Annotated in this window: 120 protein-coding genes, 4 tRNA genes and 2 pseudogenes (1 of these 126 running past the window's edge); 56 read left to right on the top strand and 70 right to left on the bottom strand. The window is 40.1% G+C overall.

What is annotated here, in order from left to right; translation table 11 throughout:
* The 23 genes from PSE72_RS03550 to PSE72_RS03440 form a co-directional block, all read right to left on the bottom strand.
* Nucleotides 1–286: the 5' portion of a phage tail protein gene (locus tag PSE72_RS03550; protein WP_102140782.1), read on the bottom strand. 161 nt of this gene lie to the left of the window's left edge; the window shows 286 of its 447 coding nt (coding positions 1–286); its start codon is at nucleotides 284–286; the stop codon falls past the left edge of the window.
* A 2-nt stretch (nucleotides 287–288) separates the two neighbouring features.
* A complete protein-coding gene (locus tag PSE72_RS03545; RefSeq protein ID WP_272690903.1) occupies nucleotides 289–2988 on the bottom strand; it encodes a phage tail tape measure protein in 2700 nt (899 codons plus the stop codon).
* Nucleotides 2981–3100: a GpE family phage tail protein gene (locus PSE72_RS03540; RefSeq protein ID WP_036962273.1), complete on the bottom strand. Its 120-nt coding sequence runs from the start codon at nucleotides 3098–3100 to the stop codon at nucleotides 2981–2983. The genes PSE72_RS03545 and PSE72_RS03540 overlap by 8 nt, the downstream gene beginning before the upstream one ends.
* 14 nt (nucleotides 3101–3114) lie before the next feature.
* Complete coding sequence (locus tag PSE72_RS03535) at nucleotides 3115–3423, bottom strand: phage tail assembly protein (protein WP_036962040.1); 309 nt, start codon at nucleotides 3421–3423, stop codon at nucleotides 3115–3117.
* Nucleotides 3424–3432: 9 nt separating this feature from the next.
* Nucleotides 3433–3948, bottom strand: coding sequence for a phage major tail tube protein (locus PSE72_RS03530; RefSeq protein ID WP_036962042.1), 516 nt, complete (start codon nucleotides 3946–3948; stop codon nucleotides 3433–3435).
* 2 nt (nucleotides 3949–3950) lie between these two features.
* Entirely contained in the window at nucleotides 3951–5123 is a 1173-nt protein-coding gene (locus PSE72_RS03525) for a phage tail sheath protein (RefSeq protein ID WP_272690902.1), read from the bottom strand.
* 123 nt (nucleotides 5124–5246) lie between these two features.
* Complete coding sequence (locus tag PSE72_RS03520) at nucleotides 5247–5936, bottom strand: tail fiber assembly protein (RefSeq protein WP_272690901.1); 690 nt, start codon at nucleotides 5934–5936, stop codon at nucleotides 5247–5249.
* Entirely contained in the window at nucleotides 5918–7612 is a 1695-nt protein-coding gene (locus tag PSE72_RS03515) for a phage tail protein (protein ID WP_272690900.1), read from the bottom strand. Before PSE72_RS03515 ends, PSE72_RS03520 begins: the two co-directional genes overlap by 19 nt.
* Nucleotides 7609–8220 carry a phage tail protein I gene (locus PSE72_RS03510; RefSeq protein ID WP_272690899.1) on the bottom strand — a complete coding sequence of 204 codons (612 nt, stop codon included), beginning with the start codon at nucleotides 8218–8220 and terminating at the stop codon, nucleotides 7609–7611. Before PSE72_RS03510 ends, PSE72_RS03515 begins: the two co-directional genes overlap by 4 nt.
* Entirely contained in the window at nucleotides 8213–9124 is a 912-nt protein-coding gene (locus tag PSE72_RS03505) for a baseplate assembly protein (protein WP_272690898.1), read from the bottom strand. The genes PSE72_RS03510 and PSE72_RS03505 overlap by 8 nt, the downstream gene beginning before the upstream one ends.
* A 2-nt stretch (nucleotides 9125–9126) precedes the next feature.
* Nucleotides 9127–9468 (bottom strand): GPW/gp25 family protein, encoded by a 342-nt coding sequence (locus tag PSE72_RS03500; RefSeq protein WP_036962053.1) that lies wholly within the window; start codon nucleotides 9466–9468, stop codon nucleotides 9127–9129.
* Complete coding sequence (locus PSE72_RS03495; protein WP_272690897.1) at nucleotides 9465–10088, bottom strand: phage baseplate assembly protein V; 624 nt, start codon at nucleotides 10086–10088, stop codon at nucleotides 9465–9467. Before PSE72_RS03495 ends, PSE72_RS03500 begins: the two co-directional genes overlap by 4 nt.
* 3 nt (nucleotides 10089–10091) lie before the next feature.
* Complete coding sequence (locus PSE72_RS03490; protein ID WP_210782818.1) at nucleotides 10092–10475, bottom strand: hypothetical protein; 384 nt, start codon at nucleotides 10473–10475, stop codon at nucleotides 10092–10094.
* 88 nt (nucleotides 10476–10563) lie between these two features.
* On the bottom strand, nucleotides 10564–11181 hold the full coding sequence (locus tag PSE72_RS03485; protein WP_272690896.1) for a phage virion morphogenesis protein: 618 nt from the start codon (nucleotides 11179–11181) through the stop codon (nucleotides 10564–10566).
* Nucleotides 11178–11606 (bottom strand): phage tail protein, encoded by a 429-nt coding sequence (locus PSE72_RS03480; RefSeq protein WP_272690895.1) that lies wholly within the window; start codon nucleotides 11604–11606, stop codon nucleotides 11178–11180. Before PSE72_RS03480 ends, PSE72_RS03485 begins: the two co-directional genes overlap by 4 nt.
* Nucleotides 11590–12150: a DUF2570 domain-containing protein gene (locus tag PSE72_RS03475; protein ID WP_272690894.1), complete on the bottom strand. Its 561-nt coding sequence runs from the start codon at nucleotides 12148–12150 to the stop codon at nucleotides 11590–11592. The genes PSE72_RS03480 and PSE72_RS03475 overlap by 17 nt, the downstream gene beginning before the upstream one ends.
* A gap of 33 nt (nucleotides 12151–12183) precedes the next feature.
* Nucleotides 12184–12627, bottom strand: coding sequence for a structural protein (locus PSE72_RS03470; RefSeq protein WP_264403059.1), 444 nt, complete (start codon nucleotides 12625–12627; stop codon nucleotides 12184–12186).
* On the bottom strand, nucleotides 12620–12925 hold the full coding sequence (locus PSE72_RS03465) for a phage holin family protein (RefSeq protein ID WP_036962068.1): 306 nt from the start codon (nucleotides 12923–12925) through the stop codon (nucleotides 12620–12622). Before PSE72_RS03465 ends, PSE72_RS03470 begins: the two co-directional genes overlap by 8 nt.
* Nucleotides 12926–12928: 3 nt before the next feature.
* Nucleotides 12929–13132, bottom strand: a complete 204-nt coding sequence (locus PSE72_RS03460) for a tail protein X (RefSeq protein ID WP_272690893.1) — start codon at nucleotides 13130–13132, stop codon at nucleotides 12929–12931.
* Nucleotides 13129–13605 carry a head completion/stabilization protein gene (locus PSE72_RS03455; RefSeq protein WP_264403062.1) on the bottom strand — a complete coding sequence of 159 codons (477 nt, stop codon included), beginning with the start codon at nucleotides 13603–13605 and terminating at the stop codon, nucleotides 13129–13131. The genes PSE72_RS03460 and PSE72_RS03455 overlap by 4 nt, the downstream gene beginning before the upstream one ends.
* Before the next feature lie 88 nt (nucleotides 13606–13693).
* Nucleotides 13694–14350: a phage terminase small subunit gene (gene gpM, locus PSE72_RS03450; protein WP_238706824.1), complete on the bottom strand. Its 657-nt coding sequence runs from the start codon at nucleotides 14348–14350 to the stop codon at nucleotides 13694–13696.
* A gap of 3 nt (nucleotides 14351–14353) precedes the next feature.
* A complete protein-coding gene (locus PSE72_RS03445) occupies nucleotides 14354–15448 on the bottom strand; it encodes a phage major capsid protein, P2 family (protein ID WP_272690892.1) in 1095 nt (364 codons plus the stop codon).
* A 12-nt stretch (nucleotides 15449–15460) separates the two neighbouring features.
* Nucleotides 15461–16288, bottom strand: coding sequence for a GPO family capsid scaffolding protein (locus tag PSE72_RS03440; protein WP_115168174.1), 828 nt, complete (start codon nucleotides 16286–16288; stop codon nucleotides 15461–15463).
* 158 nt (nucleotides 16289–16446) lie between these two features.
* Between PSE72_RS03440 and PSE72_RS03435 the strand changes: the two genes are divergently transcribed.
* Both PSE72_RS03435 and PSE72_RS03430 read left to right on the top strand, forming a co-directional pair.
* On the top strand, nucleotides 16447–18204 hold the full coding sequence (locus PSE72_RS03435; RefSeq protein WP_217007837.1) for a terminase ATPase subunit family protein: 1758 nt from the start codon (nucleotides 16447–16449) through the stop codon (nucleotides 18202–18204).
* Nucleotides 18204–19241 carry a phage portal protein gene (locus PSE72_RS03430; RefSeq protein ID WP_112308399.1) on the top strand — a complete coding sequence of 346 codons (1038 nt, stop codon included), beginning with the start codon at nucleotides 18204–18206 and terminating at the stop codon, nucleotides 19239–19241. The genes PSE72_RS03435 and PSE72_RS03430 overlap by 1 nt, the downstream gene beginning before the upstream one ends.
* A 778-nt stretch (nucleotides 19242–20019) precedes the next feature.
* Here the strand turns inward: PSE72_RS03430 and PSE72_RS03425 are convergent.
* The 10 genes from PSE72_RS03425 to PSE72_RS03380 all read right to left on the bottom strand — a co-directional run bounded on the left by PSE72_RS03425 (nucleotide 20020) and on the right by PSE72_RS03380 (nucleotide 27697).
* Nucleotides 20020–20637 carry an HNH endonuclease gene (locus PSE72_RS03425; RefSeq protein WP_272690891.1) on the bottom strand — a complete coding sequence of 206 codons (618 nt, stop codon included), beginning with the start codon at nucleotides 20635–20637 and terminating at the stop codon, nucleotides 20020–20022.
* Nucleotides 20634–22295: an AAA family ATPase gene (locus tag PSE72_RS03420; RefSeq protein ID WP_272690890.1), complete on the bottom strand. Its 1662-nt coding sequence runs from the start codon at nucleotides 22293–22295 to the stop codon at nucleotides 20634–20636. The genes PSE72_RS03425 and PSE72_RS03420 overlap by 4 nt, the downstream gene beginning before the upstream one ends.
* Before the next feature lie 152 nt (nucleotides 22296–22447).
* Nucleotides 22448–24871 (bottom strand): replication endonuclease, encoded by a 2424-nt coding sequence (locus tag PSE72_RS03415; RefSeq protein ID WP_272690889.1) that lies wholly within the window; start codon nucleotides 24869–24871, stop codon nucleotides 22448–22450.
* A complete protein-coding gene (locus PSE72_RS03410; RefSeq protein ID WP_165879688.1) occupies nucleotides 24864–25187 on the bottom strand; it encodes a DUF5405 family protein in 324 nt (107 codons plus the stop codon). The genes PSE72_RS03415 and PSE72_RS03410 overlap by 8 nt, the downstream gene beginning before the upstream one ends.
* Nucleotides 25187–26005: a DNA adenine methylase gene (locus PSE72_RS03405; protein ID WP_272690888.1), complete on the bottom strand. Its 819-nt coding sequence runs from the start codon at nucleotides 26003–26005 to the stop codon at nucleotides 25187–25189. The genes PSE72_RS03410 and PSE72_RS03405 overlap by 1 nt, the downstream gene beginning before the upstream one ends.
* Before the next feature lies 1 nt (nucleotide 26006).
* Nucleotides 26007–26228 carry a TraR/DksA family transcriptional regulator gene (locus PSE72_RS03400; RefSeq protein WP_129467185.1) on the bottom strand — a complete coding sequence of 74 codons (222 nt, stop codon included), beginning with the start codon at nucleotides 26226–26228 and terminating at the stop codon, nucleotides 26007–26009.
* Complete coding sequence (locus tag PSE72_RS03395) at nucleotides 26221–26481, bottom strand: DUF2732 family protein (RefSeq protein WP_272690887.1); 261 nt, start codon at nucleotides 26479–26481, stop codon at nucleotides 26221–26223. The genes PSE72_RS03400 and PSE72_RS03395 overlap by 8 nt, the downstream gene beginning before the upstream one ends.
* Before the next feature lie 68 nt (nucleotides 26482–26549).
* Nucleotides 26550–26981, bottom strand: coding sequence for a DUF5347 family protein (locus PSE72_RS03390; RefSeq protein ID WP_117161983.1), 432 nt, complete (start codon nucleotides 26979–26981; stop codon nucleotides 26550–26552).
* Nucleotides 26982–27119: 138 nt separating this feature from the next.
* Complete coding sequence (locus tag PSE72_RS19865) at nucleotides 27120–27257, bottom strand: hypothetical protein (protein WP_324255897.1); 138 nt, start codon at nucleotides 27255–27257, stop codon at nucleotides 27120–27122.
* 89 nt (nucleotides 27258–27346) lie between these two features.
* Nucleotides 27347–27697: a hypothetical protein gene (locus PSE72_RS03380; protein ID WP_036962129.1), complete on the bottom strand. Its 351-nt coding sequence runs from the start codon at nucleotides 27695–27697 to the stop codon at nucleotides 27347–27349.
* Between the two features lie 127 nt (nucleotides 27698–27824).
* On the opposite strand from PSE72_RS03380, the gene PSE72_RS03375 reads away from it, so the two are divergent.
* From PSE72_RS03375 to PSE72_RS03355, 5 genes are all read left to right on the top strand, one after another.
* A complete protein-coding gene (locus tag PSE72_RS03375; RefSeq protein WP_272517349.1) occupies nucleotides 27825–28088 on the top strand; it encodes a helix-turn-helix domain-containing protein in 264 nt (87 codons plus the stop codon).
* 28 nt (nucleotides 28089–28116) lie between these two features.
* Entirely contained in the window at nucleotides 28117–28422 is a 306-nt protein-coding gene (locus PSE72_RS03370) for a helix-turn-helix domain-containing protein (protein WP_272517350.1), read from the top strand.
* On the top strand, nucleotides 28406–28693 hold the full coding sequence (locus PSE72_RS03365) for a helix-turn-helix domain-containing protein (RefSeq protein ID WP_272517351.1): 288 nt from the start codon (nucleotides 28406–28408) through the stop codon (nucleotides 28691–28693). Before PSE72_RS03370 ends, PSE72_RS03365 begins: the two co-directional genes overlap by 17 nt.
* Nucleotides 28690–28902 (top strand): hypothetical protein, encoded by a 213-nt coding sequence (locus PSE72_RS03360; RefSeq protein ID WP_187710828.1) that lies wholly within the window; start codon nucleotides 28690–28692, stop codon nucleotides 28900–28902. The genes PSE72_RS03365 and PSE72_RS03360 overlap by 4 nt, the downstream gene beginning before the upstream one ends.
* 93 nt (nucleotides 28903–28995) lie before the next feature.
* On the top strand, nucleotides 28996–30009 hold the full coding sequence (locus PSE72_RS03355) for a phage integrase (protein WP_102139207.1): 1014 nt from the start codon (nucleotides 28996–28998) through the stop codon (nucleotides 30007–30009).
* A gap of 103 nt (nucleotides 30010–30112) precedes the next feature.
* Here PSE72_RS03355 and PSE72_RS03350 read toward each other — a convergent pair whose 3' ends face one another.
* Nucleotides 30113–31078: a hypothetical protein gene (locus tag PSE72_RS03350; protein WP_115167382.1), complete on the bottom strand. Its 966-nt coding sequence runs from the start codon at nucleotides 31076–31078 to the stop codon at nucleotides 30113–30115.
* A 122-nt stretch (nucleotides 31079–31200) separates the two neighbouring features.
* On the opposite strand from PSE72_RS03350, the gene btuC reads away from it, so the two are divergent.
* The 11 genes from btuC (at nucleotide 31201) to PSE72_RS03295 (ending at nucleotide 42181) form a co-directional block, all read left to right on the top strand.
* Complete coding sequence (btuC, locus tag PSE72_RS03345; RefSeq protein ID WP_217007737.1) at nucleotides 31201–32202, top strand: vitamin B12 ABC transporter permease BtuC; 1002 nt, start codon at nucleotides 31201–31203, stop codon at nucleotides 32200–32202.
* A gap of 5 nt (nucleotides 32203–32207) precedes the next feature.
* Nucleotides 32208–32981: a vitamin B12 ABC transporter ATP-binding protein BtuD gene (locus tag PSE72_RS03340; RefSeq protein ID WP_115168290.1), complete on the top strand. Its 774-nt coding sequence runs from the start codon at nucleotides 32208–32210 to the stop codon at nucleotides 32979–32981.
* A 119-nt stretch (nucleotides 32982–33100) separates the two neighbouring features.
* Complete coding sequence (gene arnB / locus PSE72_RS03335; protein WP_217007736.1) at nucleotides 33101–34246, top strand: UDP-4-amino-4-deoxy-L-arabinose aminotransferase; 1146 nt, start codon at nucleotides 33101–33103, stop codon at nucleotides 34244–34246.
* Nucleotides 34246–35238 (top strand): undecaprenyl-phosphate 4-deoxy-4-formamido-L-arabinose transferase, encoded by a 993-nt coding sequence (gene arnC / locus PSE72_RS03330; protein WP_004910377.1) that lies wholly within the window; start codon nucleotides 34246–34248, stop codon nucleotides 35236–35238. The genes arnB and arnC overlap by 1 nt, the downstream gene beginning before the upstream one ends.
* A complete protein-coding gene (gene arnA / locus PSE72_RS03325; RefSeq protein WP_115167381.1) occupies nucleotides 35238–37223 on the top strand; it encodes a bifunctional UDP-4-amino-4-deoxy-L-arabinose formyltransferase/UDP-glucuronic acid oxidase ArnA in 1986 nt (661 codons plus the stop codon). The genes arnC and arnA overlap by 1 nt, the downstream gene beginning before the upstream one ends.
* On the top strand, nucleotides 37223–38116 hold the full coding sequence (gene arnD, locus PSE72_RS03320) for a 4-deoxy-4-formamido-L-arabinose-phosphoundecaprenol deformylase (protein ID WP_115167380.1): 894 nt from the start codon (nucleotides 37223–37225) through the stop codon (nucleotides 38114–38116). Before arnA ends, arnD begins: the two co-directional genes overlap by 1 nt.
* Before the next feature lie 7 nt (nucleotides 38117–38123).
* Nucleotides 38124–39782 carry a lipid IV(A) 4-amino-4-deoxy-L-arabinosyltransferase gene (gene arnT, locus PSE72_RS03315; RefSeq protein ID WP_115167379.1) on the top strand — a complete coding sequence of 553 codons (1659 nt, stop codon included), beginning with the start codon at nucleotides 38124–38126 and terminating at the stop codon, nucleotides 39780–39782.
* On the top strand, nucleotides 39779–40126 hold the full coding sequence (gene arnE, locus PSE72_RS03310; RefSeq protein ID WP_004910381.1) for a 4-amino-4-deoxy-L-arabinose-phosphoundecaprenol flippase subunit ArnE: 348 nt from the start codon (nucleotides 39779–39781) through the stop codon (nucleotides 40124–40126). The genes arnT and arnE overlap by 4 nt, the downstream gene beginning before the upstream one ends.
* Nucleotides 40123–40530, top strand: coding sequence for a 4-amino-4-deoxy-L-arabinose-phosphoundecaprenol flippase subunit ArnF (gene arnF, locus PSE72_RS03305; protein WP_115167378.1), 408 nt, complete (start codon nucleotides 40123–40125; stop codon nucleotides 40528–40530). Before arnE ends, arnF begins: the two co-directional genes overlap by 4 nt.
* An 82-nt stretch (nucleotides 40531–40612) precedes the next feature.
* Nucleotides 40613–41101: a C40 family peptidase gene (locus tag PSE72_RS03300; protein WP_004910384.1), complete on the top strand. Its 489-nt coding sequence runs from the start codon at nucleotides 40613–40615 to the stop codon at nucleotides 41099–41101.
* 63 nt (nucleotides 41102–41164) lie between these two features.
* Nucleotides 41165–42181, top strand: a complete 1017-nt coding sequence (locus PSE72_RS03295; RefSeq protein ID WP_198641221.1) for a lipoate--protein ligase A — start codon at nucleotides 41165–41167, stop codon at nucleotides 42179–42181.
* 78 nt (nucleotides 42182–42259) lie between these two features.
* Here PSE72_RS03295 and PSE72_RS03290 read toward each other — a convergent pair whose 3' ends face one another.
* The 5 genes from PSE72_RS03290 to ppsR all read right to left on the bottom strand — a co-directional run bounded on the left by PSE72_RS03290 (nucleotide 42260) and on the right by ppsR (nucleotide 48972).
* On the bottom strand, nucleotides 42260–42631 hold the full coding sequence (locus PSE72_RS03290) for a helix-turn-helix domain-containing protein (protein WP_004910390.1): 372 nt from the start codon (nucleotides 42629–42631) through the stop codon (nucleotides 42260–42262).
* A gap of 627 nt (nucleotides 42632–43258) precedes the next feature.
* Nucleotides 43259–44287, bottom strand: a complete 1029-nt coding sequence (locus tag PSE72_RS03285) for a hemin-degrading factor (protein WP_115167377.1) — start codon at nucleotides 44285–44287, stop codon at nucleotides 43259–43261.
* Between the two features lie 105 nt (nucleotides 44288–44392).
* Nucleotides 44393–46567: a TonB-dependent receptor domain-containing protein gene (locus tag PSE72_RS03280; RefSeq protein ID WP_109911257.1), complete on the bottom strand. Its 2175-nt coding sequence runs from the start codon at nucleotides 46565–46567 to the stop codon at nucleotides 44393–44395.
* Nucleotides 46568–46935: 368 nt separating this feature from the next.
* Nucleotides 46936–47985: a 3-deoxy-7-phosphoheptulonate synthase gene (locus PSE72_RS03275; protein ID WP_115167376.1), complete on the bottom strand. Its 1050-nt coding sequence runs from the start codon at nucleotides 47983–47985 to the stop codon at nucleotides 46936–46938.
* 123 nt (nucleotides 47986–48108) lie between these two features.
* A complete protein-coding gene (ppsR, locus tag PSE72_RS03270) occupies nucleotides 48109–48972 on the bottom strand; it encodes a posphoenolpyruvate synthetase regulatory kinase/phosphorylase PpsR (RefSeq protein WP_110731880.1) in 864 nt (287 codons plus the stop codon).
* A 262-nt stretch (nucleotides 48973–49234) separates the two neighbouring features.
* Between ppsR and ppsA the strand changes: the two genes are divergently transcribed.
* Nucleotides 49235–51613 (top strand): phosphoenolpyruvate synthase, encoded by a 2379-nt coding sequence (gene ppsA, locus PSE72_RS03265; protein ID WP_115167375.1) that lies wholly within the window; start codon nucleotides 49235–49237, stop codon nucleotides 51611–51613.
* A gap of 711 nt (nucleotides 51614–52324) precedes the next feature.
* Here the strand turns inward: ppsA and ydiK are convergent.
* Complete coding sequence (ydiK, locus tag PSE72_RS03260) at nucleotides 52325–53440, bottom strand: AI-2E family transporter YdiK (RefSeq protein ID WP_109911261.1); 1116 nt, start codon at nucleotides 53438–53440, stop codon at nucleotides 52325–52327.
* 256 nt (nucleotides 53441–53696) lie between these two features.
* Here ydiK and ydiJ point away from each other — a divergent pair, with 256 nt between their 5' ends.
* The 9 genes from ydiJ to PSE72_RS03215 all read left to right on the top strand — a co-directional run bounded on the left by ydiJ (nucleotide 53697) and on the right by PSE72_RS03215 (nucleotide 64520).
* Nucleotides 53697–56750, top strand: coding sequence for a D-2-hydroxyglutarate dehydrogenase YdiJ (ydiJ, locus tag PSE72_RS03255; protein WP_115167374.1), 3054 nt, complete (start codon nucleotides 53697–53699; stop codon nucleotides 56748–56750).
* The gene (locus PSE72_RS03250) at nucleotides 56750–57166 is read left to right on the top strand and encodes a hotdog fold thioesterase (protein WP_272690886.1); all 417 of its coding nucleotides are present in this window, start codon (nucleotides 56750–56752) and stop codon (nucleotides 57164–57166) included. The genes ydiJ and PSE72_RS03250 overlap by 1 nt, the downstream gene beginning before the upstream one ends.
* 409 nt (nucleotides 57167–57575) lie before the next feature.
* On the top strand, nucleotides 57576–57944 hold the full coding sequence (gene sufA / locus PSE72_RS03245) for a Fe-S cluster assembly scaffold SufA (RefSeq protein WP_004910405.1): 369 nt from the start codon (nucleotides 57576–57578) through the stop codon (nucleotides 57942–57944).
* Between the two features lie 16 nt (nucleotides 57945–57960).
* Nucleotides 57961–59460: a Fe-S cluster assembly protein SufB gene (sufB, locus tag PSE72_RS03240; RefSeq protein WP_004910407.1), complete on the top strand. Its 1500-nt coding sequence runs from the start codon at nucleotides 57961–57963 to the stop codon at nucleotides 59458–59460.
* Between the two features lie 45 nt (nucleotides 59461–59505).
* On the top strand, nucleotides 59506–60252 hold the full coding sequence (gene sufC, locus PSE72_RS03235; RefSeq protein WP_004263776.1) for a Fe-S cluster assembly ATPase SufC: 747 nt from the start codon (nucleotides 59506–59508) through the stop codon (nucleotides 60250–60252).
* Complete coding sequence (sufD, locus tag PSE72_RS03230) at nucleotides 60227–61534, top strand: Fe-S cluster assembly protein SufD (protein ID WP_115167372.1); 1308 nt, start codon at nucleotides 60227–60229, stop codon at nucleotides 61532–61534. The genes sufC and sufD overlap by 26 nt, the downstream gene beginning before the upstream one ends.
* Before the next feature lie 5 nt (nucleotides 61535–61539).
* Entirely contained in the window at nucleotides 61540–62778 is a 1239-nt protein-coding gene (gene sufS / locus PSE72_RS03225; RefSeq protein ID WP_115167371.1) for a cysteine desulfurase SufS, read from the top strand.
* A 33-nt stretch (nucleotides 62779–62811) separates the two neighbouring features.
* Complete coding sequence (sufE, locus tag PSE72_RS03220) at nucleotides 62812–63228, top strand: cysteine desulfuration protein SufE (protein ID WP_004910417.1); 417 nt, start codon at nucleotides 62812–62814, stop codon at nucleotides 63226–63228.
* A gap of 227 nt (nucleotides 63229–63455) precedes the next feature.
* The gene (locus tag PSE72_RS03215; protein WP_004910418.1) at nucleotides 63456–64520 is read left to right on the top strand and encodes a L,D-transpeptidase family protein; all 1065 of its coding nucleotides are present in this window, start codon (nucleotides 63456–63458) and stop codon (nucleotides 64518–64520) included.
* 97 nt (nucleotides 64521–64617) lie between these two features.
* On the opposite strand, the gene PSE72_RS03210 is transcribed toward PSE72_RS03215, so the two are convergent.
* From PSE72_RS03210 to PSE72_RS03185, 6 genes are all read right to left on the bottom strand, one after another.
* Nucleotides 64618–64854, bottom strand: a complete 237-nt coding sequence (locus PSE72_RS03210; RefSeq protein ID WP_004263789.1) for a major outer membrane lipoprotein — start codon at nucleotides 64852–64854, stop codon at nucleotides 64618–64620.
* A 416-nt stretch (nucleotides 64855–65270) separates the two neighbouring features.
* Nucleotides 65271–66683: a pyruvate kinase PykF gene (pykF, locus tag PSE72_RS03205; protein WP_004910422.1), complete on the bottom strand. Its 1413-nt coding sequence runs from the start codon at nucleotides 66681–66683 to the stop codon at nucleotides 65271–65273.
* A gap of 418 nt (nucleotides 66684–67101) precedes the next feature.
* Nucleotides 67102–67178 (bottom strand) — tRNA-Val (locus tag PSE72_RS03200).
* 31 nt (nucleotides 67179–67209) lie between these two features.
* Nucleotides 67210–67286 (bottom strand) — tRNA-Val (locus tag PSE72_RS03195).
* Between the two features lie 30 nt (nucleotides 67287–67316).
* Nucleotides 67317–67393: transfer RNA gene (locus tag PSE72_RS03190), tRNA-Val, on the bottom strand.
* Nucleotides 67394–67551: 158 nt separating this feature from the next.
* Entirely contained in the window at nucleotides 67552–68925 is a 1374-nt protein-coding gene (locus PSE72_RS03185; RefSeq protein WP_004910423.1) for an MATE family efflux transporter, read from the bottom strand.
* 276 nt (nucleotides 68926–69201) lie between these two features.
* Here PSE72_RS03185 and PSE72_RS03180 point away from each other — a divergent pair, with 276 nt between their 5' ends.
* The gene (locus tag PSE72_RS03180; protein WP_004910425.1) at nucleotides 69202–69867 is read left to right on the top strand and encodes a riboflavin synthase; all 666 of its coding nucleotides are present in this window, start codon (nucleotides 69202–69204) and stop codon (nucleotides 69865–69867) included.
* A 213-nt stretch (nucleotides 69868–70080) separates the two neighbouring features.
* Here the strand turns inward: PSE72_RS03180 and PSE72_RS03175 are convergent, their stop codons facing one another.
* The 3 genes from PSE72_RS03175 to punC all read right to left on the bottom strand — a co-directional run bounded on the left by PSE72_RS03175 (nucleotide 70081) and on the right by punC (nucleotide 72673).
* Nucleotides 70081–70353 carry a putative quinol monooxygenase gene (locus PSE72_RS03175; protein WP_004910428.1) on the bottom strand — a complete coding sequence of 91 codons (273 nt, stop codon included), beginning with the start codon at nucleotides 70351–70353 and terminating at the stop codon, nucleotides 70081–70083.
* Between the two features lie 24 nt (nucleotides 70354–70377).
* A complete protein-coding gene (locus PSE72_RS03170) occupies nucleotides 70378–71136 on the bottom strand; it encodes a helix-turn-helix transcriptional regulator (protein WP_226537834.1) in 759 nt (252 codons plus the stop codon).
* 310 nt (nucleotides 71137–71446) lie between these two features.
* Entirely contained in the window at nucleotides 71447–72673 is a 1227-nt protein-coding gene (gene punC / locus PSE72_RS03165; RefSeq protein WP_198641216.1) for a purine nucleoside transporter PunC, read from the bottom strand.
* Between the two features lie 122 nt (nucleotides 72674–72795).
* Here punC and punR point away from each other — a divergent pair, with 122 nt between their 5' ends.
* Entirely contained in the window at nucleotides 72796–73701 is a 906-nt protein-coding gene (gene punR, locus PSE72_RS03160; protein ID WP_115167370.1) for a DNA-binding transcriptional activator PunR, read from the top strand.
* Between the two features lie 9 nt (nucleotides 73702–73710).
* On the opposite strand, the gene purR is transcribed toward punR, so the two are convergent.
* Together purR and sodB are read right to left on the bottom strand one after the other, a co-directional pair.
* Nucleotides 73711–74736, bottom strand: coding sequence for an HTH-type transcriptional repressor PurR (purR, locus tag PSE72_RS03155; RefSeq protein ID WP_004910435.1), 1026 nt, complete (start codon nucleotides 74734–74736; stop codon nucleotides 73711–73713).
* A gap of 440 nt (nucleotides 74737–75176) precedes the next feature.
* The gene (gene sodB, locus PSE72_RS03150; protein WP_115167369.1) at nucleotides 75177–75755 is read right to left on the bottom strand and encodes a superoxide dismutase [Fe]; all 579 of its coding nucleotides are present in this window, start codon (nucleotides 75753–75755) and stop codon (nucleotides 75177–75179) included.
* Nucleotides 75756–76234: 479 nt separating this feature from the next.
* On the opposite strand from sodB, the gene PSE72_RS03145 reads away from it, so the two are divergent.
* On the top strand, nucleotides 76235–76582 hold the full coding sequence (locus PSE72_RS03145) for a Grx4 family monothiol glutaredoxin (RefSeq protein WP_004910439.1): 348 nt from the start codon (nucleotides 76235–76237) through the stop codon (nucleotides 76580–76582).
* A 97-nt stretch (nucleotides 76583–76679) separates the two neighbouring features.
* Here the strand turns inward: PSE72_RS03145 and rnt are convergent, their stop codons facing one another.
* A complete protein-coding gene (gene rnt / locus PSE72_RS03140; protein WP_004910441.1) occupies nucleotides 76680–77324 on the bottom strand; it encodes a ribonuclease T in 645 nt (214 codons plus the stop codon).
* A 127-nt stretch (nucleotides 77325–77451) separates the two neighbouring features.
* A complete protein-coding gene (gene gloA, locus PSE72_RS03135) occupies nucleotides 77452–77859 on the bottom strand; it encodes a lactoylglutathione lyase (RefSeq protein WP_004910442.1) in 408 nt (135 codons plus the stop codon).
* A 166-nt stretch (nucleotides 77860–78025) separates the two neighbouring features.
* Between gloA and PSE72_RS03130 the strand changes: the two genes are divergently transcribed.
* Together PSE72_RS03130 and slyA are read left to right on the top strand one after the other, a co-directional pair.
* The gene (locus tag PSE72_RS03130; protein ID WP_115167368.1) at nucleotides 78026–78265 is read left to right on the top strand and encodes a DUF1289 domain-containing protein; all 240 of its coding nucleotides are present in this window, start codon (nucleotides 78026–78028) and stop codon (nucleotides 78263–78265) included.
* A 535-nt stretch (nucleotides 78266–78800) separates the two neighbouring features.
* The gene (gene slyA / locus PSE72_RS03125; protein ID WP_109911336.1) at nucleotides 78801–79235 is read left to right on the top strand and encodes a transcriptional regulator SlyA; all 435 of its coding nucleotides are present in this window, start codon (nucleotides 78801–78803) and stop codon (nucleotides 79233–79235) included.
* A 447-nt stretch (nucleotides 79236–79682) separates the two neighbouring features.
* Here the strand turns inward: slyA and PSE72_RS03120 are convergent, their stop codons facing one another.
* Complete coding sequence (locus PSE72_RS03120) at nucleotides 79683–80150, bottom strand: glycine zipper 2TM domain-containing protein (protein ID WP_004910448.1); 468 nt, start codon at nucleotides 80148–80150, stop codon at nucleotides 79683–79685.
* 537 nt (nucleotides 80151–80687) lie between these two features.
* Here PSE72_RS03120 and anmK point away from each other — a divergent pair.
* From anmK to pdxY, 4 genes are all read left to right on the top strand, one after another.
* Complete coding sequence (anmK, locus tag PSE72_RS03115; RefSeq protein ID WP_198641331.1) at nucleotides 80688–81806, top strand: anhydro-N-acetylmuramic acid kinase; 1119 nt, start codon at nucleotides 80688–80690, stop codon at nucleotides 81804–81806.
* A gap of 20 nt (nucleotides 81807–81826) precedes the next feature.
* Nucleotides 81827–82480 carry a pyridoxamine 5'-phosphate oxidase gene (gene pdxH, locus PSE72_RS03110; RefSeq protein ID WP_272690885.1) on the top strand — a complete coding sequence of 218 codons (654 nt, stop codon included), beginning with the start codon at nucleotides 81827–81829 and terminating at the stop codon, nucleotides 82478–82480.
* A 161-nt stretch (nucleotides 82481–82641) separates the two neighbouring features.
* Nucleotides 82642–83916 carry a tyrosine--tRNA ligase gene (gene tyrS / locus PSE72_RS03105; protein WP_109911271.1) on the top strand — a complete coding sequence of 425 codons (1275 nt, stop codon included), beginning with the start codon at nucleotides 82642–82644 and terminating at the stop codon, nucleotides 83914–83916.
* A 233-nt stretch (nucleotides 83917–84149) separates the two neighbouring features.
* Entirely contained in the window at nucleotides 84150–85013 is an 864-nt protein-coding gene (gene pdxY / locus PSE72_RS03100; RefSeq protein ID WP_272690884.1) for a pyridoxal kinase PdxY, read from the top strand.
* Nucleotides 85014–85067: 54 nt separating this feature from the next.
* On the opposite strand, the gene gstA is transcribed toward pdxY, so the two are convergent.
* Complete coding sequence (gstA, locus tag PSE72_RS03095) at nucleotides 85068–85673, bottom strand: glutathione transferase GstA (RefSeq protein WP_198641330.1); 606 nt, start codon at nucleotides 85671–85673, stop codon at nucleotides 85068–85070.
* A 306-nt stretch (nucleotides 85674–85979) separates the two neighbouring features.
* Here gstA and PSE72_RS03090 point away from each other — a divergent pair, with 306 nt between their 5' ends.
* Nucleotides 85980–86846, top strand: a complete 867-nt coding sequence (locus PSE72_RS03090; RefSeq protein WP_042851575.1) for a DUF817 domain-containing protein — start codon at nucleotides 85980–85982, stop codon at nucleotides 86844–86846.
* 58 nt (nucleotides 86847–86904) lie between these two features.
* Here the strand turns inward: PSE72_RS03090 and sapF are convergent, their stop codons facing one another.
* From sapF to pspF, 8 genes are all read right to left on the bottom strand, one after another.
* Complete coding sequence (sapF, locus tag PSE72_RS03085; protein ID WP_004910462.1) at nucleotides 86905–87708, bottom strand: putrescine export ABC transporter ATP-binding protein SapF; 804 nt, start codon at nucleotides 87706–87708, stop codon at nucleotides 86905–86907.
* Entirely contained in the window at nucleotides 87709–88704 is a 996-nt protein-coding gene (sapD, locus tag PSE72_RS03080) for a putrescine export ABC transporter ATP-binding protein SapD (protein ID WP_004910464.1), read from the bottom strand.
* Nucleotides 88704–89594 (bottom strand): putrescine export ABC transporter permease SapC, encoded by an 891-nt coding sequence (sapC, locus tag PSE72_RS03075; RefSeq protein WP_115167366.1) that lies wholly within the window; start codon nucleotides 89592–89594, stop codon nucleotides 88704–88706. The genes sapD and sapC overlap by 1 nt, the downstream gene beginning before the upstream one ends.
* Nucleotides 89581–90546: a putrescine export ABC transporter permease SapB gene (sapB, locus tag PSE72_RS03070; RefSeq protein ID WP_115167365.1), complete on the bottom strand. Its 966-nt coding sequence runs from the start codon at nucleotides 90544–90546 to the stop codon at nucleotides 89581–89583. Before sapB ends, sapC begins: the two co-directional genes overlap by 14 nt.
* Nucleotides 90543–92228: an ABC transporter substrate-binding protein SapA gene (sapA, locus tag PSE72_RS03065; RefSeq protein ID WP_217007735.1), complete on the bottom strand. Its 1686-nt coding sequence runs from the start codon at nucleotides 92226–92228 to the stop codon at nucleotides 90543–90545. The genes sapB and sapA overlap by 4 nt, the downstream gene beginning before the upstream one ends.
* Nucleotides 92229–92588: 360 nt before the next feature.
* The gene (locus PSE72_RS03060) at nucleotides 92589–92969 is read right to left on the bottom strand and encodes a hypothetical protein (RefSeq protein WP_115167364.1); all 381 of its coding nucleotides are present in this window, start codon (nucleotides 92967–92969) and stop codon (nucleotides 92589–92591) included.
* The gene (locus PSE72_RS03055; RefSeq protein WP_115167363.1) at nucleotides 92966–93193 is read right to left on the bottom strand and encodes a hypothetical protein; all 228 of its coding nucleotides are present in this window, start codon (nucleotides 93191–93193) and stop codon (nucleotides 92966–92968) included. Before PSE72_RS03055 ends, PSE72_RS03060 begins: the two co-directional genes overlap by 4 nt.
* Nucleotides 93194–93687: 494 nt before the next feature.
* Nucleotides 93688–94704 (bottom strand): phage shock protein operon transcriptional activator, encoded by a 1017-nt coding sequence (gene pspF, locus PSE72_RS03050; protein ID WP_115167362.1) that lies wholly within the window; start codon nucleotides 94702–94704, stop codon nucleotides 93688–93690.
* Nucleotides 94705–94974: 270 nt separating this feature from the next.
* On the opposite strand from pspF, the gene pspA reads away from it, so the two are divergent.
* The 8 genes from pspA (at nucleotide 94975) to PSE72_RS03010 (ending at nucleotide 101596) form a co-directional block, all read left to right on the top strand.
* Nucleotides 94975–95640, top strand: a complete 666-nt coding sequence (gene pspA, locus PSE72_RS03045) for a phage shock protein PspA (RefSeq protein ID WP_004263893.1) — start codon at nucleotides 94975–94977, stop codon at nucleotides 95638–95640.
* 80 nt (nucleotides 95641–95720) lie between these two features.
* Nucleotides 95721–95951, top strand: a complete 231-nt coding sequence (pspB, locus tag PSE72_RS03040; protein ID WP_004910474.1) for an envelope stress response membrane protein PspB — start codon at nucleotides 95721–95723, stop codon at nucleotides 95949–95951.
* Entirely contained in the window at nucleotides 95951–96307 is a 357-nt protein-coding gene (gene pspC / locus PSE72_RS03035; RefSeq protein ID WP_115167361.1) for an envelope stress response membrane protein PspC, read from the top strand. The genes pspB and pspC overlap by 1 nt, the downstream gene beginning before the upstream one ends.
* 82 nt (nucleotides 96308–96389) lie before the next feature.
* Nucleotides 96390–96569: a hypothetical protein gene (locus tag PSE72_RS03030; RefSeq protein WP_115167360.1), complete on the top strand. Its 180-nt coding sequence runs from the start codon at nucleotides 96390–96392 to the stop codon at nucleotides 96567–96569.
* Between the two features lie 82 nt (nucleotides 96570–96651).
* Nucleotides 96652–98049 carry a YcjX family protein gene (locus PSE72_RS03025; RefSeq protein WP_115167359.1) on the top strand — a complete coding sequence of 466 codons (1398 nt, stop codon included), beginning with the start codon at nucleotides 96652–96654 and terminating at the stop codon, nucleotides 98047–98049.
* Nucleotides 98046–99101, top strand: coding sequence for a YcjF family protein (locus PSE72_RS03020; RefSeq protein WP_198641211.1), 1056 nt, complete (start codon nucleotides 98046–98048; stop codon nucleotides 99099–99101). Before PSE72_RS03025 ends, PSE72_RS03020 begins: the two co-directional genes overlap by 4 nt.
* Before the next feature lie 238 nt (nucleotides 99102–99339).
* Nucleotides 99340–100899 carry a transcriptional regulator TyrR gene (tyrR, locus tag PSE72_RS03015; RefSeq protein WP_198641210.1) on the top strand — a complete coding sequence of 520 codons (1560 nt, stop codon included), beginning with the start codon at nucleotides 99340–99342 and terminating at the stop codon, nucleotides 100897–100899.
* Between the two features lie 322 nt (nucleotides 100900–101221).
* The gene (locus tag PSE72_RS03010; protein ID WP_042851578.1) at nucleotides 101222–101596 is read left to right on the top strand and encodes a hypothetical protein; all 375 of its coding nucleotides are present in this window, start codon (nucleotides 101222–101224) and stop codon (nucleotides 101594–101596) included.
* 78 nt (nucleotides 101597–101674) lie between these two features.
* On the opposite strand, the gene tpx is transcribed toward PSE72_RS03010, so the two are convergent.
* Nucleotides 101675–102178, bottom strand: a complete 504-nt coding sequence (tpx, locus tag PSE72_RS03005) for a thiol peroxidase (protein ID WP_115167358.1) — start codon at nucleotides 102176–102178, stop codon at nucleotides 101675–101677.
* 703 nt (nucleotides 102179–102881) lie between these two features.
* On the opposite strand from tpx, the gene PSE72_RS03000 reads away from it, so the two are divergent.
* Together PSE72_RS03000 and zntB are read left to right on the top strand one after the other, a co-directional pair.
* Complete coding sequence (locus PSE72_RS03000) at nucleotides 102882–104504, top strand: peptide ABC transporter substrate-binding protein (RefSeq protein ID WP_115167357.1); 1623 nt, start codon at nucleotides 102882–102884, stop codon at nucleotides 104502–104504.
* 351 nt (nucleotides 104505–104855) lie between these two features.
* Nucleotides 104856–105839: a zinc transporter ZntB gene (zntB, locus tag PSE72_RS02995; RefSeq protein WP_004910490.1), complete on the top strand. Its 984-nt coding sequence runs from the start codon at nucleotides 104856–104858 to the stop codon at nucleotides 105837–105839.
* A gap of 261 nt (nucleotides 105840–106100) precedes the next feature.
* On the opposite strand, the gene ttcA is transcribed toward zntB, so the two are convergent.
* On the bottom strand, nucleotides 106101–107042 hold the full coding sequence (ttcA, locus tag PSE72_RS02990; RefSeq protein ID WP_267689768.1) for a tRNA 2-thiocytidine(32) synthetase TtcA: 942 nt from the start codon (nucleotides 107040–107042) through the stop codon (nucleotides 106101–106103).
* Nucleotides 107043–107174: 132 nt separating this feature from the next.
* Between ttcA and PSE72_RS02985 the strand changes: the two genes are divergently transcribed.
* The 3 genes from PSE72_RS02985 (at nucleotide 107175) to PSE72_RS19925 (ending at nucleotide 108362) form a co-directional block, all read left to right on the top strand.
* On the top strand, nucleotides 107175–107357 hold the full coding sequence (locus tag PSE72_RS02985; RefSeq protein ID WP_272690883.1) for an Arm DNA-binding domain-containing protein: 183 nt from the start codon (nucleotides 107175–107177) through the stop codon (nucleotides 107355–107357).
* A gap of 57 nt (nucleotides 107358–107414) precedes the next feature.
* Nucleotides 107415–107861 (top strand): hypothetical protein, encoded by a 447-nt coding sequence (locus tag PSE72_RS02980; protein ID WP_115167355.1) that lies wholly within the window; start codon nucleotides 107415–107417, stop codon nucleotides 107859–107861.
* Nucleotides 107862–108098: 237 nt separating this feature from the next.
* Nucleotides 108099–108362, top strand: coding sequence for a tyrosine-type recombinase/integrase (locus PSE72_RS19925; RefSeq protein WP_115167354.1), 264 nt, complete (start codon nucleotides 108099–108101; stop codon nucleotides 108360–108362).
* Nucleotides 108363–108463: 101 nt separating this feature from the next.
* Here PSE72_RS19925 and PSE72_RS02975 read toward each other — a convergent pair whose 3' ends face one another.
* The 5 genes from PSE72_RS02975 to PSE72_RS02955 form a co-directional block, all read right to left on the bottom strand.
* Complete coding sequence (locus PSE72_RS02975; RefSeq protein ID WP_115167353.1) at nucleotides 108464–109114, bottom strand: DUF421 domain-containing protein; 651 nt, start codon at nucleotides 109112–109114, stop codon at nucleotides 108464–108466.
* A 1-nt stretch (nucleotide 109115) separates the two neighbouring features.
* A complete protein-coding gene (locus PSE72_RS02970) occupies nucleotides 109116–109568 on the bottom strand; it encodes a DUF3290 domain-containing protein (RefSeq protein ID WP_115167352.1) in 453 nt (150 codons plus the stop codon).
* Nucleotides 109569–109999: 431 nt separating this feature from the next.
* Entirely contained in the window at nucleotides 110000–111637 is a 1638-nt protein-coding gene (locus tag PSE72_RS02965) for a class I SAM-dependent methyltransferase (protein ID WP_115167351.1), read from the bottom strand.
* Nucleotides 111638–111647: 10 nt separating this feature from the next.
* The gene (locus tag PSE72_RS02960; protein ID WP_115167350.1) at nucleotides 111648–111905 is read right to left on the bottom strand and encodes a YjhX family toxin; all 258 of its coding nucleotides are present in this window, start codon (nucleotides 111903–111905) and stop codon (nucleotides 111648–111650) included.
* Nucleotides 111906–112198: 293 nt separating this feature from the next.
* A complete protein-coding gene (locus PSE72_RS02955) occupies nucleotides 112199–112333 on the bottom strand; it encodes a helix-turn-helix transcriptional regulator (RefSeq protein WP_272673799.1) in 135 nt (44 codons plus the stop codon).
* Between the two features lie 254 nt (nucleotides 112334–112587).
* Between PSE72_RS02955 and PSE72_RS02950 the strand changes: the two are divergent.
* The 5 genes and pseudogenes from PSE72_RS02950 (at nucleotide 112588) to PSE72_RS02930 (ending at nucleotide 114620) form a co-directional block, all read left to right on the top strand.
* Nucleotides 112588–112967 (top strand): annotated as a pseudogene (locus tag PSE72_RS02950) (antiterminator Q family protein).
* A 117-nt stretch (nucleotides 112968–113084) separates the two neighbouring features.
* Nucleotides 113085–113480 carry a subtilase family AB5 toxin binding subunit gene (locus tag PSE72_RS02945; RefSeq protein ID WP_115167349.1) on the top strand — a complete coding sequence of 132 codons (396 nt, stop codon included), beginning with the start codon at nucleotides 113085–113087 and terminating at the stop codon, nucleotides 113478–113480.
* Nucleotides 113481–113886: 406 nt separating this feature from the next.
* Complete coding sequence (gene cspE, locus PSE72_RS02940; protein ID WP_006661258.1) at nucleotides 113887–114099, top strand: transcription antiterminator/RNA stability regulator CspE; 213 nt, start codon at nucleotides 113887–113889, stop codon at nucleotides 114097–114099.
* Nucleotides 114056–114217 (top strand): annotated as a pseudogene (gene ymcF, locus PSE72_RS19920) (cold shock small protein YmcF); the annotation flags it as partial. The gene cspE and the pseudogene ymcF, both read left to right, overlap by 44 nt.
* Before the next feature lie 325 nt (nucleotides 114218–114542).
* Nucleotides 114543–114620, top strand: a tRNA-OTHER gene (locus tag PSE72_RS02930).
* The last annotated feature ends 723 nt before the right edge of the window (nucleotides 114621–115343 follow it).

The raw sequence follows: 115343 nt of genomic DNA, 5'->3' as shown, positions 1-115343 counted from the left end.
TCACAAACATACCGTAAATGGTGCCTGAGCCATCAATCAGCGACCATGCTTTCCCCGTTTCTGCCATTTGCTCCAATACCAGCAATGACAGTCTGCCGCCAGTCAGTGACGGAAATAATGAGCCACTTAATGTGATATCGTCATTATCAAGGCCGATAAATTGAACTGCGGGACGTTTGCCGACACGATTATTCACGCCATAACGGTATTTTTGGTTAATTTGCATCATCTGGTAAGGCGTTGTATTTAATTGAAAGACAAACAAGCCTAGTGCTGCCATTGCCATAATTAATCGTCCTCGCTGTCTTGATACCGACTCAGTCGTCTTGCCTGTTCACGCCGTTGGTTTTGCTCTAATTGTCTGGCGACTTCTCTTGCAATATCGTTTGCTGACTGGTTCGGTAATGGATAAACATTGATAGTGACCGGCGCAGTATTTGCCGCATGATTGCTTTGGTTTATGTTTGTTGGTGCGGATTGATAGCTATTTGCGGGTAAAGCATACGGATGGATGGGTTTTGCTGTCGCGGTCATAGAGCCCATGGTTAATGCCGCCGCAGCCAGCGCAGCGGTTTTTCTCCGGCTGGTTATATGAGCAGGGCCAGTTACTATTTCAGGGGCTTTTTCGCCGACAATGCCAAATTGTCCACGAGGGATAAATCCGCCATTGTCGAACATGCCCGCACTTTTCATACCGGCTTGAATAACGGTCACTTGTGACATGGCGCGGACAGTTTTGGTTTCATCTGAAAGCATCCAATCGGGTAATATGTTTGTGGCCATTTGCTTGAGTTCGGCAAATTGAGCTTTCAGTGCCTCCCATTTTTCCAGAATGCCGTTTTTCAGGCTATCAATGATCTCACCGCCAATTTGTTTAAAACGTTCCGGTAAACCTTTAACATCCGCGACAATCTGATCCCACTTATCAGAAATGGTTTTCTTAACTAATGCCCACATGCGAGAAGTGATAGCGACAATCTCATCCCAGTGTTGATAGACTAGCCCGACAAGCCCCCAATTCAGCACATAGGATTTAACCCCCTCCCAAAACTGGGAAAATATCTCTGTCACTCTGTTCCATAATTTTTTTGCGTACGGAACGATATCATCCCAATATTTATAAATCAGGTAAGCCGCGCCAGCGATAGCCGTAATAATTAAGATAATCGGGTTAGCTAATAGCGCACGGCCTAGCATCATAAATGCCGTTCCAATTAACTTAATAGGCTTAATCAGTAATGATAGAAAACCACTGCCTTTGATGCCTAATACGGACAGACTTAATTTCGCCATGGCGAGTGGTCCAATTAATGCCGCAATCATCAATGTGATACCGCCACCAACGGCCAGCACCGCACCTAACCCCAATGTGATCATGGTGATTTGTTTGACCAGTTCAGGGTTTTTCTTTGCCCATTGGCCAAACTTCGAAATGAGATTAGTGACTCGTTTAGTGATATCCCGCAAAGGGCTATCCGCACCGCCAAAAATTTGTATCCCTACATCTTCATAAGCCGAGGTTAAGTTTTTCAAGTCGCCATCAAGGTTATCTGTCATGGTTTTGGCAACTTTTTCCGCTTCCCCTTTAGCGGCTTTGATTTCAGCAATCATGGCTTGCAACTGACCGGAGCCAGCTTGGTCAACCAATACTGAGAGGGCAGAAAATGCCTCTTCACCGGCAATATGTTTAAACAGTCCAGCACGCTCTGCCGTACCCATTTTTTTAGTTTTTTTGTCTAGTTCGGAGAGTATGTCGGTAAATTGGCGCAAATTACCTTTGGCATCACGGGTTTTAATTTTCAATTTATCAAGGGCTTCGCCGGCCATTTTCGGCGGCTCTGCCAAACGCCCTAAAATAGAGCGTAAGCCTGTACCGGCCATACTGCCTTGAATACCCGCATCACCGAGTTTACCGGCGGCAACGGCGGCGGTTTCTAAATCGACACCGAGCCCCGAAGCAACCGGTGCAACATATTTCATTGTGTCGCCAAGCATAGTGAGGTTGGTATTAGACCGCGTAAACGTGGCGACAAGGGCATCACTGACACGGTTCATTTCATTAGAATTCAGCTTAAAGCCGGTCAAGATGTTGGAACCAATATCAGCCGTGGTGGCCAAGTCGATATCACCGGCCAATGACATGGATAAAGTACCGGACATGGCATTTTTAATTTGCTCTGGCTTAAAACCAGCCATGGCATAGAACGCTTGGCCTTGTGCAACTTCATTAGCGGTAAATGCGGTTGTTGCCCCAAGGTCTCGCGCTTGCTCCCTTAACATCTTGTAGTCGTCGGAATTTTTATCAAGGCGGGTTAAGGCTTGCACTTTCGACATGCCGATTTCAAAATCATAGCCTGGTACTAAGACTTTTTTAGCCGCATAACCTAACCCCACACCGGATGCAAGCATACCCGCGCCGCTACCGGCCATTTTATTACGTACCCCCATGGCATTTTGATAGCTATTTTTTGCCGCAGACATTCGCTTTTCTTGGTTGGCCACCCGTTTTAGTTGCTGCTCTTGTTGCTGTAATCGCCGGCTTGTGCTGGCAATGTCGCTATTTAATTTGATTTGGGCTTGGCTTAGCTGGCGTGTTGAAATGCCACTGCTTCTTAGGGCTTCCCGTTGGCGCAGCAGTGAGGCACTCAGTGTGCTGGTTTCAGCTTTGAGTTTTGCGGCCGCCGCTTTTGCGCGGTCAAGCTCCCGTGATTGTGTCCTCGTGGGATTTTGAACGGTGGATAATTCACGTGCGAGTCGGCTAACTTTAGCTGTGGCTTGTTGGTAGGCGTTATTCGCTGCATCAAGGGATTGCTTGGTTTTCTTAAACCCGTCAATTTGCTTGGCTTGGTTGTTAAGCTCTTTGAGTTGTTGTTTAGATTGACGGAGGGTTTCCGCCAATTTTTTATTCGACGCTTGAGCGCTCTTAAACGGTTTCGTAAATTTATCGACGGCGCTTAAAATCACCTGTAAACGTAAATCTTTACTCATCTTCTACACCGCTACGTTTAAGGGCGTGATAACGCCATTCTAATAATTCGGTTAGGGAAAATTCATCAGTGACAGCCGGTGACCAGTGAAAAATAGTGGCAATATCTGCCACTAAATCATTCACGGTTAATCGTTCTGGAAATCCATAGTCACCGACTTCGGCAACAAAAAAAGCACAAGCTCTTTGGTTAAATTCAGCATATCCGCAGGGTTCATCATGATTAATTCGGGTTTCGTTAATGCCGGCGCGGTGACTCGGGGTAATACCAACATCGCCGAATCCACATCCATTTCCATCAGTGCGGCTAAGCGAACACCACGCAATGCGCCAGAATTGGGTTTACGTACCACAATCTCTGTTACAGTGGTTGTTCCGCGTGTGATGGGTTCATCTAGCGTCACGGTGATTTGATTTTTTTCTACTGGTTCAGTCATTTACTTTTCCTATAAACCTAATGCGGCGCGTTGTTCTTCTAAGCGGTCAACACCATCAACTTTTTCAATCATATTGAGTAAATCAATCTCAATGAGTGTTTCACCATCCCAAATGAGTTTGTAATACGTGGCATTAAAAGGCGCTTTGACTTGGGTGTTTTCACCGGCCTTGCCATTACCAGAGTCAATTTCACTGAATCGACCACGTAGCACGACCTCAACGGCGGTGTATTCTTTGGTATCTTGGCGTTGATAGGCACAATTGAGGCGCAACATCACGCCATCAATTTGAGTGATCCCCCATTGCTTATAAAGCTGGGCTTCTAAGCCTCCAAATGTTAATTCTGCAGAGAGTGCATCATCTTCTAACCCCATATCAATTTTGACGCCGCCATTCATGCCGCCGCCGCGATAGGTTTCAAATTTACGGGTGATTTTCGGTAGCGTGATTTCTTCAATACGCCCCATATAGCTTTCACCCTCATTGAACAAGTTTAAATCTTTAAGTTTGCGTGGTAAGGCCATGATTACCCCTTAATTTTTGAGCCAAAATCCAATAAATAGCGGTCAGTGATGCGCTGACGTAACAGTAAGTTTTCCAATGGGGGTACGGCTGTATAGTCATAATCAATGTATAACTTGCCGCTTTTCAGCTCTTCTTTGGTGTTAACGTCTGGATCGAACCAACATTCACCGCCTAACAAATAGCCTTGCGTTGTCATGCTGCGCAGTTTTGCATTGATGCTTTCGATAATATCGCGAGCCAGTGAGGGATTGAGCGTGCCGTCAATGGACCAGTCTAGCCCCTCGGCGATGGTGTCTGATAATACCTGCGCGGTGCGGGTGTAGGATTCAAAGGCAAACAACGGATCATCTGAGCAAGTACGGGAGCCCCAAAACTTGAAGCCGTTATTGCGAATGAGCGTGGTGATATCGTTTTCGTTGAGTAAGCCGGCATCGGTGGCAGGGTCTTGTAAATCCCATGACACATCGGCAGAAATGCCCGTGACACCATTAACACCCACATTAGACAAGGTTTTATGCCAGCCAATTTCATTATCAATTTTGGCACGTAAGCCCAAGGCACACGCGGTGGCGTAGATATTACTTTCTGCGTTCGCGACAGTGTCCCAACTTTGGAATTCAGGCCAAATTAACATTAATTCACGTTGATTAAAGTTCTTGCGGTAATCAATGGCATCCGAAATGGTTTTACTGCCATAGGCGCTAATGTAAGCCATAGCTCGCATTTTTTGCGCGATGCCCGCAAGCGTTGATGAAACCACCTGTGTATCGTGAGCCGGTACGGCTAGAATGCGGGGCTTAACACCTAAACGGCCTTGCGCCACGGTTAATGCTTGTAAGCCAGTTTTGCGTCCATCGGGCGTGGTACCACCAATAATATTGGAGGTGGTTTCTGCTTCGCTTTCGCCTTGTTCAACACGTACAACCACGGTAACCGGTTTTGATTGGTTACCGATGGCATCCAGTGAGCGAGCAAGCGTGCCAGTTTCGCCCGCTTTACCTGCCGCGTTTTTCACATCTGTAATTAAAACAGGGGTATTGAGTGGAAAGGCTTTTGCATCTGCATCATCAGCAGTACACACCATTCCCACGATTGCGGTGTTGATGGTGCGAATAGGTCGCGTGCCTTCGTTGAGTTCAATCACTCGCACGCCGTGGTGATAATCTTGAGCCATTACTAGCGTCCTCTATTTTGCAATAGCTCAATTTTGGGTTGGGGTTAACGTAAATGCACGGAATGGCAATTGTGTGGAGGATGAAACAAAGCCCCATTGGTTGGGGCTAAGAATAGATTAATGTTATTTGGGTTTCTCAGGCCAATCAATATCAGGGGCTAATGAAGTATCGATTCGATTGAGATAAACGCTGTATTTTTGCCAATCAACTAATGATGCGGATTCTTCATCCGTTGCAATACCTAAATTTTCTGCATATTGGAGCGGTGCAATTGCATTATTGGCCTCTGCTAAAAGTGATTGCTTTTGCTGTTCCGCTTCTGCGATTAATTGCTCTTTTGATATCGGAGGGTTTAAATGAGCGTCCACTTCTTTTGGTGTCATTTTCTTCATGACTTTTAAGCTTTCACGAATATCAAAAAAGACAGGCAAGATTTCGTCATATTCATCTTTAAGCGGTTGGTAAACCGCTTTTTCATTATTAAATGAATTAAGTGCCTCTTCATGCTCATTTTCTTTTTGTGCAACAAGAGATACGAGTTTTTCGATTTCTTTACTATGTTGCTCACTATGACTTTCGCCATTTTCTTCTAAATCTACTTTTGTCATTGCGTCATTAAATGATGCCTGTGCCTGTTCAAGCGCTGTAACCGCTTGGGTTAGATTATTGCTGGCAGCAATATAAGAAGGTTCTTTATCACTTAATAAGTGCTCTAAATCTGTGATGCGTCCTACTTGCGCTAAATCACTCTTTAGATAAGCATAAACATCATTGTTGTTATTTTTGTAATAAATCATTTTAATTCTCTCCATTCAGAAATCCTCACATCCCCAGCCATCGAAACTGAGTAAGTGCTACCAGATGGAACGATGAAAGAAACAGATGCGAAAGTATTCTGCCCATAACACGATTGACGGGTAATCAGCATCCCATCAACCGTGCCGTGAATGACACCTTGTTGACCAATGCTACTTTGATTAATATTGACACAAACATAAATTGCAGAGCTTGACGTGTTCGTATACGTTGTTCCCGCGGATTTTGTATCCGAATAATACTTCTGGCCTTTACCTAACGTGATGCTGTCAACATAGTTCTTTGTTGCAAACTCAATCCATCCCCCTACGTTGTTACTTTGTATTACTCTAAAACCAATGCGCTCATTTCCCACTGACGGAATAACCGCTAATTGAGCACCATAAGTTGAATCTGTATAACCAAATAAATTTAAGAACAAATTATTAGCACCGAGAAATAAGTCACTCGATACGGTATTCCATGCATAGCCAATTGAGTTTAAACGGTAATCTGCTAGTTTACTGCTGGAGGTTAAAGCTACTCCACGGTTAGCCATCCAACCACCTGCACCAGTATTCATTTTATTATTGAGCAATGAATCTATTTGAGCTTTTGTATATCTATCACTCATCCAAATAGTTACTGCATTTTGGCTAGGAACTTTCGTTGTTGATGTTCCTGATGTTTGTGTGATATCACTTATGTTGAACTTTTTATTAAGTTCCGCTTTAAACGTTATTTCTGAAATAAGCCCGCTAACGGCATTATCAACGTAGCTTTTTTTGGCCAGTTCCATCCACTCACCAACAACGTCATTGGAGATAACACGAAACCCGATATCCCCCGAAGTGTTGGGGATAACAGCTATCTGAGCACCGTATTTATTATTTAAATACCCAAATAAATTAAAAATAAGATTATTCGTGCCTTTGAATGTGTCAGTTGAAATTGATGCGTAAGCATAGCCTATTGAGTTAATTCGATAATTTGATAATTTAGCCGTGTTATTTAAACTAACCCCAATATCTTTCATCCAGCCACCGTCACCGACTTTTAAATAATTGCCGGAGGGTTGTAATTTACCAACTTCGGTGGTGAAGAGACCCAGGCTAGGCACTTTGTCGTTATCGTTGCCTTTCTGTCCTGAAATGTTCGCCTTATCTAATTTTTTATTTAAATCCAGTTTGGTTTGTGCTGATAGTGCATCAATTTTTTTATCAATAACGGTAATTTCAGTATTCACATACTCACGAGTTGCGAGTACCACCGACGGATCAATTTTTAATGTGACGGATTCAGTGTGGCTGACAATCAATACCATTCGAATAGATTGCGTACGTCCTGAGCCCTCCGCTAATTGTGGCTTGTACGTTTCGGGGCAATTCGCTACTGCAATTAAATTACCGGCTTTATCAAATAAGCCAATCTCACGTATCCACCAACCGCCATCCTGTTCAGGAATAATTTGTTCAGCAATGATTTGATTTTTATTTTTATCATCAATAAACAATGTGTTAATGGCGGCTCTGCGTTTTTCAGCAATTAATTTAGTTTGATTGGTATCTGGTGTTGGCAAACTCCCGCCACCATCGCCCACCGCCATATGTGTTAATTCAAGTTTTGTCCCTAGCGCTGTCGCTTGGGCTAATAAGTTCTCACCTAATTTTGTGAGTAAGGCAAAGTATTTCATTGTGGATTAATCCTCATTTCATCAATTAAGTGAATAGCCGCGCCTTGAACATCAAGGCCAGAAACAGAAATTAAAGGCGGTGTATACGCGTAAACAGTCAATGAGTCACCGGTGTAACTGGATGCCGCACAATAAAATTCACCGCGGGTTTCTAGTTGAATAGTGAGCCCGACAAGGTGACGGCTTGCCGGCTTGGCATCAAAAATTAACGCTTCTAACTCTTGATACATTTCCTCGGTGATACCCGTTTCAAGAACCCCGATATCAAGGCGAAACGTGCCGGCGGTTTCGTTGGTTTTCCACCACTCAATCACACGGATTAAATAACCCAACGGTTCAACCACACGGCGCAATGCACCAATCGTGCCTTTGTGCTGATGAATAAACATGGCGGCCTTGATAGCGTTTCGTTTAGCGCTTTCCGCCCAGTCTTTATCCCATCGGTCAACACTGAACGCCCACGCCAAATACGGCAGCAAATACACAGGGCATAAATCAGGGTTCCATAGAATGCGAATAGGAATAGGGACACGTTCAATCTGTGCCAGTGATTCAGCTGCGGCGAGCTCTAACGGGGATGAACCCACGGGCAATAAACGATTATTCATCTGAGCCCCCTAATGCCACGTGAGTTTGTGTGCAGAAGCTCGCTTGTGTCTTATCCAACTTAATATCTGCTGTGGGCTTTTTCAGTTCGACACGTTGAACGCCTTGAACGTGCAATGCGGCATATATCGCACTGAGCACAATGTCACGGCCTAAGCGGTGTTGCTGTGTCGCATAGCGTTTAATTTGCTCCTCAGCCGCTGCCATAATCGGTTCGTATTCAGGTGAGGGATAACAGTAAATCACCGCGTCAATTTCATAGTTAACGATGGTTGCCGATTGCACTGTCACACGATCAGCAACCGGCCTAACGTCCTCATCGTTTAACGCAATATCGACTTTCTCAATTAAATCAGCCGGTGCGCTGCCGTTCCCCTCGCGGGATAAAACAGTAACCGTGACGTGAGCCGGTAATGGGCTAATCACAGAAGCGTCAGAAACCCGACCATCAGCGCTGCGAGCGTGATATTCATAACTGCCAATCGGGCCAGCTACGCTTAACGCTTCGAAAGCGGCCGGTATACGCATGCGTAAATTAGAATCTGACTCATACACCGGTGCAATCGGTGGGATAGCGTTTTCATCACCGGCTGATAACATCAGGCGTTTCACGTTGTTATTGGCCGCGAGTTGGTCAAGGTCGGCACCGGTGGCAAAGGCCACCATACTTGCGCGAGCCGCTTCATTAACGCGCTGACGTAAAATCAATTCACGGTAGCAGCTCTCTTGCAATAATTTGGTTAACGGCTCAGATTCCAATTCTAAGGTGCGGGTGATGGCTTCCCGTTGTTCTGCTGGCATCGCACCAATTAGTGCGGCTTTGCGTTCGGCAAAGAGCACCTCATAATCTAACGTTTCGACCACATCCGGTGCCGGTAATAAACTTAAATCAATACTGGCTGCCATCGTTACCTCACATTGACCGAAAAATTAAGTGACTGATTGGTGTCTTGGTTTGTGGCTTCAATATCCACAATCATCTGCGCAGCCTCGGTGCTATTTAGGCTAATGCGAGTTAATAAAATGCGTGGCTCCCATTTCAACAATGCGGTGTAGCACGCTGACATTAACTGCAATTTCAGCGCGGGATTTTGTGGCTGGTCGATAAGTTCTGATAATAGCGAACCATAATTTCGCCGTGCGATGCGTGAGCCAATAGGCGTGATCAAGATATCGCGCACGGATTGGCGTATATGCTCAATATCGGAAAGGCACTTTCCATTTTCTCGACTCATACCGCAATATCTCATTGGGGTTTTCCTGTGGATTCTCCGCCGCTACGTACACCGCCATGAGTATGATCATGCAACGTAATACCATTGGATTTAATCGCGCCGCCGGTGTGTGTAAAATTACCCGTCATTTCACCGCCCTCGGTGACATTGAGCGTGGCACAGGTGAGGTTTTGTGAGCAAATCACCGTTGGAGTGGTAAGGTTAATTTGTTTACTTGCATTGACGATAACTACATTTGTTGTGGCATTAATTTGTTCGCTAGCGTCAATCGTGGCCGTTTTAATCCCTGTTGCGATTAATGCACCAGTGGCGGGTTCATATTCAATGATTGCCCCGTCTGAATAAGTGCGGTGGTCTGCTGTGAGTGAACTGGTCGGCTCGGCATGTTCATTGGAAAAGATACCGGTTAGCACAAATGCCGTGGTAAGTTCGCCGCCTAACGCAAGGATAAGAACTTGCTCACCCACGCTAGGTGCATTCATGGTGCGAGTACTACCAGCACGTAAGGTGATCCAATTTAGCCAGTCGGTTTCTAGGTTTCCAATTTGTACGCGACAGCCTTTTTGGGCATCAACGGCAATCACAACACCCACGCGGATAAGATTATTGATAAGGCGGCGAATTTCGGCAGACATGGTTTATTGACTCGCTGCCTTGACTGCTGACAAAATCACACCGCGAGCCAACCCCTGCCAAAAACACCAAAATACAAAGAACGGGACGATAACCCATTGGCTTGTTATGTATAGGATAATCACACCGATCACTGTCAATAACATCGCCATTCGATAAACCCATTCATCAAGCGGAATGAGGAGTTTTTCATTACCTTCAAAGGTGTATTCATAATCTTTATTAGATAAAAAAGGTACGAGAGTGAAAAATAATTTAAAGCCGTGAAGTGAAATGCAGGTGTTAATGATCACCACAGAAATATAGTTACCTACACCCATATCAAAAAAAACAACCAATGAGTAAATAATGATAAAGAGAGCAGGAATTAGCGGAATGTATTTGCGCATGGCAACCTCAAAAAAATAATTTTCTTAAGCGTGCCATTAATGACGGGGGGATTGCAGCTACCGCCTTTTGTGCAGTCTGTGATACAAATTATCGTGAGAGAAAATCAATAATTTGGCTTTCAATATGCCTGATTTCTTGCGGAGTGATCCCTAACAACTGGCGTGAGGGATATGTAATTTTTGTATTTCGAATACGCTCTGTTAAACCGAACTGATGCACACCGGCGATGTTTGCGGCTGAAGGTAAAAAATAAATAGCGGCTTCTTTGTCGCTATTATAGGCGCGTAAAAAACGGGCGGTGGCCAGTTTTTTAAACATGCGGGTTTGCTTGGTTTTGCGCTCTGTACTGATTTTATCTTTTTTGATACTGATATAGCGCTGAATATCTGATTTACGAAATGAGCGCTGCGCTTTTTTATTCGCATCTTGGCCTGTGATTGTTTTGCTATTACCGCGCCAGTTCCGTAAGGTACGTTTTTGGCCATGCCACATAAATTGGATTTCACGTTGTACCGTGATGAAATTCGCTTTGCGTTTGGTGTATGGGCTGCCATCCGGATTTTTTTGTTGTGAAATGCGCTTAATTTGAGAACGGCGTAAATCGCGAGTGATTTCTTTGGCGAGCTGCCGGCGCTGGCCTTGCGACATGCGATTTAATAAATGCGTTAATTCACTGTCAAGTTGACGCAAAGTATCATCATTCATCGTGTCGTTGGCCATTCATTAAACGGGTTATCCGGCTCAGGGGTAGCCTCAATCACATATTTACCGTCTTTATCAATCGCTAATACACGCTCGGTGAGATTTAAATCAATACTGATGTGGGCGGTTTGGTTATCTAAAATCACCGCCTCAAATCTAAAATCTTGTTGCCGCTTTGCGGGGTTCGTTGAAATATCGGATTGATTTTTTCTTAGCCAATCATTGACTACCGCAATTAAGACATTTTGGTCACCACTATAGCGCTCAATAATAATATTAGCGGTGTATTCATATTCAAAACTGGGCGTTTCTTCTAACGTAGAAATAATCCGCCCGTTTTCAACAAACAAGTATAAATTTTCAGGATTATCTTTGAGAAATGGAATTTTGCGGTCTAAATATTCCCGTAAGTTAATGAGTTTTTTCACGGTTCCGTTCCTCATCAAATTGCTCAATTGCACCTAGCTGAATATTGACCGTTTCTAAGGCTGCAAGTAAAGGGTCAACCATCAAAGCCAAATCGCAATAAGTTAGAACCCGTCCGGTAGAGGTGGTGGTACTTGCTGTGTTAGTGTTTTCGGAATGGGAACGCATTGCGTTTGCACGGATACGGTAGGCGTTGTCGAGCACCCGATCAGCAAGATACTTAGGCACAGGTAAATCACACGTTGGCTCGTTTTTAAGAATGGTTTTATATTCAATTTTTCTTTCCTCGGCGGCGGCGCGTTGAATAATACCGCGACGATAGGCATCACCCGCGATTTGATTTGCACGGTGAAAACTTAATGATTGCTCAGAGATCAGCGCGGATTTTTTATCAACGTCTAACGAAAGTTGTTGGTTTTCTGCCGTGAGTATGCCGACTCGTTCATTAAGCCGATCTATTTTTTTGAGACCTTGCCAGCCGGCGAATATGACACCGGCAACAAGGAATAATGCGAAAGCGATTACCCACTTTTTCATATTAAACATAAGCTTTTCGTCTCGCATTATTGGGTTTAAACATCACAACATCGCCCACGCTTTTTCAAACTGCTCATCACTGTATGGCTGCTGACCGTTTTCAACATGAACTATCGCTTTAGCGATTTTGAATGCCGTTTCTTTGTCATAAACATCAAGGCAATCATGACGACCAAAGCCCGTTTCTTTACAGACACGATTAATATAACCCTCTGTATTATTACGGTCTTTTGCCGGCGCCCAACGTTCAATAATTTCTTCCACCGTATCAATTTTGCCGCAACCAACCCCTTGTTTTCCTGCATAGGTTGAATAGGTTCGCAAAAGCTTGAATAATGCGCGAATACCGTATTCAGGTTTCTCAAAGCGGCTATGACGGGGCTCAATGCTAGGGTCAAAGGCCAGCTCCCCTCGCCATGGGTTTCTCGGGTTATAATCAATATTGCCCGGATTATTGTTGCGTATGCCGCGTGGTACGTTAGACATGTTTTCCTCCAGTAAAGCGTGACCATAAATAGGAAAGTCCGATACTTCCCATCGCACCAAATACACCGGTGGTGAATAGGGTGATGTAAATACTTTGATTGCCCTCAATACAAAGCAATCCGCCTAACAACCCGACAAAGCCGGAAACGACCATTTGCATAAAAGCCGCAAACCAGCTCCACGGGGCATTATTCGTTTTAACGTCAATGATGTATCTCACAACACCTCCCCACATTGAAATGAAGAGCATTAATAACCACTGTGCAATACCGAAACTGTTCGGATCTTTATCAAACATGTATCAATCCCATAGCTGTATAAGTGGCTGTACCGGCTCTTCGGTAATTTCAGGTAACTCAATCAATAGCCCCGTAGGTAGCACCGCGCCTTGTTCGGCAAGATTGGGATTCGCTAACAAAACAGCCTCGGTCATGCCTGTCGTTCTGCCGTAAAATCGCCAACATATCCCGTCTACGGTGTCACCTTTTATCGTTCTGGTTTTCATATCAATTCAACAATATTGTGTGTCGTACCCTTGATGCGCTGAATTGCCCAGATAGCATCACGCTGTAAATCATCAATATTCGTCTCTAAGGCATCGGCTTTTTTGCTGCCGTTTGGGGTTGTATCAATATCGCGGTAACGTTCGATTAAGTTTGCTTTTGCCGCGCTGAATACGGCACGGCGATAAAGGATCACTAATTCCGATACGTCAATTTCCCCATGCGTAATTTTGCTGGCCGGAACCGCGCCTAATGTTGTATAGCCCAAGTGGATTTCTTGCTGTTGAAAGCGGGATAATTCACGGTTGGTTTCGATGATGGCGTTTTTTAAGGCTTCAATTAATCGACTTTGGGTGACCGTACCGTCAACTCGCATTGATTCCCGAAATGCGCGGGTATTAATCGCAGGCCAAAAATCACCACTGGTGATCGTTTCGTCTTTTTCGTTAGCGGGTTCGGGTGAAACAAAATCCATAAGGTCACCTTAAAAATAGGTAGGCGGTGGGCGAGAGTCCGAAAAATAAATTTCTTATCTCGCGCCGCCTTGCGCGTTGGCACGTTCTTTATTCATCAGCTCTGTTTTTTGCTGACAAAAACTTTTCAATATTCTTAATATCCTGCTTAACCCCACTGCGCTCATTGAGCTCAAGGGCACGCATTAATTCACATAAAGCCGGTTGCGGAAAATCATTATCGCGCAAGCTGTAACCGAGCCATTTATGTAGCTCGGCGCGGACTTTGTCGGGCATATCTTCATGCTCAATTAATGTCATGGTGCGCTGCAAGATATCCAATGGAATGGGATTTTTTGCGGTATAGGCTTCTTTGGCTCTATCTCCCATTTCTTCGGCAATAGCACAACCGGTTGTGCGGGATTGGCCTGACGGCATGGCGAGCTTGTGTTTTAATGCATACTCCGCAATATCTAGCCCTTGCGCGTACAAACCCGCGTCAAAACTCCACAACATGAGGTACATCAAAACATCATCTTGAACGCCTGAATTGCCTTTTAATGTTTCCGTGATCCACGTTTCGTATAGCGGTAAGGCTTTACGTTTGTACGCGGCTTTGCGTTCAAATGATTGGGTTTTACCTAAATCACGCATGTGTTGGCGCAACATCAATTTGACTTGTGTTGCTGCCGAGGGGTCAGCAAGAACGCCGTAGGCGCTGACGTTCTTGGCTTCAACCTGCATGCGTTTTCGTTCCCACGGATTCACAGCTTATTCTCCGGTTGGCGCGTCTTTTACTTCGTCCGGCTCAGTAGGCTCCGCCGGTTTTCCAGACGTTAGCTCAATGTTTTCAATCAACGCCACACAGTCGTAATCTTCAACAATGTAATCTTCATTCACTGATTCGTAGTTTTCGATACGGTCACGTTTGGCATTGTCCACCACTTGACGGCGGCGTGATTCGATTTGCCAGTAGATAGATAAATTATCTAAACGTGTGATAAGCATTCCATTTTTCGGGAAATAAGGAACACGTACCGCCGGCAATCCACCGAGGCGTTTTTGGCTGATAATCACATCCGCAGCTAACGCCTCGGTATTGGCTTGATCACGATTGACGATTGGGAAATATTTATCGGCTAAAAGTGAGCGGCCACAGATAACGACTAAATCGGTATCGTCGGCGTACACTTCTGAAATCGCGTGGTCAACGGCTTGCATAACCAGTGCATCAAGGTTTTCATACTCTTCACCTTTACCCACTTTGATTGGCTCAGGTGTGATTTTGTTGGTGTCTTTATCCGTTGAAGAACCTAAAACATGTTCAGGGGCTTCAAGGCGAATTTTATGTAACCAACCGATATTCACGTCTTGCAGGAGTTTATTGACTTCGCGGTTTGAGGTTGCAGCACGATGTGTCCCGTTAAAGCCAATCATGATACGGTCAAGGGCTTGACGCTGAATAATGGCATCGCGGATACGGCGCTGAAAATCTTCAAACATCGCCCACATGTCCAGTTTTTCATAACGAATAGCGGTATCGAAATTCGTTTGACGGCAGTGATAGCCTTGTTTGGCTAATTGAGTCGGGTCAGTGGGTTCACGGTCTTGTTTGGTGGTGTCCGTCGTGCCGGCAACCGTTGAACCAATGCCGAGGCCGATTTTTTCGCCCACTTGGTCTTTGACAGGCACAATATTAATTTTGGTCAGAAAGACGGCGCTTAACTGAATTTTGCTTTCCAGTTTTTGGGCTGCCGAAGGCTCAATTTCCACTTTTGAATCTGTGAATTCGTGTGGCTGAACACCGTAAATCTCACCTAGACGGGTCATGTAACCGTTAAATTTAACTTTTGTTTCTTTTCTCATTGTTTTTCCCGTTTAGCAATCAGTCAGGTTTTCAGTGTTGGTTGTATTGCCACCAAAAGACGTGGGGCGGTGTTGCTGATTATCTTGCTGGCTCAAATCTTTTTTGAGTTGGTCCAGCTCACTGCGCAGGGTTTCATTTTCTTTCTTGATCCCCGATAACGCTTTAACTTGTGTTTCAAGCTGAGTCAGTTTTTGTGCAGTTTCGGTTTGCTCTTCCGCGCAAAGCTCTACCGCTTGGTGAATGTCATTGAGTTCAACATCATTGCGCTGACGTTCGCGACTGAATTTCGCCATGATGCGATCTTTCAAGCTGGGTTTTTCTGGTTTGTTTTCTTCTTCGGTAAATTCAATTACCGTTTCTTCCGCCGCCGTAAAGACGTTATCTTTATCTTGCTTGCGTTCTGAGAAAGTGGCGGTTTTATCTGCACCCGCGCTAAATTCCAACATGCTCGTGCCAAGGCTGGCAGGGTTATCCGTGACGGCTAAGCCCACCAAATAAGCACCGTTCATATCAGAGAAATTTGGATTGATTTCAACAGACGTATAAACTTTCTGGCGTTTTTTATTCATTTCGACCAACTCAGGTGTTGGTGTTAACACGCCATATAGTGCTAGCTTTCCTGCTAATGCTCCCTCGCTGATTTCCTCGGTATAGACCGACTCAACATCACCGAAGCGCGGCATAAAAGAATAATTCCAATGCTCCATATTGATGCGGGCACCATAAACATTTTTATCGTAATTTTTGGCGATTTCCGTCAACCATTGGCGCTGCACTTTACGCCCATCGGTTGTGGCTCCCTCAACACAAAGGCGCACCGGTTTAGATTTTTTTGTCATTGCTCAGGCTCCGGCAATTAAATTTAATGCGTAGATAAAAAATTGATGAGCCTATGTTTTCAGGGATGGGGGCTAAGAAACAATGCTTTGCCATTGTGTGGGAAATGGCACAACGGCAGCTCGGGGCGATTGGTCGTCTGAGCCAGTAATCTGGCGACATGAAAACATTACACGATTTTGACCCAAGAAAACGCGCCATGCACATGTACTTTAGTGGGTATCGCATTGCGCGTATTGCCGAGGCTCTCAAGGAAAAGGCCGCGACAATTCACAGTTGGAAACGCCGCGATAAGTGGGATGAAATCACCCCCATTGATCGCGTGGAAATGACGCTGGAGATGCGACTTTGTACGCTATTGAGTAAAGAAAATAAAGAGGGTAAAGATTTTAAAGAAATTGACTTGCTTTACCGGCAGGTCGAACGACACGCCAAAATTCACAAGTATCAAAATGGTGGCAATGAGGTTGATTTGAACCCGAAACTGGCCAATCGCAATAAAGGTGAACGCCGCGCCCCTGAGAAGAATTTATTTAGCGAAGAGCAGATTGAAAAGCTGGAAGAAATCTTTCGTGAAAATATGTTTGAGTACCAGAAAGCATGGTACGGCGCCGGCCATAAGCACCGAATTCGCAACATCTTAAAATCACGCCAAATCGGGGCAACTTACTTTTTCGCTCGTGAAGCCTTTATGGATGCACTCATTACCGGTCGAAACCAAATATTTTTATCGGCGAGTAAAGCCCAAGCGCACGTATTCAAAGGCTACATTATTGATATGGCGCGAGAGGTTGATGTTGACTTAAAAGGTGATCCGATAGTTTTGCCTAATGGCGCAACACTGTATTTTCTGGGCACCAATGCCCGTACCGCGCAGAGTTACCACGGTAATTTGTATCTTGATGAGTATTTCTGGATACCCAAATTCCAAGAATTACGCAAAGTCGCCTCCGGTATGGCCATGCACAAAAAATGGCGTCAAACCTACTTTTCGACCCCATCCGCATTAACACACAGCGCGTATCCGTTCTGGTCTGGAAAGCTCTTTAATCGTGGTCGTCGTAAGGCCGATCACGTTGAGGTCGATATCAGCCATCAAGCGTTAGTGAATGGCATGATGTGTGGGGATGGTCAGTGGCGGCAAATTGTCACGATTGAAGATGCCATGCGGGGCGGGTGTAATTTATTCGATATTGATCAACTCTATTTAGAATATAGCCCTGATGAATTCGAAAACTTGCTGATGTGTGAGTTTGTCGATGATATTGCATCCATCTTTAATTTGCAGTTAATGCAAAAATGCATGGTGGACAGTTGGGAAATATGGGACGACGTTCAGCCGTTAATGATACGCCCCTATGCTTATCACCCTGTTTGGATTGGTTATGACCCCGCGAAAGGTACTCAAAACGGAGATAGTGCGGGTTGTGTGATTATTGCGCCACCGCTACACAAAGGCGGTAAGTTTCGCATACTTGAGCATCATCAATGGCGTGGCATGGATTTTCGCGCGCAATCGGACGCGATAAAAGAACTCACCGAGCGTTACAACGTGCAATATATCGGGATTGATTCCACAGGTATTGGCCATGGTGTCCTGCAAAATGTGCGGGAATTTTTCCCTGCTGCAAAAGAATTTGTCTATAACCCTGCCTTAAAAAATGCATTGGTGCTTAAAGCTTATGACGTGATTAGCCATGACCGGTTGGAATATGACGCGGGTAGTAATGATATCACGCAATCTTTTATGGCCATTCGCCGTGCCACTACCGCCAGTGGTAACCGCCCAACTTATGAAGCTGACCGCAGCGAAGAAGCCAGCCACGCAGATTTAGCATGGGCAACCATGCACGCCCTTTATAACGAACCGATCACCGGTGAAAATCACAATCAACATAATATCGTCGAGGTCTTTTAATGAGCCGTAAAAATAAAAAACGCCAATCACAAACACTGGCGCAAAAAACCGACAGCGCATCAATGGAAGCATTCACTTTCGGTGATCCAATCCCCGTACTTGATAAGCGTGAAATTTTTGATTATTTGGAATGTGTGCAAATTGATAATTACTATGAGCCGCCAATTAGTTTTAATGGCCTTGCGCGCACGTTCCGCGCAGCCCCACACCATAGCAGCGCAATTTATGTAAAACGTAATATTCTCACCAGTACCTTTATTCCTAATAAATATTTAAGTCGTCAGACGTTTGATAGTTGGGCATTAGATTTTTTACTGTTTGGTAATGGGTATCTTGAAGAACGAAATAACCGTCTGGGGCAGTCGCTGAATTTTAAACATTCGCCGGCTAAGTTTACCCGCCGCGGTGTTGACTTAGAAACTTACTGGTTTGTGCAATATGGCTACGATATTAAACCGTATGAATTTCAAACGGGTAAAGTGTTTCACTTGATTGAGCCGGATATTAACCAAGAGTTATACGGCTTGCCGGAATATCTTGCGGCGATCCCCTCCGTACTGCTCAATGAATCGGCAACACTATTTCGCCGTAAATATTATCTCAATGGCTCGCATGCCGGTTATATCTTGTATATCAGTGATGCAGCACAAAAAACCGATGATGTTGATAAAATTCGTGAAGCACTCAAAAGCAGTAAAGGACCAGGGAATTTTCGCAATTTATTTTTGTACGCACCAGGGGGAAAGAAAGACGGCATCCAAACTATTCCGCTTTCCGAAGCTGCCGCAAAAGATGAATTCCTTAATATTAAAAATGTAAGTCGTGACGATATGTTAGCGGCACACCGCGTGCCACCACAAATCATGGGGATCATTCCTGAAAATGTGGGCGGCTTTGGTGATGTTGAGAAAGCGGCAAAAGTATTTGTGCGCAATGAGTTGATGCCGTTACAAAGTAAGATGATGCAATTGAATGATTGGTTTGGTGGGGAGATTATAAAGTTTGATAAGTACTCGCTGGACTTAGACGACGAATAATATTACTAGTTAATTCAATGATACCGCCCACTGAGGCGGTATTTTTCTGCCTGCAAGTAGGTGATCTCGACGCCCTAAATAATAATAAGACCCCACTGTATTATACCAAACCTAGCTCACCAAGACGAATGCGCAATAAATTGCCTCCATCAAATAGCGATTTAAACGCACCACACGCCACCACAAAGCGTGCAAAAATAATTGCTATCTAGTTATATAAATTTGATTTTAACGCTGTGACGGCTCGGAGATTTTGCGGACGGATATTTAACAATAAACACCTCGCCGCGCAATCGTAGCCCCGCCACGCCTGCCCACTAAATAGGTCGGTTTTCATGCACCTGCATGAGATCGTCAGAACCGCGCCAGTGGTGGTACTTCGCGTGGGTAACGATCTTTTTTGTTCATGCGGATTTGGGCGAGGAATTGCGAATTTGACACAAATATAATTTGAAATTATACGAGTAAATTAAAAATCTATTATAAAAATAGGAGGGGCAAGAGGGAATGACAGCAGTAATTAGAAATTTTAATATTTGAGTATTCATTTAAAAAATGAAAAATATAGAAATGAAATAGTGAAAGTTAGGCTTAAGCCACTATATTGAGGCTTAAGCTATATTAGTTCGTCAGTTTTTCCAGACAGAATATTGTATAATCTGACAGTTGGTTTTGAACGTGAAGCCGAAATTGCTCACATCGCGCTATGTTAACCAATTAGAAGTGTGTCATAACTTATTGATAAAGAAATTTCTATCAAATTTACTCAACAAAACGACTATTCTCCTTGAACACTCTTCAAAAGAAAGTTAAGAGCATTTTGCAGTGCTTCTGGTGTTTGTATGTTAGCAGCATAAGATAGTACGGCCTGTAATGTTGGGTCTATATCCTTCCTATCGCCTATTTTATGGTACCTAAGAAGGCCACAAATCTCTATCGTACGCTTCCCTTTTTCTGTTTTATATCGATAAGTTACACCTGGAACAGCAGCCTCAATATGATCCACGTAATTATCAAAATGAGCATGAACTATATAATAATTAGCATCTTTACTAGGGAATTTTTTATAATTATTTGATTTAATTACGTTTTTATTCCATTTGGCCTGATTGCAATCCTTACATGAAACACATAAGTTTAGAGACTCGAATGTCCATTGAGGGAAAGAATCTTTATCAATAATATGTTCAGTATCCCACACCATTCCATGGGTAGTGTGAAGTTCCACTTTACAGTATGCACACTTCTGTTTTTGCTCCATGATATAGTGTTTTTTTAGGCGTGATTTTATATCACTTACACTATTATCTTCCCACATGTCTTTCGAAGATAGGTTTTTGCTTTGCAATGCAGTTATAATTTTCAATTCTTCTGCATTAAATAAATATGGATTCATTTTATTTTTAATGCCTCCATTGTCTTTTTTAAAATATTTAACAGTGTTTTTACCTTATCATCATCCTCTAATTTATTTTCAAAAGTCAAAAGCCACTTTGCCGTAGTTAACGACTCATCATCAAATTCTTTCGATTTACATAGATTATCTAATACCTCAATAACTTGACTAAGCAGATATTCATTGTTGTTACCGGGAGAGTTAAATACCTTCGCAAGTTGAAAGTCCGCTGACCTATTGTGGTACAATTTTGAAGGCATTAAATCTGTTTCATCTGTTTCAATATTGACAATATATGCATCATTTTCTGGGAGAGACGAAATTATATTTGGAGAGTGTGTGGCTATTATAAAATGACAGGCTTTGTAATTAGAAAAAACATCTGTGAGTAAAGATAAAAACTCCAATTGCCATTTGGGATGCAAGCTTATTTCTGGTTCATCAATTAAAATAAGTGAGCCATCTTGTATTTCACCAGCAATGGAGGACATGGTAAATAGCAGGCTAAGTTCTCCAGAACTTGCTTGCGAAAGTAAAAATTCTTGCTTTGATTCTGATTTAGAGAAAATGACATCATCAAGCTCAACTATCCCATACTCAGATAAAAGCTCTAATGCATTTAAACGTAACCTATCATGCCCTCCTTTAGTCAAGTCAATTTCACATAAAACCTCAAGCGGATCAAAGTAATGTTCATCTTTACCCAATTCCTCACCACCTATATATTTTATTGCTTCTAGGAGGTGTTTCGATAATTTAATCTCATCAATTTCATTATTTGTTATTTCATGACCCTTACCTTTAAAGAAATTAATACTACGAACGGACTCAAGAATATTTTCTTGGGTCAAATTTCTTCCCCTGATTCTCTCACTCAACAATAATTTTAATGTAAAAGAACTAGATATATCTAAAAAATCAAGCATTTTTGAAAAATCGAAATATTCTTGTTTGGGTTTTAAAAGCAACTTAATAAAAGATGCACCTAATTGGTCAAATTTATAACTAAGATAACCATAATTGCGTCTGTATCCTGGTCGTTGCTTTTCTCTCGCCCCTAAATAAACATATGGAGATAAAGTGTATGGTTCTAAATGTGAGCCCGGAAATGGGAACTTATCATATGGACTGCTTGTAACTGCTAAAATTTTGTTAGGAATATTAAGCGTGTCACATACTTCTCTATTTTTTTTAAATTGAATTATTTTGTTAAAACGTTTAGCATCATTAAGAAAATAATAGCCCCATGTTTCAATAAGATCTTCTTTAAGATTTTCTTCTATGTTATGTGCGTTATATCTAAAAATCTGTTGGTATGGATATACAGACATGAAAGTTATGGATGCATTATCATCAAAATAATAGGTTTGAGAAATCGGTTCTCTAAAGAGACTGATAGAATGAAGGTCACCATCTTTCTTATAAGATAAACTATCAAACTCATCAAGATCTGAATGATTAATTATATCTTTCAAGTTATACCTAATCATGTCATTGTGGAGGACATGTATAAATGCTGAGCATATTGTCTGGAAGATCCTGCTTTTTCCAGAACCATTATTTCCCATTAGTATAGTTATAACATTCGAGTTTTCATGGGATTGGCCATCGGCAAGATTAATAGATTTCCCTAAAAAAGTAATATTTCTCAACAACATTGTACTTTCCTAATTTGTCATGATATTTATAGCATAAAGCTTTTTTTACTTAGTTGCTATTGTGATTCAATATGACTTGCTTCCTACTAATTAATGAAAAGTTGACTTAGCAACAATCCACCAAACGATCAAAGAAATAATCACTCCATCACTCATTTACTTTCCTGCCGTAACTTATTAATTCGCCCCAACACATCCGCACACCGTTGCCTATGCTTCTCACTAATTGCCTTTCTCTGCGACTCCAACTCTCTCCTTTGAAGCTCTTTCCCGTCCTCGTTTAAACTCAATCTCAACCTATCCCCATCAACTTTTATAAAATGCAGTCCATCACTCACGCCTAAACCGTTAATGAACATGGTTTCTATTTGTGGCATATCGAATTTAATGCCGACTTCGTTGGCAAAATTGATAATTTCCGACTGAATTTCCTTATCGACCTCACTTACTTCAATGCTTGAAATCTGTCTTTGTTGATTTTTCTGTGATATTTCGCTCTCTGCCGCGTTCTGCGCATCTGTTTCTATAAACGCGAAACCGTATTCCTTAATGTTGCATACTTCACCTGAGCCATGCTCAGGCTCGTAAAATTGCACATCTGATAGATTGGATGTGATCCGCGATCTACAGTTATTGACAGGACTCCGAGTCGCTCCGCTGTCGCTCTTTAAAAGATTAAAATCAACGTCAACGGCACTTTTCTTGACGATTTGGTACTTTCTTTCACGGGTTTTAAGTACTGGTGCATCGGCTTTGAGTTGATGATAAATACCAACAACTTTTTGAACCTCTTCGCCGTAAACATTCACGTCACTAACTTCTCGGGCAACTCGTATTGTTTCTTCTTTTCGGCGAATACATGGACCACCTTGTGACATGATGTATTCATCAAATTTGCCTTGGTCGGCAGCAGCTCTAACACGTTCGGCAACATCCCCAAGTTTGTCAGCAATGGAAATACCACGAGGTAAGCGGCGGCATTCACGGTATGCGCCTTTAGATGGGAGCTTATAAAATTGAAATTGCGGAATACGCCATGTTGACGCCCACGCGGTAACCGCTGCCGCCATGCTTTTTAGGTCTTTGCCGGTTTCATGGTCTATCTCACCATCAAGGGCATACCCATCGATATTTTTAGCAATATATTTAGCGATGTAACCCACGGCACCGCCGCGGTTCATGTGCTTATACTCAAACCGGTATTTTTGTGCGCCAGCTTCGTTACCGTCCTCTTTCAGGGCACGTTTACGCATAATATCAATAGCTTTTGCTCGGCTGGCCTTATCAACAAAAAGCAGCATATGCCAGTGTGGGGTGCCGTCATGATGCGGCTCGACAACACGAACACCATAAATATTGATATTGTTATCATTGAAAGCGGAACGAATACGCGACCACACTTTGACTAAATAACGCTGTCCGTCTTTTGGTGTGTAGGCTTCATCTTTCCATTTATGGTTTAGTACGGCGTAATAATCATCTTTTCCGGTTTCTTTATTTTTCTCTTTACGTTGCTTCGTCGGGTGGTACTTTGACGGGCACGTCAAAGTGATAAACATCCCGATATCACCGCGTTCTTTTGCCACGCGCTCAATCCCTGCCATTTGCGCCATTAATTCCATGCGGCGAATTTCAGGGTTTGACACACTGGCCATCACTTTATCGAACAGATCAAAACGCTCACCGGTTTCAACATCTTGAATATCCATACCTTGTAAATATTGCATGTTGGATAAACGCTGTGCTTGAACCGCGCGGATAGCTTGTTTGCTGGCGTATGGGTGGCGATTAATGCACACGTCCATATTGGCAATCATGATTGCCTCAATCCATTGTGTTCTATGGGCTTTTAGCTTTCGGTGCCAGTAATCTGCATTTACAAGGCGAGAAATAGCTGCGATCACTTGGTGCGTGGTTAGGTTTTGCTTCCCTTTGCGGCGCTTTCGATTTTTTAAAACTTTGAGATAACTTTGATGATAAAGCGGCGTGACATGTAAATTTAGAGATAATTCAGCCAATGCCCCGTAAATTTGAGTTTGTGCTGAATCTTCATAGATAATTTCACGATCACCGCCGTTTTGCTCGGTTAGCTGGTCGCAATAGGCTTCATATAGAGTGAAAAAACCATTAGAAATGTGCTCTGCCAGTTTTTTGATTGGTTTGTCATAAAGGTCAAACAACCGGTTAAATTGACTGATTTCAGGTGTAAAGCGAGTTGAAAGTGTCAATAGTGCTTTCGTTTTTAATTCATATCGTGAATTAACCGCGGTGATACGAGGAAATATCCGCTTATAAAAATCAGAGCGTAAAAATTCATAAGCTTTATAGTGGCCTGACTCTTTAATGATGTATTCATAATGCTTTTGAATACGATAACGTAAAATACGCGGTAAAGTTTCAATTTCATCTAAAATCGCTTGCGCATGAATTTGTTGTTCATGGGTAAGGGATTTCTCAAGTGCGTCAATATCAGCTTTGTAGTAATTATTTTTTTCTGGCTTATTCCACGGATACGGAAAAGTCATATCCGCGGTATAAGTTAACGGTTGCTGCGTAAAATCTAATACCTTAGACATTTAGCGCACCACCCAAGGTTTCAGGTCGTAATGCGTTGATGGCCGTTTCACAACGGCGTGAAATGATATCAACTGTTTGGCGGTAAACATCTAATGATTTGATGCCTTTACCTTTAACGCGGCCAACATGATAAGAAGTTAATTCAATCGCCAGCATCCACGGATCAGAATGGCAACAAACCAACTCATAGCAACGAGCCATTTTATTGATTTGCAATAGTCGCCATTGAACCGCATTTGAATCTTCATCAACATGGCGCTGAATAGCAAAGGCTGTCCCGCTGATGTATACGCCGTCTTTAGGATCGAGAATCATTAATTAACCCCCGCTAAAACAGCAATAATTTCTTTAGCCGGCGTTCGCTTTCCATTACTAGCAATGGTGCGCGGTGCTTCTATTTCGTGAATAGTAAAACCGAGGTCAGCGTAAAGCGCCTTTGCTTCTGGCGAATTAGAAACGGTGATTGGATTACCTTGGATATCATTAATATCTTTTAGAGTAATTGCTAATGCTTCGTGGTCTGCATCAGTAAAGCCGGCGGTATGATATTGCGTGAAGCTATCACGCCCGCCCATATAGGGTGGATCACAATAAACACCATCACTGAAATCAACTAATGAAAGGGTATCTTGCCATTCAAGATTTAAAATTTGAGTTTTAGTGAGGTAAGCCTTATCACAAAAACTATCAATTTCATTTTTAGGAAAGTACGGTGCTTTGTATTGTCCAAAGGGGACGTTGAACTTGCCTTGTTGGTTATAACGGCACAACCCGTTGAAGCAATGCCTGTTTAAGTATAGAAATAAACTTGCTTGTCTTAGCCGTGATAATGCTTGTTTACTATCATTAAACTCTGATCTAGCAAGATAATAATCAGCGCTATTATTCCTTCTAAAAAGTGGTAAAGCCTCTATTAACATACTCTCAGGTAAGATAGTAAGAGTTTCATATAAGTTAATTAAATCAGGGTTAGCATCAGCAATTAAATACTGCTCATAGTCTGTATTCATCATCACAGCACATGAACCAGCAAACGGCTCAATTAACCGTTTTGCTTTAGGTAAATGAGGGCGTAATTGGTCCATAATTCGAACTTTAGAACCGGCCCATTTAAGTATGGTTTTATTCGCCACTTCACACGCTCCGATAATGTTTACTTTTAAGCTCAAAAATCGTTTGGCAGTCAATACAACGAATACAGCCCTGTGATGCGATGCGGCGTTCTTCTGGAATCGGTTTGCCACAATCTTCACATTCGAAAGCGGAAACACTGACTAGGCGATTAGTAATGGTTTTGATTTGTTGCTCACGTATGAGCATTTCGTGCTCGCTAGCGCGGTCAATTTCTTTAGACATGATCTAACTCCGCAGCCAGATTTGAGTAATGCTCAGACTCACCAACTAATAACTGGTGAATTTGTTCATCGCTTAATTTTTCGTTAATTAACTTGCACGCGATAGCATCAAGACGAGGTGAAAATTTGTCATACATGGTTTTGCGTTCATCTTCGCGAATTGCTGTAATACTGATAGCGACAGCGGAGTAATCGCGCTTACCGGTTGCAGTATCAACACCTATCAAAATTGGCTTTATCTCTTTATTTTTCATTATCCAACCCTCAGATTTAGAATGTAGGAATCCCTGACGCGCTAACGTCATTAATTTGTTTATTTACCTTAAATAGGCATGGCGATATGTTTAGGTAATAGCGCCGCGAGTGCTTTAATTTGATTTATTGCTGAAATAATGGATTGTTGTTCCTCTTTATTAAATTCATCGAAACCTAAATGATGTTGATTGTTTTTTATTTCTGCTAAATAAAAAATCATATTTAGCATCCGTACATCACTTAACCTCAAATACTCAATAAATCCGGCTAGCTCTCTATTATCTGGATTTTCCTTATCAGAATGGAATACTGATGTTCTTAACTTTGCGGCTTGATTTAGTCCATTGACTCGGCTTTCAAAGGTTACCCCTTGGTTCTGATAAAGCTTGATATTTGCTTGGTGCGCGATGATATCGGCCGGCCTTGCATCTTGCTTTACGTTACCTAGTAACTGGATTAACTGTTTAGTTTTCACTAATACAGCCGCTGAATTACTCATTGTTTTTATCTAATAGCAACTGAGAACAAGTACAAGAAAAATAAAATACCACCGACTAATAATATTTTGTCCATCAAAGATAATTGACGTTTTTTATTGCTTTTAAATTTATTAACGGATGAACCGGTTAATTTATGTTTATGCTGTTGCAAATGTAATTGGGTCATTTTTTTCACCATATAAACGATCAATATATTTAGTCGCTTGAGCCATGGAATCAAATAACCCGTAAGAATCATCATTTCGTTGGACATGATAGCGGGTTACGGGATTCATCGTTTTAGCCGGTAGCTTAACTATTAGAAAGTTACGATATTTAAAGCTATGGGTTGATATTTGCTCTATGCAGGCTCTCATGTTTTCACCTAGCCCTTTAAAGCGTTCTCTACAGATTTTAAATTGTCTGGAACGACATCTAAATCTTCCATAAGCTTTTTAGCTCGCTTAAACCAGCTATCTTTCCAGCCCATTCGCTCTGCTGCAGGAAGCTTACGAGCGACTTCCCAACACATTTCTAAATACTCGTTATACATAATCATTAAACGCATATCACTGAAACCCTCTCCGTGAATTTGGCGCTCTGTACGGATAGGTAAACGACGGCGATCCATTAACTTTCTAACACTGCTTTCTGACTTGCCAGTTCGGCGACAAAATTCATCAGCGGTGATCGGGTCTGGGATTTTGAACAACAGTTCTAACAATTTCTCGTTCATGTGATAATCTCTCCTATTGGGGTATTTCTGCACCGAATTACCCCTTGATTGGTCATTTGAACTTAAATTACATCATTTGTTTGGAGAAAGCAACATGTGTTTGACAATAGGTGAGAAGCTAGTTCTCATGCGAGAAAGTGAAATGATTGGTAGTCGTGCTAAGGCTGCTGAATTACTTGATATACCAAGGAATGCTTTATGGCGTTATGAATCAGATGAAGCGATCCCTAAAGGCGATGTGATTATGAAAATTCTATCGCATCCCATTTATGAGAAATATGCTTTGTGGTTTACCACAGGGAAAACAGCGCCTGAATATGGACAAATTCAGCCTGTTTTATTAGAACAATATATACAGAATAAAATTAAAAATGAGGGAAATTTAGCTTAGCTATATTCAGAGATAGTAAGGATATGAAATGAAATTAACAGTAGGAGAAAAACTTTTACTTTTACGTGAAAGTGAGAGGCTATTAAGTAGGCCGGTAGTTGCTGAAATGATCGGCATTCCTACTAATGCATTGTGGAGGTATGAAACCGGCAAAACTATTCCAGATATCGAGACCGTAACAAAAATATTAAATCATCCTAAATTTGAAAAGTATGTTCTTTGGTTTATTACGGGTAAGACAGCCTCAGAGTCAGGACAAATAGCACCTGCTTTATATAACCCTAGTAACTACGAACAAATTGAAGGGAAAGCAGCCCATGATATCGATTGGTGAAAAACTAAAGCTCATAAGAGAAAGTGAAAGGCTAACTAGCTTACCGGAAACGGCTAAAATGCTTGGTATAAGCCGTGATGCTTTATGGCGATATGAATCTGGTAGGACAGTGCCGAATGGTGACGTTCTAACAAATATTATTACTCACCCAATATATGAAAAATACACACTCTGGTTCTTTACCGGAAAAGTTGCGTCCGAATCAGGACAAATAGCACCTGCACTTTATGACCCTAAAAATTATGAAACAGACGAGGAAAAACAAGCATGACCTTAAATGAGAAGCTTAACGAAATGCTACATGTAGAAAAGATTAAAATGGCCGTTCCGCAAAATATCAACTGGCTTTCTGTCGAACGTATTTTGAAACACCGAAAATTAGAAAAGTATAGCTTATGGATTACGACCGGAAAGATACTTCCTGAAGCTGGTCAAATTTCACCGGCTATCGCGCACAGTGGGCATACTCTAATAATTTAGTTGTTTATACGTACAAAAATTGGTTGGAAATATACCAATATTATATTTGTAATGAAAATCTAGAATTACCTCGTTTAACCGGAGGGCGCAACAATGACTATTAAGGCGCTTGAAGGTGGACGTTACAAAGTGGATATCAGACCGCAGGGCAGATCAGGAAAGAGAGTTCAGCGGATATTTAAAAAGAAAGCCGATGCGATTGCTTATGAAAGAAGCGTCATGCTGACGGCTAATAGTGAAGAGTGGAACAGCGAAGCAAGAGACTACAGATCATTAAATGATATATGTGATATTTGGTGGAATTTTATTGGTCGCAACCTAAAGTATTCAAAAAAATACAAGGCTATTTTAACAAGAATAACTAAGGATATGGGTAATCCTGCTGTATACCAGATTACACCTAAGTTATTAGCTAGGTACTGCTCTGATAGATTACAAAGTGGCGTGAAGGCATCAACTATCAATAGAGAGTTTAATTTGCTAATGAGCATTTTTACTTCATTGGCCGAAATTGGCGAGTGCTCTAAAAGTAACCCGATTAAGTCTCTTGGTAAGTTGAAAGAAGAAAAACCAGAAATGGCCTATTTGACAAAAAGTGATATTGAAAAATTACTTAATGTCATGACTGATGATTATTTACGCATAACTATTTTATGTCTAAGTACGGGGGCAAGATGGGGAGAAGCCATTAGTTTAAAGGCTGAAAACTTATTACATGGACGAGTTACATTTATGAAAACGAAAAATGGTAGACATAGAACTGTTCCCATTTCTGATGATGTAATGAGAACTGTAAAAGTAAAAGATTCTGGATTACTTTTCGATGTTGATTACGTCACGTACAGATCAATACTGAAAGAAGTTAAACCAGATTTGCCGCATGGTCAGGCAGTGCATGTTTTACGGCATTCTTTTGCAGCTCACTTTATGATGAACGGTGGCAATATTCTCACTCTTCAAAAAATCATGGGTCATGCGAGTATTCAGCAAACAATGACATACGCACACTTTGCCCCTGACTATTTAAATGAGGCCATTTCATGCAACCCTTTAAGGGGAGGCATCCACATTCCATCCACCGATATGGGGTGCAATGATGCGAATTAACTTATCACAACATTCGTAACTTATTGAAAAATATTGCTAGCCCCGATGTTCTGGGGCTGGCAATGACCGCCTAGGCGGTCTTTTGTTTTTAGGTGCTTCAAAGTTATAGCTTAGTGTGAATTAATGCCTCAAGGAAGGTGACCATTCTATCGTTAAGTGATTTTGAAAAAGGGATAGATTGTTCTGTTTGCAATCTTGGAGCTAGGCATATTGCAAGGCTTCTTGCATTCATATTTATTGCTGGGTTTTTAGCAATATCAGCCAAAAGAGAGGTAAGCATATTGAATAATGGTGGTGACGGTGTTACTTCGTCAAATCTATTTTTTACCTTGGCTAATATTTTCGTTTCTCTTTCATCTGTGATCCTATTTTTCTTCATAAACGCGATAATATCTTGCTGATTTTGATAAGCATCACGTAATGCTACGTCAGGCGAAGTGTTTGAAAAATAGGTAGCATATTGTTTTTTTTCCATAATTTGTCCTAGTAACTCTTTATAAGCCAAAGTTATGGTTGGTAGACTTATCTTATTATCTGCAATAAATTTCTGAGTAAGCGGCTTATTAGAAGATAAATGTAGAAAAATGAAATGCATATCTTCTTTTTTACCGCAAAGCCTAAAAAGCCCTTTTGTTGACGAGAACTCAGGATGTAGCCTGATTGCCTTATCTAACTCATTGAGCTGATGATGCATTTTTCGTTCGTCATCTGAAATGTTTTGTTGGGCATTAATTAAGCGTATATTTTTATTAAATTGCGAAGTTACGGTTGTTTTATCAAGCTCTATTTCTGACGGGCTCTTGGGCGGATACACCATATTACTTGTTAATTTGCTAATATTATTAATCGATTGAGTGGTTTTACTGCTTATAATATTTGTGTCTTGTGGACGATATAATGGGTTTTCACTAACTTTGAACCTTTGATGATGAATAAATAGTGTATGAGATAATATTTTATTACATACAGATTTTATTCGTTGCAAAAACGAATGAGGTTTAGGTTGTTGAGCAAAAAGGTTAGTTTGTAGTTTGGGTTGACTGTTTGTTGCAATCAATGTTGAGCTCATAAAGTTCCTTTAGTTTATCGTTGATTAAGGTGCAAGGATCTTAAAGTGATAATTGTCGTATTACTTTCATAAATAGATATAATCGAGAAACCCATAACGCAGTTTTAAATATTATTAACCTAATGAATGATCACTTAATAAGCCTGCAAAAAAAGCAGCACCGTTCTGATATTAGACTAATCATTGTGTTAATGATTTTTTTGGCTATCGTATCTGTTATTGGGTTAAGTGTTGGGGAAATTCAATTATGGCCAAGCCAATGGAATAGTGAAAGTGCGCAGCTTTTTGTCTGGCAAATTCGCTTTCCCCGCACATTATCAGTCATTGTTATTGGCGCAGCTCTTGCAGTCACAGGGGCTATAATGCAAGCTTTATTTGAAAACCCTTTAGCAGAACCTGGCTTGTTGGGAGTAAGTAATGGTGCGGGTGTTGCGGTGGTTCTGACTGTATTATTATCGTCAGGCGTGACGCATTATTGGCTATTAAGTGTTAGCGCGATTATAGGGGCTTTATTATTTACCTCCATATTGCTTTACTTTGCTCGTCGTAAGAACTTGAATAATTCGAGTTTATTGCTTGTTGGGGTTGCACTTGGTGTGATTAGTGGGGCTTGCATGACATGGATGGTGTATATGAGCAGTAACCTTGATTTGCGGCAGTTACTGTATTGGATGATGGGGAGTTTTAGTGGGGTTGACTGGCGTCAAATTGGCCTTGTTATTGGCTGTTTACCGTTTTTAATTTGGGTGCTCTTCCAAGGTAATATACTGAATTATCTTTCATTAGGTACAGTACAAGCTTATCAATTAGGAATCTCAGTCCATAAATGGCGTGTGATATTAATTATTATTAGTGGTGTATTAATTGGCCTCAGCGTCGCTATTGCGGGTGCGATTAGTTTTATTGGTTTGGTTATTCCTCATATATTGCGATTAAGTGGTTTAACAGATAACCGAGTATTATTAGTTGGTTCTGCTGTAGCAGGGGCATTAGGGTTATTAATTGCAGATATACTGTCTCGGTTATTAATCGCCAATGCCGAAGTTCCTATTGGTGTTATTACGGCCACCTTAGGGGCACCGATATTTATTTTCTTGTTAATTCGTCACCAACAATGGCGGTAGAAGTGATGGATAACAAATTAATTATTGATATTAAAAATATTACCGTCGATACTCGATTGATTAATGTTTCAGCTCAAGTGCGGGCTGGAGAGCAAATTCATCTATTGGGTGCGAATGGGGCGGGGAAAAGTACATTATTAGCTGCGATAAGCGGTTATTTACCTGTAGGTGGCGATATTTTAATTGATGGCCGAAGTATACGGCAATATCGTATTGCACAATTAAGCCAACAGCGTGCTTATCTTTCACAATTAGTTAGTTACGTTCCTATACTCAAAGTTTTTCAATACTTTGGTCTTTTTTCACCTGACACCTTGTTTTCCAATGATATTTTTGATCGCTTATGTTCAGATTTTCAACTGACATCATTATTAAGTAAACCTATTAGCCAACTCTCGGGTGGAGAATGGCAGAGGGTTCGAATTACAGCCGCATTTTTGCAGATCTGGGATAAACAGCAATGCAAGGGAAAATTCATATTATTGGATGAGCCGACCAATAATTTAGATATTATTCAGCAAGCGATGCTTGATAAATGGATTAAATATTTTTGTGATTGCTTAGGAACCGTTATAATGAGTGGTCATGACCTTAGTCATTCATATAAAAATGCATCTTGTATTTGGATGATGAAACAAGGACAGTTAGTCGCAATAGGGAAACCAGAGTGCATAATGACAGAAAATAATTTATCTGACATATTTATGTCTGAAATTAAGTTAAGTCACAGTACATCTCATCAAGTGTGGCAGGTTATAAATTTAGCGGATAAGCAATAAGTTGTTTTTATCACACATTTTTACATGATAATCCCGCAATGTTTGCAGGTGTTGAGGTTCGGTTAAAGTATAATTAACTAGAATATTCTATTCACAATGAAAACTAGGCTATTAACAATATGAGCAATTTCTTACCATTTTCAAAACCAGCAATTGGTGATGAAGAGGTCAAGGCAGTAGAAAACGTTCTGCGTTCAGGCTGGATAACAACAGGCCCACAGAATCATCAGCTAGAAGACGATTTTTGTAAGCGCTATGGCTGTAAACATGCAATTGCATTGTCATCAGCTACTGCAGGCATGCATGTTGTATTAATGGCATTGGGTATTGGTCCTGGTGATGAAGTCATCACGCCTTCTCAAACATGGGTATCAACAATCAATATGATTGAGTTGCTCGGGGCAACACCAGTCATGATTGATGTTGATCGTGACACATTAATGATCCAACCTGATGCCGTAGAAAAAGCGTTAACAGAAAAAACAAAGGCCATTATCCCAGTACACTATGCGGGGGCTCCTTGTGATCTTGACGCATTGCGTTTGGTTGCTCAAAAAGCCGGTGTAGCATTAATCGAAGATGCGGCACATGCCGTGGGTACTCGTTATAAAGATGAGTGGATTGGCGAAAAGGGAACGTCTATTTTTTCTTTTCATGCCATTAAAAATGTCACCTGTGCGGAAGGCGGATTAGTCGCAACAGATGACGATGAACTTGCTCAGCGTGTACGTACACTTAAGTTTCACGGTCTAGGGGTTGATGCGTTTGATAGACAAATGCAAGGCCGTAAGCCGCAAGCCGAGGTTGTTGAGCCCGGTTTTAAATATAATTTATCAGACATTCACGCCGCGATTGCAGTGGTGCAGTTATCACGAGTTGAGCAATTAAATCAGCGTCGTGCGGAACTTACAGCTCGTTATCGTGAGTTACTGAAAAATTCTCCTTTACAAATGTTGAGTGTCCCTAGTTACTCTCATTTACATGCAAATCATTTATTTATGGTACGTGTCGATAAAGCAGCATGCGGTATTGATCGCGATACATTCATGGAAAAATTGAAAGAGCATGATATTGGAACAGGGTTGCACTTTCGTGCCGCGCATACACAAAAATATTATCGCGAAAAATACCCTGAGTTAGTTTTACCTGAATCAACATGGAATAGCGCCACATTGTGTTCGTTACCTTTATTTCCCGATATGATTGATGCAGATGTTGAACGGGTCGTTAAAGCTGTAGAAGCAGTTCTTTTGGAGTCAAAATAGTGTCACACGCAGATGAATTTGATGAGATAAAAAAAGTCTCAGTGGTTATCCCTGTCTATAATGAAGAGCAGAGTTTACCGCAATTGTTAGAACGTACTATCAAGTCATGTAAACAATTAACTCAATCCTATGAATTAATTCTAGTTGATGATGGTAGTAGTGATCGTTCAGCACAAATGCTTACAGAAGCCGCAGAAAATCCAGATAACCACGTTATTGCAATTATTTTAAACCGTAACTATGGGCAGCATTCTGCTATTATGGCGGGTTTTAACCAAGCTGATGGCGACTTAGTGATTACTTTGGATGCGGATTTACAAAATCCACCAGAGGAAATCCCACGTTTAGTGCAAACCGCTATGCAAGGTTATGATGTAGTTGGTACGCGCCGTGCGAATCGCCAAGACTCTTGGTTTCGCAAAACAGCCTCTAAAATGATCAATGCGATGATCACCAAAGCGACAGGGCGTTCAATGGGAGATTACGGCTGTATGTTACGTGCATACCGCCGTCATATCATTCAAGCTATGTTGCAATGTCATGAAAGAAGTACATTTATTCCTATTTTGGCAAATACATTTGCACGTAGAACCATTGAAATTGATGTAGCGCATGCAGAACGTGAGTTTGGTGATTCTAAATACAGCTTTATGAAGCTGATTAATTTAATGTATGACTTATTAACATGCCTGACTACAGCGCCACTACGTTTATTGAGTGTTGTAGGAAGTATTATCGCTGCTGGCGGTTTTTTATTAGCGGTATTGTTAATTGCATTGCGTTTAATTTTTGGCGCAGAGTGGGCAGCAGATGGCGTATTTACTCTGTTTGCAGTACTCTTTATGTTTATTGGTGCACAATTTGTTGCCATGGGGCTACTGGGCGAATACATCGGTAGGATCTACAATGATGTGCGCGCAAGACCTCGTTATTTTATTCAAAAAGTCGTTGGAGCAGATGCGAAATCCGACAAAAATCAGGAAGAAGACTAATGAAAGCTATTGTTTTTGCCTATCATGATATTGGCTGCGTAGGGCTAAAAGCGCTTGAAAAAGCAGGTTTTGATATCCAAGCAGTGTTTACACACACTGATGACCCAAATGAAAACCACTTTTACTCCTCAGTTGCGCGTTTAAGTGCTGACATGGAGCTTCCTGTTTTTGCGCCTGAAAACGTTAATCATCCATTATGGATTGAACGTATTCGCGAAATGAAACCTGATGTGATTTTCTCTTTCTACTATCGTGATATGTTAAGTGAAGAGCTGTTAGCTATCGCGCCTAAAGGTGCGTTTAATTTACACGGCTCATTGCTACCTAAATATCGCGGTCGTGCACCTATTAATTGGGCATTATTAAAAGGTGAAAGCGAAACTGGTGTGACCTTACATAAAATGGTAGCTAAAGCTGACGCTGGCGATATCATTGCTCAAGAAAAAGTGGCGATTACCGATACAGACACTAGCCTGACTTTACATGCGAAAGTACGTGAAGCAGCGGAAGTTTTATTGAATAAAACACTGCCATTAATTGAAGCTGGTAGCTACAAATCAGTTGCACAAGATGAAAGCCAAGCAACATACTTTGGTCGTCGTACCGCTGAAGATGGTTTGATTAATTGGAATAATAGCGCAAAAGAAGTTAACTGCTTAATTCGTGCAGTAACTGAACCTTACCCAGGTGCGTTCACTTATTTAGGCGCACGTAAAATGGTTATCTGGCGCGCACGCGTTTTAGATGATAACCAAGGTAAAGCAGCTGGTACGGTACTGTCGAGTGATCCACTGCGTATTGCTTGCGGCCAAGGCGCTATCGAAGTGATTAGCGGCCAAAGCGAGACTGGTTTATATATGCAAGGTAGCCGCCTTGCTAACGAAATGGGTATCGTAACTGATGTCCGTGTTGGAGCAAAACCAACAGCACAAGTTAAACGCCGCACACGTGTTCTTATTTTAGGTGTGAATGGGTTTATTGGTAACCATTTAACGGAGCGCCTATTAAAAGACGGTAACTACGATATTTATGGTATGGATATCGGTTCTTCTGCGATTGAGCGTTTTATTGGTAACCCACGCTTCCACTTCATTGAAGGTGACGTTAGCATCCATACAGAATGGATTGAATACCACATCAAAAAATGTGACGTTATTCTGCCTCTGGTTGCGATTGCAACGCCAATCGAATATACCCGTAATCCATTACGCGTTTTCGAATTAGACTTTGAAGAAAACTTGAAAGTTGTACGTTACTGCGTGAAATATAACAAACGTATTATCTTCCCATCGACGTCTGAAGTTTATGGTATGTGTGATGATAAAGAGTTTGATGAAGACGAGTCACGCTTAATCGTCGGCCCAATCAATAAACAACGTTGGATTTACTCAGTTTCTAAACAATTACTTGACCGAGTGATTTGGGCATACGGTGCGAAAGAAGGTCTGAAATTCACCTTATTCCGTCCATTTAACTGGATGGGGCCTCGCTTAGATAGCTTGAATTCTGCACGTATTGGTAGTTCGCGTGCGATTACTCAGTTAATTCTAAACTTAGTTGAAGGTTCGCCAATTAAACTGGTTGACGGTGGTGCACAAAAACGTTGCTTTACAGATATTAAAGACGGTATCGAAGCGTTATTCCGTATTATCGAAAACAAAGATGGCAAATGTGATGGTCAGATCATCAATATCGGTAACCCAACTAACGAAGCGAGTATTCGTGAATTAGCAGAAATGTTGTTGGAAAGCTTCGAAAAACACCCTCAACGTGGGAAATTTCCTCCATTTGCAGGCTTCCGTGAAATCGAAAGCAGCAGCTATTATGGCCAAGGGTATCAAGATGTTGAACACCGTAAACCAAGTGTTGAAAATGCACGTCGTTTACTGGATTGGGTTCCAACTATCGATATGAAAGATACCATCGAAGAAACATTAGATTTCTTCTTACAAGGTGCAGTTGAAGAGTTAGGTAATAAAGACTAATGAAAAAAGTTGGCTTGAGAATTGATGTGGACACCTACCAAGGTACCTTGAAAGGGGTTCCACAGCTACTCAAAGTGCTCAAAGAGCATAATATTCAGGCCAGCTTTTTCTTCAGTGTAGGACCCGATAACATGGGGCGCCATTTATGGCGCCTTTTGCGTCCTAAATTTCTGTGGAAAATGCTTAGGTCGAACGCAGCATCCCTTTATGGGTTAGATATCTTATTAGCGGGCACAGCATGGCCGGGTAAAAAAATTGCTAAAGATTTAGGTTATTTGATGAAACAAACTTTGGATGCTGGTCATGAAGTTGGCTTACATGCATGGGATCATCAAGGTTGGCAGGCTAAAGTTGCCAAATGGAGCAAACCACAACTGACTGAGCAAGTTAAGTTAGGGGTGGATGCGCTGGAGCAAGCCATTGGACACCGAGTGACTTGTTCTGCCGTTGCTGGTTGGCGAGGTGATGAGCGTGTGTTGGAAGTTAAACAAGCGTTTAACTTTGACTACAACAGTGATTGTCGTGGTAAATACCCATTTAGGCCAATTTTAGCCGATGGTTCACTCGGGACGGTTCAAATCCCTGTCACACTGCCGACTTACGATGAAGTCGTAGGGACAGTCGTGAGTGATGATGCATTTAATGATTTTATTCTTCAAGCAATTAAAGAAGATCAAGGCGTTCCAGTTTATACTATCCATACAGAAGTGGAAGGAATGTCCAAATCGGAACAATTTTCACAATTATTGGAACGAATTACACAAGAAGAAATCCAATTCTGTACATTGAGTGAATTACTGCCAGACAATTTGAATTCATTGCCCAAAGGGCGTGTGGTGAGGGCACCATTCCCCGGACGTGAAGGCTGGCTAGGCTGCCAAGAAGAGGAATAAGCAACCTATGTTGAATAACCGAGCGAGCAAAGTAGGAGCCTCTCTGCTGGCTCTTTTTTTTATCCTAACCTATTTGTTGCCGTTGAATAGTCGTTTACTTTGGCAACCAGATGAAACGCGATACGCAGAAATTAGCCGTGAAATGTTACAGCGTGGCGATTGGATTGTTCCTTACATGCTGGATGTACGCTATTTTGAAAAACCAGTGGCAGGTTACTGGATAAACAATATTAGCCAAATGATCTTTGGTGAAACTAATTTTGCTGTTCGCTTTGGTTCGGTTTTTTGTATTCTTCTCAGTGCATTACTTGTCTATCGTATGGCAAAGATGATGTGGCGTAATAACCACGTTGCCTATGTTGCAAGCCTCATTTATATCTCGATGTTCTTAGTGTTTTCCATCGGGACCTACAGTGTACTCGACCCAATGTTGTCTTTATGGATAGCGGCAAGTATGTTTTGTTGCTTGTGGGCAATGAAATCGAGGGAAGTAAAGTCCAAATTAGCGGCGTGGCTTTGTCTTGGGCTAGCTTGTGGCATGGCATTTATGACCAAAGGCTTTTTAGCCCTTGCTATTCCAGTGATTGTCATGCTGCCTGTCACAATCTATCAAAAGCGGTTTCTTGATCTACTCAAATATGGGCCGCTTGCAATAATTTCTGCGGTTATTATCAGCTTGCCATGGGCTTTGGCGGTTGCAAAACAAGAGCCTGATTATTGGCATTATTTCTTTTGGATTGAGCACATTAAGCGGTTCACGGCAGATGATGCTCAGCATATCGCACCGTTTTGGTATTATATTCCGATTATTATTCTTGGCGCTATTCCATGGGCAGGGCTGTTACCCGGTGCTATCATGAAAGGTTGGAAAGAACGTAAATCTAGCCCCGATATGTTTTTCTTACTGTGCTGGTTTGTTGTTCCCGTCATCTTTTTCAGTATTTCCCGCGGTAAGTTACCAACGTATATGTTGCCGTTTATGGCGCCATTGGCATTGCTTATGGCAAAGTATGGGGTTGACTGCGTTCGTAGTGGTAAAATGAAAGCATTGAAAGCCAATGGGATTATTAATGTTGTATTAGGGATCGCTGCGGTTATAGCGGTAATTGTCGTGAGCACAGTGATCAAAAAGCCGTTATACGAACCTGATGAATGGTCAAAAATGGTGTTAGGTGTCGTTGCCTTTTCTATTTGGGCGATTATCGGTTACCTATGTACGGTATTAAATGCGAAATATTGGTTATGGGCCGCATCGTGCTCTTTGGCCGTGAGTTTGTGTATTGGCAGTGCTCTGCCGAACAACACCATCGATTCTAAATTGCCTCAAAACTTTATTCATCAAAATCATGATTTACTGATGAATAGTAAATATCTGATGGCAAGTAATGTTGGGGTCGCAGCCGGTCTTGCTTGGGAAACTCAAAATTCCAATATCTATTTATACAATAGTAGTGGAGAGTTAAGTTATGGGTTGGAATATCCAGATAGCCAACATCGCTTAATAAAACCGGACCAGTTTGCACAATGGCTGACAAAAGCACGTAAAGAAGGGCAGGTAACTGTTGTCTTTTTATTAGGCCGTAAAGAAGGTCTGCCAGATATTCCTAAGCCAGATGAAGTTATTAAAAATTCACGTATGGCGATTGTGGTTTATCATCAACTATGATTGCACAACTATTACTGTTATTGCTGGTTAGCGTTTTGACCTGTATTGGACAAGTGGCTCAAAAGCAAGCCGTCGTCAATTGGCAGAGTAATAAAACCAATAAAACAGCATCAGCCCTTCGGTGGTTGGTGCTGGCGGTTTTCATGCTAGGGCTTGGCATGTTGTTTTGGTTGAAATTATTGGAAACCATGCCGCTAAGTATCGCGTATCCAATGCTAAGTATTAATTTTGTGTTAATTACGCTAATTGGCCAGTTTGTTTATAAAGAACAAACTGGGCTCAACCACTGGTTAGGGGTTGCTGCCATTATGTTTGGTATTTTGCTAATGAGTATCAGCGTATGAACAAGGGTTATTTATGGGTGATTGGCAGTGCGTTATTAGTTACAGTCGCTCAACTGAGCTTAAAAGCAGGGGTAGTTGAATTACCCTCATTCGCACTTGGCTGGCATTGGCTGCAATTTGATTGGTTACTCGCTAATATTACTAGTTTAGGAATTATTTTTTTAGGGTTAGTTTGTTATGCGTTATCGATGTTATGTTGGCTATTAGCATTAAAATACATAGCATTGAATAAAGCTTATCCGCTTATTAGCTTAAGCTATGTTTTCGTTTATTTATTAGCAGTTTTCTTACCTTGGTTTAATGAACCTGCTACAGGGTTAAAGGCCATTGGTATCGGCTTTATTTTATTAGGGGTATGGCTAATTAGCCGGCCTAATAAATCATCAAGTGAGAGAATAGAATAATTTCTTAGTTGCTTATATTATAGTCTTAACGCACTATGATATAAGCAAGTTATCGCAATGGGTTAGATAAATAAGGTGCTTTATGGTTATTAAAATACAACACCTACCACTATTATTGTGTTTAGTTTTAATTGGTTGTTCATCGACATCCGTTAAAAGAACGCCACCACCACCGCTAAAAACACAGTTATCTGATCCAATTATGACGATAGCGCAATTAAAAGACCAACTAGAGCAGTGGTATGGTACGCCTTATCATTATGGCGGCATGAATCAAAATGGTGTTGATTGTTCTGGTTTTGTCTATCGCACATTTAATGATCGCTTTGCCATTCAATTACCTCGTACAACGGTAGATCAAACTCAATTAGGCACACGGATTGATAAATCAGATTTGATGCCAGGGGATTTGGTGTTCTTTAAAACAGGTTCAGGAGAGAATGGGTTGCATGTGGGTATTTACGATACCGATAATACATTCATTCATGCATCAACGAGTAAAGGGGTGATCCGTTCATCAATGGATAACGTCTATTGGCGAAAAGTGTTTTGGCAGGCAAGACGCATCTAAATTCGCTATTTTCCTCAGTGATTATGCTATCTTAAGGGCAAGTTTTGTTTTAAGGATAGCCTAATGTCAACAGTACGTTTACTCATCTCTGAATCCTACGATCCTTGGTTTAACCTTGCGGTTGAAGAAACCATTTTCCGACAAATGCCAACCGACCAACGTGTTATGTTTCTTTGGCGAAATGCTGATACGGTGGTTATAGGGCGTGCACAAAACCCGTGGAAAGAATGTAACACTCGGAGGATGGAAGAAGATAATGTTCGTTTAGCACGGCGTAGTAGTGGTGGTGGGGCTGTTTTTCATGATTTAGGTAATACCTGTTTTACGTTTATGGCAGGAAAGCCGGAATATGACAAAACAGTTTCTACACAAATTATTGTCGATGGATTGGCACTTGTCGGTATTAACGCACAAATCTCTGGCCGTAATGATTTAGTTTTAGAAACTGAAAGTGGTCCGCGAAAAATATCGGGTTCTGCATACCGAGAAACGAAGGATAGAGGTTTTCACCACGGAACCTTGCTGATTAATGCAGATTTAAGTCGCTTAGCAAACTATCTGAATCCAGATCCGAAAAAATTACAGGCAAAAGGGATTACGTCAGTGCGTTCTCGTGTGGCTAATTTATCTGAGCTTGTCCCCAATATTTCTCATGAAATTGTTTGTGAAGGAATAATTAAAAGCTTTTTTAATTACTTCGGTGAAACGGTCGCTGCCGAGTATATTTCTCCTGAAAAACTACCTGATTTGCCAAATTTCGCAAAAACCTTTGCAAAACAAAGTAGTTGGGAATGGAATTTTGGGCAAGCCCCGGCTTTCTCTCACTATTCAGATACCCGTTTTCCTTGGGGGGGAATTGAGTTTCATTTTGATATCGAAAAAGGTGTGATAAACCGCTGTCAGTTTTTTACGGATAGTTTAGACCCATCCCCTTTAGAGTGGCTGAGTGAGCAATTGACAGGTAAAGCGTATCAGGCAGAAACAGTACGTGCATTGAGCAAAGAGATGGTTGTGAAATGGCCGCAATTGCAGGAACAGTTGGCTGATTTGGAAAACTGGTTAGCCCATGAATTAAGTTAAAAAAAGAGCCGACATAGTCGGCTCAGACATAGACTTCAAAATTACAAATAACTAATAGGAAGGAATGTTCTACAATAATTAGTTATGACAACTACAGGTCATAAAATTTTTGCATTCAGGTAATTCACCTGATTGGCGAAATTTTGCAGGCGTTGTATCAAAGTGCTTTTTAAAGATACGGGTAAATGTCGCCTGTGAGCTAAAGCCATATTGCAATGCGATATCAAGAATAGGTAAGTTACCTTCACGTAATGATTTAGCTGCTTCTAATAAACGACGTTTACGGACGTATTCGCCAAGCGTGCAACCTTTCATTTCTTTAAAAACACGCTGTAAATGCCATTTTGAATAACCGCTTTTATCGGCAATTGTGTCGATTTTGATGCCTTCATTGCGTTGCAACTGACTTTCAAGCCATTTAACAATATCGTTGACTACACTTTCTGACATATTTACCTCCTACTCAAGTAGGCTATTGTTCATTAATAACTAATAATAACTCATGAAATTAGGGTCTATTCTTCCTGTTTTTCCGATATATCGATAGGCTAAACGTGCGGTTTTTTAATGAGAATAACTATCAGTACAATAGATGTTGATAAAATTAACATTTTAAACATTCAATGCTGTATGTTTAAAATTGTTTTAATTCAAATGATTATGTTTATTTTTCTATTTTTTATGTGAATTGAAGAGAATTTTTTCATTATATTCAAAAAAATTGTTTAAGCCATTCGAAATTATTAACCAAGTAAATAATTGAAAAATTATTGTTCCATTTGTAACCGTTTTTCTATAACAATAAACAGGAAATTCCGAGGCAATTGCTATGGTGGGAAATCTCTATAATGACAGTATTTGTAGGGGTAATAAAATATAAGCCTTAAGTAAAACTCTTTGTGTGGGTAATAGACAATTATTCTATTTTTATATCAAAAAGTAGATTATTTTGTTGTTAATTAATGAGCCAAAGGGTTCTATGGCAAATTTCATATCTAACCTAATCCACAATTATTGATTGGAAAGTATTTAGAAAATTACCATGAGAAGCCCATTTATATTTTTATCATTCTTTTATCAAATACGTGATATCGAAAGAATTTGTTTACTCCATTCTATTTGTTCTGGTGTACCTTCTATACGTTGCCCATACATTTGAATAAGTTGATTACCTTGCTTATCAAAGACCTCTAAACTAGTTACAAACCCATCTTTAGTCGGTTTTCGAGTCACCCAGCATTCGGAGATACCATTTTCAATGAAATGCAATTGAAAGTTATGACCAGAAATATTGAGCGAATTATTTTTTGTTAACTCTTTTATTTTGCCAGTAAAAATCTGAACACAGCCACGATTTCCGACAAAAAGCATCACCTCATTTTGTGCTTGGTATGCAAGAGAAAGCAGATCAGATAAGGCGGTGGTAGGAACTTGCCATGCTAATTCTTGGCTAACCGCACGGAAAACTTGCTGACGACTTAAATTATGTTTTTGTAAAATTCCAAAAAACTGGTGCACATTAGTCATATCTCGCCATTGTTGTTCTAGCTCAGTGGCTAGTTCTTGACTAATTTCTTGTGTTGAAGGTGGGAGAATTTCTTTTGGTACAATAGGTAAGTTATCCTGCGAAGCATAGCGTTCAACAATAGCCTGCCACTCAGCCATATCCGTTTTATCTGTAGCATAAACCTGATGTAATGCATCCCCATGCTTATCAAAAAATTGCATACTATGGCGTAGCCCTGTTGAGGTTTCTTCAACAAGAGCAAAAGTGGAATCCCATTGTGCAAAAAACATGCGTAAATCGAGTGCTTTAGGATTTAAAAATAGCCCGCCATGGTGACTAAACCGCGGGTTACTATACTCACCGGTTTGAATACTGATGGCATAGTTATTGCGTGTTATTCCCTTCGCTTGGCCGATAGAGACTAAATTTTGCAAGATATCTGCCGGTTTTCCTGATAATCGAAGAACTTTCTCATTTCCTACACGGCAATGAACTAGTTGTGCTTCTGAAACCTGAAGTAAGGCAGCGATTTTGTGAGGGCATAAGTCAGAATGTGATTTTTGAATTTGTTGGTAATCATTGTAGAGGTTTGAGTTCACAAATTTTTCCTTGAAAAATTAAGATTGCCGGGAGAAAGTCATCAACTGATTTGTTTTATTTTAAATACTAGCCAAACCAGTTGATAACATGCGATTTTTAATGCGTTACCATGAGTAATTTACGTTAAGGTGGAAATTTCGACCTTCCTGAGGAACACCCATTGAAGAAACATATTGTTTATCGAATGCGTTCTTCATCGTTAGTGTTGAGCTGAGGCCTTTAATAAATTGGTCGGCTTGATAGTTGAGATAAAAATCATGCAGGCTATAACCTGCCTGTTGAATAACCTCTTTGTGGTAGCGGTCTAAGCCTTTATCCGATTTATGGTGTGATAACTGGTATTTTACATTACCTTCAAATGCAGTTTTTCCCGTAAATTCGCCGATCCAGCCGATATTGACTCCTGTTTCAAGTACGGGAGCATTGAAGCGAGCAACTAGGGTTTCAGGACGTATTGATGAAAGAGAGTAATGTGAGCCATCTTCATTACCTTGGGTTAGGTTGTGACTGAGATTAAGCTCAAACCATTGTGTTTTGTAATGGATAAAACTATCAAATCCGCGAATAGTAGCAGAAGGTATATTTACAAAATAAAGTTCTTTCGGAAAATGCTCGGTTCTAAACTTTCTTATGTTAAATATTTCTTCGTATTCTCCTTCAAGAGCAATGTGGTCTTTGGCTTTTGTATAGAAATAAGTTGAACCAAAATGTAGAGAGTCCCTCGCTATTAGCAGATCATCGAAACTGAGTTTTACCCCTGCTTCTATAGTTTTATTGACTTCCGGTAGTAATTCCGGGGAAGGGCGGAAGTCTGATTTCATCCCGATGAAGGGGATCGTGAAATGATTTGAATTGTTATACAGCTCGCTCATACGTGGGGTACGGTAGCTTTCCGAATAAGAAGAAAAAATATTTACCCAGTGTTGTGGGGTGGCACTGACAGCAAAACGTGACGACCAATTAGTATGAGCATTTTTAGCTATGCGCGTGCTATCTGTTTGATATCGTGTAAAACGAGTGCCTGCAGAGAATGTGATAGGTAAGTGTTGTAATGTCATGTCATTGACTAGCCAACCTGAAGTATTAGTTAATGACGCTGCCGGGTAGCTAATCGCATATTGGTTTGATTTTTGTTGTTGTGCGTAATACTCAACGCCACTTTGGATATGATGATTTGCCCAGCGATACATTGGAATGGTGAAGCTATTGGCGAATTTAGTTCCGTAGGTGTATTGATTTCGCCTTTCTGTACCGTACTCTTTGGGTTTTGTGGTGATCTTGACCGTGTCAGTTTGGTCTAGAGATAAATCACTATAGTAAATATCCCACTCAGCCTGCCAGTTAACGCTATTTTTAGGGGTAAAGTATTGGCTTATCGCGACATCAAATTGGCGACTGTTTCTTTCATGTGGTGTATTCGGATAACGCTCTTTGGTTGTTGGTTTACTGGGTTGTTTCACCCCTAAGCTTTCATTGCGATAATCTTTTAACTGAATTGCTAAAAGGTAAGAGGGAGTCGCTGTCCATGTGGTTTTTAGCATCCAATTATGAATATTTTCATGATTATCGATGTGTGCAAAATCAGGTGAGCCAATCAAATTTTTCTTGCGTTGACTGTAGCTGATTAATGTATCAAGAGTGTTGAGACGGCCGAATAGTGTTCCTCCTGCATAGTAACTATGTTCATTGTGATCTATACCGCTGAAAATACGGCCACCTAGATTTTGATTGGGTTTCAAAATATCAGTAGCATTTAATGTTTTGAAAGAGACTACCCCCGCCAAAGCGCCACCGCCATGGTGTATCGAAGAGGAACCTTTATGGATATACACCTTTTTTACTAAAGTTGGGTCAATAAATGTTGCATCATATAGGCCTGAATTAAAGTCTTGAGTGATATTATCAACGGTTACTTTTACGCCTCGGGGATCATAGCCCCGCATTTGAATACTTTGCCCATAAGTACTATTGGAACCAGAGACAAACACCCCAGGTTGGCCTTTTAATAAATCAAGGGCGGATGTGGCGGCTTGCTGTTCGGGGGCTTGGGCATCAATAACCTCAACATTCTCTGCAACAGCAATTTTTTCTAAGTCATAAGGTGAGGTAGAAACGTGAATAATGTCGCGGGTATCCGTTGTTGACACTGCTTTTGCGGGTAATAAATTTTCAGCTAAGGCTGTGTTGTTAAACCCTGTCATTATAATGGTAGCTGCAATAGCGGAGAGTGGTATTTTATGTTCTTGATGAGTTGATGTAGGCATCGATTTAAACAGCATAGGAAATCCTTTCCTTTGGTTTCAAAATTTGCTGGCTGCCTGGATAAAATCTCTGGGTGGCATGCAATAAGTGTTCGCGTAGCGTATTTATTTGTTAGAACTATTTAGCACTGTAATGTTGTAGCGGATAGTCGGGCTGGGCTACAGGAAACCGAACGCATAAATTAGTTCGTAGTGAGAATTATTATCGTTAGTGTGGGGTGGGTCAAGACTTTTTTGGATTAAAATTCTATTTTATTTGATTAATTAGAGTATTATATCGTTTTAATTATGTTTAAATAATAATTATTTCTGATTTAAATATAAAGAAGCCCTTTAGTAAACGAAACTAAAGGGCTTGTAATAGAAGAATTTTGGAATTATTGGGTTTATTTAAAGCGTGATTCAACAGCTTGAGCAAGAATTTCAATAAGTTGCTCGGTATCTTCCCAGCCAAGGCATGGGTCGGTAATTGATTGACCATAAACCAAAGGTTGGTCAGAAACCACTTTTTGCGTGCCTTCAACCAAGAAGCTTTCTGCCATTACACCACTGATAGCGGTAGAACCATCTTTTATTTGTTCAGCGATATCTCGAGCAACTTCGAGTTGGCGACGGTGAATTTTTTGGCAATTACCATGGCTAAAATCGACCACTAAATGCTCTGGTAATTCAAATTTACGTAGTTTGTCACAAGCTGCGGCTAAGTCACCGGCAGTGTAATTAGGTTGTTTACCCCCACGCATAATGATATGACCATGTGGATTACCACTAGTTTGGTAAATGGTCATTTGCCCGTTTTTATCTGGTGATAAAAACATATGCTGTGCCTTTGCAGCTCTTATTGCATCAATGGCAATATTAATATTACCGTCTGTGCCATTTTTGAAACCAACAGGACAAGACAATGCGGATGCCATTTCACGGTGAATTTGGCTTTCTGTTGTGCGAGCACCTATTGCTCCCCAACTAATCAGATCTGCAATATATTGCCCGGTGACCATATCAAGGAATTCGGTTGCCGTGGCTAACCCTAATTGGTTAACTTCAATTAATAATTTACGAGCTAACCGGATACCGGTATTAACTTGGCAAGAATTATCAAGGTTTGGGTCAGAAATTAACCCTTTCCAACCCACGACAGTACGTGGTTTCTCAAAGTAAGTTCGCATGACGATTTCTAAACGGTCTTGATGATGCTCTCTTAATGCGTTTAATTTTTTAGCGTATTCAATAGCCGCATCGATGTCATGAATCGAACAAGGGCCAACAATAACCAGTAAACGCGGGTCTTGACCGGATAATATTTGTTCTATGCGTTTGCGTGACGCTGTCACGTTTTCGGCGACTTTTTGGGAAATAGGAAACTCATAAGCGAGAGTTTGTGGGGTAATTAAGCTATCCACTCTCGCAGTACGTAATTCATCAGTTTTGTGCATTTTCTTTCTCAAAGAACTTTAATAGGCGTATGCCCTATAAGTGATTAAGATCACAATAAACGAATGTGGCGTAATTTCAACCTCCAACTTAGCTGGAATGAATATTTTTTTTATTTGTATTCATTAAAAGATTCGTCTTTGTAAGCCCATGGTATCAATCACTTTTGCGGAAATTTCTTCAACAGAGTAGTTAGTTGTATTTAAGTAATTGATTTTATTTTGTCTAAATAAAGCTTCAACTTCAGCTATCTCAATACGACATTGCCTTATGGAAGCATAGCGGCTATTTTCACGGCGCTCTTCACGGATGGCAGCTAACCGTTCAGGGCTAATAGTTAAACCGAACAATTTATGCGTATATGGGCGTAATGCGGCTGGTAACTGTAAGTTATCCATATCGTCAGCCGTAAATGGGTAGTTTGCAGCTTGGATACCAAATTGCATCGCTAAATAGAGACTTGTTGGTGTTTTGCCACAACGTGAAACCCCTATCAGTATCACTTGGGCTTGATCCAGGTTTCGTAACGAAATCCCATCGTCGTGAGCCAGTGTATATTCAATGGCAGCGATACGTGCATCATATTGATTCATATTCTGCATAGATAAACCATGGGTTCGGTTAAGTTTGGGTTCAGGTTCTAGGCCGACTTCTTTTTGAATCGGGGCGACTAAGCTCTGAACGATATCTTGGCAGAACCCGGCACTTTGAGTGATGATTTGCTTTACTTCGGGGGAGATAATCGAATAGAACACCAAAGGGCGCAATTGCGTTTCTTGGAAGATAATATCAATTTTTTGTTTAATTTCCTGCGCGCGAGCTTCGCTTGTGACAAACGGCAGAGTATAAGAAATAAATGACAGCGGAAATTGAGAAAGTACGGCATGCCCCAAAGTTTCAGCGGTGATCGCTGTTCCATCAGAAATAAAAAAAACTGTGCGTTGAACTTGGCTTGCCATATTATTCATTGCTCCTAATTCGGTCATCATTATTTGTCTCTTATTGTATTTATCACTGGATATTGGGAGATATTATCTTTGTTTAAAGTTTAAAAATTAGTTTATAGGGGGAACTATAGCCATTTTTTGAACGATTTTTAGAACAAAAAAGTTTTCTTCAGTGATGGAACGATTCACCAGTCCATCTTCTCTTAGCGTCTGTGCTAGTCTATTTCACGAGGCGAATTTTCGCCAACGAGATTTTTTACGATTTGTACTCTGTCACTAAATTGCTATAAAAGGATCGCTTTCAATGTCCACAAATGGCCTCACTCCGTGTAATGTACTTTGGTATAACCAATTAGGGATGAATGATGTTGACCGTGTTGGGGGCAAAAATGCTTCTCTCGGTGAAATGATCACTAACTTATCTGATCTGGGAGTATCCGTACCTAACGGTTTCGCGACAACCGCACAGGCGTTTAATGATTTTCTGGAGCAGAGCGGTGTAAATCAGCGCATTTATAACCTGCTAGATGAAACGGATATTGATGATGTGAACCAACTGGCTGTAGCAGGTGCTCAGATCCGTCAATGGGTGATTGATACACCGCTGACGAAGGAGTTGGAACAAGATATTCGTGATGCATTCGCGCAACTGTCAGAAGGTGAAGCGGAAGCCTCATTTGCTGTCCGGTCATCGGCAACGGCTGAGGATATGCCTGACGCTTCGTTTGCAGGGCAACAGGAAACATTCCTTAATGTTCAAGGGATAGACGCAGTCTTAGTTGCGATTAAACACGTTTTTGCTTCATTATTTAATGACCGTGCGATTTCATATCGCGTTCACCAAGGCTATGATCACCGCGGTGTAGCACTTTCTGCGGGTGTTCAACGCATGGTACGTTCAGATTTAGCCTCATCGGGTGTCATGTTTACGATTGATACTGAATCGGGCTTCGATCAAGTCGTATTTATCACCTCTGCGTATGGTTTAGGTGAGATGGTGGTGCAAGGCGCTGTGAACCCTGACGAGTTTTATGTCCATAAACCAACGTTAACCAACAACCGCCCTGCGATTGTACGTCGTACACTGGGCTCAAAAAAATTACAAATGGTGTATGCCAATAGTAAAGAGCACGGTAAACAAGTACAAATCGAAGATGTGCCAGAGGCTCTACGCAATCGTTTCTCTTTGGCTGATCACGAAGTTGAAGAGCTTGCACGTCAAGCTTTACAGATTGAAAAACACTACGGTCGCCCAATGGATATCGAGTGGGCAAAAGATGGTCATAATGGGCGTTTGTATATTGTTCAAGCAAGGCCAGAAACCGTTCGTTCTAATCAACAAGTGATGGAGCGTTACCAATTAAAACAACAAGGACAAGTTTTAGTTGAAGGGCGCGCAATTGGTCATCGTATTGGCTCAGGGGCGGTTAAAGTTATTCATAACTTGAGTGAAATGGATAGAATTCAGGCGGGGGATGTACTCGTTACCGATATGACCGACCCTGATTGGGAGCCTATCATGAAAAAAGCGGCTGCGATTGTTACCAATCGTGGTGGACGCACCTGTCATGCTGCGATTATCGCTCGTGAGTTAGGTATTCCAGCCGTTGTCGGTTGCGGTGATGCGACTGACCGTTTGCAAGAAGGCCAAGAGGTGACTGTCTCTTGCTCTGAAGGCGATACAGGCTTTGTATATGAAGGTAAACTTGCATTTGAAATTCACAGCTCTGAAGTGAGTGATATGCCAAGTCTAGATGTCAAAATTATGATGAACGTCGGTAACCCTGACCGTGCATTTGATTTTGCTTGTTTACCTAATGAAGGCGTGGGCTTAGCTAGGCTTGAATTTATCATCAATCGTATGATTGGTGTTCACCCAAGAGCGTTGCTGGAATTTGATAAGCAATCTCCTGAGCTACAAGCAGAAATTCGCCAAATGATGGCAGGTTATGATGACCCGATTGAATTTTATGTCGGCAAATTAACCGAAGGAATTTCGACTTTAGCCGCAGCCTTCTGGCCAAAACGCGTTATTGTCCGTTTATCTGACTTCAAGTCAAACGAATATGCCAACTTAGTCGGTGGGGATATTTATGAACCTGAAGAAGAAAACCCAATGTTAGGTTTCCGTGGTGCAGGGCGCTATGTGTCTGATAGCTTCCGTGCCTGTTTTGCATTGGAATGTGAAGCGGTTAAACGTGTTCGTAATACCATGGGCCTAACAAATGTTGAAATCATGATCCCATTCGTTCGCACGGTTGCACAGGCGGAAGCCGTAGTTGCAGAATTGGCTAAACATGATTTGAAACGTGGTGAAAATGGCTTAAAAGTTATTATGATGTGCGAAATCCCATCAAATGCTTTACTGGCTGATCAATTCCTCGAACATTTTGACGGTTTCTCTATCGGTTCGAATGATATGACTCAGTTAACATTAGGTCTTGATAGGGACTCGGGTGTTGTTTCTGAATTATTCGATGAACGAAATGATGCCGTGAAAGCGATGTTATCCATGGCAATACAGGCTGCAAAACGCCAAAATAAATATGTAGGCATTTGTGGGCAAGGGCCATCCGACCATCAAGATTTCGCTCAATGGTTGGTTGATGAAGGTATTGATAGTTTATCTTTAAACCCTGACACCGTTGTGCAAACATGGCTAACGATAGCTGAAAATCAATAACTATTTAGTTTTTTAATTATCAAGGCTGAATGTAAATAGCATTCAGCCTTTGTGTTTACTTAATCAAAGCTACCTATTATAGAAATTGATAAATTCTATAATAGGTAGTTTGATATTAAATAGTTTTGAATAAGTGGTTGTGTAATGCTTTTTAGGCATAAACAAACAATAAGCTAAATATAATTACCCTTATTATGCGTATTAAATTTAACAGGCAAGTATATGCTAAATAAGAGTAACGTAAGTTAATTAATTATATAACGCCAAAGGAGTATTATAACGGATAATAATGACAGAAATTGATGTTAATCAATAATTATAAAGTGATGTTCTGATTATGACATGAATAGTATTCATATTAAATAAAGATAAAAAAAAAGCCTATCATGGGCTGACAGGCAAAGACTACACACAGCAATTCAGTTAATAAAGCAACGCCTAAAGGGGGAAGGGCGCGGCTTCTTAGATTCATATGATTCAATAATTGAATATTAAACTATTCATATTATACAATCATTAAGAACACTCTCAATATTAATATTACTCATTGTTACTTAAAGAGAATTAATTCAATAGATTTATGTTAACATAAATTAGACTAAATACTAACGTTAGAATGTTAAATATTGTTTCTAAATATTAATGGAACTAGATTTATTAAGTTCGCAAGCATGTATAGCTTAAACATACCTGCGACTAATTGGCGGTATACTACTTTTTAATCGAAAACTCTTCCTCTAGAAACTTTTCAGTTTCTGTTAAGTCTTCATTCGGAACAGCGACTTCGTTCATCCAAGCTTTTAATAAGCTGTAAGAAACAGCTAATACAACCGGGCCGATAAACAAACCAATCATACCAAATGATAAAATTCCCCCAATAACACCAACAAGGATTAGAACCATGGGTAAGTCTGCGCCCATTTTAATTAACCATGGGCGAAGAACGCCATCCATAGTAGCGACAACGGCAGCCCAAATGGCCAAGATTATCCCCCAGGTCGTATCACCTGTCCAAAATAGCCATAACACGGAGGGGATCATGATTAATAAAGGCCCTAATTGAGCCACACAGCAAATAAACAATAGAACAGTCAAGATTGCTGCGTAACCGATACCAGAAAGAGCGAGGCCAATGCCACCGACAATGGCTTGAATGAGTGCAGTCACGACAACACCTAACGCAACGGCTCGAATAGATTGTGCGGCTAATACGACAGCTGCATCTCCACGGATCCCTGCAAGACGCACAGCAAAGTGGCGGATACCAACCATGACTGATTCGCCTTTAAGATAGAGTAAACCACTAAACAGCAGCATTAACATCAAGTGAAAAACAAATCTTCCTGCGCTAATAGCTTGTGTGGCAAACCACCCTGCGGCTTGGCCAAAGTAGGGTTGAATTTTGGCAAGTAAAGCATTACCCCCACTGGCAACTAAGCTATGCCATGCATAGTAAATTTTTTCACCTACCATCGGGATAGTATTTAGCCATTCTAAATCAGGCAGCGTTAGGCTTGATGGTGATTTAGCTAAATCAATAAGTGGAGTACTATTTTCAATAATACTGCCAATTAGGATACCTAATGGGATAACGAATAATAGTAATATAAGAAGAACCATCACTAATGCAGCTAACCAGCGCTTGCGCCATAAGCGAGCTTCAAGTCTTAATAATAGTGGCCAAGTTGCAATTACCATCATTCCCGCCCATACAAAGCCAAGAATAAATGGATTAAGTACCCAAAAACAGGCTGCTATCATTAAAACGATGGATAATAGGCCGAAAATAAGTTTGGGAAGATCCAAGCGTTTTTGCGATTTTTCCATTAATGATTGATCCTTTGTAAATGAAAATTCTGCGTATCTGGCAAATTTTTAGGTGAAAATAACGTAATTATTTTTCACGGTTAAAAAAAACAATATTGTGATATGGTTCATGATGACAATGTCATCAGCGGCTGTGCTGTCTTTACAGGCTGTGAAGGTAACTCATCATAGACCTCAGACACTATTGTGCAACTTAAAATAAAGATAGTACATAACGAGTAATGCGAACACTAAACAACAAGAGTCATCGTTAATAATGATCCCGCGTATATCAGAAGCTCCTCATCTTAGTCATTTAGTTATTGAGTTCTTGCATGAGCTACAAGAACACGGTTTTACTGGGGATAACGGCACCAGCTATGCTGAGCGTTTATCCATGGCGACAGATAATAGTATTTACCAACTATTACCCCAAGCGGTTGTGTTTCCGCGTTCGAGTGCAGATGTACAAATAATCACTCGGCTTGCGGGGCAAGCGAAATTTCGTGAGCTTAGCTTTACCCCTCGGGGAGGGGGAACGGGAACTAATGGGCAATCCTTAACCGAAGGGATTGTTGTGGATATGTCCCGTTATATGAATCGAATTTTAGAAATAAACCCAGAGCAAGGTTGGGTTAAGGTTGAAGCAGGGGTCATCAAGGACCAATTAAATCAATATCTCAAGCCTTATGGCTATTTCTTTTCACCGGAGCTATCTACCAGTAACCGAGCAACGCTAGGTGGAATGATCAACACTGACGCATCAGGCCAAGGCTCATTAGTCTATGGTAAAACCTCTGATCACGTGTTAGGCGTTAAAGCCATGGTTTTAGGGGGAGAATGCTTAGATACGCGCGCTATGCCTATCGAACTCGCCCAAACGATTGCGTCAGAAGATTCTACAGTGGGGCGTATTTATAAAACGGTGTTAGAGCGCTGCTTAGAGCAACGTTCTCTAATTGAAGAAAAATTTCCCAAATTAAATCGTTTCCTGACAGGGTATGATTTACGTCATGTATTTAATGATGAGTTAACTGAATTTGACCTTACTCGCATTCTCACTGGCTCAGAAGGCTCTCTTGCTTTTATCACTGAAGCAACATTGGATATTACGCCACTTCCTAAAGTACGTCGTTTAGTGAATGTGAAATATGACTCATTTGAGTCTGCACTGCGTAATGCCCCCTTTATGGTGCAAGCTAAAGCGCTATCAGTTGAAACTGTGGATTCAAAAGTGCTTAACCTAGCGAAAGAAGACATCGTTTGGCATTCTGTTAAAGCCTTAATTACGGATGTGCCAAACAAAGAAATGTTAGGGTTAAACATCGTTGAATTTAGCGGCGATGATGAAGATGAAATCAATCAATTGACTGAAAGCTTGTGCCAACGCTTAGATGAATTAATGGCGAATAATCAAGCTGGGGTGATTGGCTATCAAACTTGCCATGATCTTGAAGATATTACGCGTATTTATAACATGCGTAAAAAAGCCGTGGGGCTGTTGGGTAACAGTAAAGGTGCGGCGAAGCCAATTCCATTTGTTGAAGATACCTGCGTTCCTCCTGAGCATCTTGCTGATTATATAGTGGAATTCCGTGCGTTATTAGACAGTCATAACTTAAATTATGGCATGTTTGGTCATGTGGATGCAGGAGTATTACATGTTCGCCCAGCGCTGGATATGTGCGATCCACAACAAGAAGTATTGATGAAACAAATTTCTGATGAAATTGTTGCATTAACTGCTAAATACGGTGGGTTGTTGTGGGGGGAACATGGGAAAGGTTTTCGTGCACAATATAGCCCTGAATTTTTTGGTGATGAGCTATACGGTGAGTTGCGCAATATCAAAGCGGCATTTGACCCCGATAACCGCTTAAATCCGGGTAAAATTTGCCCACCTGCGGGGTTGGATGCACCGATGAAGCAGGTTGATGGCATCAAACGAGGAACGTATGACCGACAGATACCAGTCCAAATGCGCCAAGAATTCCGTGGTGCAATGGAATGTAATGGTAATGGGCTGTGTTTCAATTTTGATGTGAAGAGCCCGATGTGCCCATCCATGAAGGTGAGTGGTCAACGAATTCATTCTCCAAAAGGCCGTGCGACACTTGTTCGTGAGTGGCTAAGGCTATTAGCTGAACAAGGTGTTACACCAGAACACCTTGAAAAGGGCATTACACAAGACCAACCGTCATTGCGTGGGCTGATAGAAAAAACACGTAACACTTGGCGCGCTAAACAAGGTGATTATGACTTCTCTCATGAAGTGAAAGCCTCAATGGCAGGGTGTCTTGCCTGTAAAGCCTGCTCAACGCAATGCCCAATTAAAATTGATGTCCCATCATTTAGAGCTAAGTTTTTAGCGCTGTATCATAGGCGTTATTTGCGTCCTATTCGCGATTATATTGTTGCAAATGTTGAAGCGAGTGCACCTTTATTTTCCAAAGTACCCGGCATATTTAATTTCTTTTTGCGTCAACCGGTGGTGCAAAAACTGAGTCAACATACTATCGGTATGGTGGATTTGCCGTTGTTCTCTCAACCAACATTAAAACAAGAACTTTCAGGTCATGCAGCGGTTTCTGTCACGCTTGAACAACTTGAAAGTATGACGGATTCACAACGTGAAAAACATGTGCTGGTGGTTCAAGACCCTTTCACTAGTTATTACGACGCCAAAGTGGTGGCTGATTTTGTCCATTTAATTGAGAAATTAGGTCTTAAACCTGTGTTGCTACCGTTCTCGCCGAATGGAAAAGCACAACACATCAAAGGCTTTTTAGCGAAGTTTGCTAAAACGGCTCGTAAGACGGCAGATTTTTTAAATCGAGTGGCAAGATTGCAGTTGCCAATGGTCGGTGTTGACCCCGCACTAGTACTTTGTTATCGCGATGAATATCATGAAATTTTAGGCAAAGACCACTGCCAATTTACGGTGATGTTAGCGCATGAATGGTTAATGACATTGCCTGAACCACACAATGTGCAAACCACATCGACTCAGCCGTGGTATTTTTTCGGTCATTGTACTGAATCAACGGCTTTACCTAATAGTGCGAATCAATGGGCGGTGTTATTTGCACGTTTTGGGCAAACATTAAATAATGTTAGTGTTGGCTGTTGTGGCATGGCTGGGACTTATGGGCACGAAGTGGCCAATCTTGAAAATTCAAAAGGAATATATAACTTATCGTGGAAGGAGGCGATGTCTTCTTTGCCAAAAGAACGTTGTTTAAGTTCAGGTTATTCCTGTCGTAGCCAAGTTAAACGCATGGAAAATGTATCGATAAAACATCCGATTCAAGCGCTGCTGGAGATAGTTTAATGATTTGGAAACGTCAATTTAATTTGCAGCAACTCGCTGAAATGTCAAAAACCTGCATGTTAGGGCATCTCGGTATTGAAATCACGGCAATTGGCGATGATTATTTAGAGGGGATAATGCCTGTTGATCATCGCACCAAACAGCCTTTTGGGTTATTGCATGGCGGTGCTTCTGTTGTATTAGCTGAATCCTTAGGTTCAATTGCGGGTTATATGTGCTCGGAAGGAGAACAAAAGGTGGTCGGGTTGGAAATCAATGCCAATCATGTTAGTGCTGCTCGCTCAGGGGTTGTTAAGGGTATTTGTAAACCTATCTATTTAGGGCGCCGTCAGCAGGTATGGAATATTGAGGTTTTCAATGAGCAAGGCAAATTGTGTTGTACTTCTCGCCTGACAACCGCCGTATTATTTGAATAATAACCATTTTAATTGCAGGGTTTTTTGACTAAGGAAAGGTCAGAAAACCCGATAAAACCCTTTATTTTGTATGGTTTTATGCCCATTCTTTCTATAAATTCATTTTTTATCAAGTTAATTAAGTTGTATAATAAATGCACCTTTATTAATTTGTGTCATTAAGTGTATTATTTAGTACAAATTTAAATAAAAAACACAACTCTACTTATTTATTGTTTATCAATGGGTTAAGCTTGTTTTTTTGTGATTTTGTTTGTTTTATAACCTGAAAATGAACAAAAAAAGAGCTATAATAGCTATAACCTCTTAAAACAAATGGTTGAAGTCAATTAGCTAATCATTACCATAGGGTAGGCAGAGTTAATCTCCTGATAACAGGCTGAAAAGCCATAAGAAATGTGGGGTCAATATGACTGACGGTGTAGAGACATTTTCATTTGATGAAAACAATTGGCAGGGAGTTAGCCTGACACAAAGCGCTGCAAAACAAATCAAAAAATTGATGGTGCAAAACCCAAATACAAAAGGGCTTTCACTCGGCGTAAAACAGTCTGGCTGCGCAGGTTTCGGTTATGTGTTTGAAATGATCGAAAACCCAACAGACCAACACCTGTTATTTGAACTCGATGGCGCACACCTTTATGTGCCAAAAGAAGCAATGCCATTTATTGATGGCACAGTCGTTGATTTTGTCCAAGAAGGGCTGAATCAAATTTTCAAATTTAATAACCCGAAAGCCCAACATGCCTGTGGGTGTGGTGAAAGCTTCGGCGTTTAACATGTGAAGTCAGATTATGTCACAGAGCAATGTAGAAGTTGGCGATGATGTTCAAAGCTGGCTTGATGACCAGCGTTATAAAGAAGGCTTCTTTACCGAAGTCGCAACGGATGAAATGGCGAAAGGCATTAACGAAGATGTTATTCGTGCAATTTCAGCTAAACGTAATGAGCCTGAGTGGATGCTCCAATTCCGTCTTGATGCCTTTAATCACTGGAAAGGCATGGAAGAACCTCATTGGCTTAAAGCAAATTACCCAAATCTCGATTACCAAGACTATAGCTATTACTCTGCGCCATCTTGTGGCTCATGTGATGATACCTGTGGTTCGCAATCTGGTGCTACACAAGGCACAGGTGTGGCGGAAACCAATAATTATTTAACGGCTGAAGTTGAAGAAGCCTTTAACCAATTAGGCGTTCCTGTACGTGAAGGGAAGGCCGTTGCGGTTGACGCCATTTTTGACTCGGTCTCAGTATCTACAACTTACCGTGATGACTTAGCGAAACATGGTGTTATTTTTTGTTCGTTTAGTGAGGCTATTCAAGAATACCCTGAACTGGTACAGAAATATCTCGGGTCAGTCGTTTCGAGCCATGATAACTTTTTTGCTGCATTAAATGCGGCAGTGGCTTCAGATGGTACCTTTGTGTATGTACCAAAAGGCGTACACTGCCCAATGGAGCTATCAACGTATTTTAGGATCAACGCAGCCAAAACCGGCCAGTTTGAGCGCACGATTTTAATTGCTGATGAAGGTAGCTATGTGAGCTATATCGAAGGGTGTTCTGCACCTGTTCGTGATAGTTATCAGCTCCATGCGGCGGTTGTTGAAGTTATTATTCATAAAGATGCCGAAGTTAAATATTCGACTGTCCAAAACTGGTTCTCCGGTGGAGATAGCGAAGCCGGTGGGATCCTAAACTTTGTGACTAAGCGTGCATTGTGTGAAGGTGAAAATTCAAAAATGTCATGGACACAGTCAGAAACTGGCTCTGCCATCACATGGAAATACCCAAGCGTTATCCTTAAAGGAGACAACTCTGTCGGTGAATTTTACTCCGTTGCATTAACGAACGGCAATCAACAAGCGGATACAGGAACGAAAATGATCCATATCGGGAAAAATACCCGTTCAACGATCATTTCTAAGGGTATTTCTGCAGGTAAAAGCCAAAACAGTTATCGCGGTTTAGTGAAAATTCTACCGAGTGCACATAACGCTCGTAACTTTACCCAATGTGACTCTATGTTAATTGGCACCCAATGTGGTGCACATACATTCCCATATGTGGAAGTTAAGAATAATACGGCACAACTTGAACATGAAGCGACAACCTCACGTATTGGGGAAGACCAGTTATTTTACTGTTTACAACGTGGTATCAGCGAAGACGATGCAATTTCAATGATTGTAAATGGTTTCTGCAAAGATGTGTTCTCGGAGCTTCCATTAGAATTTGCCGTAGAAGCACAAAAATTACTGGCGATCAGCTTAGAGCACAGCGTTGGCTGATCCTAATCGAGTTTATTTGCGCTAAAGCGCTAAAGGCATGTAAATATGTTAAGTGTTAAAGATTTACACGTGAGTGTAGAAGGTAATGAGATTTTAAAAGGGTTATCTCTGGAGGTAAAACCAGGGGAAGTTCACGCCATCATGGGGCCAAATGGCTCTGGTAAAAGTACATTATCCGCCACACTTGCTGGCCGCGAAGAGTATGAAATTGATAGCGGTGAAGTGACGTTTAAAGGCAAAGACCTATTTGAACTAGATCCAGAAGAGCGTGCAGGGGAAGGCGTTTTCCTCGCATTCCAATACCCTGTTGAAATTCCAGGGGTCAGTAACCAATTTTTCTTACAAACGGCAGTTAATGCGGTTAGAGAATATCGTCAGCAAGAAGCATTAGATCGTTTTGATTTCCAAGATTTTATTGAAGATAAAATCAAATTATTAGAAATGCCAGAAGATTTACTTGCGCGTTCTGTCAACGTAGGTTTCTCCGGTGGTGAGAAAAAACGTAATGATATCTTGCAGATGGCAGCTCTAGAACCTCAATTGTGTATTCTTGATGAAACTGACTCTGGTTTAGATATTGACGCGCTGAAAATTGTGGCTAATGGCGTGAATTCATTACGTTCGCCTGAGCGTTCTTTTATCATCGTAACCCACTATCAGCGTATTTTAGATTATGTGAAGCCTGACTTTGTCCACGTGTTATATCAAGGGAAAATCATCAAATCAGGTGATTTCAGTTTAGCAAAAAAACTGGAGGAGCAGGGTTATGGCTGGCTTATTGACCAACAGTGAAAGAGCACAAAAACGTGCAGAAGTTGCAAAGCTCAATGAGCAAGCAATGTCACGTTTTTCTGAATTATTTGAACTACGACATGGTGCGAATTCTCAACATGCTAAAACCCATTGGGAAATAGCAAAACAAGTTGGTTTACCTGTGTTTCGCCATGAAGATTGGCACTATACTCCACTAAATACTGTACTTGAGACTCAGTATCGTTTTAGTGATGGTGATGTTGTAGCACAAGACTGCGAAGCACTGGCTCTGCCAATTGATGCATATCGCCTTGTTTTAATTGATGGGCGTTATAGTTCTGCATTGAGCTCTATTGATATGGGGCCATTTCAAGTCGCTTTGCTTGATAACCAAGACTTACTGCCTTCGCCTGTAAATAGCGAGATTTTTTTGCATTTAACCGAAAGCTTGGCTGTACAACCGTTAGTCGTCCATCTTGCAGCAAATAAAATAGCAGAAAAGCCATTGTACTTGCTCAATATTTCAACGGGTAGCGACGATAAACAGGCCACCAATATTAGCCAATATCGGTACCATTTAACCTTGGATGTAAATAGTAAAGCCCAAGTTATTGAGCATTATGTCAGTTTGAATGAGCAAACACACATGACTGGCAGCCGTTTAACAGTTGAAGTCGGTGATAACGCAGACTTTAGTCACTTTAAGTTAAATATTGAAAATGGCCAAGCTCAGCATTTTGCTCACAATGATATTGTTATTGGGCGTGATAGCCGTGTGAAAAGTACCAGTTTTTTACTTGGTGCATTATTAACACGAAACCATACAAGTGCTCGCCTTGACGGTGAAAATACTGAGTTTGAACTCAACAGTATACTGCTGCCTAAAGGCAATGAAATTGCTGATACTCGTACGTATTTAGAGCACAATAAAGGCTACTGCAATAGCCGTCAATTACACAAAGTGATTGCGATGGATAGCAGTAAAGCAGTCTTTAATGGCATGATCAAAGTCGCACCCAACGCATTAAAAACTGATGGTCAAATGACTAACAACACATTGTTGTTAGGTGAAAAAGCAGAAATTGATACTAAACCTCAGCTTGAAATTTATGCAGATGACGTAAAATGTGGTCACGGTGCAACGGTCGGTCGTATTGATGAAGAACAACTGTTTTATCTGCGCTCAAGAGGAATTGAGGGTAAGGCAGCAAAACATATGATTATTATCGCATTTGCTGCGGAACTTACAGAATCTATTGAATCGGAAGAGTTAAAACACGCTGTGATGGCAAACATCCGCCAGCGCTTAGCGGAGGTTTAATATCCATGCTATTCAATATCGCTTCAGTAAGGCAGGATTTTCCTGCCTTATCACAGTCAGTCAATAATCATCCGTTGGTTTATTTAGATAGCGCCGCAAGTGCACAAAAGCCTTTGCAAGTTATTGAAAAAGAAAGTGAGTTTACGTTACATCAGTATGCCGCGGTTCACCGCGGTATACATACTCTCAGTGCAAATGCGACGACAATGATGGAGGAGGTTCGTCAAAAAGCCGCCGCTTTCATTCACGCAGCTTCAAATGAAGAAATCGTGTTTGTTAAAGGCACAACGGAAGGTATTAACCTTGTTGCAAATAGTTTTGGTCGAAAGTATTTCCATGAAGGGGACAATATTGTCATCACTGAAATGGAGCACCATGCGAATATTGTACCTTGGTATATGTTAGCTGAAGAAATTGGTTTTGAAATTCGAGTTATCCCAATTTCTGACGATGGTAGACTGCAATTAGATGTATTAAATGATGTCATTGATTCACGTACGCGATTATTGAGCTTTACACATATCTCTAATGTATTGGGAACAGTTAATCCGGTACAGGATATCATTAAACAAGCGCGAGCGATTGCGGCTTCAAAAGGTGGAGAGATCGCGGTATTGGTCGATGGTGCACAAGGTGCAATGCATCAGCAGGTTGATGTGCAAGCCTTAGACTGTGATTTCTATGTGTTTTCAGGGCATAAGCTATATGGCCCGACAGGTATTGGTATCCTTTATGGCAAAAAAGCTATTTTGGATATGATGCCACCATGGGAGGGCGGTGGGGCAATGATCCGTCAAGTCAGCCTGACCAAAGGGATCACTTTTGCTGATGCGCCATGGCGCTTTGAAGCAGGAACACCGAACGTTAGCGCAATTATTGGGTTAGGGGCGGCATTCGATTATTTAAACGCACTTAATTTACCTGATGTATTTGCTCATGAAGCTGAAGTGATAGCATATGCTTCTAAGAAATTGCAAGAAATACCATCAGTTATATTATATGGCAATGACCAACGGGAAGGCGTTTTGGCGTTTAATCTAGGTCAGCACCATGCCTATGATGTGGGTTCTTTTCTAGATAGATATGGTATTGCTATCCGTACTGGCCATCACTGTGCTTTACCATTAATGGAACATTATCACGTTCCTGCTATGTGCCGTGCTTCTGTGGGGATATACACCACGAAAGAAGAAATCGATTCTTTATACAATGCGTTACAGCGCATTAAAAAATTGTTAGGCTAAGCACATAAGAAATATATGGTAAAGGAACTGAGCATGCCCGCATTACCCGATGAAAATAAGTTATTACGTAATTTCTCCCGTTGTCAGGACTGGGAGGAACGCTATCTCTATATGATAGAGCTAGGGGGACGTTTACCTGAACTCTCAGAGGTACAAAGAAGCGATAATAATTTAATCGCAGGGTGCCAAAGCCAAGTGTGGATTGATATGCAAAAACAAGCAGACGGGACAATTACGTTTGCAGGTGATAGCGATGCAGCAATCGTTAAAGGGTTAGTTGCTATTGTGATTATCCTTTTTCAAGGCAAAACGGCGCAACAAATACTCGCACTCGATGTGAAGTCATTTTTTGAACAACTTGCATTGGAGCAACATTTAACACCTTCGCGAACTCAAGGTTTAAATGCAATGATCCGCACAATTTTATCGCGTGCGGCACAATTAGTATGATCCTACCGAGGGAGCGTTATGCTCCCTTACTTATATTTTACTTCTTGGTTATTATTTTTATTCGACCAGTCCATTAAAGTGATTGTATTTGGCTATCATAAAAAGACTACTTCCTTATTAATACTTAATAAAAATATTTAATTAGTATTAAAGATATGAAGGATAGTTGCTATTATGAACAATAATCATTGAATTATTGTAAGAACACTATTTTCCTTGGAGTAGGTATGAAAAGAGTTTTGACGGTGGCAAGTTTATTTGTCATGAGCGCCTTATTGGCTCCAGCTCAAGCAAAAGAATATCCATTACCTGACAGTAACACTCGTCTTATCGGGGAAAATTACACGTATATCGTCCCCAATGATGGGCGACCATTGGAGGCCATTGCAAGTGAGCACCAAATCGGTCTACTCGGTATGCTTGAAGCAAACCCAGGAACAGACCCGTACCTTCCTGAAGCGGGTAAAGAACTCATCATTCCAGCACAAATGTTGTTACCATCAACACCAAGAACGGGAATTGTGATTAACCTGGCGGAGCTGCGTTTATATTATTACCCTGCGAACAGTGAGGAAGTGATTGTTTATCCTATTGGTATCGGCCAGTTAGGTCGCGACACACCTGAAATGGTGACTTCAGTAAGTCAGTCAATTAAAGATCCTACATGGACACCAACGGCGAATATCCGTAAAAATTACGCTAAAGAAGGTATAACTCTTCCAGCCGTCGTTCCAGCAGGGCCTGAAAATCCAATGGGCTTGTATGCATTACGCCTAGCGTATGGGCGTGGTGAATATCTGATACACGGCACTAATGCGGATTTTGGTATTGGTATGCGAGTGAGCTCCGGTTGTATTCGTTTACGTCCTGATGATATCGAAGCATTATTTAAAACAGTACCAAAAGGAACTCGTGTCCAAGTTATTGATCAGCCTGTCAAATACTCCAAAGAAACTGATGGCAGTTATTACATTGAGGTGCATCAGCCATTGTCACGAACAAGCGGTGATGACCCACAAACCATGCCAATCAAGCTGTCTGACGATTTCAAGCGTTTTCTAGAAAATGAAGGGATTGATAAGGCTTTAGTGGAAAAAGAGCTAGCAAGGCGTTCTGGTATGCCTGTGCGTGTAAATAATGATCAGAGTAATGGTATCCCTGAAGATGAAACACAACACCAAGGTTTAGTACCTATTGAGCCATTCTCGATTTCACAGCCAGAACCCATCTATGACGGTAAAGTTGGGGCCTTGTTACCTGCGAAATACCGCTCTTCTGTTGTAACTCAATAACCCTGACAAAATAATAAGGGCCTATTTTCATAGGCCCTCATAAATGCTACTAGCTTCAAAGAAGGATCTTTAAGACTAGATTATCGCCAAATCGAACTTATTTTTTGTAAGTACGAACTTGGTTATCCAGACGTTGGTTAGCACGTGCTGCTTCTTCTTGAGCTGTCTGTACGTCAGAGCGCAGAGACTGAACGTCGTTGCTCAGTTGATCAACTTTACCATTCAGAGTTTGCACATCTGAAGAGAGTTTTTGCACTTCAGTGCTGTTAGAACAACCCGCTAGTAATGCTGAAGCTAATACGATAGAGCCCAGTACAATTTTAGTACGAATCATTATTTTACCCTCTAGATTGATTTATCTTGAAAATATAAAAAAGCAAGTCACCAAACAATAGAGCTAAGCTTGTTATCTTAAAGCTTGCTATATCCCTTTAAAACAACCTAATGAAAATTAGGGTATGGCACTTACTATGTCTTATGCTAGTACTAAATATGAAGTTTTGCTAGAAATACTTTATATTTAGTACTAGGAAAAAGAAGAAAAATTTAAATTAAGATCAATGAAGGTTGTTATTTGACCAATTTAAGTGGGGTTCATGATATTACACTTAAAATGCAATAAGATATTTACTAGAGAAAAGTAAATAAAGGGATAGTTACATCAAGGCAGCACTAAATGTTAAATCTAAATAAAAAGGCCGATAGCTAAAATAATCACTATCGGCCTTTTAGAAGACAATTAAAGACTAATTAAAGTACGTGAACTGAAGATGTATTGGTTGTTCCGCTTTGTACTAATGCGCCAGAGACCATGACAACCGCATCACCAGAAACAGCTAAGCCACTTTCTAGAGCTGCACGTTTACCTTCACGATAAAAGTCATCTGTAGAAGTAAAACCACCAACTATCATTGGGATCACACCTTTAACTAACAGTAACTGACGTGCAGTTTCTTCATTGGTAGTTAACGCTAAGATTGGTGCAGTAGGGAAATACTTACGGACAGACTTAGCCGATTTACCGCCATAAGTTGCAACAACGATTAATGGGACATCTAATTTTTCAGACATTTCCACCGCACCACGACATACAGCCTCAGTGACACGTAGGCGTTGGCTTGGTTTTTGGTTATCGATGCGAGTTTGCATTACACGGTCTGTACGCTCACAGATAGTTGCCATAATGGTAACAGCTTCTACCGGGTATTTACCTTTAGCACTTTCACCAGACAACATAACCGCATCAGTGCCATCTAAAATAGCATTGGCAACGTCACCCGCTTCTGCGCGAGTAGGGCGTGGGTTTTTGATCATTGAATCAAGCATTTGGGTTGCTGTGATCACGACTTTGCGTGCAGCAACACATTTTTCAATCATCATTTTTTGTGCAAAAATAACTTCTTCAACTGGGATTTCAACGCCTAAATCACCACGAGCGACCATGATGCCATCAGAGGCTTCTAAAATCTCGTCAAAGTTATTTAAACCTTCTTGGTTTTCAATTTTAGAAATAATTTGGATGTTCTCGCCACCGTGTTTTTTCAGGTGAGCTCGAATTTCTTCAACATCTGAGCGCTTACGAATAAATGAAGCAGCAACAAAATCAACACCTTGCTGGCAACCAAAGACTAAGTCTTCTTTATCTTTTTCAGCTAACGCTGGAAGGCCAATTGAAACGCCTGGCAGGTTAACCCCTTTTTTCTCACCGAGGTCACCGTTATTTAAAACTTCACAAACAACTTCAGTTGCAGTGACATTAGTCACTTTCATACCAATTAAGCCATCATCAACTAATACGGTATTGCCAACTTTCAAATCTGAAGTTAAACCCGCATAGGTCACCGCAACTTTATCTTTATTACCTACCACAGAGGTATCGGTAGTAAATGTAAAAGTTTGGCCAGCAACGAGAGAAACGTCGTTACCACCTTCCAATTTCATGGTGCGGATTTCAGGCCCTTTAGTATCTAGCAAAATAGCAGCTTGTTTACCTGTTTTTGCACAAACAGCGCGAAGGTTTTTGATACGTTGACCGTGTTCTTCGTAGTCACCGTGAGAGAAATTGAGACGCATGACGTTCATGCCTGCATCAAGGAGTTGGGTCAGTTTTTCTTCTGATTCGGTTTTTGGACCGATAGTACAAACAATTTTGGTTTTTTTCATGGCAGTCTATCTAATGTTATAAAGGAAATCGGTATTGCCGCCGATGCTTAGTACATTTAATAAGTCGTGCGCAGGGTAAATTTTGTTGCGCAACTCATTTATAAGAATAGGCGACAGTCTGGTGTTTAATGCATTTTTACACTTAAATTTGTCACATTTTGATTCTTATTATAGTGTAGATGACAAATTCAATTAAAGCTAACGTATTGATTTATTACTGTTGAAACCTTTCAGCCAATGTGAGTATTATAGACAACAAAAAACTGTGAGACAAATCAAATTTTATTAAATTAAAAGAAGAAGGCGTTCAGATCAAAAATTCAGTTGATATTAGGCTGTTAATTTGTTGCGCAACAAAATAAGGGAATAATAATAGACAATCAAGAGAAATTTTAGTGGGGTAGGAAGATAAATTAAATGGTGCGTCCGAGTAGACTCGAACTACCGACCCCCACCATGTCAAGGTGGTGCTCTAACCAACTGAGCTACGGACGCACTGAGAGACTTGATTTGTGTTAATTTGAAATGGTGCGTCCGAGTAGACTCGAACTACCGACCCCCACCATGTCAAGGTGGTGCTCTAACCAACTGAGCTACGGACGCGCTGAAAATTAACATTGTGTTCACTAGAAATGGTGCGTCCGAGTAGACTCGAACTACCGACCCCCACCATGTCAAGGTGGTGCTCTAACCAACTGAGCTACGGACGCATCTAAAAGTTATCTAGGTGACAACGGGGATGAATATTAACGTTATGAAGTTCATCTGGCAAGGGGAAAATGTATTTTCGTGATAGTTTGCTCGTATTTAAAACTATCTGGTGCGAAATACATCTTCTCCCATAATAAAAAGCTTAAAAAACCGTCGATTAGCGCGCTGAACGAAGTAAAACAACATCCTCGGTCTGCTTATGGATCCACATAATTCGTGTCGCCATTCCTATTGCAGCCGCACTCAAACCAATAATAAAGCCAATCCAGAAGCCTTTAGGCCCCATCGCCGGTGCAATGATATCAGTTAACGCTAAGATATAGCCGGAAGGTAAGCCAAGTAACCAATATGCAGTGAAGGTAATAAAGAAAATAGAACGCGTATCTTTATAGCCACGTAAAATGCCCGCACCAATAACTTGCACAGAGTCTGACAACTGATAAATAGCGGCGTATAACATTAAACTACTTGCTAAAACAACCACCTCGGGGTTTTTGTTATACATCATTGCAATCGGCTCACGGAAGACGGCTGTGAGAACCGCGGTAAAACAAGCAACCATTAAGCCAACAGCAATGCCAGTATAAGATGAAACTTTAGCAGCTTCAGTTGATTTTTGTCCCAAGTTGTAACCTACGCGAATGGTTGCAGCTATTCCTAATGATAATGGGAACATAAACATCACGGAGCTGAAATTCAACGCAACTTGGTGACCGGCTACTGCGACAACACCTAATGGAGCGACTAGCAGTGCAACGACAGCAAATAAAGTGACTTCAAAGAAAAGTGCCAGACCAATTGGCGTACCTAACACAATAATTCGCTTCAAGATTAATGGATTTGGCGATGTGAAAGAGAGTGTAGGGCGAATATCACGCTGTGCAGTAGCACGTTTCACATACCATCTCATCATCAGACACATAGCCCAATACACTGATGCGGTGGCGACACCGCAACCAACACCACCTAAAGCGGGGGCACCAAAGTGACCATAGATAAAGATATAGTTAATGGGAATATTAATCATTAAGCCGAGAAAACCAATCACCATCCCCGGCTTGGTTTTTGAAAGCCCTTCACATTGGCTACGATATACTTGATAAAATAAGTAGCCTGGAGCACCCCACATAATAGCATGTAAAAAACGGACAGATTTATCCGCCAATTCTTTATCAATATGGGGCATATTACTAATAATTAGCTGACTATTATAAAGAAGGCACATAATACCTAAGGCTAAAAGTAGCGCTAACCACAGGCCCTGTTGAATTTGGTCACCAATTAAGTTACGACGACCTGACCCATTCATTTGTGCAACGATTGGGGTTAATGCCATTAAAATCCCTTGGCCAAAAAGAATAGCTGGCAGCCAGATGGAAAAACCAACTGCAACTGCGGACATCTCAATTTCACTAACGCTTCCAGCCATAACTGTATCCACAAACCCCATCGCAGTTTGTGAAAATTGAGCTAAAACGATAGGAATACCAAGTGCCAACAAGCTACGCGCTTCTGTAAAATATTTCTGCACGCATACACCTTTGTAATAAAATCAAGTAAGAGGAAAAAAATTAGAAAAATAAGTGAGTTACTTAAAACTCATTGATTATTAAAAACCGCTCATTCTATCCCGTTTCTAAATAGATTCCAATAATGATATGGTAACAAACTATAAAAGAGCATTTTCAAGCCTAATATATTACTGAATATAAGGTTTATTATCGTGTTGTTTACCACTCAAATAGGATAGATCTCTAAAAATTCTGATGTAAACTGAGTCTATTAATCCACTACACTGAGAATCATTATGTTTACAGGCATTGTTCAAGCGACTGCTCCTATTATTGAAATTACAGAAAGAGCCAACTTTAGAACTCATGTAATGAAGTTTACCCCAGAATTGCTGAAAGGTTTAGAAACAGGGGCCTCCGTTGCGCATAATGGTTGTTGTTTGACGGTAACAAAAATTGATGGCGAAAGAGTCAGTTTTGATCTAATTAAAGAAACCCTGAGATTAACTAATTTGGGGGAATTGCAAGAAGGTGATGTTGTTAATATCGAACGTGCCGCAAAATACGGTGACGAAATAGGTGGGCATGTTGTTTCTGGTCATATTATGACAACCGCTGAAATTAGTAAAATCTTCACATCTGAAGATAACCATCAAATTTGGTTGTCAATTCATGATAAACCATTAATGAAATACATTTTACATAAAGGATTTGTAGCGATTGATGGTATTAGTTTAACTGTCGGTGACGTGATCAATAATCGTTTTTGTGTGCATCTCATTCCTGAAACATTAGAGAGAACAACATTAGGTAAAAAACGTTTGGGTGATAAAATAAATATTGAGATAGATCCACAAACTCAGGCGATTGTTGATACTGTTGAGCGTGTTTTAAATCAAAAAGAACAAGAAAGATTATTACAACAAGCAGAAGAATTGGCTGACGCAGCAAAAACAGAGTAAATAGGCATGCAAAGTAATAACCGTGTTTCGTGCTTGAAAGATAAATAGCGGCATAAACAGTCAGGTAGGCTATAGCAATAATGGTTTATGCTATAGCCTGAATGAAACACGTTCAATCTTTGTTTCTTGAATGTAGGTTATGAAGTTCTATTAAATAAAGATGATTAAAATTCTCAAAAATGACAACTAGCTCTAGCTTTCATTATTAATAGATCATCTTTCACTAAAATTGACAGAAAAGCTGGCGTTATCACGTTCAATTGCTTCAACTAATCGCCTGAAATGAGGGCTATTTTTATGCATCTCTAATGCCTGAGTGTCTTCCCATTCCTCGAAAACAATGTAACCATTCTCTTTAGCCATAAGATCATATTGAATGCATCCTTTCTCTCGGCGGCTTAGTTTTGCTAAGTCACGAACGATTTCTTTCGTTAAATACCCATCCGTCCTTTCTGTTGTAATTTGGGCATACACAACAATACTCATTCCGTTCTCCTTATGTATTAAGAACTATCTTAATGGGTACTTAGTTTTTGTATTGTAAAAAAGCGAATAACTCGATTTTAAAAATGCCGACGGCGTCATAGTAAAGTATCTTTTAAAATCACGGTAAAAGTGGGATTGATCATAATAGCCTGTTTCAAACCAACGGTAGGTGTCTTGTTCTACTACCATACTTTTTAAAACATGTTCTAAGCGACAATTGATCTGGTACCTTTTTGGCGTAATACCGTATTCTTTTAGAAACTCTTTTTGAATGACACGGACATGTAAGCCAGTCTCTTCGGCAATTTCTGTAATTTTTTTAGTTGGGTTACGATATAGCAACTCTAAGATTTCATCTATGAAATGAGGTTTTTTCTTGGCTTTTGTCTTATTAAAACACTCTAACAGCTCTTTAAATGAAGAATTAGCTAAAGCTTCAAACCAGCGGTCTTCCCATATGCCACTCAATGCGATGGGTTTATCCGTATAATTTAGTGTGCTTTGAGGTAGTAAAAAACGTAAGGCATCATGACGAATACGTAATACCATGACTTTAGAATGATTGGGGCTAGCAGTAAACGTATTAACCCTAGGAATAATAAGTTGGTATGAGTCTGCGACTGAGTCACTCTCAGTTGTCATGCAAAAAGCATCTGATGAAACCCAGATTTCAGCACCAGTTCCAGGGAAAATTTTAATAGCCTCTGTGAACTCTTTGATTATCAAAATAGAACTAACAAAGGATTTTAATTCATCTGGTGGATAATACTGTTTTAACATCATTCTTGAGCACTCATTATTTAATGTCGCAATGATAACGTTTTTTAACAAGAAAATTAACCAAGAAATATCTATATCTTAGTAGATGACAAAATAAAAGCCTTATTTTTTAGTGAAATCCGCTTTGAATAAAGAATATTGATGAGAAATATTAGGTTTTGCGAGTTAAGAATAATGGGTTATATAGCAAAATACTTAATGAGTATTACTGTATCCTCACAAGTGCTATAGACTGAAGGAAGGTTTTCTTGAATTCACTAAAATAAAAACCATGCCGATAAGACTCGGCATGATTGATTCAGTAAACTACACTTTATGAATTCGCTTGGCAATCGACTTGCTTAAGAGCTTGATTATTTTTGCTGGCACAACGTTGCATAAAATAGCCAATGGCCATTGGGATAATTGTGACTGCCATGACTCCGGTTGTTGCCAACAATGGGTCGAAGGTCAAGGTAGAAACAAGTAGGCTTGCTAAAAAACATAGCCCTAATTGTAAGGCATTTTGTAAGGCAGCTGCTTTACCGCTCGCACTAGGAAAAGTATTTAGTGCTTTAGATACTGCAATTGGGTAAGAGGCTCCATTCATTGCTGCCATAAAGCAGAATGGGATCAAGATCATGGTTAATGATGGTGTGGTATAGATAGCCATGATAAATAAAATGGACATGCTTAACGCGTAACCAAGAAGTAACAATGGAAATATTGTTTCTGCTCGGATTTTTGCTAATAAAATACGGCAGCCATATCCACCAATAATGAAGGCTAGAGTTTGTGGAATATAACTCAAACCGATATCAGCAGGATTGAAGCCCATATTGCGTAAAATAAAGGGAGAACCTGTTAACCAAGCGAAGAAGCCGGCACTACAGGATGCATAAATTAGTACGTTGCCGCTGAAAACAGGGGAACTGAGTAAGTTTGAGAAAGAAATCTTAGCTTGTGATTGGTTGTCATCAGTTATTGTTTTAACTGAAACATTTTTCAAAAAGAGCGTTGGTAATAAAAGTAATATACCCACCGCCATTAGGATCAGGAAAATTGCTTCCCATGTTTGGTGCTCAAGAACCCATGCACCTAATAATGGCGCTAAAGCAGGGGATAGCGCGACTAGCGGCATAATAGAAGCAAAAACTTTTTGGGTATTTGCTTCATCATAGCGGTCGATAACTAGTGCTTGCCATAAAACAGCCGCGGAGCAGACTCCAACCGCCTGTAAAAAACGTAGTGTTAATAGCTGTGTTGCGGTTTCCACCCAATAAATAGCTAAGCTACTTAAAATGAAAATAGTTAAGCCCACAATGAGAACAGGCTTACGGCCAAGTTTGTCTGATAATGGCCCCCATAATAGCTGAGCAAAGGCAAAACCAGCTAAAAAGATACTGAGAGAAGCACTGATCGCGCCTTCGGATGTATGCAGGGTGTCTTGCATAGCACCAAATGCAGGTAAATACATATCAATGGCTAAAAACCCCAGCATGCTAAGTCCTGCAAGGTACACCATAAATCCAGGGGAATTTTTTTTCACAGTATTCGACATAATTATTACTTATCTGATATTTAAAAAAATGTTAATGATAACGCCATTGTATAGGCTATTTTTTTAGGTTGTGAAACGGTAATATTTGGATCTTGCTATCAAAATTTTTGAAAGGAGAGGTTATGTGGTCTGCGCATGCACTCGAAGTGATTGATGCAGTTGCTCGAACTGGAAGTTTTAGTGGTGCTGCTGAAGAATTGCACCGTGTACCTTCTGCAATCAGCTATACCGTTAAGCAAGTTGAAGAATGGCTTGCGGTTCCTCTATTTGAGCGCCGACATCGTGATGTTGTGCTAACAGAAGCTGGGGCAATATTTATTAAGGAGAGCCGTTCTGTTATCAAAAAAATGACAGATACTCGTCACCAGTGTCAGCAGGTTGCGAATGGCTGGCGTGGTCAATTTAGTATTGCTGTTGATTGTATTGTCAAACCACAGCGGACAGAACAGCTAATTCTTGATTTTTATCGTCATTTTCCTGATATCGAACTCTTTATTCATCCAGAGGTGTTTAATGGGGTGTGGGATGCACTTGCTGATGGGCGTGTAGATGTTGCGATTGGTGCGACTCGAGCATCTCCAATTGGTGAAAGGTATAGTTTCCGTGATATGGGTTTTATGTCGTGGATGTGTGTTGCAAGCCCAGAGCACCCATTAGCCAGAATAGGTGAAAAACTGACCGATGATCAAATGAGAGAGTACCCTAGTTTGTGCCTTGAAGATACTTCACGTAACCTACCCAAACGTGATACTTGGGCTCTTGATAACCAGCGTCGGCTTGTTGTGCCTTACTGGGAAAATGGCTTAGCTTGTTTAGTTAACGGGTTATGTGTTGGGATGGTACCTGAGCATCGAGCGGCTCCGCTTTGCGAAAAAGGCCAATTAGTTGAACTATCATTAGCGCAGCCTTTTCCACCCAGTCCTTGCTGTTTAACTTGGGTGGAAAATAATACATCACCAGCGCTCAGCTGGGTGTTAGATTACCTTGGCGATAACGAAACGCTTAACGCAGAGTGGCTTTCAACCTAGTTATTCGTACTATCGGCGGTAATCGATAAATGGACCATCCGCAACAGAACGACGTTCTACAAGGCGAGGGTGGACTTCGATTGTTTGAGCATCTTCGCGCTTATTGACGATACGATCGAGCAGCATTGTGAAGGCCATTTGCCCTAAACGCTCTTTGGGTTGGTGGATTGTGGTCAATGCCGGTGTAAAATAGCGCGCATTTCGCACATTATCATAGCCAATGATTGAAATGTCTTGTGGAACACGTAATCCCATTTCATCAGCGGCACAAATTGCTCCCATTGCCATGATATCACCACCACAAAATACAGCGGTAGGGCGCTGTTTATGGCTTAAAATTTGCGTCATTGCTTTATAGCCAGACTCAGGTTCGAAATCCCCCTGAACTATCCATTCTTCTTTTAGTGTAATTTTGGCCTCTTCCATTGCTTTTTTGAAGCCAGTTAAACGCCCAATACCTGTATTTCTTTCAAGTGAACCAGGGATCACTCCAATATCGCGATGCCCACGGTCAATTAAATAGCGACCTGCTAGGTATCCACCATGGAACGAGTTATCAATAATGCTATCTGTAAAATCGCCACGAGAAGTTCCCCAGTCCATGACTACCATTGGGATATTGCGGTAATCTTCTAGCATACCAATTAAGGTATCAGGGTACTCGGAACACATCACAAGTAAGCCATCAACGCGCTTTTGTGCTAGCATCTGTAAATACGCTTTTTGTTTTCCCAAATTGTTATGAGAATTACAAAGAATCAGCGTATAGCCTTTTTCATAACAGCTATTTTCAACAGATTCGATCACCTCAGCGAAGTAAGGCGCTTCACTGGAAGTTGCTAACAACCCAATTGACTTTGTGTGGTTAACTTTTAAACTACGGGCAACCGCACTTGGCGAATAATTGAGCTCTTTAATTGCAGCCCAAACCGCAGCCTTAGTGTCATCAGCTACAAAGCGCGTTTTATTAATAACATGGGATACGGTTGTGGTAGATACGCCAGCGCGCTTCGCCACATCTTTAATCGTTGCCATGGGGGAAAAAAACTCCTGACCAATAACCGGTCTCTATAAGAATTCTTGTTAAAAAATTACCTGCATATTGATGCATTGATCCTTTGCTGGCAATAATTTAGCGATTTGTTGTCGATTTTGTCTGATCTAGCGCAAAAACGAAAGAAATAATTGATGTTATAACATGTGATATAGACACTAGTTTTACTTTTTTGTATATGTATACTTAATAACCTTTGTTATTTCATGGTTATTTATTAATTCAATTACATTAGAATGAGAGGAACTCATGGATACAGATGTTAAATATGGATTGCTTGCTGCGCTGGGCTCATTAGCATTAATTATCTTTCTTGCTGCGCATATTTTCTGATTTTATTTCAGCCTTGAGTAGGGTGAATTTAAAAGGGCGAGTATATCTCGCCCTTGCTGTATCTAAACTTAGCAACAAGCAGAAATTGTTATGCTAAATTTTCTTCCACAAATTTCCAGTTAACCAGAGCCCAGAAGTTTTCTAAATATTTAGGGCGAGCGTTACGGTAATCGATATAGTAAGCGTGCTCCCAAATATCAACAGTTAACACGGGCTTATCATCACCAGAAATAGGTGTTGCAGCGTTAGATGTATTCACTATAGCAAGGCTATCATCCGCTTTTTTCACCAGCCATGTCCAACCTGCACCAAAGTTTTTGGTTGCTGCATCAGTAAATTGAGCTTTAAATTCAGCGAAAGAACCGAATGATTTATTGATTGCATCAGCAACTATACCTGTTGGTTCACCACCTGCATTTGGCGCTAAGCAATTCCAATAGAAAGTGTGGTTCCAAACTTGTGCTGCGTTGTTAAAAACTCCGGCTTCAGAAGTTTTGATAATTTCTTCTAAAGATTTTCCTTCAAAGTCAGTGCCTTTGATTAGGTTATTTAAGTTAACAACGTACGTGTTATGGTGCTTACCATAGTGATATTCTAAGGTTTCAGCTGAGATATAAGGTTCTAAAGCATCTTTTGCATACGGTAAAGCGGGTAGTTCAAATGACATTGCGTACTCCTTGATTGCTTTTATATCAAAATACTTAGGGTGTTTGCTCTTAAAATGAGCGAAATAGTCGGTTACTGCTTATCATTAGAGTTTCGCCTATTGGCGATATGATATTTAATATATTAATGATAACACGTTAAACCTTACAAAGGTAAAGGTAATAGTGTTACTCAAATGTTAACAAATAAATAGGGGAGTTACACATAAAAATCATATAGATATTGCGAATGGATGACCTGAATATATCAAATATGCATTTTTAACTAGAAATAGCTGCTTGTTTGACTTAGGTAAATAGAAGATAGAAAAGATGCCTTTTTGCTTTTTGGAATGCTATAGTAATGCCCCTATAAAACTGGCATATTGTATGAAACAATTCAGTTTCTTATTATATCAGTCAATGTATTCTGTTAAGTTGCAGTAGACTCTCAGTTACCGGCTGACTGCAAACCTGCATCTTTGTTTTAAGGAAGTTAAAAATGACAACTATTGAAAGAATTGAGCGCCAAATTAAAGAAAACCCAATTTTATTATATATGAAAGGCTCTCCTAAACTTCCGAGCTGTGGTTTTTCTGCTCAAGCAGTACAAGCTCTGTCTTCTTGTGGTGAGCGTTTTGCTTATGTTGATATCTTACAAAACCCAGATATTCGCGCTGAATTGCCAAAATACGCAAACTGGCCGACTTTTCCACAATTATGGGTGGATGGTGAGCTGGTCGGTGGCTGTGATATCATCATGGAAATGTTCCAGCGCGGTGAGCTCCAGTCTCTAATCAAAGAAACTGCGGATAAATATCGTCCAGCAGATGAAGCTAGTGCAGACTAAATTAAGCCTCAAATAAAAGACGTAAGAACCGTATTTGACGAAGGCATTTTACTTTACATCAAATACGGTTTTTCTGTCATAGTGATTTACTAAAAGATTATTGACTGTCTTCAATAATTGGCCAACCACCCAATTTTTTCCACTTATTAACGATTTCACAAAATAGCAAAGCCGTGCGATTAGTATCATACAGTGCGCCATGAGCTTGTTTACCATCGAATGGGATACCCGCAGAAACACAAGCTTTTGCCAGAATTGTTTGACCAAATACAAGGCCACTCAGTGCCGCAGTATCGAAGGTAGCAAATGGATGGAAAGGATTACGTTTTAAACCTGCTCGTTCGGCTGCATTCATCACAAAGCTGTGATCAAAATTAGCATTATGAGCGACAATAATTGCACGATTACAATCTGTATTTTTCATGCCTTTGCGAATGACTTTAAATATTGCATGAAGGGCGTCATATTCGCTAACAGCACCGCGTAGAGGGTTTGTTGGATCAATTCCTGTGAAGGCAAGAGCGGACGGTTCAAGATTCGCCCCTTCAAAAGGTTCTACATGAAAATGTAATGTTTCATCCATGGAGAGCCAGCCGTCTTTATCCATTTTTAAGGTGATGGCAGCAATTTCTAACAGGCCGTCAGTTTTTGCATTAAACCCACCAGTTTCAACATCAATAACGACAGGATAGTATCCCCTAAAGCGGTTCACTAGGGCGTTTGGATTGTTTTTTTCAGACATTAGGACTTTCGATTTTAGTTTTCTAGTTGGATGACATTATGCCAAAACCAGTAAAAATTTGCAGGTAAACGGTGATAGAAGTTTAGGTGCTAAGTTAGGTACCTAAACTTCTAAATCATATCGCGAATTAATGGCCTAAGCCTTTACTTGCGCTTTTGTTTTCGATCAGTTCAATTTTATAACCATCAGGATCTTCCACAAATGCAATCACAGTGGTTCCGCCCTTAACAGGGCCCGCTTCACGTGTGACGTTTCCACCTGCGTTACGGATATCATCGCACGTTTTTGCAACATCATCGACGCCTAGGGCGATATGACCATATGCATTACCCATATCGTATTGGTCAACACCCCAGTTATAGGTCAACTCTATTACGGCGCCTTCACTTTCGTCGCTGTAACCAACAAACGCGAGAGAGTATTTATACTCTGTGTTTTCACTCGTTCTTAATAAGCGCATGCCTAACACTTTTGTGTAAAAATCAATAGAACGCTGCATATCAGTAACACGTAACATAGTATGGAGTAAGCGCATTTTAAACCTCTTAGAATCAGCCTGAATCGATTTACCTATTAATATAACGTGCTTAAATTAATAAATACAATGATTACAGTTTGTTTTTTGAACAAATAATGGTAATACTCATTTTTAGGAGTATATCACAGATTTATGGTGATTTTTTCTTTTGAAGGGGAAACTTATGGCTGAACAACTTGAATTTTTTGAGATCCCCAATCCTTGCCGTGGTATTTGTCAAAGTAATGAGCAAGGTTATTGTCGAGGTTGTTACCGCACTCGTGATGAACGCTTTAATTGGCTAAAATTCTCTGATACTGAAAAACGAAATGTACTTCGTTTATGTCACCAACGCTATTTAAGAATATTAAATAAAAAACCAGATCAAGAAAAAATCATCGATAAGCAACAACGACTCTTTTAATCCTCAGCTTCTTAAATTTCATTAGAAATAAAACAAATGTTTTATTTCTAATGTAAATTAATTCAACTGGAATTAATGATAAGCTATTTATTTCTTGGTTTATATTTCAATGAAATTTTATTTATTAAAAATTGGTATAGGTTAAATCAAAATGGCTGTAATTAACATGATTTTAAGATTAACTATATTCACTTGTTTTTTAATGGTTTATTTGCCATTGTTTTTTTTATTGTTATTCATGACTACTATAAGAGGTAAATTAGATAGATCAAAAAGGAGAGTGCGGCTATTCTTATTAATAAGATAATTGATAGGTTATCTTATTAAGCCTAGGTTGAGATAATGGATGAGTTTGCGAAGTATTAATGGGCGTTATACCACATAATAAACCAGTCATTATAACTAGAAATAGGTATTTAATAGCTAATGTATAAATAAAAAGTTGTAAATATAAAAGGAAATTAATATATAATTCAAAAAATAATATGAAGACGGTATGTTTTTTAGACATTATAATTATATAAAGGAGGGTAAATTGGAATCACAAATTGGGACAGAGTTATCACGTGTTGTTCGCATGTGGAGAGCATTAATCGACTATCGTTTGAAGCCTCTTAAACTTACACAGACACATTGGGTTACATTACATAATATAAGTCAACTACCACCTGAACAATCACAAATACAGTTAGCGAAAGCGATTGGTATTGAACAGCCTTCATTAGTAAGAACTCTAGATCAGTTGGAGGAAAAAAAACTTATTTCTAGGCATACTTGCACAAATGATAGGAGAGCTAAAAGAATAAAATTAACTGAAGAATCTGAACCTTTTATTAAAACTGTAGATCAAGTCATAAATAATACGCGTCTAGAAATATTGAATAACATTAGCCAAGATGAGCTTTATCAGTTGTCACAATTACTTCTGAAGCTTGAAAAGAATATTTTAAGACTACAAAATGATTCTTGATGTAAAAATAATATGACTAGCTAATAAATGATATGCTAATTATTAAATTGGCAATAAAAATAATTGGTTCATACAATTTTTATAGGGTAATAATAGAATGAGCAATCACACTCGGTTATTGTTCTTGTTGAATGATTTATGTGAAATATAATTAAGGTTGTAAATTGTATGTCTCGACGTTGCTTTTGTTTTTTTAATTAGCTAATTCATTGGTGTGTATTAATTAATAACAAACAATTGATTAGAGGGGATAAGCTAAAATAAGTTTATTGGTTTGAAAGCAAGGCATTTATGTGTAAACAAGAAATTACATTATTTAAAAGCCATGCATGATAAATATAAAATATGATTATAAAACATAAAGTTATTATATTATTCAGTAATATTTTTATAAGAAATGCTCACCGGCAATAGCCGGTGAGCATACCTAATTTAGTAACCGTAAGATTATCGAGGAGATACAGTAACGGTATTTCCGCTATTTGCAATCATAACGCGTTGACCATTACGGAAGGTGTTTGGGTCTTGTTTTTGAACTACAACAATGTTTTTGCCGCTATCGAGGCGGATTTCTAATTGAACACCTTGGCTTCTATTTAATGCGCCTTGAGCTTCTTGGCCAGCTAAGCCACCAGCGATAGCACCCGCAGCAGTTGCTAATGTGTTACCTGTCCCACCACCGATAGTGTTACCTAATAACCCACCAAGTACTGCACCACCAATGGCTCCAATTACGTTGCCGTCTTCACCAGCTTGAATAGTCACAGGGCGAGCATTCAGAACAGTACCATAAGTCACCGTCTGTACCTGTTTCGCATCCTTGGCTGAAATAGTATCACCAGAAAGCGTACTGGTATTGACACAGCCTGATAAAGCTGCAACTGCTACAACACCTACAAAAACTTTCTTAAGCATAAGAACTCCTATGAGATTTGCTGTCTGTGGCACTAACATAGCATCGTATATTTGTTTTCACCATAAACACAACAAGTATCAAAATAATGGTATTAAAAAGCGATGGTTAGATTACCGATATTGATTTAAATAGAGTGTAAACACTAGGTAAAATATCTCAAATTCGCGATTATTTCACTCAATAAGGCACTCTTTGTTAAATATTCATATAGGGTAGTCAGCTTATGAGCATCTTTTCGCACCTGTTGCCAAGCAGAAATAAGGTGTTAAAACTTTAGCTGAGGTACAGAACCGTAATGCCGAGCTGATAAATGTATTATGTACCATTATATTGGAAATGAAAATTTAAGGTATTACAAAACGTCTTTTTTATTTGGGTTGTCTAGCAATTTTGAGTTTTAAAGCATTTATTTATTATTCCTGCGAAGCGCGCCGAGAAATTGCATCGAATTGTTGACAAAATTTGTCATCAAAGCACAATCTTTTGTAGTCGAGCTTTGTAAAGTTAATGTGCACTCTGAAGGAACAAGAATAGTGATGAAATCAGGTCGTTACATAGGGGTTATGTCAGGAACTAGCCTAGATGGTGTTGATGTCGTTCTTGCTGCAATTAGTGACAAATTTGTCGCAGAGCAATCCAGTTTGAGTGTTGCATTTCCTATTGAATTAAAAAAAAGAATTTTAGATATATGCCAAGGACAAGTAACAACGCTATCAGAGGTTGGTAAAATTGATAGAGAGCTAGGCTCTATATATGCAGATGCAATAAACCAGCTTCTTACTCAAACAGGGCTAACATCCGAAGATATCATTGCCATTGGTTGCCATGGTCAAACTGTTTGGCATGAGCCTGATGGCGAGCAACCTTTTACTATGCAGTTAGGTGATAATAACCGTATTGCGGCTTTAACGGGGATCACAACGGTAGGTGATTTCCGGCGAAGAGATATGGCTTATGGGGGGCAGGGGGCACCTTTAGTTCCTGCATTTCATTTAGCTGTTTTAGGGCATTCTACAGAAAAACGAATTGTACTAAATATTGGTGGAATAGCTAATGTAACAGCTTTGTTACCTGGTGCTTATGTCAAAGGTTATGACACTGGACCTGGCAATATGTTAATGGATACCTGGAGTTGGCGTATTAAGCAAAAGGCATTCGATAAAGATGGTGAATGGGCCAGTCGTGGTCAAGTTGACCATGCATTACTAAAAGCGATGCTAAGTGACCCATACTTTAGGCGTTCATCACCGAAAAGTACGGGGCGAGAGTATTTCAACACACAATGGTTAGAACAGCATTTGGCTCATTTTCCTTCAATTTCAGTTGATGATGTGCAAGCAACGTTGTGCGAATTGACAGCAGTCTCTATTGCAGAGCAAGTGTTACTATGTGGCGGTTGTGAGCGTTTGATAGTCTGCGGTGGCGGAGCAAAAAATACCTTTTTAATGCAGCGGATGGCAGCCTTACTTCCTGGGATTGAAGTGGCGCCAAGTGATAAATTTGGTTTGAGTGGGGATGATATGGAAGCTTTGGCATTTGCATGGTTAGCTGCTAGAACCATTTCTGGGCTTTCAGGGAATTTGGCTTCTGTAACTGGTGCAAGCCAAGAAACTGTGCTTGGGGCGATATACCCTAAAAATAGCAATAAAAAATAATTGTGGTTAAGGATGCAAAAATGAACGAACTAGGTGAGATTGACCTCGCAGCAGTACGTCGAGAATACACAAAAGGTGGGTTAAGACGCCATGATTTAACACCAAACCCATTGACCCTTTTCGAACTATGGATGAAACAGGCATGCGAAGCTCGTTTGAGTGACCCAACAGCCATGTGTGTTGCTACGGTGGATGAAACCGGGCAACCCTACCAGCGTATCGTACTATTAAAACATTTTGATGATAAAGGCCTTGTATTTTATACTAATTTAGGTAGCCGAAAAGCACAGCATTTAGAAAAAAACAATAAAATTAGCCTGCATTTTCCATGGTATCCATTAGAGCGCCAAGTCAATTTCATAGGCGTTGCCGAACGTTTAAACCCTATTGAAGTAATTAAATATTTTCATAGTAGGCCAAAAGATAGCCAAATTGCAGCATGGGCATCAGCGCAATCTTCTAAAATCTCAGCACGTGGTATTTTAGAAGGAAAATTTTTAGAGCTAAAACAAAAAGTTAAGAATGGTGACGTCCCACTACCTAGTTTTTGGGGGGGGTATCGAGTGGTATTTGATAGTGTTGAATTTTGGCAAGGTGGTGCTCACCGTTTGCATGACCGTTTTTTATACCAGCGAGAAGAGAATGGCTGGAAAATTGACAGATTAGCCCCTTAGGATCATGTTTTTTAGCTGGCACTTAATTGATATGCGCTTTATGCTATAGCTTCATTTAAGAAAATTGACAAATTACACTGGTGAGTTTTTGACAAACCTCTCAAACTTACTGGTCATTTAAACCAAAATAGATAGACAAAATACAACTGATGGAGTCATTGATGTCTAGCAATAACCTGATTAAACAATTGCAAGAGCGGGGCCTCGTTGCCCAGGTAACGGATGAGGATGCGTTAGCAGAGAGACTGGCGCAGGGCCCTATCTCTCTCTATTGTGGCTTCGATCCTACCGCTGATAGCTTGCATTTGGGACATCTGGTTCCTTTGCTGTGTTTAAAACGATTCCAACTAGCCGGGCACAAGCCTGTGGCGTTGGTCGGTGGCGCAACGGGCCTTATTGGAGATCCGAGCTTTAAAGCTACTGAACGTAAATTAAACACCACAGAAACCGTTCAAGAGTGGGTAGAGAAAATTCGTAACCAAGTTTCACCATTTCTAAGTTTTGATTGCGGTGATAACAGTGCACGCCTTGCTAACAACTATGATTGGTTTGGCAAAATGGATGTACTGACTTTCTTGCGTGATATTGGTAAGCACTTTTCTGTTAACCAAATGATTAACCGTGAGTCTGTTAAGCAACGCTTAAATCGTGATGACGTTGGTATCTCTTTTACTGAGTTTGCTTATAACCTTTTACAAGGTTATGACTTTGCAAATTTGAATAAAGAGATGGGTGTGGAACTGCAAATTGGTGGTTCTGACCAATGGGGAAACATCACTTCTGGTATCGATTTAACTCGCCGTCTACACCAAAACCAAGTATTTGGCATGACGGTACCTCTGATTACCAAAGCAGACGGCACTAAATTCGGTAAAACTGAGGGTGGTGCAGTTTGGTTAGACTCCAAGAAAACTAGCCAATATAAATTTTACCAGTTCTGGATCAACACTGCAGATGCCGATGTTTATCGCTTCTTAAAATTCTTCACATTCATGGAAATAGATGAAATTAATGCACTGGAAGAAGAAGATAAAAACAGCGGAAAAGCGCCTCGGGCTCAATATGTACTGGCAGAATTAGTCACTAAACTGGTACATGGTGAAGAAGGGCTTGCTGCTGCAAAACGTATTACTGAAAGCTTATTCTCTGGTGCAGTATCTGATTTAACTGAAGCTGATTTTGAACAATTAGCTCAAGATGGTATTCCTTGTATTACCTTAGAAGCAGGTGCTGATTTACAGCAAGCTTTAGTAGATTCAGAGTTAACGCCTTCTCGTGGGCAAGCAAGAACGGCAATTAGTTCTAACGCGGTATCTATTAATGGCCAGAAACAAACAGAACCAATGTATGTCTTCTCTGATGCAGACCGCCTGTTTGGGCGTTATACATTGATCCGTCGCGGTAAGAAAAACGACTGTTTAATTAATTGGAAATAGCTCTGACTAACCTTTGTAATATCAGCCTGGGATCTTCCGGGCTGTACTCGTCATAATTCAAACTGTATTGGTGTTGACTGCGCTAGGCTCTCTGAATTGCATACTGATGTATGTCCTCGGCTTATTTTCTTATGTCACCTATATATGACTTGGATTATTTGGAGTGTATTCATATTTGCAATGGGTAATCACTGATTTCTCTTCATTCGATATAACAATTTTTTGGGTTCTTAATGAAAAGCGTATTATCAATTCAATCCCATGTTGTTTTCGGCCATGCAGGAAACAGTGCTGCTGCATTTCCTATGTGCCGAATGGGCGTAGATGTGTGGCCACTCAATACCGTACAATTTTCGAATCATACACAGTACTCACAATGGACTGGAAGTGTCTTTCCAGCGCAGCACTTAACCGATATCGTTGATGGTTTAGCTAAAATCCATAAATTAGAAATTTGTGATGCTATATTAAGTGGCTATATTGGGTCAGCAGAGCAAGGGAATGATATTCTTGCTATCGTGCAAAGAGTAAAAGCAGCAAACCCCCAAGCCCTGTATTTTTGTGATCCAGTCATGGGGCATCCTGAGAAGGGTTGTATTGTTGCTCCTGGGGTTGCTGAATTCCTTTGTGAGCGTGCACTGGCTGCTAGTGATGTTATTGCACCAAACTTACTAGAACTAGAAACCTTAACGGGTAGAACTATTAAAAATGTCGAAGAGGTCACGCAAGCTGCACGTGAATTATGCCACAAAGGCCCTAAAATAGTGCTTGTTAAGCATTTAAGTCGTGCGGGATATCGTGCTGATCGTTTTGAGATGATTTTGGTTACTGCGGAACATAGCTGGCATGTTAGTCGTCCATTAGTTGATTTTGGTGAAAAACAACCTGTTGGTGTTGGTGATTTGACCAGTGGTTTAATGTTGGTTAACTTATTGAAAGGTGAGCCTTTAGATAAGGGATTAGAGCATGTCGCAGCTGCGGTATATGAAGTGATGATAAAAACCAAAGAAATGGAAGAATACGAATTACAACTCGTTGCTGCTCAAGACAAAATGGTTAACCCAAAACATAATTTCTGTGCAACACAATTAGATTAAATTGATTTGTATTATCAAAAATAGCGCTCTATCGAAAGAGCGCTATTCTACAGATTAGATTAGGCCTTCCGCTTTTAATGCGTCTTGAACATTAGGGCGTTTAGCGATTTTAGCACTGTAATCTTGCAGGTGGGCCAAGCTAGTCAGATCAAGCCCAACGTGTTTTGCCCAATTACTAACCGTAAATAAATAGGCATCAGCGACACTAAAAGTATCTCCAGCAAAGAAAGCTTGTTTAGCGAGCACGCTATCAACATACTCAAACTTATTAAACAATACCTTACGGACAGTATCTTTATACTCTTCTGGTGTCCCTGGAGTGAATAAAGGTGAGAACGTTTTATGTAGCTCTGTTGAAATAAAATTCAAGGCTTCTAGTTGATGATAACGCTTCATCGAACCTGGAAGTGCTATCAGGTTACGATCCGGTTTTTGATCCGCAATATATTGAACAATAACAGCACCTTCAGTGAGTTGTTCGCCATTATCTAGCACTAAGGTTGGTACCTGTCCTTTTGGGTTTATTGCTAAAAAGTCTTCACCTTTCTCAGTCTTTTTTTCTTTTATATTCACTCGCTCAATACTGAAATCTAAACCAGTTTCACGCAGAATGATGTGGGGAGAAAGTGAGCAAGCACCGGGAGCGTAATATAATTTCATCATAAAACTCCTAAATTGTTGGATTGGCATTCATATAGCAAATAAACACATATCATTTAAGTATATCATTACTTTTTGTTAACGAATTGCCATCAGGTGCGAGTTAAAAAATAAAACTTAAAATCGGATGGCAAGTATCGTTAATATTAATAGGTAGTGTAAACCCAGCGCTTAAAACTATAAAAAATAAAAATGCATAAATCTAAGATAGTTACCTTATGTAGGGGATAACTATTTTGTTAAACTCCTCACCTTGTCTTATGAAAGAAAACAAACTAAGTAATAAAAAATTAGGTGAGCGAATAAATGACCAGTTTGTGTCAAAAATTGAATGTGTTAGGGAAATTAGACCAAATTTTAATGGCACATCAACCGAATAATAGCCATGGCATTAAACGTTTTCTATTAGAGTTTTGGTTTTTCGGTTTAATTAATGCTCGTTCTTGTTTATTCGCTGGTTTTTTCTTTCTGGCGCTATTTTTGGTACCAGCTAAAGGGCTAATTGGCATCCCTCGCTATGACTTGTTATTGATTTTTGCAGTTGCCTTTCAAGCCTTGTTAGTGTGGTCAAAACTGGAAACCTGGGATGAGTTAAAGGCTATTTGTGTTTTCCATTTAGTCGGTTTTATGATGGAGTTGTTTAAAACGTCAGCAACGATTGGATCATGGCAATATCCAGATGAAGCTTACACTAAGCTTTGGGGAGTTCCTTTATTTACTGGCTTTATGTATGCCGCTGTAGGGAGCTATATCATTCAATCTTGGCGATTTTTTAAAGTAAGAATTGAACACTATCCACCCTATTGGATGGCAACATTAGTTGCATTAGCTATTTATATTAATTTTTTTAGCCATCATTATATTGATGATTATCGCTGGTATTTAGCTGCATTTATTATGGGGTTGTATGCCCGTAGTGTGGTTTTTTATACTCCGCTAGATAAAGAACGAAAAATGCCATTATTGCTCGCATTTATGCTAATTGGCTTTTTTATTTGGTTGGCTGAGAATTTTGGGACATTTTTTGGTGTTTGGCAATATCCAAACCAGATTGGAGCTTGGTCAATGGTACATGCAGGCAAATGGGGAGCATGGTCACTATTGGTGATTGTCACATTTACGATAGTCGTTCACCTTAAACATATTAAGGCTAATGTCACGATATCACGCTAAATAACGAGTTTAGTTCATTGTCTGTGAGTAAAATTCCTCACAGACAATGGAAAAGCCATTATAAGTCTTGTCGCCAAGCATCTATTGACAGAGGCTCACCAAAGTGGCTTTCAATTAGTCGTCGGGTAACGTCATGAAGAGGGGCGGCTAAAACTTCTGCTGTATTACCACGTTCGACAACTTCACCTTTATCCATCACAAGCATTTTATCGCTGACGTGTTTCATCATCCCTAAGTGCTGGGTAACATAGATAAATGCAATATCTTGTTTTGCTTGCAAATCTAACATTAAGTTGATGATCTGTGAGCGCATGGACATGTCTAACGAAGCTAGCGCTTCATCAGCAATGATAATTTCGGGTTGTAGAATAAGTGCTCTTGCCAGTGCAATACGTTGTTTTTGCCCCGATGCTAACATATGTGGGTAATATTCAGCGTGGTCAGCAAGTAACCCGACTTGGCGAAGCGTTTGAATAATGCGCCTTTCACGTTCTATGCCAGTTAAGTCAGTGTTTAATTTTAAAGGGAGTTCAAGCGTTTGACCAATACGCTGCCTTGGATTTAGGGACGTACTTGGATCTTGGAAAATCATGCGAATACGCTGGCAACGGTAGCTATAATCGCCAAAATTAAGTGGTTGTCCGTGTATAAAAATATCGCCGCTGGTGGGTTCTACAACGCCGGATAACATTCGCGCAAGAGTTGATTTTCCTGAGCCATTGGCACCAATAATGGCTAATGTTTGGCCTGCCTGTAAGTTAAAGCTAACAGGCTTAACAGCTTGCAATTCGTGCCGATGAAATAGGCCCTCACGAAAACGGAAAGTTTTAGTGAGATTACGGACTTCAAGTAAGGTTTCCATTTAAGATTGTTCCTCGGTGTTTAGCGGATAATGGCAAGCAACGAGGTGGCCTTTAATATTGCGCAGTTGAGGCGCATTGATGCAAGTACGTTGTGCATAAGGGCAACGGGGGCCAAGACGGCAACCAATAGGTAAATGTTCAAGAGAAGGAATTGCACCAGGTAACGTATTTAACCGCCCTTTGTGGGGAAGAGGGCTTTCAAAATCTGGGATTGAACGGATTAACGCTTGGGTATAAGGGTGGCGTGGCCGCTGTAGGATATCTTCTGGTGTTGCGCTCTCAACCGTTTGCCCACAATAGAGTACGTTGATGCGGTCAACAAGTTTTGACATCATTTCCATATCATGGCTAATGAGCAAAATTCCCATATTATTGTTTTGGTTTAATTTATCTAGTAAACGGAAAATTTGCGCCTGAGTGGTAGATTCCATCGCATTGGTGGGTTCATCGGCGATTAATAACCGTGGTTGGTTAGCTATCGCAATCGCTATCATGACTTTTTGACATTCACCATCGGTGAGTTCATAAGGGTAACTGCGCATGATATCTTTATGATCTTTTATCCCCACACGGTGTAACAGTTCTATTGCACGGCGTTTACGCCAATTAAAACGTTGCCACCAGCGGCCTTTATATGTCCATCCAGGAATCGATTGGATAAGCTGTTTGCCTATATCAGCGGCTGGGTCGAGACAAGATTGTGGCTCTTGAAATATCATGGAGATATTATGGCCAATTAACTTGCGACGTTTACGTGGGCTGAGTTTTAGTAAGTCAATGTCTTGAAAGCGAAAACGGTCGGCTTTCACACGAATGTTGTCTTTCGTTACGCCACAGATAGCTTTTGCAATAAGGCTTTTTCCAGAACCTGATTCGCCGACTAAACCTCGGATTTCCCCTTCAGATAATGTCATTGATACGCGATCAACAGCTTTGACTGGGCCATTGGCAGTCATAAATTCGATAGTTAAATTGCGGATGTCTAGTAGTGGCATTATTCAACTCCCGCATTGATGGCACGGTGTAGCCCATCACCTAAAAGGTTAACAAAAAGCACGCTTATCATGATAGCGACACCGGGTAAGATAACCGTCCAGGGAGCAACGTAGATAAGCTCTAAAGTATCTCCTAGCATGGCACCCCATTCAGAAGATGGAAGTTGTGCACCTAAATCAAGAAAACCTAAAGCGGCAATATCTAAAATGGCAATTGAAAGTGCCCGAGTTAGTTCAGTGACGAGAATAGGGGTGATGTTTGGCAGTACGGTATACCATAAAATAAAAATGTTTGAAGCGCCATCTAGGCGTGCGGCAACGATGTATTCTTTATCTAATTCATCATGTACAGCAACATAGATGGTTCTTACCATTCGCGGAATTAATGCAAGGCAAATAGCGAGCATCGCATTTTCTAAACTAGCGCCCATAAAAGCGACGACAATAATAGCGAGTAATAAGGATGGGATTGACAGCAAGGTATCGAGTATATGGTTAAAAATTGCAGATTTTAACCCGCGAGTCATTCCCGCTAGGCAGCCGAGAACTAATCCAATTAGTGTTGCAATCAGTGTGACTAAAATAGCCGCACCAAACGTTGATTTAGTGCCAATTAATAGCCGACTCAGAATATCACGACCAAGGTCGTCAGTTCCAAAGAAGAAGGCAACATCACCATAATGTGACCAAGACGGTGGTGTTAATTGGTAACCTAAAAATTGTTGGTCTAGTGCATAAGGTGCTAGATAAGAGCCAACAAAGCATAAAATTAATAAAACTAACACACCAAAAAATCCCACCATAGAAACCACATCTGATGAGAAGATATTCCATACCACTCGTGTTGGGGATGGCATTTTTTGTTCACGATAAAAATTATCTGAGGACATACCAATCCTTATGTTTTAATGGGTCCATCATGGCGCCTAAAATATCAGACAACACATTTACAGTAATCACTAGTGCGCCAATTAGCATCACGCCAGCGGATATTGCGGAGTAATCTTCTTGGCGGATAGCAGTAACTAACCAACGGCCAAGCCCTGGCCAGTTAAAAACGAGTTCAGTTACCATGGTCAGTGTCAGCATAGTAGAAAACTGTAGCCCAAGCTTAGGAATAATGGGGGGGATAGCATTATGAAAAATATGGCGGCGGATGATTTTAATTCGTGACAACCCTCGAATAGCGGCTGCTTTGATATAATTTTCACTGGCGACTTCTTCGGTGCTATTACGTACCAACCGAATAACCTCGGTTGTTGGTGCGAGCGCTAAAGTCAGAACCGGTAACACCATGTGTTCAAGTACATTGATGATCATATCTTTACGATAGGGTGAATCCGAAAGCCATGCATCTACCAAGGCAAAGCCAGTTACTGTTTTTAAATTGTATAATAGGTCAATTCGACCCGATACAGGTAGCCACCCTAAATGTAATGAGAAAAAGAGGGTTAAAACGAGTGCGAGTACAAATACAGGGACAGAAAATCCTAATAAAGCAAAAACACTGATAGCAATATCCGCTGGTTTATTACGCCAAAAAGCAGCGATAATCCCAAGTGGAATACCTGTCGTTAAAGCAAAAATAAACGCTAAAATGCATAACTCCATGGTGGCAGGGAATGTGTCTCTTAATTGTTCGGTGATGGGTTCCCCGTTAATACTTGAAACGCCAAAATCAAAATGAAGTAAGCCTTCAAAATAAAAAATATAGGCATCGATAAGTGATGCGCCACTCAGTGGTGCATTAGGCGTAAAATAGCTTAAGCTAAAGCTGACTAGTGATAAGAAGAATACCGTGACTAATAAAAGTAAAAAACGACGCAGTGAATAAATTATCATGGTTGCTGCCTCTGTTTTTTCGGAGAAACTTTTTCAGCCTGCTCCATTTCCCGATACACACCGGCAAATGAGGTATTACCAAACGCACTGATCATTAGCCCTTTTATATCATAGCGATAGGCCTGCAAACGTAAAGAGTAGGCGAGGGGTAAGACAGGTAAATCTTCCCCTAAAATTTGCTGTGCCTGATGGTAATAATCTATACGTGCGGCTAATTGCTGTGTCAATAGTGCCTTATGTAATATTTCATCAAAAGCGGGGTTACACCAATGGCTTAAATTGGTTTGGGAACCAATTGCCGCACAGCTTAGTAGCGGGCGGAAAAAACTGTCAGGGTCATTACTGTCAGTTGTCCAACCTGCTAATGTCATATCATGGGTTCTATCCATTAATTGGTTTTCTTGGAAGCGGCCTTCAACAGAACGGATATTCATAACAATACCAACCTGCGCCAAGTCTGCTTGGATGAGCTCAGCCATTTTTAGTGGACTAGGGTTATATGATTGCGAAGCGATCGGCACCCATAAATCCAATTTTAGATTTTCTAATCCCATCTCTTTGAGCATTTGTTTGGAAAGCTCGGGGTTATAGTCAGTGATCTTTGCTTGATTATCATAAGCCCATGAGGCTCTAGGTAAAATAGATGCAGCTGTTTCTGCTGTACCGTAATAAATTGATTGCATTAGACGTTCATTATTAATTGCATACGCAATTGCTTGACGTACTTTTAGTTTATCTAATGGTGATTTACTGGTATTAAATGCGAGGTAGGCAATATTCATCCCAGAACGCATAGAAATCCGCAAACGAGGGTCATCTCGTAATACTTTTAATTGGCTTGCTGCAGGGTAGGCTAAAACATCACATTCCCCGGTGAGTAATTTCGAAATGCGACCAGTTCCTCCGGCTCCCATATCAACAATCACTTCTTCCATACGCGGCAAGCCCTTCCAGTAATTGTCATTTCTGAGGAGTCTAACGAATTGCCCTGCTTGGTAGTCATCTAAATGAAATGGCCCCGTACCCACAGGTCGCCAATCAATCAGCTCTTGGCGATTGATACTTGAAAGGTAATCGGCGTACTCGGATGAAAGGACAGGAGCATAGTGTGTTGCTAGATGCCATAAAAAAGACGCATCAGGTGAATTCAAACGGAACTCCACCGTATGGTTATTAATTTTACGTATGCTTTGGACACTATTGGCAAATTGTAAACTATCGAAATAAGGGTAACGTCCCCCATTGATATAATGATAAGGATGGTTGACTTCAAACATGCGAGAAAAACTGAACACAACATCATCAGCATTCATATTACGCGTTGGTGTATACCAAGCTGTGTTTTGAAACTTTACATCTTTACGCAGGTATAAACGGTAGGTTGCGCCGTTATCGAGAACTTCCCAGCTAGCAGCCAGTTCTGGAACCAAACGATAGGTAAATGGATCAACATCTAATAGGCGATCATAAATTTGAGCACCGAGAGGGTCGACAATTAACCCGCTACTGACTAGTTGTGGATTAAATGTCGTTACGACCCCATTTACACAGTAAATAAAACCTTTTTGGCGTATATCTGCAGGAACCTCGTTAGCCACAATATCGGTAAAGCGCTCTTGGTTATTAAGCGCTTGTGCAGACACAGAAATGAGAAATAAAAACCAAAGAGTTAATAGGCGCATACCACTGACATCGTTAACTAGAATTGACCTATTGTAGCCTAAAAATGGGGGGACAGGGTATAAGCAAAATTTAGCCTAAAAAAGCATGAAAATTAAGCTAAAAAGGAAGTTATTAATATAATGCTTAACTTAAATTATTAAATTAATCATTGAAGTATGTCTTAATGAGAAAATATCTCATTAAAAAGCTTTACAAATAGCACTGATAACGATTATCATTCGTTTTGTCACTTAAGCCAAGTGCTTATGTAGACAAGGCATGACATTGCTCACATTGCTTCCAGTGTTTTATTTAATAGCCAGCTTGGGTGCTGGCTTTTTTTTTGTATCAACAAACTGGTTTAGCATCATTTCTCGTTATTACTCTAAACCCACATAGTGTAGGTCTTCATCGGTCACTTTACCTTGGAGGGTACACAAGAAACGAACCACTCCTCTTTGTTCATCCTTTTCAATAATCAGCATTTTTTCAGCTGCATTTGGATCCAAGTTATAGTCTTGCGTTGCGTATTCGTTAAACACCCATTGGCCTTGCAAATTGTGGCGGATCATGGGTGAGTAGATATAAGTATTTCTCACCTTTAGAATAGCAATTCTTGATGAAGTATAACGGATAACCTCTTCAAAGCTTTGAGTGGTTTCAAATCCCCAAAAATAGTATTGGCCACGTAAGCCTAAATAGGTGAAGTCATCATATTTATCGAAATTACTATGACTAACAAAAAAACGATTAAAAGTCACAATTCCGGTAGGTGAAAATTGAGATTAACAGAAACTTGTTCACCATCAACTAATTTCATGTTTTTCAATGCATTAGATGCATCATTTAAAGCGGGATACTCTTTCATTTTCTCGAAAAAAGTCGCATCACAGTAAGAGAATGTTCTCATTAATGATTCTGCGCTGACTGTAGGAGATAAGCCGAGAAGAAAAAAGGTCATAGCAAGTATACTTATATTCTTCATAATAGGCTCCTCATATAATAAATATCATATTAATAGAGATATCATATAAATATATTTCGCACAGTAGTTAAATATGACAAGGTGTAAAAATGATTTAATTGGTTGACATTAACATGATTAAAATAAACATAGTTATGATTATATAATTAACTAAATGTGCTAAAATAAATCATTATTTATGCATGCTAATTAGTATAAGTTACTAGATATAATTATTTTTATTTAAATTATGTATGTTTTTGGAAAAGGTGATATTGTTTTACTTGTTGTTTTTGCTTATAAATTTATTTGTCTTGAATATTTTTGTTTTGATTTTTCCTATTCAAAATATGTTTTCTTTAGTGAGATGAATAAATGATTTTTGAAACCAAAATATAAAATTGGAAATGTTTAGTAATAAGTAATAACCCAAATTCTTTAATCCTGAATTTTTGATGTTTAAGTATAATACAGTAGTTCAAACAATAAATTCAAATTATTTGAACTACGTATTATTAATTCTCAATGTTTATTTGATGTTTTTTTATTAAGCCTCGTAGTTGGTCATAACTTAATGATAACCGTTGTGCGGCTTTACGTTGATTAAAATGACTATCCGTTAGTGCTTGTTCTAATAGCGCTTTTTCGGATTGTTGTTGCCATTGACGTAAATCACATGGTAATGAAGGCAAAATTGTATTCTGTTGTTGGGTATGTGGCATGGGGAGTGAACTTGGTGATTCATGTAGCTCAGCAAGTTTTTCGCCAAATGGGTCAAAAATAATATTATCAACGGGGTCAGCACAGTTTCCATGGCGGTATATTGAGCGCTCAATAACATTTTTTAATTCGCGTACATTACCTGGCCATGGGTAGTGTTGCAGAGCTTGTTGGGCATGTAATGTAAAACCTGTAAAGTGTGAACGTTTTAATTCACCACACATTAGAATGGCAAAATGTTCTGCTAACAATAAGATATCAGGCTGCCGTTCACGCAGTGGGGGGAGGCGAATAACATCAAAAGCCAGCCTATCTAAGAGGTCAGCTCGAAAACGGCCCTGTTTGGCAAGTTCAGGTAAATTGGCATTTGTGGCACAGATTAAACGAACATCGACGTGTAATGCTTGGCTTCCGCCAACTCGTTCAAGTTCACCATATTCAATGACTCGCAGCAATTTTTCTTGAACTGACATCGGTGCGGTAGCGAGCTCGTCAAGAAAAAGAGAGCCTTTGTCTGCTCGTTCAAAACGCCCTTGATGGCGTTTTTGGGCACCTGTAAAAGAACCGGCTTCATGTCCAAATAATTCAGAATCCAGTAAATTCTCATTGAGTCCACTGCAATTGAGAGAGATAAAAGATTCTTGCCAGCGTGGAGAGAGGTAATGAAGTCTATCTGCAATAAGTTCTTTACCCGTACCGCGTTCGCCGATAACCAAAACAGGTTTATTGAGCTGAGCAAGTTCAGAAGCTTGTTCGAGTACATCGAGAAAATTACTTGAAACGCCAAGAATAGGTTCATTAGTTTCTTTCATGGTTTTTTTTACCAATAGTTGGTTGGAAATACCGATATTTTAACTATAAACTAAAATGAATTTTAGAGAAAGTTTATAATTATTTTATTTAAAATCATTATGATATGAATTTTTGTTTAAAGTTGGCACGTGAGTTGCAATATGTGAATTGCAATAGCTAAATACAACATGCTATTTGTTGTTTGACTAACGGAGCGTCAGGTATGGGTTGGAAGCCAAATCAGGTCGAGGCGCTACAGAATGATTAAATCCATCAAGGGGATATAAATAATGGGTATTTTTTCACGTTTTGCCGATATCATTAATGCAAACATCGCTTCTTTGTTAGACAAAGCAGAAGATCCGCAAAAAATGATCCGTCTGATGATTCAAGAAATGGAAGACATGCTAGTTGAAATCCGTTCTACATCAGCACGCACTTTAGCTGAAAAGAAAGGCTTAGAGCGCCGTATTGAAATGGGCGAAAAACAAGTTGCTGATTGGCAAGAAAAAGCAGAATTAGCACTGGTGAAAGATAAAGAAGATTTAGCGCGTGCAGCACTGATTGAAAAGCAAAAAGTGAGTGCAATGGTCGATACCTTAAAACACGAGCTGATTATTGTTGATGAAACCTTGACCCGTTTAAAAGGTGAAATCACTGAATTAGAAAACAAACTGCAAGAAACGCGTGCGAAACAGCAATCAATGGTTGTTCGTATGGAAGCAGCACAATCTAGTCGTAATGTTCGTCGCCAACTGGATAGTGGCAAACTGGATGAAGCAATGGCTCGTTTTGAACAGTTTGAGCGCCGTATAGACCATATGGAAGGTGAAGCTCAAAGTTATGGTATTGGTAAACAAAAATCACTGGATCAACAGTTTGCAGAGTTAAAAGCAGACGATGAAATAAGCGCGCAATTAGCGGCGCTTAAAGCTAAAATCAATAAAGATCAGTAACAGTTATTTTGATGCACTGGTACGTTAGCAATATCGTATCAGTGCCATAGATAGGTTAACCATATGTATAAGGATATGTGATGGGCTACGTTTTTCTGTCTCTCGTATTAATTATTTTTCTCATTTTTATTCTGCCTATTTGGCTGTGGCTACATTACAGCAAAAAAAATAATGGGCAGGGGAGTCAGCTAACTGAAAATGAAGTACAACGTTTGATGCAATTAGCAGAGCAAGCATCACAGATGCAGCAACGCATTAAAACGCTTGAAGATATTTTGGATGCAGAACACCCAAATTGGAGGCAAAAATAATGACTCAATTTCGCAACCGCAAACTTTATCGTTTAACGGATAGACGTGTGTTCGGTGGTGTGTGTTCGGGTATTGCTGAGTACTTAGAACTTCCGGTTGCTTTGGTCAGAGCATTAACCGTATTAGCCTTATTTGTAAGCTTTGGTATTACTTTGATTTTGTACATTGTGATGTGCTTTGTTGTCGAAGCGGCACCAAGTGGCTACCGTTCACAGAAAGATATTGGCCCAGAAGTGAGTAGTCTTATTAACCAAATTGATACACAATTAAAATCCGGTGAAATGAAGTTACGCCAGATTGAAAGATACGTTACTTCAGATACTTATACAGTGAACAGTAAATTTCGAAATCTATAGCAAATCGTATCGCCATCACATGATAAGGGATTAGGTTTCAAAACCAAATCCCTTTTGTTTTTTATCAATAAGTGAGTGACATATGGCAAATAACGTTCGTTATCGAATCAAAAAATTTGCAAAGAAACTTATTCTACAAAAAGGTATTCGAATCGCCGCGGTATTACTTATGACATATGGCCCAGCGGGAGTCGTAGGTAAAATCATTAAATTATTGACGAGTAAATGGTTGCTCAATGTACTTATTAAACGGTTAACCTAATACAATTTGTTTTATGCTAAATTATAGTACGCAATATGACGTAAAATGGGTTTAAATTGAAAGGATAAGTCTTGGGAGGAGCATGAAACGACTGCACAGTGAATTAACGGATTTGATGAATAGAAGTGTTGATCGTCATGTTAGGCTCGCAGTAACAGGGCTTAGCCGTAGTGGAAAAACCGCATTTATTACTTCACTGGTGAATCAACTATTGAATGTTAATGCCGGAGCGCGGCTGCCTTTATTTTCTGCTGCGCGAGATAAGCGGTTATTAGGTGTTAAACGGATACCTCATCGTGATTTGTCAGTACCGCGTTTTGCGTATGATGAAGGTATTGCCTCACTTTATGGGGAGCCCCCGAAATGGCCAACACCAACAAGGGGAGTCAGTGAAATACGCCTTAAATTACATTACCGTTCAGAAGACTCTTTTTTGCGCCATTTTGTTGATAACTCATCATTATACTTAGAGATTGTCGATTACCCCGGTGAATGGTTGTTGGATTTACCCATGCTAGATTTAAATTATTTAGCGTGGTCTGAACAAATGAACACCTTAATCAAGGGAGAACGCGCACATTTAGCCCAGCCGTGGGTGGCATTGTGTGAAAAATGTGACCCTTTAGCGCCAGTTGATGAAAATTTGCTTGCTGAAATTGCAGCTGCTTACACTCAGTATTTAGTGGAATGCAAGGCCCAAGGGCAGCACTTTATTCAACCAGGACGTTTCGTTTTACCCGCTGAATTAGCAGGAGCGCCGGCTCTGCAATTTTTCCCATGGCCGAATGTGGCCAAATATGGCGACAAAAAGCTCGCACAGGCAGGTAAAAACACCAATATTGGCGCACTACAGCAACGTTATCAATATTATTGTGAGCATGTTGTAAAGGGCTTTTATCGTGATTATTTCCAACGTTTTGACCGACAAATTGTGTTAGTTGATTGCTTACAACCGCTAAATAGTGGTGTTGATGCTTTTAATGATATGAGAATGGCATTAACGCAATTAATGCGTAGTTTTCATTATGGAAAGCGCACACTACTGAGGCGTTTATTTTCACCTTGTATTGATAAATTACTCTTTGCCGCAAGTAAGTCAGATCACGTAACACCAGACCAACATGCAAATTTAGTGGCTTTGTTGCAACAACTAGTGCAAGAGGCATGGCAGCATGCTGCGTTTGAGGGGATCAGCATGGATTGTGTGGGTCTAGCATCAATACAAGCCACCGAAAGTGGTCTGGTAGACTATAAAGGTGAAAAATTACCTGCGTTAAAAGGGAATCGGCTAAGTGATGGTCAACCGTTAATGTTTTACCCAGGGGAAGTGCCAAAACGCTTGCCGAATGAACAATTCTGGCAAACTCAAGGTTTTCAATTTGAAGATTTCAGACCAAGGCCAACGCCAATGGATCAACCATTGCCACACATTCGTATGGACAGTGCGCTTGAATTTTTGTTGGGAGATAAACTGAAATGAATGAACCCTTAAAACAGCGTTTAGATTTTGCTGAACATAGTGAAAATAAGACGAAAGAATCGCTAAAAAAAGCCCAAGTTTTTGATGAACGTGAACTTGAAAAATTTACACCAGTGTCTTTGGAAACGGAGCAGGACAACCAAGAAGGTGAGGTTGAAAGCCTGATTAACGAAGCGTTAAAACCAAAACGGAGTTTTTGGCGAAAATTAGTTGGCGCGGCTGCGGGAATTTTTGGGGTCAGTGTTGTTGCTCAGCTCGGCGTTTGGATCCACCAATCATGGGTAACACAAGACTGGACTGCGTTAGGTGTCGCTGCCGCGGGCGGTTTAATCGTTGTGGCGGGTGTTGGGTCTGTTGTTGGCGAATGGCGGCGGTTGTATCGCCTGAGAGAACGTGCGGAGGAACGGGACTTTGCTCGCGAATTATTGCACAGTCATGGTATGGGGCAAGGAAAGGCTTTTTGTGAAAAACTGGCTAAACAATCTGCGTTATCGATGCAACATCCTGCAATTGCTAATTGGCAAGCCACTCTTCATGACTCTCATAATGATAGGGAAGTTGTTGAATTGTATAGTAGAATGGTTCAGCCTATCCTTGATGAACAAGCTCGCAAAGAAATTAGTCGTTGTTCCGCAGAATCGGCCATCATGATTGCGGTGAGCCCGCTAGCACTGGTAGATATGGCATTTATTGCTTGGCGAAATATTCGCCTAATTAATCGGATCGCGGCAATCTATGGTATTGAACTCGGTTATTATAGCCGAATTCGGCTATTTCGCATGGTGCTCATTAATATTGCCTTTGCGGGTGCGTCTGAATTAATTCGTGAAGTGGGGATGGATTGGCTATCTCAAGACATTACCGCACGGTTATCAACACGAGCAGCACAAGGTATTGGAGCCGGCTTGTTAACTGCGCGTTTAGGTATTAAAGCGATGGAATTATGTCGACCACTACCTTGGATAGAAAACAAGCCTCGTTTAGCCGATTTTCGCCATCAGTTAATTGGCCAGTTAAAAAATGTCATCCCCAGTAAAAAAGAAAAAGTGTAAAACAATAGCATTGGCAGGGTGAGTTGACAGTTTTTGCTCACTCTGCAGCATCATTTATTGATTAATGTGTTTATTCTTATTTCAAGCCTTAAAAAATAAAGAAAAACCGTGATTTTATTTGTTGATGCTATAAAGCTTACAAGCTGTCAACAATTTGTGACACAAACACTGTATTCCCTTAATGTTTAAGGCTAAAATACCTTTATTCTCTCGGCTTTTTTGATGAAGGTTCTTACCTATGCGCCTCGAAGTGACCTGCCAAGACCGTATCGGTTTAACGCGTGAATTACTTGATCTTTTAGTTCTACAAAATATTGATTTAAAAGGTATTGAAATCTCTCCTCAACGTAGGATTTACCTCAACTTTACACCTGTAGATTTTCAGGTATTCAGCACATTGATGGCAGAAATACGCCGTATTAATGGTGTTATTGATGTTCGCCGAATTTATTTTATGCCTTCAGAAAGAGAACATAAAGCCGTTTGGGCGCTCTTAAACTCATTTCCAGAACCTGTTTTATCCATAGACAACAAGCTAAATATTGAGTTGATTAACCCAATGACATTGCAGTTATTTGGTTATGATGAGGCTAAAATTCGAGAAAAAACCTTTTCACAGCTAGTTGGTAGTCAAGGGCTAGTACGTTGGTTTGAACGGGAGTCTCCAGAGGCGTACACCGAGAAAGTTGTCATTAAAGGCCAAGACTATTTGATGCAAGTAACACCTATTATTTTGGCTGATGAAAATGGTAAATCCCATTGTACAGGAGCAGTATTACTGTTGAAATCAGCTGCAATTTTAGATAAGCAACGCCAACAAGTTATTGAGGCGGATGGCAGCGGTTTTGAACAAATTATTGCTGTTAGCCCTGTCATGGTAAATGTGGTTGAACGAGCCAAACGTATTGCTATGCTGGATGAGCCATTATTACTTGTCGGTGAAACGGGGACTGGGAAAGATATCTTAGCAAAAGCTTGTCACTTGCATAGTGCGAGAGGAAAAGAACCGTTTTTAGGCTTAAATTGTGCTTCGATGCCGGATGATGTCGTAGAAAGTGAATTATTTGGTTATGCAGCGGGTGCCTATCCAAATGCAGTTGAAGGCAAAAAGGGTTTTTTTGAACAAGCCAACGGCGGAACGGTGTTGCTTGATGAAATTGCTGAAATGTCGCCACAAATGCAAATTAAGTTATTACGTTTTTTAAATGATGGAACATTTAGGCGTGTTGGGGAAGAAAAAGAAGTTAAGGTGAACGTTCGTGTGATTTGTGCAACACAGAAAAATTTACCTGAATTGGTTGCCGAAAAGAAATTCAGAGAGGATCTTTACTATCGTTTGAATGTACTGACATTAACTATTCCTCCATTGCGTGAACGTAAAGAAGATATTCAACCGCTGACCAAAACATTTGTCGCCAGTTTTTCCAAAGAGCTTCATATTGCTGAACCTAAATTGGCACCTTCGTTGATAGAATATTTAAGTAGTTATTATTGGCCGGGTAATATAAGGCAACTGAGAAATGCTCTTTATCAAGGGTTAACGCAACTTAATGGCAATATATTAGATGCAGATAATATCCAATTACCTGATGTAGTTAATACCCCCGCACTCGCTTTAGATTCACTCAATGGCTCGCTAGATGAAATCACTAAACGTTATGAAGCATCGGTATTAGCACGTTTATATCGCGATTATCCGAGTACCCGTAAATTAGCTAAACGTTTGGATATTTCTCATACGGCAATTGCCAATAAATTGAGAGAATATGGCCTTAATACGAAAAAAGAGCAAAATTAAATTAAATGTATAAAAGAATAACTTACGTATTCGCAATAATAGGGCTGGTTTTAAGTGGCTCTGGCACAGCAACAACAATACCGGAAGACGGTTTGAATAAGTATTGCCAAGATGTAGTGCGAACAATGGATGAAGTCTATGAAAATGGGGCATTGACTCAATGTTATTTTAAAGACGTATCTTTTTTATCTTGTGTTTGATATGGCAAAACCCTGCTAATACTATTGCTAATTGGTGAATTTTCCTGCTATATAACAAAGACAGCTGCTGTTTTAGGGTATCGTAATCTCATCTGATGGGTTTCAGCCTACAAGGAGTTGCCATGGATCAATTCACTATTAATTTCGTTGTAAATCGTAAGCTACGCGAATACATGAGCCAGAGCCATTATAAAAATGATATGTTTGAGTCTGCCGCCTCAGCCGCCGAACTTTATCTGATGAATAAAGCTGCAGTAAAATATTTAGCGAAGAAAAATCGTTTTACGTGGGAGGCGCTGGTAAAAAATGGCCATAAGCCTCGAGACCTCATTATTGATATTTTGACATCTTGCTGCCCTGTTACCCAGGACCAAGCCTTAAAAGTATTGAGTACGCTCTCTCATACTTTGATTTCTATAATGAGTGACAACAAGTTATTTGCGAATGTTGTTAATGCAAAGAACCACCAACCATTGTATTGGGCTCACGTAGATTAGAGTGGTGTTTATATTATTCAATAAAGCGGGAAATTCCCGCTTTATTGTTAACTACAGTGAACTAAATATGACAAAAGCTTATTTCAAACTATTTAATGCGCTGTCGTAATCAGGTTCTTCAGTTATTTCAGGAACTAATTGGCTATAAATAACGTTATTGTTTTCATCTAAAACAACAACGGAACGAGCGTTCAAGCCTTTTAATGGGCCACTAGCAATATCAACACCATAGTCATTCGCAAACGAGCCGCTACGGAAAGAAGATAGCGTAACGACATTATCTAAACCTTCTGCACCACAAAAACGCGCTTGTGCGAAAGGTAGGTCAGCAGAAATGCATAACACAACCGTGTTATCCAAATCGTTTGCGAGTTTGTTAAATTTGCGAACAGATGCGGCACATACGCCAGTGTCTACACTTGGAAAAATATTTAAAACTTTTCGTTTACCTTCATAGGTTTCTAGCGTTGCTTCGCTGAGATCTTTGGTGACAAGTGTGAAAGATTTAGCTTTTGAGCCCGCTTGTAAAAATACACCATTAACTGTGATGTCATTACCTTTTAATTTAACTGTCTGTGACATGAATTTTTCTCCCGTTCATAAAGTGAGTCACTGATAACTTAATCTATCTCCTAATAAAAAATCTTTGCGATTAAGGTTTTTTAATGGGCAGTTAACAGCGCTGAGTTTTACATTGTACTAATGACCAAATTTTATACGGAAACTTTATCTCTTACCTTGAGTCCTATATGGGGCAAAACAAGATAATTTTACCTACTTTTTATTACAGTATGGTGCATCATCATTATATAACTACTAAGCTTTATCAATGCTTGCGTTTTTTGTTATGCACTTTTTTAAACTGACCTATGAAGTGTAACAAAAGGAAATCGGTCTGTATTGGTTTCTTGAGTCATTATTTAATTACCTGAAAAATGATAGAGATAGGGTTATGGTTCTATAATATGAGTATTAATTTATGTATATTTAAGTTAGGAAATCAATTAATTACACGAGAAATGTGGATATTTAAAATATGAAAGCATATGATAAATTAAGATAAACTACAGAGTAATTACGACTTGATATTACCCATGTTAGATATGGTTTTTTACATCATAAGCTTATGTTTTTATTGTTATAGTGGATTTTTCCAACATTAAAATTACCGAAATGAAACTTAATCAGTAAATGCAGTAACGTTGTTAATAATAGCATCTTCATTTGAAATCATTTAACTAGGCTTTTAGTTAACTTTATTTATATTAACAAGATAGAAAATATAATGCATAAACATTCATTTACATCTTTAGCGATTTTGATTTCTTCAGTCTTTGTTACTACACCAGCTATTAGTGCCGTGATACCTACAGGCACAGTTTTAGCTGAAAACCAAGAAGTTACACGACATTTAAAAGACGAACCCGCATCTTTGGATCCAGTAAAATCAGTGGGGTTAACAGAAGCGCAAGTCATGCGTGACTTATTTGAAGGGCTGGTTAACCAAGATGATCATGGAAAGCCGATCCCTGGAGTAGCTCAACGCTGGGATACGGCTGATAATCGTATTTGGACATTTACACTGAGATCTGACGCACATTGGTCAAACGGTGACCCTGTCACGGCTCAAGATTTTGTTTATAGCTGGCAGCGACTTGTTTCATCTGGAACAACATCACCATTTGCTTGGTTTGCAGCACTAGCAGGCATTAACAATGCGCAAGATATTATTGATGGTAAATTGCCAGTTGAGCAACTAGGTGTTGAAGCGGTTGATACGCACACACTAAAGATTACTCTAAATAAGCCGGTACCTTATTTTCCTTCGTTAACGGCTAACTTTAGTTTATTTCCTGTTCACCAAAAAACCGTTGAAAAGTTTGGTAATGACTGGATAAAAGCCGGAAATTTAGTTGGAAATGGCGCTTTTGTTTTATCTGACAGAGTGGTCAATGAAAAAATTGTTTTGGTACCAAATAAAAATTATTGGGATCATCAAAATACAGTCATCACTAAAGTCACTTTTGTCCCGATTAACCAAGAGTCTCATGCAACTAATCGTTATTTAGCGGGCGACCTAGATATTACCGAATCATTTCCAAAACAACGCTATCAAAAATTGTTAAAAGATATTCCTAATGAAGTCTTTACACCAGACCAATTAGGGACATATTACTATGCTTTTAATACTCAACGTGCACCAACAGATGACGTTCGTGTTAGAAAAGCATTATCCATGGCGATTGACCGCCAATTAATTGCGAATAAGGTATTAGGTACAGGGGAGAAGCCCGCAAATTATTTTACTCCTGATGTCACTGATGGCTTTAAGCCTGAAAAAGGGCTTTATAATAGCTATTCACAAAAAGAGTTAGACCAGCGAGCAAAAGTGTTATTACAACAAGCTGGTTTTGGTCCAAATCACCCATTAGAATTAACGTTATTATACAATAGTTCAGAAAACCATCAAAAAATTGCTATAGCAATTGCTTCTATGTGGAAGAAAAAGCTAGGTGCTGAGGTCAAACTAGTTAATCAAGAATGGAAAACCTATATAGATAGCCGTAATACAGGAAATTTTGATGTTATACGCGCATCATGGATAGGGGATTTTAATGAGCCTTCAACCTTCTTGTCTCTGCTCACTTCTCAGCATAGTGGTAATATACCAAAATTCAACAACCCTATATATGATGAGGTTATCGCATCGGCGAGTATTGAAACAAATGCGCAATTACGCAACCGTTATTATAATAATGCAGAAGCTATCATTGCAAAAGAAGCGCCAATCGCACCTATTTATCAATATACCAATGCACGCCTAATTAAGCCTTGGCTAAAAGGTTACCCGATTAACAACCCTGAAGATGTCGCATATAGCCATAGCTTTTATATTATTAAACATTAAAAAAGATCTCAGCCTGCACATGTTGTGGGCTGTTTTTTCTGACAAAAAGAAAAAAGCTCCTTCCTCTGGAGAATGGGAAGGAGGACCAAAAAAGGAATAAACACTACCTTTTTATAATAAAAAACTCATCGTAAATTTTATTGCTCATTTGTGTCAATTATGTGGTTTTATTTAGCAAAAATGGCGATATTTTGTGATTTATGAGGAATTGTCTGTTTTTATAAGATGTTAATCTCATTCTTTTTTCTTTGTTGTTTTATTCATGTATTGTGGAAGTGATTCTTTAAATAATTGCAAAGAATTATTTATTCGACTACAAATACCGTATTGATTATAAAAGGGAGATATTGCATGGGGCTGATTTATGGTTCTTTATTCCAAAATTCAAATCCTGTACATGCATTTCAGTTAAATGGAGACGGTGGATTACTACCCATTGATGTGAATGCGAGTGCGAGCCAGCAGTCTCCGTTCTGGCTTCATTATGATTATAAAGATCCTCAAAGTTTTAATTGGATTCAGCAATCAGACCTCTTTAATGACCAAGTTAAGTCTGCGCTATCAGGGCATTCAGGGCGTTGGCGTTTGATACGTGTTGGTGATGGTATTTTATTAACATTGCAAACTTTAAATACTAATACTGGCCAGCGGCCTGAGCAATTAGTTGCATTTCGAGTATTTATTAATAACCGGGTAATTATTTCTAGCCGTCACCGAAAAGTAAACTCTTTAGACTCTGTTATTGATGACTTAAAACAGGGAGTAGGTGCGCAAAGCACAGGTGATTGGCTAGTAGAGGTTGCTGATTCTATTACAGATGAAATAAGTGATTTTACAGATTCTTTGCATGAGCGTTTAATTGATATGGAAGACTCCATATTAAATGGCCAAATTCCTGATAGAGGAGAATTTGCATTACTCCGTAAGCAAATTATTGTAATCCGCCGTTATATGGCTCCACAACGAGATATGTTTTCTCGCTTAACAACGGAAAAATTACTTTGGTTAGATGAAACTAATCGTCGTCGAATTCAAGAGATTTCTGACCGGTTAGGGCGTTGCATTGAAGATCTCGATGGATTTATAGCACGTACAGCGATTATTTCTGATGAGATAACGAATATGATGACTGAAATGATGAACCGGCGTATTTATACAATGTCATTAATGGCCATGATATTCTTACCAACAACGTTTTTAACGGGTTTGTTTGGTGTGAATTTAGGGGGGATCCCCGGTAATGAATTCCGTTTTGCCTTTAGTGTCTTTTGCGTTCTATTAGCCGTTTTAATTGCAACTGTCTTGTGGTGGCTAAGAAAAAGCCGATGGCTCTAATATTGATGACTTATTTGTTATAACCGGACCTAGTTTGAGATAAATCAATAAAACTACTGAGGTTTTAGTGCAGTATTAGTCCTGCAGGTGAATGCAACGTTGAGCGATGAACGTTGTGCTCCATAATTGTAGTTTTTCTCATATTGAGTTCTTATACAGAATAATTGACCACTGTAATGCCGATGTAATTTACATCGGCTTTTTTTTGCATTAAATCCGAGCAAAAAATAACCTCCAAACGAGGGGGGGTATTAATAAATATTATTTAACTTCAATAATATCAAGGCGTTCAGCTGCAAAGTCGGGCTTATCATCTTCCTCTATAAAAGGTTGGAGAGGCAGCTCTTCTTTGTCAAACGCAAGGTCACCGCCATTGATAACTTCATCTCCATGAGAAATATTCTTGAAATCAAATAATTCGGTATCACATAAATGAGACGGCACAATGTTTTGAGTGGCGCGGAACATTGTTTCGATACGGCCAGGATAACGCTTATCCCAATCACGTAGCATCTCTTTAATAACTTGACGTTGCAGATTTGGTTGAGAGCCACATAGATTACAAGGGATAATTGGAAATTCTTTAGCCTGTGCAAAGCGCTCAATATCTTTTTCTCGGCAGTAAGCGAGTGGGCGGATAACAATGTGTTTTCCGTCATCGCTCATTAATTTAGGAGGCATGCCTTTTAACTTACCGCCATAAAACATATTTAGGAACATGGTCTGTAAAATATCATCACGGTGGTGACCAAGTGCAATTTTAGTTGCACCTAATTCAGTTGCTGTACGATACAGAATTCCACGTCGTAAACGAGAGCACAATGAGCAAGTTGTTTTCCCTTCCGGAATTTTTTCCTTTACGATCCCATAGGTATTTTCTTCAACAATTTTGTACTCCACACCAAGGTTATCAAGGTATGCAGGTAAAATATGCTCAGGGAAGCCAGGTTGTTTTTGGTCCAAATTAACCGCAACTAATGAAAATTGGATAGGGGCACTTTTTTGCAAACTTTGCAGGATAGAAAGCAGTGTGTAACTATCTTTACCTCCAGACAAGCAAACCATTATCCGGTCACCGTCTTCTATCATGTTAAAGTCAGCGATTGCTTGGCCAACATCACGGCGAATTCTTTTTTGCAACTTGTTTAAGTTGTACTGTTCTTTATTGGTTGTCATTCTCGGTTGTTCTTTCTTGTTTCTGATCGTTATTTAAATTTTTGAAAAATATATGCTTTTTGGTTTTTTGTCGTTCTCGTTGTTTCTGAATTAACCCAGTCTTATACTGACTCGTGTATAAGACTTTGTATAAGATTCTAGACATTGGATAAGACTGATATGTCAGAAATTAATAAACTCACAGACAAAAAGCTAAAAAACATTCATGGTAAAGAAATCTCTAAGCTGGTAATGATAGCAGATGGTTGGGGGCTTTCGATACTAGTAAGCAAAAAAGGTTCTATCTCATGGTTATACTCTTATCGATTTGGAGGTAAGTTAAGTAGGATAATAATAGGGTAATATCCTGATTTATCGCTTAAACAGGCGCGAGACAAGCAGGACCAGCTTAGAGCTATTTTGGCTTCAGGACATGACCCAAAACATATAAAACTAGGTGAAGAAAACGCGGATGTTAAAATAACAATTAAGGATGTTATAGAGTACTGGCTCACTGAATATGCAGCATATCACAGAAAAGATTTTGAAATGCTGCGTAAGAAGTATAAGAAAAATATTTATCCTTATATAGGTGACCTCCCTGTCGAAGAGGCAACAACAAAAGATTGGATTGCATGCTTTGATAGAATGAAAGATACAGGTCCCGTCGCGGCTGGTAACTTACTTTTAGACTCGAAGCAGGCTTTAAAATATTGTTCGATTCGAGAGTATGCTAAAAGTGATGTTTTATCATTACTTAGCGTTTCTGATGTAGGTAAGAAAAAGCAGAAGCGAGAGCGTGTTTTAACGAATAATGAATTAAGAACTTTACTTGAGGCGCTTAATAATCATCAACGCATTGCTTAATATTATAAAAAACTACTTATTTTATTATTAATTCTTGGCTCAAGAACCCAAGAAGTTAGGCTTAGCACATGGCGCGAATGGGATCTGGACGATAAAGTCTGGATAGTGCCAGCTCAAAATAGCAAGGAAGGAAATAAAATCTATAGACCTATCCCGGATAGGGTGGCGACATAGCTTCAATCTTTCAAAGGACCTAAAGATAGTTACGAGTTAGGCGAACTGAAATAAGCATCAAATGTGAGCACATTTTGTCGGATATTATGGCGTAGAACTGGTCACTCTGAACATTGGACTGCTCATGACTTGCGAAGAACATTTTCAGCATATCTAAATGATTTAGGACAACCACCTCACGTTGTTGAACAGTTGGTTGGGCATATCATGACGGGAGTGATGGCGGTTTATAACAAAAGTCAATATATGAACGAAAAGACGGTTACATTGAATATTTGGTTGGATGAGTTGGAGAAGTTCGGGCTGAAACTAGATATTATAAACTGATTTAACGATAACTTATTACCAATGGCAGCCCTGAGTTAATGGCTGCCTAATACCAAAAGCGGTAAGCGTTCTGTCATTGCTATACAAGGTGTGAATCTAACTTAATCAGCGTTATTCTTTTTTTCATATCCATATAAATTAATCCTACCAGACAAATACTCACCTAAATACACTTCACTAATTTTACTGAAACCTTGTTTCGATATATTGTCTTCTAACCACTTAATGTCTTTGTCGATGATTTCAAGTAGATCATGGTTAGCTAAGCCATCCACTATAATTGGATAACGTATATTTTCATCGCCACTTTGGATAATGGTCAATTGCCCATTCTGTTCGAGAACAACGCGTTTTAGCTGCTCTATTTCGTAAATGCCATTTGATCTTAGTTTGAACATCAAATCATTAGCGGAAACACCATTTTTTAGACATTCTTTAACATTAACGCTGCCATTATGCACCAAGGTTATAGGTTTACCATCAATAATTCGTTTAATGAATGGATTGTTCTCTTTTAAAAATTTAAGAGCAAAAACAAGCAAAGTCCAGATGATTAACACTAGTATAAATTGCAGTATTGTTATTGATTCATTGTAAATGACTCCACCGATAATGCCGCCTAGAACATAGTTTTGAACTTGATCCATTGCGGATGAGGGGGCTAAATTCCCTTTGCCCATGAGGTTTATTTGAACAATCAGACATAGAATCCCCAATCCAAGTTTTATAATAATAGGTGTATAAATAATCATTTTATGCCTTATTTTTTATGATTTTAATTTCGGGATTTGTTAGCCAAACTTTTTCTAAGCTGTAAGTTTGTTGATCTAAGCTTAAGTGAATACGATAATATCGGTCATCAATTTTAATGATGATGCCATCGGATAATTGTACAGAGTTAGAAAATATAGAATTTATATCTACACCTTTTTCTTTTGATAATAACCTTACGAAATTAACCATTTGGGATGATTTTGAGTGTATATTTTGACTGTCGGTATAATCTTGATACTGAATACCTAAAATGAAGAGTAAGAATAAGAAGGCGATGATCGTTAAATCCCGATATTTAGTTTGTAGGCGATGACGCATATATAGGATGAAAAAAACAATTAAAGTAAATAAAGTTCCAAAAATAACAATATATTTCAAGTAATCATTTATATTAGACTGCGCTTGTAAATAATCTATCCCATAAAAATTCATATAGAAATCATTCCTGATTGTTCACGATATCCATCTTTATTATAGTGGCTTATTACGATTTTAGCTCTGATATTAAATTCTCATTTTGAGTTGTTGGTCATTACTTGAGACCTGTCATTGATTTTTATGCCGAAGTTAAAAATTGTTGATAGTTTCAGTATTTATCAAAGGTAGTATTTCGAAAAATTGTTTGGATTGTATTAACTATTTGATTGAAAAATGCACCGTAGGATCAGAAAAAACAACGATAAATAATATTTATTCATCGCTCAAATCATTTTCTTGTGTTTCTGTATATTGGCTGTTTAGTGCTAACAGCAGACATAGCTTGTATCCTACGTGAGCCAGTTTATAGGGAGCAGATCAATGCATCTGTTCAATGCAAAGAGGATATCCCAGTATTTCCAGAAAGAAATACTGGGAGTCTATTGTTACCTAGCGATGAGCGCGAATACGCCCCAGCCAAAGTATTCCCGCGCGTAGGTCACGTGACGTTTCGGCGAGACCGTTAGCTCGACCCTGATTTCCGCCGCGAAGCTGTCGTCAGGGTTGGCTTCCAGCCAACGGCGCATGGTCAGCCATTTCGCGGCCTCATACCGGTCCCAGCCTTCCTGATCTGCCAGTACCATTTCCACCACGTCATAGCCGAGACCGTCGAACGCGCTGACAAGCCCTGGCAACGTCAGTAAATCAGCTATCGTGCTGACACCACAGGCCTGCGCTATCTCATCGGTCTCGGGTAGCTGACGCCAGTAGGGTTCGCCGATAAGCATGAATCCGCCCGGTTTCAAGCTCTGAGCTAGCAGCCCGACGGTCCCAGCAAACCCACCAGCAATCCATGTTGCGCCGATGCAGGCGACCACGTCGAATTTCTCCTCTGCAACATACCCGGCGGCGTCGTTATGTATGAACTGCACCCTGCTGCTGACGCCGAGTTTTTCCGCGCGGCGTCTAGCCTGCTTGCTGAATAACTGGCTCATATCGATGCCGACCCCGGTAATAGCGTGATCCCGGGCCCAGGTACAAAGCATTTCCCCCGAGCCGCTGCCGAGGTCAAGAATGTGAGTATCCGGCTTCATGCGCAGCACGCGGCCTAGCGTGGCGTACTTCTCTTCGGTGAACGGGTTGTGGATGCGGTGTTCGCTTTCACTTATGGTAAATATACGTGGGATATCCAATGCTGAACTCCTTTTATTATATTGAGTATTAAGAGGAAGTTCCTCTGAGTTTTTTGCTTTTTCAGCCAGCAGAGCAAATAGTTTCCCCTCAAATGTCTCGCTGACTGGCCAGTCGTGGCTTTCTGGAGAAGGAAGCAGGGTAAATCCGACATTATCGAGCAGGCTGACGTACTCGTCATCGCGCCAGGCTGTCATCTGGCTGCCGAATCGGGTGGTGTGACCGTTTGCCTCTATGGCCCAGAACTGTGTTGAGCTGGTCTGCGTTTCTTCATCCCAGCCATGTTCCGTCAGAAGTAGATGAGGGACGCCTAGAAACAGTCCGTCCAGACAGCGCTGCCAGCTTGCTTTAGTCATTCCCTGGCGCTTAACTTCTTCGAAAGTATGGACTTCAGTGAGCAGCCGGCCACTAGGCTGCAGCCACAGGGCGCAGCGGCTGATGATGGTGCTCGCATCCACCGTGCTGAACACATTCAGTTCCCCAAACGTCATCATGATGAAATCGAACGGCCTATCCGGCCAGTATGCGCGGATATCCTGCTGAACATAATCGATATTCAAATTGGCATTCTGCGCCTGCTGGCGGGCCCAGCTTACGGATGCTGGTGAGAAATCCACGCCAGTACAGTGAAATCCAAGCTCCGCTAAGCGGTGGGTATAAAAGCCGGGACCGCAGCCGAGATCGAGGATTTGTGCACCAGGTAATAACTGGTTTGCGATCCATTCCACCTGCTGCTCAATGACGCTCTGTCTACGGCTGGCCCAGTCGTGATCCTGCGATAAATGGTTCGCCAGCATGCGTTGGCTGAAGGCTGGTTCATCCCAGGGGATTTTGCTTTCCTCCACTGACAGCTGGATGTGTCGGGATGCGGAAATAAGGGTATTAATATCCATCATGCTCTTCTTAGCGGTTATCAAGCTGTGCGCGAACATTATTCAGCCCGGTGGTGTTGATGCGGTACGGCTGACCGTTTACGGACTTGATAAGTTTTTTGGTTTTGAGTTTTTTGAAAGTGGCAAGAGTGCAGTCGCTGAGCAACATCCCTTCACGGGTGTAGCATTCAACGGCGGTGATGCGGCCAGACGCATCGCGGATGTGCGCGATACGGCCACCTTTGGCGAGAACGTGTAAGGTACGTTGTTCCTGACGGGATAAATTCATACTGAAGAACCTGTTTTATCATCATGTGCAAAACTTGCAAACACACTGGGGTGTTCACATTCGATTTCGGCGCATTGATAATCAGTTCGGCCTGAAGAGGTCGGTAAGCTGATTATCGGATGATTACATTCTCCAGCATCAAAGCCTCGGGTTGAGTTGAAAGGTACTTACAGGGTGTAATGTTAACACACAATTTTAATATGGGTATGTACGGTACAATAAAGTGTGATTTACTTCATCAAATTCCCTTTTTTAACTTTGGCCTACTTCCCGTTCATTCACATAGAATGCTGTTAGCAATGTCTGTTTCTTACCCAAAACAGTGATTCTGAAAGTAGCCAAGCACATTTCTTCTTACCAAGCCCCGGTTTTCTTCGTGCTGGGAATTTACCTATTTTTTCGAGTTTAAAAGCCGTACTACGAGCGATATCCCTAGGACATATGGAAATATGGCAGAGGTTTCTAGGTACCTAGGATGTTATCGCGCGACAGTAAAAAATACTCTACCGATGTTAATGCTGAAAATCATGCTGTGATAAATGGGCGATTAATGACTATGTACAAAACAAGAGAGAGAGGCACTTCAAATCTCGCCAAAGAATCAGATGGTGCCATTTCTATATCTAAACGTATTAACGCTGAATCCGATGGCAAAAGCTCGCAAATTAATACGAGGTAACGGATGCGTAATATTCAACAAGTACTAGAAATGTGGGGAGCATGGGCTACGAATCATGTCGAGTCAGTTTAGTGGTATCCTACAGCAGCAGGCTTTAGTCGTTTAATACCCAATAAGGTTAAATCTCGATCTCAATGTTGTGACGACGATGCAATGATTATTTCTAGCTGTATGGCTCAATTAAATAAAAAGAACAGTCATATGTATGACTTGCTACTGGATTATTATTTACTTGGGAAAACATTCATGCAGCTAGCTAGAGACCATAAATGCTCAGATACCCACATAGGAAAAAAACTTCAGAAAGCGGAGGGGTTATTGACGGAATGTTGGTGATGTTGGATATAAAGTTAGAATTAGATAGGTATGTAGAGCAGATTTAATAAAATACTTTACGATCGTAAAATAGCTGATATTGTGATAAGAATGACTACAACGTCAATAGCTTATGAGCCTCACTTCGGTGGGGCTTTGTTTTCTGTAAAATTTGAGTGAATTGTATGAGATTGAGTAGTTTATTCCCTGTATTTTTATTAATTGCCCCGACTGCATTTGCTATAGACACATTGGACCCTAAAATTGAATATTATTCAGATGTGACTTTAGTTAATTTCAGTTCGGGACAAATAGAAGGGGGACGCTATTTTTGTGTGAAAGGAGTGAATCATGGTGGCGATATTGTCGCCTGTGCTGTTTCTAATAAATCAGAATGGGCATCATCTTACGATCAGTTTTTTCAGCAAGCTTATTACTATTATACAACTGGAAATAAAGTAAGGTTGTATATCCAGCCAAATGTATGGACTCACCCAAAATTTAGTCACACCTTTTCTAATAAAGCGATAGCTGGATTTGCTAGCTGTAATAATAGGTTCTGTATGGGGCCAACAAGATAACGCTATTCTAGCGTAATCACATTTTACTAATACAAGGCTGCGCTTTACGTGGCTTTTATTAAATTGTATTTGATGTATGAATTGATAGGGATTTAAAATAATTATTTATCATTGAGTTATCGATCTATTCTTGTATTGAATATATGGTTAAATCCATATTGATTATTAAAATAATCGTAGTATCTATAAAAAAACCTTGCTATACGTAAGGATGTATGAGTAAATGTGCTTATCGGTTTGGAAGTACAGACCTATTTATGAAAGCAAGTTTTGAAAAGTTCCCCCGTTTAGCGTTATCCCATAGATACCATTCGTAGTGAATTCCTCCTAATTAGTTCCATAAGTATGAATAAAAATCAAACCTATATGCCATGTGGCAACAATTAAAAATTCAAAGGAATTCAATATGTCTAATACAATGACTGGTTTAGTAAAATGGTTTAACGAATCTAAAGGCTTTGGCTTTATTTCTCCTGCTGATGGTAGCAAAGATGTGTTCGTACACTTCTCTGCAATTCAAAGCGACAGCTTCAAAACGCTGAACGAAGGACAAAAAGTTAGCTTCTCAGTAGAGAATGGTGCAAAAGGCCCAGCTGCGGCAAACGTGGTGGCGCTTTAAGGGCGATATCTTTATGAGATGCCCTTGTTGTAAAGGGGCTCAGTACAGACGGTACCATTTTGAAGCAACAAAAAGTAACCCTTCTGGTGCTAAATGTATTTTCTGTAAATCTAATATGACGTTAGCTTAAATAACATATAGATTATGAAACCCTGCAAAAAGCGGGGTTTTTTGTTTTATATATCATTACAATCCCCCCAGTGAGAGAGTTATGTGTTACAATAGCTATGCCATCATACCTCATTGCTATAGAAGCAAATCTTGCAGTTGCGAGTTTTTATTTTAAAAATAGATGCGGTATCCAAAGGATTTATTTCCTAAGGGATCACCTATGAACTTACCTACCTTTTATCAACGAATTTTATCACTAACGCAAAATGTACTAACTATTTTAGGGCTGCTTTTAGCCTCGCTTGCATTGGTCTACTGGATGTAAAATCATTCCGCCATTAACTCAATTGGAAGAGTATTTAGTCTTAGCAAAACTAAGAGTCGGGGTTCGATACCTCGATGGCGGTCCATAAGTTATAAATCTTTTGTACAATGTAAATGCGGAGATGTATGAACTATTACATTCAGATGACGATGGAACCAAAAGGTAATTACAAAATACACAAAGTTGGCTGTAAACAAATGCCGATGGCTTCAAATCGTTTCTACCTAGGTAACCTATTTAATGCTATACATGCAATAGCAGCAGCTAAAGCTTCAGGATATAACCTTATTAAAATATGTGCATGTTGTACCAGTAGAAGTGCGAGGTAATACGATGAAAATATCCTGCCTAGTGCAGTTTTTTGTTTGAATTAGTCGTTCAAAGCTAAAGTTAGTAAATCATAATTGCACTGTTTAGATTTAAGTCTTTTTGGGTGCGTTAAATACGCGATTACCTCAATATTTTAATCAATCTAAATCATTTGACAAATAGTGATTGTGTGCGGCTATCTCTATTCAAGATGTAAGCTAAATTAATCTTTATGTATAATAGCGTACTCACATATACATGAATGATGTATTTATGTATTTATGTATTTATGTATTTATGTATTTATGTATTTATGTATTTATGTATTTATGTATTTATGTTTTTTGGTACATTTATTGTCTTCGTGGGCATAATTACATTACTCGAAAATTATGGTGTCATCTCCGGAGATGTGAAGTGGGGGTTGGTTTTTACTATATAGGGAGGAGCGATAAAGTGATTACTATACTAGTATATAGTGTATTTATTTAATTCTCGA

It is taken from the genome of Providencia sp. PROV116 (assembly GCF_028482485.1).
Taxonomy (GTDB): domain Bacteria; phylum Pseudomonadota; class Gammaproteobacteria; order Enterobacterales; family Enterobacteriaceae; genus Providencia; species Providencia rettgeri.
This window is presented reverse-complemented; position numbering and strand designations above follow the sequence as displayed.

Coding starts and splice junctions, on each gene's coding strand:
- PSE72_RS03545 (WP_272690903.1), bottom strand. CDS start 2,988: ATGAGTAAAGATTTACGTTTACAGGTGATTTTAAGCGCCGTCGATAAA.
- PSE72_RS03535 (WP_036962040.1), bottom strand. CDS start 3,423: ATGACTGAACCAGTAGAAAAAAATCAAATCACCGTGACGCTAGATGAA.
- PSE72_RS03530 (WP_036962042.1), bottom strand. CDS start 3,948: ATGGCCTTACCACGCAAACTTAAAGATTTAAACTTGTTCAATGAGGGT.
- PSE72_RS03525 (WP_272690902.1), bottom strand. CDS start 5,123: ATGGCTCAAGATTATCACCACGGCGTGCGAGTGATTGAACTCAACGAA.
- PSE72_RS03520 (WP_272690901.1), bottom strand. CDS start 5,936: ATGGAGAGAATTAAAATGATTTATTACAAAAATAACAACAATGATGTT.
- PSE72_RS03515 (WP_272690900.1), bottom strand. CDS start 7,612: ATGAAATACTTTGCCTTACTCACAAAATTAGGTGAGAACTTATTAGCC.
- PSE72_RS03510 (WP_272690899.1), bottom strand. CDS start 8,220: ATGAATAATCGTTTATTGCCCGTGGGTTCATCCCCGTTAGAGCTCGCC.
- PSE72_RS03505 (WP_272690898.1), bottom strand. CDS start 9,124: ATGGCAGCCAGTATTGATTTAAGTTTATTACCGGCACCGGATGTGGTC.
- PSE72_RS03500 (WP_036962053.1), bottom strand. CDS start 9,468: ATGAGATATTGCGGTATGAGTCGAGAAAATGGAAAGTGCCTTTCCGAT.
- PSE72_RS03495 (WP_272690897.1), bottom strand. CDS start 10,088: ATGTCTGCCGAAATTCGCCGCCTTATCAATAATCTTATCCGCGTGGGT.
- PSE72_RS03490 (WP_210782818.1), bottom strand. CDS start 10,475: ATGCGCAAATACATTCCGCTAATTCCTGCTCTCTTTATCATTATTTAC.
- PSE72_RS03485 (WP_272690896.1), bottom strand. CDS start 11,181: ATGAATGATGATACTTTGCGTCAACTTGACAGTGAATTAACGCATTTA.
- PSE72_RS03475 (WP_272690894.1), bottom strand. CDS start 12,150: ATGTTTAATATGAAAAAGTGGGTAATCGCTTTCGCATTATTCCTTGTT.
- PSE72_RS03470 (WP_264403059.1), bottom strand. CDS start 12,627: ATGTCTAACGTACCACGCGGCATACGCAACAATAATCCGGGCAATATT.
- PSE72_RS03465 (WP_036962068.1), bottom strand. CDS start 12,925: ATGTTTGATAAAGATCCGAACAGTTTCGGTATTGCACAGTGGTTATTA.
- PSE72_RS03460 (WP_272690893.1), bottom strand. CDS start 13,132: ATGAAAACCAGAACGATAAAAGGTGACACCGTAGACGGGATATGTTGG.
- PSE72_RS03455 (WP_264403062.1), bottom strand. CDS start 13,605: ATGGATTTTGTTTCACCCGAACCCGCTAACGAAAAAGACGAAACGATC.
- PSE72_RS03445 (WP_272690892.1), bottom strand. CDS start 15,448: ATGAGAAAAGAAACAAAAGTTAAATTTAACGGTTACATGACCCGTCTA.
- PSE72_RS03440 (WP_115168174.1), bottom strand. CDS start 16,288: ATGACAAAAAAATCTAAACCGGTGCGCCTTTGTGTTGAGGGAGCCACA.
- PSE72_RS03435 (WP_217007837.1), top strand. CDS start 16,447: ATGAAAACATTACACGATTTTGACCCAAGAAAACGCGCCATGCACATG.
- PSE72_RS03430 (WP_112308399.1), top strand. CDS start 18,204: ATGAGCCGTAAAAATAAAAAACGCCAATCACAAACACTGGCGCAAAAA.
- PSE72_RS03425 (WP_272690891.1), bottom strand. CDS start 20,637: ATGAATCCATATTTATTTAATGCAGAAGAATTGAAAATTATAACTGCA.
- PSE72_RS03420 (WP_272690890.1), bottom strand. CDS start 22,295: ATGTTGTTGAGAAATATTACTTTTTTAGGGAAATCTATTAATCTTGCC.
- PSE72_RS03415 (WP_272690889.1), bottom strand. CDS start 24,871: ATGTCTAAGGTATTAGATTTTACGCAGCAACCGTTAACTTATACCGCG.
- PSE72_RS03410 (WP_165879688.1), bottom strand. CDS start 25,187: ATGATTCTCGATCCTAAAGACGGCGTATACATCAGCGGGACAGCCTTT.
- PSE72_RS03400 (WP_129467185.1), bottom strand. CDS start 26,228: ATGTCTAAAGAAATTGACCGCGCTAGCGAGCACGAAATGCTCATACGT.
- PSE72_RS03395 (WP_272690887.1), bottom strand. CDS start 26,481: ATGAAAAATAAAGAGATAAAGCCAATTTTGATAGGTGTTGATACTGCA.
- PSE72_RS03390 (WP_117161983.1), bottom strand. CDS start 26,981: ATGAGTAATTCAGCGGCTGTATTAGTGAAAACTAAACAGTTAATCCAG.
- PSE72_RS19865 (WP_324255897.1), bottom strand. CDS start 27,257: ATGAATCCCGTAACCCGCTATCATGTCCAACGAAATGATGATTCTTAC.
- PSE72_RS03380 (WP_036962129.1), bottom strand. CDS start 27,697: ATGAACGAGAAATTGTTAGAACTGTTGTTCAAAATCCCAGACCCGATC.
- PSE72_RS03375 (WP_272517349.1), top strand. CDS start 27,825: ATGCGAGAAAGTGAAATGATTGGTAGTCGTGCTAAGGCTGCTGAATTA.
- PSE72_RS03370 (WP_272517350.1), top strand. CDS start 28,117: ATGAAATTAACAGTAGGAGAAAAACTTTTACTTTTACGTGAAAGTGAG.
- PSE72_RS03365 (WP_272517351.1), top strand. CDS start 28,406: ATGATATCGATTGGTGAAAAACTAAAGCTCATAAGAGAAAGTGAAAGG.
- PSE72_RS03360 (WP_187710828.1), top strand. CDS start 28,690: ATGACCTTAAATGAGAAGCTTAACGAAATGCTACATGTAGAAAAGATT.
- PSE72_RS03355 (WP_102139207.1), top strand. CDS start 28,996: ATGACTATTAAGGCGCTTGAAGGTGGACGTTACAAAGTGGATATCAGA.
- PSE72_RS03350 (WP_115167382.1), bottom strand. CDS start 31,078: ATGAGCTCAACATTGATTGCAACAAACAGTCAACCCAAACTACAAACT.
- btuC (WP_217007737.1), top strand. CDS start 31,201: ATGAATGATCACTTAATAAGCCTGCAAAAAAAGCAGCACCGTTCTGAT.
- PSE72_RS03340 (WP_115168290.1), top strand. CDS start 32,208: ATGGATAACAAATTAATTATTGATATTAAAAATATTACCGTCGATACT.
- arnB (WP_217007736.1), top strand. CDS start 33,101: ATGAGCAATTTCTTACCATTTTCAAAACCAGCAATTGGTGATGAAGAG.
- arnA (WP_115167381.1), top strand. CDS start 35,238: ATGAAAGCTATTGTTTTTGCCTATCATGATATTGGCTGCGTAGGGCTA.
- arnD (WP_115167380.1), top strand. CDS start 37,223: ATGAAAAAAGTTGGCTTGAGAATTGATGTGGACACCTACCAAGGTACC.
- arnT (WP_115167379.1), top strand. CDS start 38,124: ATGTTGAATAACCGAGCGAGCAAAGTAGGAGCCTCTCTGCTGGCTCTT.
- arnE (WP_004910381.1), top strand. CDS start 39,779: ATGATTGCACAACTATTACTGTTATTGCTGGTTAGCGTTTTGACCTGT.
- arnF (WP_115167378.1), top strand. CDS start 40,123: ATGAACAAGGGTTATTTATGGGTGATTGGCAGTGCGTTATTAGTTACA.
- PSE72_RS03300 (WP_004910384.1), top strand. CDS start 40,613: ATGGTTATTAAAATACAACACCTACCACTATTATTGTGTTTAGTTTTA.
- PSE72_RS03295 (WP_198641221.1), top strand. CDS start 41,165: ATGTCAACAGTACGTTTACTCATCTCTGAATCCTACGATCCTTGGTTT.
- PSE72_RS03290 (WP_004910390.1), bottom strand. CDS start 42,631: ATGTCAGAAAGTGTAGTCAACGATATTGTTAAATGGCTTGAAAGTCAG.
- PSE72_RS03280 (WP_109911257.1), bottom strand. CDS start 46,567: ATGCTGTTTAAATCGATGCCTACATCAACTCATCAAGAACATAAAATA.
- PSE72_RS03275 (WP_115167376.1), bottom strand. CDS start 47,985: ATGCACAAAACTGATGAATTACGTACTGCGAGAGTGGATAGCTTAATT.
- ppsR (WP_110731880.1), bottom strand. CDS start 48,972: ATGATGACCGAATTAGGAGCAATGAATAATATGGCAAGCCAAGTTCAA.
- ppsA (WP_115167375.1), top strand. CDS start 49,235: ATGTCCACAAATGGCCTCACTCCGTGTAATGTACTTTGGTATAACCAA.
- ydiK (WP_109911261.1), bottom strand. CDS start 53,440: ATGGAAAAATCGCAAAAACGCTTGGATCTTCCCAAACTTATTTTCGGC.
- ydiJ (WP_115167374.1), top strand. CDS start 53,697: ATGATCCCGCGTATATCAGAAGCTCCTCATCTTAGTCATTTAGTTATT.
- PSE72_RS03250 (WP_272690886.1), top strand. CDS start 56,750: ATGATTTGGAAACGTCAATTTAATTTGCAGCAACTCGCTGAAATGTCA.
- sufA (WP_004910405.1), top strand. CDS start 57,576: ATGACTGACGGTGTAGAGACATTTTCATTTGATGAAAACAATTGGCAG.
- sufB (WP_004910407.1), top strand. CDS start 57,961: ATGTCACAGAGCAATGTAGAAGTTGGCGATGATGTTCAAAGCTGGCTT.
- sufC (WP_004263776.1), top strand. CDS start 59,506: ATGTTAAGTGTTAAAGATTTACACGTGAGTGTAGAAGGTAATGAGATT.
- sufD (WP_115167372.1), top strand. CDS start 60,227: ATGGCTGGCTTATTGACCAACAGTGAAAGAGCACAAAAACGTGCAGAA.
- sufS (WP_115167371.1), top strand. CDS start 61,540: ATGCTATTCAATATCGCTTCAGTAAGGCAGGATTTTCCTGCCTTATCA.
- sufE (WP_004910417.1), top strand. CDS start 62,812: ATGCCCGCATTACCCGATGAAAATAAGTTATTACGTAATTTCTCCCGT.
- PSE72_RS03215 (WP_004910418.1), top strand. CDS start 63,456: ATGAAAAGAGTTTTGACGGTGGCAAGTTTATTTGTCATGAGCGCCTTA.
- PSE72_RS03210 (WP_004263789.1), bottom strand. CDS start 64,854: ATGATTCGTACTAAAATTGTACTGGGCTCTATCGTATTAGCTTCAGCA.
- pykF (WP_004910422.1), bottom strand. CDS start 66,683: ATGAAAAAAACCAAAATTGTTTGTACTATCGGTCCAAAAACCGAATCA.
- PSE72_RS03180 (WP_004910425.1), top strand. CDS start 69,202: ATGTTTACAGGCATTGTTCAAGCGACTGCTCCTATTATTGAAATTACA.
- PSE72_RS03175 (WP_004910428.1), bottom strand. CDS start 70,353: ATGAGTATTGTTGTGTATGCCCAAATTACAACAGAAAGGACGGATGGG.
- PSE72_RS03170 (WP_226537834.1), bottom strand. CDS start 71,136: ATGATGTTAAAACAGTATTATCCACCAGATGAATTAAAATCCTTTGTT.
- punC (WP_198641216.1), bottom strand. CDS start 72,673: ATGTCGAATACTGTGAAAAAAAATTCCCCTGGATTTATGGTGTACCTT.
- punR (WP_115167370.1), top strand. CDS start 72,796: ATGTGGTCTGCGCATGCACTCGAAGTGATTGATGCAGTTGCTCGAACT.
- purR (WP_004910435.1), bottom strand. CDS start 74,736: ATGGCAACGATTAAAGATGTGGCGAAGCGCGCTGGCGTATCTACCACA.
- sodB (WP_115167369.1), bottom strand. CDS start 75,755: ATGTCATTTGAACTACCCGCTTTACCGTATGCAAAAGATGCTTTAGAA.
- PSE72_RS03145 (WP_004910439.1), top strand. CDS start 76,235: ATGACAACTATTGAAAGAATTGAGCGCCAAATTAAAGAAAACCCAATT.
- rnt (WP_004910441.1), bottom strand. CDS start 77,324: ATGTCTGAAAAAAACAATCCAAACGCCCTAGTGAACCGCTTTAGGGGA.
- gloA (WP_004910442.1), bottom strand. CDS start 77,859: ATGCGCTTACTCCATACTATGTTACGTGTTACTGATATGCAGCGTTCT.
- PSE72_RS03130 (WP_115167368.1), top strand. CDS start 78,026: ATGGCTGAACAACTTGAATTTTTTGAGATCCCCAATCCTTGCCGTGGT.
- PSE72_RS03120 (WP_004910448.1), bottom strand. CDS start 80,150: ATGCTTAAGAAAGTTTTTGTAGGTGTTGTAGCAGTTGCAGCTTTATCA.
- anmK (WP_198641331.1), top strand. CDS start 80,688: ATGAAATCAGGTCGTTACATAGGGGTTATGTCAGGAACTAGCCTAGAT.
- pdxH (WP_272690885.1), top strand. CDS start 81,827: ATGAACGAACTAGGTGAGATTGACCTCGCAGCAGTACGTCGAGAATAC.
- tyrS (WP_109911271.1), top strand. CDS start 82,642: ATGTCTAGCAATAACCTGATTAAACAATTGCAAGAGCGGGGCCTCGTT.
- pdxY (WP_272690884.1), top strand. CDS start 84,150: ATGAAAAGCGTATTATCAATTCAATCCCATGTTGTTTTCGGCCATGCA.
- gstA (WP_198641330.1), bottom strand. CDS start 85,673: ATGAAATTATATTACGCTCCCGGTGCTTGCTCACTTTCTCCCCACATC.
- PSE72_RS03090 (WP_042851575.1), top strand. CDS start 85,980: ATGACCAGTTTGTGTCAAAAATTGAATGTGTTAGGGAAATTAGACCAA.
- sapF (WP_004910462.1), bottom strand. CDS start 87,708: ATGGAAACCTTACTTGAAGTCCGTAATCTCACTAAAACTTTCCGTTTT.
- sapD (WP_004910464.1), bottom strand. CDS start 88,704: ATGCCACTACTAGACATCCGCAATTTAACTATCGAATTTATGACTGCC.
- sapC (WP_115167366.1), bottom strand. CDS start 89,594: ATGTCCTCAGATAATTTTTATCGTGAACAAAAAATGCCATCCCCAACA.
- sapB (WP_115167365.1), bottom strand. CDS start 90,546: ATGATAATTTATTCACTGCGTCGTTTTTTACTTTTATTAGTCACGGTA.
- sapA (WP_217007735.1), bottom strand. CDS start 92,228: ATGCGCCTATTAACTCTTTGGTTTTTATTTCTCATTTCTGTGTCTGCA.
- PSE72_RS03055 (WP_115167363.1), bottom strand. CDS start 93,193: ATGAAGAATATAAGTATACTTGCTATGACCTTTTTTCTTCTCGGCTTA.
- pspF (WP_115167362.1), bottom strand. CDS start 94,704: ATGAAAGAAACTAATGAACCTATTCTTGGCGTTTCAAGTAATTTTCTC.
- pspA (WP_004263893.1), top strand. CDS start 94,975: ATGGGTATTTTTTCACGTTTTGCCGATATCATTAATGCAAACATCGCT.
- pspB (WP_004910474.1), top strand. CDS start 95,721: ATGGGCTACGTTTTTCTGTCTCTCGTATTAATTATTTTTCTCATTTTT.
- pspC (WP_115167361.1), top strand. CDS start 95,951: ATGACTCAATTTCGCAACCGCAAACTTTATCGTTTAACGGATAGACGT.
- PSE72_RS03030 (WP_115167360.1), top strand. CDS start 96,390: ATGGCAAATAACGTTCGTTATCGAATCAAAAAATTTGCAAAGAAACTT.
- PSE72_RS03025 (WP_115167359.1), top strand. CDS start 96,652: ATGAAACGACTGCACAGTGAATTAACGGATTTGATGAATAGAAGTGTT.
- PSE72_RS03020 (WP_198641211.1), top strand. CDS start 98,046: ATGAATGAACCCTTAAAACAGCGTTTAGATTTTGCTGAACATAGTGAA.
- tyrR (WP_198641210.1), top strand. CDS start 99,340: ATGCGCCTCGAAGTGACCTGCCAAGACCGTATCGGTTTAACGCGTGAA.
- PSE72_RS03010 (WP_042851578.1), top strand. CDS start 101,222: ATGGATCAATTCACTATTAATTTCGTTGTAAATCGTAAGCTACGCGAA.
- tpx (WP_115167358.1), bottom strand. CDS start 102,178: ATGTCACAGACAGTTAAATTAAAAGGTAATGACATCACAGTTAATGGT.
- PSE72_RS03000 (WP_115167357.1), top strand. CDS start 102,882: ATGCATAAACATTCATTTACATCTTTAGCGATTTTGATTTCTTCAGTC.
- zntB (WP_004910490.1), top strand. CDS start 104,856: ATGGGGCTGATTTATGGTTCTTTATTCCAAAATTCAAATCCTGTACAT.
- PSE72_RS02985 (WP_272690883.1), top strand. CDS start 107,175: ATGTCAGAAATTAATAAACTCACAGACAAAAAGCTAAAAAACATTCAT.
- PSE72_RS02975 (WP_115167353.1), bottom strand. CDS start 109,114: ATGATTATTTATACACCTATTATTATAAAACTTGGATTGGGGATTCTA.
- PSE72_RS02970 (WP_115167352.1), bottom strand. CDS start 109,568: ATGAATTTTTATGGGATAGATTATTTACAAGCGCAGTCTAATATAAAT.
- PSE72_RS02965 (WP_115167351.1), bottom strand. CDS start 111,637: ATGGATATTAATACCCTTATTTCCGCATCCCGACACATCCAGCTGTCA.
- PSE72_RS02960 (WP_115167350.1), bottom strand. CDS start 111,905: ATGAATTTATCCCGTCAGGAACAACGTACCTTACACGTTCTCGCCAAA.
- PSE72_RS02945 (WP_115167349.1), top strand. CDS start 113,085: ATGAGATTGAGTAGTTTATTCCCTGTATTTTTATTAATTGCCCCGACT.
- cspE (WP_006661258.1), top strand. CDS start 113,887: ATGTCTAATACAATGACTGGTTTAGTAAAATGGTTTAACGAATCTAAA.